General features: G+C 71.5%; 105 protein-coding genes (1 of these 105 running past the window's edge). 93 read left to right on the forward strand and 12 right to left on the reverse strand.

Annotated features, from left to right (window positions below):
- The first annotated feature begins 110 nt into the window (after positions 1-110).
- Genes lspA through ACFFBG_RS02120 form a run of 3 tightly spaced genes read left to right on the forward strand, consistent with a single transcriptional unit; the run spans position 111 to position 3,026 of the window.
- The gene (lspA, locus tag ACFFBG_RS02110; RefSeq protein WP_375475120.1) at positions 111-662 is read left to right on the forward strand and encodes a signal peptidase II; all 552 of its coding nucleotides are present in this window, start codon (positions 111-113) and stop codon (positions 660-662) included.
- A gap of 34 nt (positions 663-696) precedes the next feature.
- Positions 697-1,605, forward strand: a complete 909-nt coding sequence (locus ACFFBG_RS02115) for an RluA family pseudouridine synthase (RefSeq protein WP_375476205.1) — start codon at positions 697-699, stop codon at positions 1,603-1,605.
- Complete coding sequence (locus tag ACFFBG_RS02120; RefSeq protein ID WP_375475122.1) at positions 1,602-3,026, forward strand: trehalose-6-phosphate synthase; 1,425 nt, start codon at positions 1,602-1,604, stop codon at positions 3,024-3,026. The genes ACFFBG_RS02115 and ACFFBG_RS02120 overlap by 4 nt, the downstream gene beginning before the upstream one ends.
- Positions 3,027-3,077: 51 nt before the next feature.
- On the opposite strand, the gene otsB is transcribed toward ACFFBG_RS02120, so the two are convergent.
- Entirely contained in the window at positions 3,078-3,851 is a 774-nt protein-coding gene (gene otsB / locus ACFFBG_RS02125) for a trehalose-phosphatase (RefSeq protein WP_375475124.1), read from the reverse strand.
- Between the two features lie 198 nt (positions 3,852-4,049).
- Here otsB and ACFFBG_RS02130 point away from each other — a divergent pair, with 198 nt between their 5' ends.
- The 5 genes from ACFFBG_RS02130 to ACFFBG_RS02150 all read left to right on the forward strand — a co-directional run bounded on the left by ACFFBG_RS02130 (position 4,050) and on the right by ACFFBG_RS02150 (position 11,216).
- Positions 4,050-5,387, forward strand: coding sequence for a DUF222 domain-containing protein (locus tag ACFFBG_RS02130; protein ID WP_375475126.1), 1,338 nt, complete (start codon positions 4,050-4,052; stop codon positions 5,385-5,387).
- A 28-nt stretch (positions 5,388-5,415) separates the two neighbouring features.
- Positions 5,416-6,072: a L,D-transpeptidase gene (locus tag ACFFBG_RS02135; protein WP_375475129.1), complete on the forward strand. Its 657-nt coding sequence runs from the start codon at positions 5,416-5,418 to the stop codon at positions 6,070-6,072.
- A 255-nt stretch (positions 6,073-6,327) separates the two neighbouring features.
- Positions 6,328-9,837 carry a DNA polymerase III subunit alpha gene (gene dnaE, locus ACFFBG_RS02140; RefSeq protein ID WP_375476207.1) on the forward strand — a complete coding sequence of 1,170 codons (3,510 nt, stop codon included), beginning with the start codon at positions 6,328-6,330 and terminating at the stop codon, positions 9,835-9,837.
- A gap of 39 nt (positions 9,838-9,876) precedes the next feature.
- A complete protein-coding gene (locus ACFFBG_RS02145; protein WP_375475131.1) occupies positions 9,877-10,461 on the forward strand; it encodes a hypothetical protein in 585 nt (194 codons plus the stop codon).
- Positions 10,458-11,216, forward strand: coding sequence for a DUF2567 domain-containing protein (locus tag ACFFBG_RS02150; RefSeq protein ID WP_375475133.1), 759 nt, complete (start codon positions 10,458-10,460; stop codon positions 11,214-11,216). Before ACFFBG_RS02145 ends, ACFFBG_RS02150 begins: the two co-directional genes overlap by 4 nt.
- Here ACFFBG_RS02150 and ACFFBG_RS02155 read toward each other — a convergent pair.
- Complete coding sequence (locus ACFFBG_RS02155) at positions 11,178-11,858, reverse strand: LON peptidase substrate-binding domain-containing protein (protein ID WP_375475135.1); 681 nt, start codon at positions 11,856-11,858, stop codon at positions 11,178-11,180. The genes ACFFBG_RS02150 and ACFFBG_RS02155 overlap by 39 nt on opposite strands.
- 79 nt (positions 11,859-11,937) lie before the next feature.
- Here ACFFBG_RS02155 and ACFFBG_RS02160 point away from each other — a divergent pair, with 79 nt between their 5' ends.
- The gene (locus tag ACFFBG_RS02160; protein ID WP_375475137.1) at positions 11,938-14,571 is read left to right on the forward strand and encodes a CDP-glycerol glycerophosphotransferase family protein; all 2,634 of its coding nucleotides are present in this window, start codon (positions 11,938-11,940) and stop codon (positions 14,569-14,571) included.
- A 173-nt stretch (positions 14,572-14,744) separates the two neighbouring features.
- On the opposite strand, the gene ACFFBG_RS02165 is transcribed toward ACFFBG_RS02160, so the two are convergent.
- Positions 14,745-15,740, reverse strand: a complete 996-nt coding sequence (locus ACFFBG_RS02165; RefSeq protein WP_375475139.1) for a hypothetical protein — start codon at positions 15,738-15,740, stop codon at positions 14,745-14,747.
- A gap of 108 nt (positions 15,741-15,848) precedes the next feature.
- Between ACFFBG_RS02165 and ACFFBG_RS02170 the strand changes: the two genes are divergently transcribed.
- The 5 genes from ACFFBG_RS02170 to ACFFBG_RS02190 all read left to right on the forward strand — a co-directional run bounded on the left by ACFFBG_RS02170 (position 15,849) and on the right by ACFFBG_RS02190 (position 22,736).
- Positions 15,849-17,963 carry a glycosyltransferase gene (locus ACFFBG_RS02170; RefSeq protein ID WP_375475141.1) on the forward strand — a complete coding sequence of 705 codons (2,115 nt, stop codon included), beginning with the start codon at positions 15,849-15,851 and terminating at the stop codon, positions 17,961-17,963.
- Between the two features lie 120 nt (positions 17,964-18,083).
- Positions 18,084-19,286 carry a nucleotide sugar dehydrogenase gene (locus ACFFBG_RS02175; RefSeq protein ID WP_375475143.1) on the forward strand — a complete coding sequence of 401 codons (1,203 nt, stop codon included), beginning with the start codon at positions 18,084-18,086 and terminating at the stop codon, positions 19,284-19,286.
- Positions 19,283-20,056, forward strand: a complete 774-nt coding sequence (locus tag ACFFBG_RS02180; RefSeq protein ID WP_375475145.1) for a glycosyltransferase family 2 protein — start codon at positions 19,283-19,285, stop codon at positions 20,054-20,056. Before ACFFBG_RS02175 ends, ACFFBG_RS02180 begins: the two co-directional genes overlap by 4 nt.
- On the forward strand, positions 20,049-21,089 hold the full coding sequence (locus ACFFBG_RS02185) for an NAD-dependent epimerase/dehydratase family protein (RefSeq protein ID WP_375475147.1): 1,041 nt from the start codon (positions 20,049-20,051) through the stop codon (positions 21,087-21,089). Before ACFFBG_RS02180 ends, ACFFBG_RS02185 begins: the two co-directional genes overlap by 8 nt.
- Before the next feature lie 3 nt (positions 21,090-21,092).
- Positions 21,093-22,736: a hypothetical protein gene (locus ACFFBG_RS02190; RefSeq protein ID WP_375475149.1), complete on the forward strand. Its 1,644-nt coding sequence runs from the start codon at positions 21,093-21,095 to the stop codon at positions 22,734-22,736.
- 94 nt (positions 22,737-22,830) lie between these two features.
- Here the strand turns inward: ACFFBG_RS02190 and ACFFBG_RS02195 are convergent, their stop codons facing one another.
- Positions 22,831-23,490, reverse strand: a complete 660-nt coding sequence (locus tag ACFFBG_RS02195; RefSeq protein ID WP_375475151.1) for a methyltransferase domain-containing protein — start codon at positions 23,488-23,490, stop codon at positions 22,831-22,833.
- Positions 23,491-23,644: 154 nt separating this feature from the next.
- On the opposite strand from ACFFBG_RS02195, the gene ACFFBG_RS02200 reads away from it, so the two are divergent.
- Genes ACFFBG_RS02200 through ACFFBG_RS02215 form a run of 4 tightly spaced genes read left to right on the forward strand, consistent with a single transcriptional unit; the run spans position 23,645 to position 30,694 of the window.
- Positions 23,645-24,820 (forward strand): glycosyltransferase family 2 protein, encoded by a 1,176-nt coding sequence (locus ACFFBG_RS02200; protein ID WP_375475153.1) that lies wholly within the window; start codon positions 23,645-23,647, stop codon positions 24,818-24,820.
- On the forward strand, positions 24,817-28,074 hold the full coding sequence (locus ACFFBG_RS02205; RefSeq protein ID WP_375475155.1) for a glycosyltransferase: 3,258 nt from the start codon (positions 24,817-24,819) through the stop codon (positions 28,072-28,074). The genes ACFFBG_RS02200 and ACFFBG_RS02205 overlap by 4 nt, the downstream gene beginning before the upstream one ends.
- Positions 28,071-29,594, forward strand: coding sequence for a hypothetical protein (locus ACFFBG_RS02210; protein WP_375475157.1), 1,524 nt, complete (start codon positions 28,071-28,073; stop codon positions 29,592-29,594). The genes ACFFBG_RS02205 and ACFFBG_RS02210 overlap by 4 nt, the downstream gene beginning before the upstream one ends.
- Positions 29,591-30,694, forward strand: a complete 1,104-nt coding sequence (locus tag ACFFBG_RS02215) for a class I SAM-dependent methyltransferase (protein WP_375475159.1) — start codon at positions 29,591-29,593, stop codon at positions 30,692-30,694. Before ACFFBG_RS02210 ends, ACFFBG_RS02215 begins: the two co-directional genes overlap by 4 nt.
- A 134-nt stretch (positions 30,695-30,828) precedes the next feature.
- Here ACFFBG_RS02215 and ACFFBG_RS02220 read toward each other — a convergent pair whose 3' ends face one another.
- Complete coding sequence (locus tag ACFFBG_RS02220) at positions 30,829-31,806, reverse strand: CmcI family methyltransferase (RefSeq protein ID WP_375475161.1); 978 nt, start codon at positions 31,804-31,806, stop codon at positions 30,829-30,831.
- Between the two features lie 95 nt (positions 31,807-31,901).
- Here ACFFBG_RS02220 and hisD point away from each other — a divergent pair, with 95 nt between their 5' ends.
- From hisD to trpA, 16 genes are all read left to right on the forward strand, one after another.
- On the forward strand, positions 31,902-33,233 hold the full coding sequence (gene hisD, locus ACFFBG_RS02225; RefSeq protein WP_375475164.1) for a histidinol dehydrogenase: 1,332 nt from the start codon (positions 31,902-31,904) through the stop codon (positions 33,231-33,233).
- Between the two features lie 16 nt (positions 33,234-33,249).
- Positions 33,250-34,338, forward strand: a complete 1,089-nt coding sequence (locus tag ACFFBG_RS02230) for a histidinol-phosphate transaminase (protein ID WP_375475166.1) — start codon at positions 33,250-33,252, stop codon at positions 34,336-34,338.
- Positions 34,335-34,985, forward strand: coding sequence for an imidazoleglycerol-phosphate dehydratase HisB (hisB, locus tag ACFFBG_RS02235; RefSeq protein ID WP_375475168.1), 651 nt, complete (start codon positions 34,335-34,337; stop codon positions 34,983-34,985). Before ACFFBG_RS02230 ends, hisB begins: the two co-directional genes overlap by 4 nt.
- 5 nt (positions 34,986-34,990) lie before the next feature.
- A complete protein-coding gene (hisH, locus tag ACFFBG_RS02240) occupies positions 34,991-35,593 on the forward strand; it encodes an imidazole glycerol phosphate synthase subunit HisH (RefSeq protein ID WP_375475170.1) in 603 nt (200 codons plus the stop codon).
- Positions 35,594-35,623: 30 nt separating this feature from the next.
- Positions 35,624-36,346: a bifunctional 1-(5-phosphoribosyl)-5-((5-phosphoribosylamino)methylideneamino)imidazole-4-carboxamide isomerase/phosphoribosylanthranilate isomerase PriA gene (gene priA, locus ACFFBG_RS02245; protein ID WP_375475172.1), complete on the forward strand. Its 723-nt coding sequence runs from the start codon at positions 35,624-35,626 to the stop codon at positions 36,344-36,346.
- 1 nt (position 36,347) lies between these two features.
- Positions 36,348-37,151, forward strand: a complete 804-nt coding sequence (gene hisF / locus ACFFBG_RS02250; protein ID WP_375475174.1) for an imidazole glycerol phosphate synthase subunit HisF — start codon at positions 36,348-36,350, stop codon at positions 37,149-37,151.
- An 84-nt stretch (positions 37,152-37,235) separates the two neighbouring features.
- Positions 37,236-37,805: a hypothetical protein gene (locus tag ACFFBG_RS02255; RefSeq protein ID WP_375475176.1), complete on the forward strand. Its 570-nt coding sequence runs from the start codon at positions 37,236-37,238 to the stop codon at positions 37,803-37,805.
- 98 nt (positions 37,806-37,903) lie between these two features.
- Positions 37,904-38,623, forward strand: a complete 720-nt coding sequence (locus ACFFBG_RS02260) for a response regulator transcription factor (protein WP_375475178.1) — start codon at positions 37,904-37,906, stop codon at positions 38,621-38,623.
- A 25-nt stretch (positions 38,624-38,648) separates the two neighbouring features.
- A complete protein-coding gene (locus tag ACFFBG_RS02265) occupies positions 38,649-40,259 on the forward strand; it encodes a sensor histidine kinase (RefSeq protein WP_375475180.1) in 1,611 nt (536 codons plus the stop codon).
- A gap of 24 nt (positions 40,260-40,283) precedes the next feature.
- The gene (gene hisI, locus ACFFBG_RS02270) at positions 40,284-40,640 is read left to right on the forward strand and encodes a phosphoribosyl-AMP cyclohydrolase (RefSeq protein WP_375475182.1); all 357 of its coding nucleotides are present in this window, start codon (positions 40,284-40,286) and stop codon (positions 40,638-40,640) included.
- Positions 40,637-42,136, forward strand: coding sequence for an anthranilate synthase component I (locus ACFFBG_RS02275; RefSeq protein WP_375475184.1), 1,500 nt, complete (start codon positions 40,637-40,639; stop codon positions 42,134-42,136). The genes hisI and ACFFBG_RS02275 overlap by 4 nt, the downstream gene beginning before the upstream one ends.
- Before the next feature lie 62 nt (positions 42,137-42,198).
- Positions 42,199-42,786 carry a Trp biosynthesis-associated membrane protein gene (locus tag ACFFBG_RS02280; RefSeq protein ID WP_375475186.1) on the forward strand — a complete coding sequence of 196 codons (588 nt, stop codon included), beginning with the start codon at positions 42,199-42,201 and terminating at the stop codon, positions 42,784-42,786.
- An 85-nt stretch (positions 42,787-42,871) separates the two neighbouring features.
- The gene (gene trpC, locus ACFFBG_RS02285) at positions 42,872-43,684 is read left to right on the forward strand and encodes an indole-3-glycerol phosphate synthase TrpC (protein ID WP_375475188.1); all 813 of its coding nucleotides are present in this window, start codon (positions 42,872-42,874) and stop codon (positions 43,682-43,684) included.
- Between the two features lie 352 nt (positions 43,685-44,036).
- Positions 44,037-44,642, forward strand: coding sequence for a helix-turn-helix domain-containing protein (locus ACFFBG_RS02290; protein ID WP_375475190.1), 606 nt, complete (start codon positions 44,037-44,039; stop codon positions 44,640-44,642).
- 104 nt (positions 44,643-44,746) lie between these two features.
- Entirely contained in the window at positions 44,747-46,018 is a 1,272-nt protein-coding gene (trpB, locus tag ACFFBG_RS02295; RefSeq protein WP_375475192.1) for a tryptophan synthase subunit beta, read from the forward strand.
- A 55-nt stretch (positions 46,019-46,073) separates the two neighbouring features.
- The gene (trpA, locus tag ACFFBG_RS02300) at positions 46,074-46,874 is read left to right on the forward strand and encodes a tryptophan synthase subunit alpha (protein WP_375475194.1); all 801 of its coding nucleotides are present in this window, start codon (positions 46,074-46,076) and stop codon (positions 46,872-46,874) included.
- Here trpA and ACFFBG_RS02305 read toward each other — a convergent pair.
- Positions 46,871-47,851, reverse strand: a complete 981-nt coding sequence (locus tag ACFFBG_RS02305; RefSeq protein WP_375475196.1) for a quinone oxidoreductase — start codon at positions 47,849-47,851, stop codon at positions 46,871-46,873. The two genes, trpA and ACFFBG_RS02305, sit on opposite strands and share 4 nt — an antisense overlap.
- Before the next feature lie 34 nt (positions 47,852-47,885).
- Between ACFFBG_RS02305 and lgt the strand changes: the two genes are divergently transcribed.
- The 18 genes from lgt (at position 47,886) to ACFFBG_RS02395 (ending at position 65,956) form a co-directional block, all read left to right on the forward strand.
- Entirely contained in the window at positions 47,886-48,830 is a 945-nt protein-coding gene (gene lgt, locus ACFFBG_RS02310) for a prolipoprotein diacylglyceryl transferase (protein WP_375475198.1), read from the forward strand.
- On the forward strand, positions 48,823-49,542 hold the full coding sequence (locus tag ACFFBG_RS02315; protein ID WP_375475200.1) for a VIT1/CCC1 transporter family protein: 720 nt from the start codon (positions 48,823-48,825) through the stop codon (positions 49,540-49,542). The genes lgt and ACFFBG_RS02315 overlap by 8 nt, the downstream gene beginning before the upstream one ends.
- 183 nt (positions 49,543-49,725) lie before the next feature.
- Positions 49,726-51,870: an MMPL family transporter gene (locus ACFFBG_RS02320; protein WP_375475202.1), complete on the forward strand. Its 2,145-nt coding sequence runs from the start codon at positions 49,726-49,728 to the stop codon at positions 51,868-51,870.
- A gap of 61 nt (positions 51,871-51,931) precedes the next feature.
- Positions 51,932-52,957, forward strand: coding sequence for a phosphotransferase family protein (locus ACFFBG_RS02325; protein WP_375475204.1), 1,026 nt, complete (start codon positions 51,932-51,934; stop codon positions 52,955-52,957).
- A 28-nt stretch (positions 52,958-52,985) separates the two neighbouring features.
- Positions 52,986-54,227 carry an acyl-CoA dehydrogenase family protein gene (locus ACFFBG_RS02330; protein ID WP_375475206.1) on the forward strand — a complete coding sequence of 414 codons (1,242 nt, stop codon included), beginning with the start codon at positions 52,986-52,988 and terminating at the stop codon, positions 54,225-54,227.
- A 34-nt stretch (positions 54,228-54,261) separates the two neighbouring features.
- A complete protein-coding gene (locus tag ACFFBG_RS02335; protein WP_375475208.1) occupies positions 54,262-54,843 on the forward strand; it encodes a TetR/AcrR family transcriptional regulator in 582 nt (193 codons plus the stop codon).
- The gene (locus ACFFBG_RS02340; RefSeq protein WP_375475210.1) at positions 54,843-55,808 is read left to right on the forward strand and encodes an LLM class F420-dependent oxidoreductase; all 966 of its coding nucleotides are present in this window, start codon (positions 54,843-54,845) and stop codon (positions 55,806-55,808) included. The genes ACFFBG_RS02335 and ACFFBG_RS02340 overlap by 1 nt, the downstream gene beginning before the upstream one ends.
- A 17-nt stretch (positions 55,809-55,825) precedes the next feature.
- The gene (locus ACFFBG_RS02345; protein ID WP_375476209.1) at positions 55,826-56,623 is read left to right on the forward strand and encodes an SDR family oxidoreductase; all 798 of its coding nucleotides are present in this window, start codon (positions 55,826-55,828) and stop codon (positions 56,621-56,623) included.
- Positions 56,624-56,663: 40 nt separating this feature from the next.
- On the forward strand, positions 56,664-57,428 hold the full coding sequence (locus ACFFBG_RS02350; RefSeq protein ID WP_375475212.1) for an SDR family oxidoreductase: 765 nt from the start codon (positions 56,664-56,666) through the stop codon (positions 57,426-57,428).
- A 24-nt stretch (positions 57,429-57,452) separates the two neighbouring features.
- Positions 57,453-59,039, forward strand: coding sequence for a signal recognition particle protein (gene ffh, locus ACFFBG_RS02355; protein WP_375475214.1), 1,587 nt, complete (start codon positions 57,453-57,455; stop codon positions 59,037-59,039).
- Positions 59,040-59,042: 3 nt separating this feature from the next.
- Complete coding sequence (gene pgsA / locus ACFFBG_RS02360; RefSeq protein ID WP_375475216.1) at positions 59,043-59,684, forward strand: phosphatidylinositol phosphate synthase; 642 nt, start codon at positions 59,043-59,045, stop codon at positions 59,682-59,684.
- An 11-nt stretch (positions 59,685-59,695) separates the two neighbouring features.
- Positions 59,696-60,640, forward strand: a complete 945-nt coding sequence (locus ACFFBG_RS02365; RefSeq protein WP_375475218.1) for a phosphatidylinositol mannoside acyltransferase — start codon at positions 59,696-59,698, stop codon at positions 60,638-60,640.
- 5 nt (positions 60,641-60,645) lie between these two features.
- Positions 60,646-61,782 carry a glycosyltransferase family 4 protein gene (locus ACFFBG_RS02370; RefSeq protein WP_375475220.1) on the forward strand — a complete coding sequence of 379 codons (1,137 nt, stop codon included), beginning with the start codon at positions 60,646-60,648 and terminating at the stop codon, positions 61,780-61,782.
- Between the two features lie 32 nt (positions 61,783-61,814).
- Positions 61,815-62,420: a hypothetical protein gene (locus ACFFBG_RS02375; protein WP_375475222.1), complete on the forward strand. Its 606-nt coding sequence runs from the start codon at positions 61,815-61,817 to the stop codon at positions 62,418-62,420.
- Positions 62,417-63,484: a DUF3048 domain-containing protein gene (locus ACFFBG_RS02380; RefSeq protein WP_375475224.1), complete on the forward strand. Its 1,068-nt coding sequence runs from the start codon at positions 62,417-62,419 to the stop codon at positions 63,482-63,484. The genes ACFFBG_RS02375 and ACFFBG_RS02380 overlap by 4 nt, the downstream gene beginning before the upstream one ends.
- Positions 63,485-63,515: 31 nt before the next feature.
- The gene (gene pdxS, locus ACFFBG_RS02385; protein WP_375475226.1) at positions 63,516-64,406 is read left to right on the forward strand and encodes a pyridoxal 5'-phosphate synthase lyase subunit PdxS; all 891 of its coding nucleotides are present in this window, start codon (positions 63,516-63,518) and stop codon (positions 64,404-64,406) included.
- 129 nt (positions 64,407-64,535) lie between these two features.
- The gene (gene pdxT / locus ACFFBG_RS02390; protein ID WP_375475228.1) at positions 64,536-65,129 is read left to right on the forward strand and encodes a pyridoxal 5'-phosphate synthase glutaminase subunit PdxT; all 594 of its coding nucleotides are present in this window, start codon (positions 64,536-64,538) and stop codon (positions 65,127-65,129) included.
- A 71-nt stretch (positions 65,130-65,200) separates the two neighbouring features.
- Positions 65,201-65,956, forward strand: coding sequence for a YebC/PmpR family DNA-binding transcriptional regulator (locus ACFFBG_RS02395; RefSeq protein WP_375476211.1), 756 nt, complete (start codon positions 65,201-65,203; stop codon positions 65,954-65,956).
- Between the two features lie 661 nt (positions 65,957-66,617).
- On the opposite strand, the gene ACFFBG_RS02400 is transcribed toward ACFFBG_RS02395, so the two are convergent.
- The gene (locus ACFFBG_RS02400; protein WP_375475230.1) at positions 66,618-67,466 is read right to left on the reverse strand and encodes a site-2 protease family protein; all 849 of its coding nucleotides are present in this window, start codon (positions 67,464-67,466) and stop codon (positions 66,618-66,620) included.
- A 120-nt stretch (positions 67,467-67,586) separates the two neighbouring features.
- On the opposite strand from ACFFBG_RS02400, the gene ruvC reads away from it, so the two are divergent.
- From ruvC to ACFFBG_RS02455, 11 genes are all read left to right on the forward strand, one after another.
- Positions 67,587-68,102, forward strand: coding sequence for a crossover junction endodeoxyribonuclease RuvC (ruvC, locus tag ACFFBG_RS02405; RefSeq protein WP_375475232.1), 516 nt, complete (start codon positions 67,587-67,589; stop codon positions 68,100-68,102).
- A complete protein-coding gene (locus ACFFBG_RS02410) occupies positions 68,099-68,680 on the forward strand; it encodes a hypothetical protein (RefSeq protein WP_375475234.1) in 582 nt (193 codons plus the stop codon). The genes ruvC and ACFFBG_RS02410 overlap by 4 nt, the downstream gene beginning before the upstream one ends.
- Positions 68,677-69,294, forward strand: coding sequence for a Holliday junction branch migration protein RuvA (gene ruvA, locus ACFFBG_RS02415; RefSeq protein WP_375475236.1), 618 nt, complete (start codon positions 68,677-68,679; stop codon positions 69,292-69,294). The genes ACFFBG_RS02410 and ruvA overlap by 4 nt, the downstream gene beginning before the upstream one ends.
- The gene (gene ruvB / locus ACFFBG_RS02420; RefSeq protein ID WP_375475238.1) at positions 69,291-70,331 is read left to right on the forward strand and encodes a Holliday junction branch migration DNA helicase RuvB; all 1,041 of its coding nucleotides are present in this window, start codon (positions 69,291-69,293) and stop codon (positions 70,329-70,331) included. The genes ruvA and ruvB overlap by 4 nt, the downstream gene beginning before the upstream one ends.
- A gap of 44 nt (positions 70,332-70,375) precedes the next feature.
- Positions 70,376-70,738: a preprotein translocase subunit YajC gene (yajC, locus tag ACFFBG_RS02425; protein ID WP_375475240.1), complete on the forward strand. Its 363-nt coding sequence runs from the start codon at positions 70,376-70,378 to the stop codon at positions 70,736-70,738.
- Positions 70,739-70,883: 145 nt separating this feature from the next.
- The gene (secD, locus tag ACFFBG_RS02430) at positions 70,884-73,121 is read left to right on the forward strand and encodes a protein translocase subunit SecD (RefSeq protein WP_375475242.1); all 2,238 of its coding nucleotides are present in this window, start codon (positions 70,884-70,886) and stop codon (positions 73,119-73,121) included.
- Complete coding sequence (secF, locus tag ACFFBG_RS02435) at positions 73,121-74,248, forward strand: protein translocase subunit SecF (protein ID WP_375475244.1); 1,128 nt, start codon at positions 73,121-73,123, stop codon at positions 74,246-74,248. Before secD ends, secF begins: the two co-directional genes overlap by 1 nt.
- Entirely contained in the window at positions 74,245-74,781 is a 537-nt protein-coding gene (locus tag ACFFBG_RS02440) for an adenine phosphoribosyltransferase (RefSeq protein ID WP_375475246.1), read from the forward strand. Before secF ends, ACFFBG_RS02440 begins: the two co-directional genes overlap by 4 nt.
- Before the next feature lie 69 nt (positions 74,782-74,850).
- Positions 74,851-76,497: a DUF222 domain-containing protein gene (locus ACFFBG_RS02445; RefSeq protein ID WP_375475248.1), complete on the forward strand. Its 1,647-nt coding sequence runs from the start codon at positions 74,851-74,853 to the stop codon at positions 76,495-76,497.
- A 135-nt stretch (positions 76,498-76,632) separates the two neighbouring features.
- Positions 76,633-79,146, forward strand: a complete 2,514-nt coding sequence (locus ACFFBG_RS02450) for a RelA/SpoT family protein (protein WP_375476213.1) — start codon at positions 76,633-76,635, stop codon at positions 79,144-79,146.
- A 208-nt stretch (positions 79,147-79,354) separates the two neighbouring features.
- Positions 79,355-79,717: a hypothetical protein gene (locus ACFFBG_RS02455; protein WP_375475250.1), complete on the forward strand. Its 363-nt coding sequence runs from the start codon at positions 79,355-79,357 to the stop codon at positions 79,715-79,717.
- 119 nt (positions 79,718-79,836) lie between these two features.
- Here the strand turns inward: ACFFBG_RS02455 and ACFFBG_RS02460 are convergent, their stop codons facing one another.
- Positions 79,837-80,706, reverse strand: a complete 870-nt coding sequence (locus tag ACFFBG_RS02460; RefSeq protein ID WP_375475252.1) for a peptidylprolyl isomerase — start codon at positions 80,704-80,706, stop codon at positions 79,837-79,839.
- Between the two features lie 3 nt (positions 80,707-80,709).
- Positions 80,710-81,468, reverse strand: a complete 759-nt coding sequence (locus ACFFBG_RS02465; RefSeq protein WP_375475254.1) for an FKBP-type peptidyl-prolyl cis-trans isomerase — start codon at positions 81,466-81,468, stop codon at positions 80,710-80,712.
- Between the two features lie 196 nt (positions 81,469-81,664).
- On the opposite strand from ACFFBG_RS02465, the gene ACFFBG_RS02470 reads away from it, so the two are divergent.
- The 3 genes from ACFFBG_RS02470 to aspS are packed head-to-tail and all read left to right on the forward strand — an operon-like array spanning position 81,665 to position 85,523.
- Entirely contained in the window at positions 81,665-82,324 is a 660-nt protein-coding gene (locus tag ACFFBG_RS02470) for an MBL fold metallo-hydrolase (protein ID WP_375475256.1), read from the forward strand.
- On the forward strand, positions 82,324-83,700 hold the full coding sequence (hisS, locus tag ACFFBG_RS02475; RefSeq protein ID WP_375475258.1) for a histidine--tRNA ligase: 1,377 nt from the start codon (positions 82,324-82,326) through the stop codon (positions 83,698-83,700). The genes ACFFBG_RS02470 and hisS overlap by 1 nt, the downstream gene beginning before the upstream one ends.
- On the forward strand, positions 83,697-85,523 hold the full coding sequence (aspS, locus tag ACFFBG_RS02480) for an aspartate--tRNA ligase (protein ID WP_375475260.1): 1,827 nt from the start codon (positions 83,697-83,699) through the stop codon (positions 85,521-85,523). Before hisS ends, aspS begins: the two co-directional genes overlap by 4 nt.
- Here aspS and ACFFBG_RS02485 read toward each other — a convergent pair.
- Positions 85,520-86,173, reverse strand: a complete 654-nt coding sequence (locus ACFFBG_RS02485) for a hypothetical protein (RefSeq protein WP_375475262.1) — start codon at positions 86,171-86,173, stop codon at positions 85,520-85,522. The genes aspS and ACFFBG_RS02485 overlap by 4 nt on opposite strands.
- Positions 86,174-86,310: 137 nt before the next feature.
- Between ACFFBG_RS02485 and ACFFBG_RS02490 the strand changes: the two genes are divergently transcribed.
- The 14 genes from ACFFBG_RS02490 (at position 86,311) to ACFFBG_RS02555 (ending at position 99,914) form a co-directional block, all read left to right on the forward strand.
- A complete protein-coding gene (locus ACFFBG_RS02490) occupies positions 86,311-87,579 on the forward strand; it encodes a replication-associated recombination protein A (RefSeq protein WP_375476215.1) in 1,269 nt (422 codons plus the stop codon).
- 79 nt (positions 87,580-87,658) lie between these two features.
- Complete coding sequence (locus ACFFBG_RS02495; protein ID WP_375475264.1) at positions 87,659-88,132, forward strand: DUF948 domain-containing protein; 474 nt, start codon at positions 87,659-87,661, stop codon at positions 88,130-88,132.
- On the forward strand, positions 88,132-88,368 hold the full coding sequence (locus ACFFBG_RS02500; RefSeq protein ID WP_375475266.1) for a hypothetical protein: 237 nt from the start codon (positions 88,132-88,134) through the stop codon (positions 88,366-88,368). The genes ACFFBG_RS02495 and ACFFBG_RS02500 overlap by 1 nt, the downstream gene beginning before the upstream one ends.
- Before the next feature lie 30 nt (positions 88,369-88,398).
- Positions 88,399-91,131 (forward strand): alanine--tRNA ligase, encoded by a 2,733-nt coding sequence (gene alaS, locus ACFFBG_RS02505; protein ID WP_375475268.1) that lies wholly within the window; start codon positions 88,399-88,401, stop codon positions 91,129-91,131.
- A gap of 3 nt (positions 91,132-91,134) precedes the next feature.
- Positions 91,135-91,593, forward strand: a complete 459-nt coding sequence (ruvX, locus tag ACFFBG_RS02510; protein ID WP_375475270.1) for a Holliday junction resolvase RuvX — start codon at positions 91,135-91,137, stop codon at positions 91,591-91,593.
- 116 nt (positions 91,594-91,709) lie between these two features.
- On the forward strand, positions 91,710-93,041 hold the full coding sequence (mltG, locus tag ACFFBG_RS02515) for an endolytic transglycosylase MltG (RefSeq protein WP_375475272.1): 1,332 nt from the start codon (positions 91,710-91,712) through the stop codon (positions 93,039-93,041).
- Entirely contained in the window at positions 93,011-93,868 is an 858-nt protein-coding gene (locus tag ACFFBG_RS02520) for a shikimate dehydrogenase (protein ID WP_375475274.1), read from the forward strand. Before mltG ends, ACFFBG_RS02520 begins: the two co-directional genes overlap by 31 nt.
- Positions 93,869-93,982: 114 nt before the next feature.
- Positions 93,983-94,672 (forward strand): prepilin peptidase, encoded by a 690-nt coding sequence (locus tag ACFFBG_RS02525; protein ID WP_375475276.1) that lies wholly within the window; start codon positions 93,983-93,985, stop codon positions 94,670-94,672.
- A 23-nt stretch (positions 94,673-94,695) separates the two neighbouring features.
- Entirely contained in the window at positions 94,696-96,102 is a 1,407-nt protein-coding gene (locus tag ACFFBG_RS02530) for a glucose-6-phosphate dehydrogenase (NADP(+)) (RefSeq protein WP_375475278.1), read from the forward strand.
- Positions 96,103-96,129: 27 nt separating this feature from the next.
- Positions 96,130-97,359, forward strand: coding sequence for a chorismate synthase (aroC, locus tag ACFFBG_RS02535; protein WP_375476217.1), 1,230 nt, complete (start codon positions 96,130-96,132; stop codon positions 97,357-97,359).
- Positions 97,356-97,886 (forward strand): shikimate kinase, encoded by a 531-nt coding sequence (locus ACFFBG_RS02540; RefSeq protein ID WP_375475280.1) that lies wholly within the window; start codon positions 97,356-97,358, stop codon positions 97,884-97,886. Before aroC ends, ACFFBG_RS02540 begins: the two co-directional genes overlap by 4 nt.
- Complete coding sequence (gene aroB, locus ACFFBG_RS02545) at positions 97,883-98,959, forward strand: 3-dehydroquinate synthase (RefSeq protein ID WP_375475282.1); 1,077 nt, start codon at positions 97,883-97,885, stop codon at positions 98,957-98,959. Before ACFFBG_RS02540 ends, aroB begins: the two co-directional genes overlap by 4 nt.
- Entirely contained in the window at positions 98,956-99,432 is a 477-nt protein-coding gene (gene aroQ, locus ACFFBG_RS02550) for a type II 3-dehydroquinate dehydratase (protein WP_375475284.1), read from the forward strand. The genes aroB and aroQ overlap by 4 nt, the downstream gene beginning before the upstream one ends.
- On the forward strand, positions 99,429-99,914 hold the full coding sequence (locus ACFFBG_RS02555) for a hotdog fold domain-containing protein (RefSeq protein WP_375475286.1): 486 nt from the start codon (positions 99,429-99,431) through the stop codon (positions 99,912-99,914). The genes aroQ and ACFFBG_RS02555 overlap by 4 nt, the downstream gene beginning before the upstream one ends.
- Here the strand turns inward: ACFFBG_RS02555 and ACFFBG_RS02560 are convergent.
- On the reverse strand, positions 99,895-100,719 hold the full coding sequence (locus tag ACFFBG_RS02560; protein ID WP_375475288.1) for a crotonase/enoyl-CoA hydratase family protein: 825 nt from the start codon (positions 100,717-100,719) through the stop codon (positions 99,895-99,897). The two genes, ACFFBG_RS02555 and ACFFBG_RS02560, sit on opposite strands and share 20 nt — an antisense overlap.
- Before the next feature lie 83 nt (positions 100,720-100,802).
- Between ACFFBG_RS02560 and efp the strand changes: the two genes are divergently transcribed.
- Positions 100,803-101,366, forward strand: coding sequence for an elongation factor P (gene efp / locus ACFFBG_RS02565; RefSeq protein ID WP_375475290.1), 564 nt, complete (start codon positions 100,803-100,805; stop codon positions 101,364-101,366).
- A 13-nt stretch (positions 101,367-101,379) separates the two neighbouring features.
- The gene (gene nusB / locus ACFFBG_RS02570; RefSeq protein WP_375475292.1) at positions 101,380-101,784 is read left to right on the forward strand and encodes a transcription antitermination factor NusB; all 405 of its coding nucleotides are present in this window, start codon (positions 101,380-101,382) and stop codon (positions 101,782-101,784) included.
- Positions 101,785-101,809: 25 nt separating this feature from the next.
- Here nusB and ACFFBG_RS02575 read toward each other — a convergent pair whose 3' ends face one another.
- On the reverse strand, positions 101,810-102,349 hold the full coding sequence (locus tag ACFFBG_RS02575) for a transcriptional regulator (protein WP_375475294.1): 540 nt from the start codon (positions 102,347-102,349) through the stop codon (positions 101,810-101,812).
- 333 nt (positions 102,350-102,682) lie between these two features.
- On the opposite strand from ACFFBG_RS02575, the gene pyrR reads away from it, so the two are divergent.
- The 11 genes from pyrR to ACFFBG_RS02630 form a co-directional block, all read left to right on the forward strand.
- Entirely contained in the window at positions 102,683-103,273 is a 591-nt protein-coding gene (gene pyrR / locus ACFFBG_RS02580; protein ID WP_375476219.1) for a bifunctional pyr operon transcriptional regulator/uracil phosphoribosyltransferase PyrR, read from the forward strand.
- A complete protein-coding gene (locus ACFFBG_RS02585; RefSeq protein ID WP_375475296.1) occupies positions 103,270-104,256 on the forward strand; it encodes an aspartate carbamoyltransferase catalytic subunit in 987 nt (328 codons plus the stop codon). The genes pyrR and ACFFBG_RS02585 overlap by 4 nt, the downstream gene beginning before the upstream one ends.
- 55 nt (positions 104,257-104,311) lie before the next feature.
- Positions 104,312-105,607, forward strand: coding sequence for a dihydroorotase (locus tag ACFFBG_RS02590; RefSeq protein ID WP_375475298.1), 1,296 nt, complete (start codon positions 104,312-104,314; stop codon positions 105,605-105,607).
- A 13-nt stretch (positions 105,608-105,620) separates the two neighbouring features.
- Positions 105,621-106,112 carry a transporter gene (locus ACFFBG_RS02595; RefSeq protein WP_375475300.1) on the forward strand — a complete coding sequence of 164 codons (492 nt, stop codon included), beginning with the start codon at positions 105,621-105,623 and terminating at the stop codon, positions 106,110-106,112.
- Positions 106,109-107,230 (forward strand): glutamine-hydrolyzing carbamoyl-phosphate synthase small subunit, encoded by a 1,122-nt coding sequence (carA, locus tag ACFFBG_RS02600; RefSeq protein WP_375475302.1) that lies wholly within the window; start codon positions 106,109-106,111, stop codon positions 107,228-107,230. The genes ACFFBG_RS02595 and carA overlap by 4 nt, the downstream gene beginning before the upstream one ends.
- The gene (carB, locus tag ACFFBG_RS02605) at positions 107,230-110,523 is read left to right on the forward strand and encodes a carbamoyl-phosphate synthase large subunit (protein ID WP_375475304.1); all 3,294 of its coding nucleotides are present in this window, start codon (positions 107,230-107,232) and stop codon (positions 110,521-110,523) included. Before carA ends, carB begins: the two co-directional genes overlap by 1 nt.
- The gene (locus tag ACFFBG_RS02610) at positions 110,520-111,383 is read left to right on the forward strand and encodes a dihydroorotate dehydrogenase electron transfer subunit (RefSeq protein ID WP_375475306.1); all 864 of its coding nucleotides are present in this window, start codon (positions 110,520-110,522) and stop codon (positions 111,381-111,383) included. The genes carB and ACFFBG_RS02610 overlap by 4 nt, the downstream gene beginning before the upstream one ends.
- Positions 111,383-112,423: a dihydroorotate dehydrogenase gene (locus ACFFBG_RS02615; RefSeq protein WP_375475308.1), complete on the forward strand. Its 1,041-nt coding sequence runs from the start codon at positions 111,383-111,385 to the stop codon at positions 112,421-112,423. The genes ACFFBG_RS02610 and ACFFBG_RS02615 overlap by 1 nt, the downstream gene beginning before the upstream one ends.
- Positions 112,420-113,250: an orotidine-5'-phosphate decarboxylase gene (gene pyrF, locus ACFFBG_RS02620; RefSeq protein WP_375475310.1), complete on the forward strand. Its 831-nt coding sequence runs from the start codon at positions 112,420-112,422 to the stop codon at positions 113,248-113,250. The genes ACFFBG_RS02615 and pyrF overlap by 4 nt, the downstream gene beginning before the upstream one ends.
- Positions 113,251-113,413: 163 nt before the next feature.
- On the forward strand, positions 113,414-114,244 hold the full coding sequence (locus ACFFBG_RS02625) for a 2OG-Fe(II) oxygenase family protein (protein ID WP_375475312.1): 831 nt from the start codon (positions 113,414-113,416) through the stop codon (positions 114,242-114,244).
- A 25-nt stretch (positions 114,245-114,269) separates the two neighbouring features.
- On the forward strand, positions 114,270-115,343 hold the 5' portion of the coding sequence (locus tag ACFFBG_RS02630; RefSeq protein WP_375475314.1) for an FAD-binding dehydrogenase. It continues 582 nt past the right edge of the window; the window shows 1,074 of its 1,656 coding nt (coding positions 1-1,074); the start codon lies at positions 114,270-114,272; its stop codon lies beyond the right edge, outside the window.

Genomic DNA, 115,343 nt, shown 5'->3' on the forward strand with positions numbered 1-115,343 from the left:
CTGCGCAGCGCTGGACGCCGTCGTCCCGATAGCCGGGCATGCGCGGTCGCTCGCAGAGTGCGGGACAATGGCCGGGTGATCCCCCTGGCGGCCGTGTGACGTCCGACGACATGCAGGCGCCCCCGGGCAGCACGGCCACCGCGCCGCCCAAGGCGCGGCGCATCGCCCTGTTCGTCGTCGTCGCGGTCGCCGTGCTGGCCCTGGACATCGTCTCCAAGCTGCTCGTCGTGGCGAATCTGCCGGAAACCCACCAGCCGCTCCGGCTGATCGGCGGGGCGCTGTACCTGAACCAGGCCCGCAACTCCGGCGCCGCTTTCAGCCTCGGGGCCGGGTTCACGGTGATCCTCACCGCGGTTGCGCTCGCCGTCGTCGTTTTCATCGTCCGCACCGCGCGCCGCATGCGCTCGCGCAGCTGGGCGGTCGCGCTCGGGCTGGTGCTGGGCGGCGCGCTCGGCAACCTCGTCGACCGGCTGTTCCGCGCCCCGGGCGTCGGCCGCGGGCACGTCGTCGACTGGATCAGCGTGTTCGGCCCGTACGACAAGCGCTGGCCGATCTTCAACCTCGCCGACTCCGCGATCGTCTGCGGCGCGATTCTCGCCGCGCTGATCGCGATCGCCGGCATCGACATCGACGGCGGCCGGACCCGCGCGCGCCATGAGTGACACACCGTGAGTGACACCCGTGAGTGACACCCGGCTGCTGCCCGTGCCGGAGGGGTTGGACGGCCTGCGGCTCGACGTCGCGCTGTCCCGGCTGCTCGGCTTCTCCCGCACCGTCGCCGCGGAGCTCATCGACGCCGGCCACGTCAGCCTGGACGACGACGCGGTCGCGCGCAGCGCCAAGGTGCACGCGGGCTCTTGGCTGCAGATCCGCATGCCCGAGCCCGCCCAGCCGGCCGCGCCGACGCCGGTGGACGGCCTGACCGTGCTCTACGACGACGACGACGTCGTGGTCGTCGACAAGCCCGTCGGCGTCGCCTCGCACCCGAGTCCGGGCTGGACCGGGCCCACCGTCATCGGCGGCCTGGCCGCGATGGGCTACCGCATCTCGACGTCCGGCGCGGCCGAGCGGCAGGGCGTCGTCCACCGCCTGGACGCCGGCACCACCGGCGCGATGGCGGTCGCCAAGAGCGAGCGCGCGTACACAGCGCTCAAGCGGGCGTTCAAGGAACGCACCGTCGACAAGCGGTACAGCGCGCTGGTGCAGGGCCATCCGGATCCGACGAGCGGCACCATCGACGCGCCCATCGACCGGCACCCCGGCGCGGACTACAAGTTCGCCGTCGTCGCCGGCGGCCGGCCGAGCATCACCCACTACGCGACCGAGGAGGCGTTCCGCGCGGCCACGCTGCTGGACGTCCATCTCGAGACCGGCCGCACCCATCAGATCCGGGTGCACATGGCGGCGGTGCGGCATCCCTGCGTCGGCGACTTGACCTACGGCGCCGATCCGGTGCTCGCGAAGCGGCTCGGCCTGACCCGCCAGTGGCTGCACGCCCGCGCGCTCGCCTTCGCCCACCCGGCCACCGGCCTCGAACTGCGCGTCGATGCGCCGCTGCCGGTCGACCTGCAACACGCCCTCGACCTGCTGCGGGCCGAGTCGTGAGCGCCCCGGGCCGGGCTCAGCTGCTCGTCGCGTCCAACCGCGGGCCGCTCACCATCGTCGCCGTCGAGGACGGCGACGACGAGGTCCGGCGCGGCAGCGGCGGGCTGGTGTCCGGCATGCAGGCCGCGCTCGCCGCGACCGAGGACGCGGTCTGGGTGTGCGCCGCGATGAACGACCGCGAGCGGGTGCTCGCCCGGCGGGTGCCCGACGGCCGGATCTCCGAGGCGCCGTTCGTCGCCGACGCGCTGCGCGGCGAGTTCGACGTGCGGATGCTGCCGATCGACGGGCAGACGTTCCGCAACGCCTACAACGGCATCGCGAACTCGACGCTGTGGTTCGTGCTGCACCGGCTCTACGACCTGCCCATGTCGCCGTCGTTCGACTCCGCCTGGCGCCGGCAGTGGGCGAGCTACGTCCGGTTCAACTCCGCCTTTGCCCGCGCGCTGGCCGACGCCGCCGCCGAGCACGCGGTCGTCATGGTGCAGGACTACCACCTGTTCCTCGTCCCGCGGATGCTGCGCGAGCTGCGGCCGGACCTGCGCATCGGCCATTTCACTCACACGCCCTGGGTGCAGCCGGAGGACTTCGCGCTGCTGCCCGACGACGTCGCGCACGCGGTCGTCGACGGCATGCTCGGCGCCGACCTGATCGGGTTCCACACCCAGCGCTGGGCTGACCAGTTCAGCGCGACAGCGCGGGCGATCACTGGCAACGCGCCTGCCGGCGTGCGCGTCTTCCCGCTCGGCACCGACCCGGACGAGATGCGCAGACTGGGCTACCGGCGCAGCGTGGACAGCGCGCTGCACGTGCTCGAGGACGTCGTGGGGGACCGGTTGGTCATCGGCCGGGTCGATCGCACCGAGCTGTCGAAGAACGTGTACCGCGGCCTGCTGTCCTATCGCGAGCTGCTGCGGACGCGGCCGGAATGGCGCGACCGCGTCGTGCACGCCGTCTACAACAACCCCTCGCGCGAGGACGTCCCGGCCTATCGCGAATACACCGCGCGGATCGAGCGCCTCGCCGAGGAGATCGACGACGAGTTCGGCACCGACGACTGGACGCCCCTGGTGTTCGAGATCGGCGACGACTATCCCGCCGCGCTGGCCGTGCTGCGGCGCAGCGACGTCGTGTTCGTGAACTCGGTGCGCGACGGGATGAACCTCGTCGTGCTCGAGGGTCTCGTCCTCTCCGAGCGCTCGCCGGCGGTCGTGCTTTCCCGCGAGACGGGCGCGGCCGAGGTGCTGGGCGACGACGCCATCCAGGTGAACCCGTTCGACGTCGCGTCGACCGCGAACGCCCTGCACGAGGCGCTGGCGATGGACGAAGGCGTGCGCGTCGAGCGCGCTCGACGGATGCGCGATGCCGCCGTGCGATTGCCGCCCACCGACTGGTTCCGCGCGCAACTCGACGCCCTGGACTGAGCATCGGCTGCGTCAGTCGGCTGCGTCGGTCGGGTGCGTCAGTCGGCTGAGTCATTCGGCTGCGAGGTCGGCGAGCAGCGCGACCGCGGCGGCCGCGTCGGCGACGGTGAGGTCGGCCGCTTCGGCGATCCCCTCGGCGGCCGAGGACAGCACCCCGATGCCGTAGGCCGTCCGCCCGGAGTCGCGCAGCGCCTGGATCTGCTCGAACGCCGGCAGGTCGCCGAGGTCGTCGCCGAGGAAAAGCACCGCGGTTCGGCCGTCCGCGAGCCGCGCCAGCGCGCCGGCCTTGTCGAAGCCGGGCAGCCGGAGCTCGAGCACCCCGCTGCCGGGATGCACCTCCAGTTCCAGCTCCGAGGCCAGCGCGTCGACTTGGCGACGGATTGCCGCGAGCGCGGCCGGCGGGTCCGCCGCGCGCCTGGCGTGGACGACGAGGGAGAGCCGCTTGTCCTCGATCCAGACGTGCGGGTCGGCGTCGCGCAGGATCGCCGGCAGCCGCTCGCGCAAAATCTCGATGGATCTCGGCGTCTCTTGTGTCGCCAGCTCGCCGCCCGTCCAGGTCTCCGCGCCGTACAGTCCGGCGACGATCACGCCGGGCACGGCGTCGAGGCCGCCGAGACGCACGACGGTGGCCGCGTCCCGGCCGGTGATCACCGCGATCTGCGCGCCGCGCCCGGCGAGGGCGGTCAGCGCCGCCACCGCGCCGTCAGCCGGCCGCGACGCCTCGGGATCCGGCTCGAGCGGGGCGAGCGTGCCGTCGAAGTCGGTGGCGATCAGGGCGTCGGCCAGCAGCGGTCGCAGCTCGGCGACGAGCTCCTCGGGGCGCACGACCTCCATCCTGCCCGGTCGGGCCGGCCAACCGATCGTCCGCGGGAATCAATGGACTCGCCTCCTTCAGTTACGACGGGGCTGCCTCCTCATCCGCACTCCTCGTGCTCGTGGTCATGTCGGTCTTTCTCCTGTCGGATAAGGGATTCCGCCTGCGTACCGCTTGACTCCGACATTTGTTCGAGTAATATAGAACACATGAGCTTGGACCTCGACGGCCGTCCCGCCGGGGCCGGGTCTGTGCCGCCAGCGGCGGGGTCGCCGGCCGCGTCGTTGGCGGGGGTGCACGCCGAGCTGGACACGCTGCTCGCCGCGGACTTGAGCGGCTTGGGCGACGCGGAGGTGCTCGCGGTGCTGGTCGAGGCGGAGCGGGCGCGCCGCCGGCTCGCGGCGCTGGACCACGTGGTGGTGGCGCAGGTGGAGCGTCGCGGGGTGGCGCAGGCGAAGGGGTACCGGTATCCGGACGAGCTGCTGGTTCAGGCGTTGCGGGTCTCGCGGCGGGAGGCGCACGCCCGGGTGAGCGCGGCGCGGAACCTGGGGCCGCGCGTCTCGCTGCTGGGGGAGGTCCTGCCGCCGGTGCATCCGGAGGTGGCGGCCGGGCAGGCCGTGGGGGTGGTGTCGGTCGAGCAGTCGCGGATCATCGTCAAGGCGCTCGACCAGCTGCCCGGACACGTCACGGTCGAGGCGGCGGACGGGATCCGGGACGCCCTGCTAAACCTGGCCGCGGCGTGCGGGCCGGAAGTGGTGGGGAAGGCGGCGCGGCACGCGCTGGTCACAGTGGAGCAGGACTGCGCGCCGCCGGAGGCCGACGAGCGCCGCGAGCAGCGTCGCGGGATTGCTGTGTTCTGCCGGCCGGACGGGTCGTCGCGGGTCGCCGCGGAGCTGAACCCGGAGTTGACCGAGGTGCTGTTGACGGTGTTCGACTCCCTCGCTGCCCCGAAACCAGCGTCAGACGGCGTTCGCGACCTGCGGTCGGGCGGGCAGCGGCGCCACGACGCGCTGCTGGACGGGTTGAAGCTGCTGATCAGGGCTGGGCAGCTGCCGGACGCGGGCGGGGTGTCGACCACGGTGTTGATCACCATCGACCAGCGGGCGTGGCTGACGGGTGTCGGCTGCGCGAGCACCGGGCACGGCGGGGTGCTCACCGCTGGGGAGGCGATCCGGCAGGCCGGCGGCGACGCCGCGGTCGTCGCCGTGGCCCTGGACGACATGCGCGCCGTGACCGCGCTGTCTGGTGAGCATCGGATCTTCACCCGCCGGCAACGCCGCGCGCTGGCCGCCCGCGACGGCGGGTGCACGTTCCCGGGCTGCCCGGCCCCGCCGGGCTGGTGCGAGGCGCACCACGCGACCGACTACGCGATCACCGGTCAGACCAGCGTCGACGACGGCGGACTGGTCTGCGGCTACGACCACCGCGAACGCGTCCGTCAAGGCTGGACCACCCGCATGATCAACGGCCGGATGTGCTGGACGCCGCCACCCTGGATCGATCCAAACCAGACCCCCGTCCGCAACACCCTCCACGACCGATCCTGAGGCCGTTCCCGTCCTAGACTCGCCGGCGATGATGTCGCCAGCTCGAATGCAGACGCGAGGGCGGCCTGCTGTCCGTCGCGCCGTCGCCGCGCTCGGCGCTGTTGTGGGCATCGTCGCGCTCGCCGCGTGCAGCACCTCGACGGACGGGGCAGCTCGGCCGGTCGCGCCCAGCTCGTCCAGCTCGTCCACCGCGCCCAGCTCGTCAACGTCGGCACAGCCGCCCTCGACCGCTGTGCCGGCCGTGGCAAAGCCAAGTCCTGCGGCCGTCCCTTCGCCGTGCGCCCACAACACGGCAGCGCAGCTCGTGCTGGTCAGCGTCCGCCGCCAACACGAGTGGCTGTGTGCCAGGCGCCAGCTCGTCCGGGACAGCCCGGTCACCACCGGCGCGATCGGCCTGCCGTACGACGCCACGCCGACCGGCACCTTCCACGTCCAAGCGCGGGACACGAACACCGTGCTGACGCTCGTCGACGGCGCGCAGTACACGGTCAAGTACTGGATCCCGTTCGACGCCCCGCTATTCGGCTTCCATGACGCGCCGTGGCAGACGATGGCCTACGGCAGCCCGCGATTCCGCACCCGCGGTTCGCACGGCTGCGTCCACGTTCCGTTGGCCACGATGCGGTTTCTTTACCGCTGGGTGCGCGTCGGTGCCACCGTGCGCGTGCGCGGAATGACAAGCTAGACGCGCCCAGCAAGCGCCGAGGCGTTGTAGCCGGTCCCTGGACGCCGCGCCCGCCGAATCCCCCCATCCGCGGCGGGCGCGGCCCAGGAACCCAGCATTGCCAGACCCGGCATCGCGACCCTCGACCTCGTGTCGAGAGACACGCGAGGATCGACACGCCGACGTTGTCGGCGGCGGGTGTGAGAATCGACAACCGTGGGATCAGCCAGCGGCAGCGAGCAGTTCGTGCACCTGCACGTGCACACCGAGTACTCCATGCTCGACGGCGCCGCCCGGCTGAGCGAGCTGTTCGCCGAGACCGCTCGGCTCGGCATGCCGGCGCTGGCGATGACCGACCACGGCAACGTCTTCGGCGCGTACGACTTCTACAGCAAGGCGGTCGATGCCGGCGTCAAGCCGATCATCGGCATGGAGGCCTATGTCACCCCGAACACGCACCGCTCTGAGCGGACCCGGGTGCGCTGGGCCGACGGCGGCGGCGACGACGTGTCCGGCGGCGGCGCGTTCACCCACATGACGCTGCTGGCCGAGAGCACCGCCGGAATGCACAACCTGTTCCGGCTGTCCTCGCGGTCGTCGCTCGAGGGGTTCTTCTACAAGCCACGCGCCGACCGCGAGCTGCTCGCGCAGTACGCCGGCGGCTTGATCGCGACCACCGGCTGCCCGTCCGGCGAGGTGCAGACGTGGCTGCGCATCGGCGACTACCCGAAGGCGCTGCAGAGCGCCGCTGAATTCCGGGACATCTTCGGGCCGGACAACTACTTCATCGAGCTGATGGACCACGGGCTCGACATCGAGGCCCGGGTGCGCGATGGCCTGCTGCAGCTCGCCCGCGACCTGAAGCTGCCGATGATCGCCACCAACGACCTGCACTACACGCACGCCGACGACGCCGACGCCCACGAGATCCTGCTCTGCGTCCAGTCCGGCAAGACGATGGCCGACCCGAAGCGGTTCAAGCTCGACGGCGGCGGCTACTACGTGAAGAGCCCGGCCGAGATGCGCTCGCTGTGGGCGGACAAATACGACCTGCGCGAGGCGTGTGACAACACGCTGCTCATCGCCGAGCGCTGCGAGGTCAGCTTCACCGAGGGCAACGGCACCTACATGCCGCGGTTCCCCGTCCCGGCCGGCGAGACCGAGCGCAGCTGGTTCGCCAAAGAGGTTGAGATCGGCCTGGGCCGCCGTTTTCCGAACGGCGTCCCGGACGACATCCGCCGGCAGGCCGAGTACGAGGTCGGCGTCATCAACCAGATGAACTTCCCCGGCTACTTTCTCGTCGTCGCGGACTTCATCAACTGGGCGAAAGACCACGGCATCCGGGTCGGGCCGGGCCGCGGCTCGGGCGCGGGCTCGGTCGTGGCGTACGCCATGCGGATCACCGACCTCAACCCGCTCGAGCACGGGCTGATCTTCGAGCGCTTCCTCAACCCCGACCGGGTGTCGATGCCCGACTTCGACGTCGACTTCGACGAGCGTCGGCGCGGCGAGGTCATCCGCTACGTCAGCGAGAAGTACGGCGACGACCGCGTCGCGCAGATCGTCACCTACGGCACGATCAAGGCCAAGCAGGCGGTCAAGGACGCGTCGCGCGTGCTCGGCTTCCCGTTCGCGATGGGCGAGCGGATCACCAAGGTCATGCCGCCGCCGGTGATGGGCAAGGACGTCTCGCTCGCGAAGATCTTCGATCCGACCCACGAGCGGTACTCCGAGGGCGGCGAGTTTCGCAGCTTGTACGAGGCCGACGTCGAGGTGAAGAAGGTCGTCGATCAGGCGAAGGGCCTCGAGGGCCTCAAGCGCCAGTGGGGCGTGCACGCGGCCGGCGTGATCATGAGCTCCGAGCCGTTGCTCGACCTGATCCCGATCATGAAACGGGAGCAGGACGGCGCGATCATCACGCAGTTCGACTACCCGACCTGCGAGCACCTCGGCCTGATCAAGATGGACTTCCTCGGGCTGCGCAACCTGACGGTCCTCGACGACGCGCTGCGCAACATCAAGGCCAACCGGGATCAGACCGTCGTGCTGGAGGACCTGCCGCTCGACGACCGGCCGACCTACGAGCTGCTGGCCCGCGGCGACACGCTCGGCGTCTTCCAGCTCGACGGCGGCCCGATGCGGGCCCTGCTGCGCTCGATGCGGCCGGACACCTTCGAGGACATCTCGGCTGTCGGCGCGCTCTACCGTCCCGGCCCGATGGGCGCGGATTCGCACAACAAGTACGCCAACCGCAAGAACGGCCGCGAGCCGGTGGCGCCCATCCACCCCGAGCTCGCCGAGCCGCTGGCCGAGATCCTCGGCGAGACGTACGGCCTGATCGTCTATCAGGAGCAGGTGATGGCGATCGCGCAGAAGGTCGCCGGCTTCTCCCTCGGCCAGGCGGACATCCTGCGCCGCGCGATGGGCAAGAAGAAGAAGGCCGAGCTGGACAAGCAGTTCGCCGGCTTCTCCGCCGGGATGGCAGAGCGCGGCTACTCCGCCGCCGCGGTCAAGACGCTGTGGGACATCCTGCTGCCGTTCTCCGACTACGCGTTCAACAAGGCGCACTCGGCCGCGTACGGGCTGGTGTCCTATTGGACGGCGTACCTCAAGGCGAACTACCCGGCCGAGTACATGGCCGCGCTGCTCACCAGCGTGCGCGACGACAAGGACAAGTCCGCGGTCTATCTCGCCGAGTGCCGGCGGATGGGCATCAGCGTGCTGCCGCCGTGCGTCAACTCCTCCGACGCCGACTTCACGCCCACCGGCACGGACATCCGCTTCGGGCTGACCGCGATCCGCAACGTCGGCTCGAACGTGGTCGCCTCGGTCGTGGCGACCCGCGGCCTCAAGGGGGCCTTCGCCGACTTCGGCGACTTCCTGAAGAAGGTCGACGCCGTCGTCTGTAACAAGCGCACCATCGAGGGCCTGATCAAGGGCGGCGCGTTCGACTCCCTCGGCCACGCCCGGCGCGGGCTGATGAACGTGTTCGAAGCGGCCGTCGACGCCGTGCTCGACACCAAGCGCGCCGAGGCGATCGGGCAGTTCGACCTGTTCGGCTCGCTCAATGAGGGCAGCGACGGCTCGGACGGCGCCGGCGGCCAAGGGCCGATGGACGACGTGTTCGCCGTCCGGGTTCCCGCAGGCGAATGGGACAAGAAGGTCCTGTTGCAGTTCGAGCGGGAGATGCTCGGGCTCTACGTGTCCGACCATCCGTTGTACGGCCTGGAGCACATCCTCAACGGCGCCGCCGACGTCACCGTCGCAGCGGCGCAGGCCGAGGGCGCGGCCGAGCCGCAGAACCTGGTGCTCGCCGGCATCCTCTCCTCGGTGAACCGGCGCGTGACCAAAGCCGGCGCGCCGTGGGCGCAGGCGGTGCTCGAGGATCTCGAGGGCTCGATCGAGGTGATGTTCTTCCCGGCCACCTACGCGCAGGTGGCGCTGGAGATCGCCGAGGACGCCATCGTGGCGATCAAGGGCCGCACCGACGCCCGCGAGGACACCGTCAAGTTGATCGCCAGCGACCTCACCGTGCTGGACACCTCCGAGGCGACGCGTGGCCCGGTGCGGGTGGTGCTCGCCCCGGCCAGGTGCACCGCGCCGCTCGTCGGCCGGCTCAAGGACGTGCTGGCGACGCATCCGGGCGTCACCGAAGTGCATCTGCGGCTGGTGAACGGCGAGCGCGAGCACGTCTTGCGCCTCGGCGACAGCTTCCGTGTCACGCCGTCGGCAGCGCTGATGGGCGATCTGAAGGCGCTGCTCGGCCCGTCCGCCATCTCCGCGTGACCCGGAAGCCGCCCAGGCACGGTGGGTAGCCTCGCTGATGTGGGCGAGATAGATGAACGCGCGGACGAGCCGGACGTCGGCGAATTCCGCCCTGGGTCGCCGACCTCGCGATGGGCGCTCGCGCGCTATCTGGTGGGCCGGGCGATCGCGGAGTCGATCGGCTGGACGCTGCTCGTCACCGCGCTCGCGCTGATCGCCGGAGCGGTCGTCGTCCAGCTGTCCACGCACCTGACGTTCGTGACCGTCCTGCTCGCCATCGTCGCCCTCGGCGTGCTCGGGTTGCGCGCGGTGTTGCGCGCGCTCCTGCGTCGGCTGACCGCGACGGACAGCTACGCGCCGATCGAGGCCCGCCTGCGGGAGCTGGTCGGCGAGACTCGGCGCGACGTCCGTCGCGAGCTGCGCCGCCTGGGGCTGCCCTCGCGGGTGATCACCCTGCCGCTGCTCGGCGTGCGGTTGGCCGGCCGACGTCGTGCCGACACGCTGCAGCGGCTGCGCGGATTCGAGCTCGGCCGAGTCGTTCCGCCGGTGCGGCTGGACGAGTTCCACCTGTTGCTGAGCAAGGCCGCCGGCGCTGCCTCGACCGCGACGCAGGCGGGCGGGCCGTTCGGCACGATGCGCTCGTGACCGCCGCGGCGCCTGCGGAGTCGTCAGTCCAGCCGTCAGTTGTGGCGTCGGGGGAGGCGTCGGTCGAGGCCCGCGCCGATCTGCGGGCGGCAGCCGTCGCCGCGGTCGGGCTGTCCCTGCTCGGCGCGTTGCTTGGGCTGGTGTGGGCGTGGTGGAGCCCGACCCGTCCGCCCGCGGCGCTCTACCGCGACGGCGCGGTCGCGGTGCTCGGCGAGAGCGAGAGCCTCGTCGCCGGGGACGGTCGGTTCCTGGTCCTCGGCACGGCCGTCGGACTCGCCGCCGGGCTGCTCGGCTGGCTGGCCCGAGGCGCGAACCGCGGACCACTGGTGCTGTTCGGCCTGGTGGTCGGCGGCGCCGCCGGCGCGCTGCTCACCGAGCTGGTCGGCCACCTGACCGGCGGCGGGAGCTTCCACGGCCGGGCTTACCGGCTCAGTGACGGGACCACTGCGCAGGTCACCCTGCATTTGCCGCTGTCGCTGCACATGCCGGGTCTGCTGCTGGTCGAGCCGGGACTCGCGGCGTTGCTCTACGGCCTGCTCGCCGCCTTCACGACGCACGACGATCTCGGCCGGCCCGATCCGGTGCGGGCCGCGCTGCGCGGCCGCCGACCCGACGAGCCGGCCGACCCATTCGAGCCAGCCGGGCCGCAACAGCCGACCGACCCGGTCGAGCCATTCGAGCCGCAACAGCCGACCGGGCCGCAACTGCCGGCCGAGTCAGTTCACCGTGGTCCCGAGACGCAGCACGGCGGGTGACACCGCGATGCTCCGGGTGCCGCGCAGCAGCGCGAGTTCCCGGCGCAGCAGCCGGGCGAGCCGGGCGAGCCGTTCGGCGGTGGTGTCATCGGCCAGCAGCGCTTGTCGCTCGCTCGGCGGCAGCGGCAGCCGAGCGGCGATCTGATACGAGAGCTGGTTCGCGTCATCCGGCAGCTCGCCGCCCGTCGCCCGCCCGGCGAGCCGGCGCAGCACCGCGTCGTACACCTCGAGCAGTTCACGGGCCCGCACCTGCGCCGCCGCGCTCAGCGCGCCGTCAGATTCGTCCAGCCATTCGACCTGGCCGCGCAGATAGGCCGTGCCGTCCGTCACCAGCGACACCACTCGGAAGCGGCGGCTGCCGACGGCGAGCAGGTCGGCGGCGCCGTCCGGCTTGATCTCGATCTCCAGGATCTCCGCCAGCGTGCCCACGACCTCGACGTCGGGCACGCCCGAGTCGCCGAGCGCCGGGGGCAACGCCTCGGTGCCCGAGCGCAGCGCGACGACGCCGAACGAGCGGCTGAGCGGGGGCTCGGGCAGATCGGCGACCAGGTCGCGGTAGCGCTGCTCGAAGATGTGCAGCGGCAGCGGCATGCCAGGCAGCAGAACGTGGCTCAGCGGGAACAGCGGGATCAGCTCGGCCACGTCCTCACGGTATCCGCATGGTCGTCGCGCGGGCTCCCTGTAGCATTTGCCGTGCTCGCCGTCGAAGATCGGATCGTGAATGCGCCTGTCGAAGAACGACGCCCGCGCTGCCGGACCGCCGCGATTCTCGATTATCTCAGCTGTCCATGATGTCGGTCGTTACCTGGACCAATACATCGCATCCATCGAAGGACAAAGCTATCCGCTCGACAACGTCGAGGTGATCGTTGTCGACGACGGGTCGACCGACAACTCGCTGGAAATGCTGGAGCGCTGGCAGCGACTACGACCTGATCTGGTCACAGTGCTCACCAAGAGCAACGGGGGACAGGCATCAGCCCGCAACCTCGGATTTGAACGGGCCACCGGCGAATGGGTGACGTTCACGGACCCAGACGACTGGCTGGCGAAGGACTATCTCAGCGAAATCGACGCCTTCATAAGCGAGAACCCGTCGGCTGTCATGGCGGTCGGTCGCCGCGTCGTCGTCGACGAGGCCAGCGGCGAGCAAAGCCGCCATCCGCTGGACTCCCACTTCACAAAACGGAATCGGCTCCGCAATCTCGACCTCGATACCGGACACTTTCACGGTTCTGCGCCGAGCGCGTTCTTTCGCCGAACTGAGTTGCGCCGGCAAGCACTGGTTTTCGATGAGCGATTGAAGCCATCGTTCGAAGACGGCTATTACTGTTGCTCGTATCTGCTGCAGGTGGAGAAACCGATCGTCGGTTTCGTGCGGCGCGCGTCTTATTTCTATCGCAAGCGCGCTGACCAGTCCTCAACGCTCGATACCTCCTGGGTCGATCCAGAGCGATACACCTGCGTTCCTCGCTATGGGTACTTGCGCCTACTCGAGCACGCCCGCGACGTGCGAGGAAATATTCCGCCCTGGATTCAGGGAATGGTGTTATATGAGTTGTCCTGGTATTTCAAGAACGAGGACGCGTTTCCTGGAGTGGCAACGGCCGCGCATGGCTCTGTCGCCCGAGAGTTCAATTCGACGCTCGCGCAGATTGCGGCGTTGCTTGACCCGGGCATCGTGCGATCCTATTCTGCCCGACGGTTGACAACGACCCACCGGGACATCCTGCTGCACTCCTTCGATGAGGCGCCGTGGCACACCCAGTACTATGTCATCGACAAAGTCGATTTTGCTCAACGTCTGATGCGGCTGCGATACCGATACACCGGCGAGGAGTCGCCTGTCAGTTACGTCGTGGACGGCGAATCGACACGTCCCGTGCACGCAAAAGTGCGGGATCTCGTATATTTTGACAGGGTTGCCGTTCGCGAGTCCGTGAACTGGCTTCCGCTCGGCACAATTCGAATGTCGATTGGCGGCGGCGACCTCGAGGGACGGCTGTCCGAACCTGCTCCGCCCGACGATCGCCTGGACAGCTGGGCGATTCGTCAGAATTATGACTGGGGATTGCAGCGTCGAGTCGCCAAGTCACAGAAGGTGTCGCTGACACTGGCCGACCGTGTGCTGCTTCGAGTAGCGAGAAGCAAAGTGGTGGGGCTGGTTTTCGGTCGAGCCTGGGTGCTCATTGACCGAGTGCACAACGCTGACGACAACGCAGAGCATCTGTTCCGTTATATCGTCGACCAGGGCCGCGAGGTCAACGCCTGGTTTGTCATCGAAGGCGGCGTGCCCGACCATCGACGGCTCTGCCGCGAAGGCTATCGTCGACGTGTCGTCAAGTACGGCACATTGCGGTGGAAGCTGCTGATGCTCAACGCCGACAATCTTATTTCCTCACATGTAGACGCCCCTATCGTTGCTCCGCCGGAGATCGTCCGGCTGCGTCCGCCCGCGTGGCGGTTCACCTTTCTTCAACACGGGGTGATCAAGGACGACATCTCGCGGTGGATCAATACGAAAGACATCGACACGATGGTCGCGAGCACGAGGTCTGAGTACAACTCTCTTGTTGGCGAGGGCACCCCCTACCTGCTAACGCATCGTGAAGTGGTGCTCACCGGCCTGCCTCGGTTCGATCGGCTACGTGAACGCGATCTGGCCTGTCCGGACGAGCAGCGAACGCTGTTGTTGTTCGCGCCAACCTGGCGTGCGTGGTTGATCGCACCGAAGCCGAGTGGTGTGCACCGACGCGTCGTCGATGTGGACCGGCTGTTCGAGTCGCAATTTCTACGCAGCTGGACGCAACTGGTGACTGACGATCGACTGCGTCGTCTCGCGGCATCGCACGGGCTCACGATTGCGCTGCTGTTGCATCCGGACCTGCAGTCTGTACGAGAGTCGCTCACCCTTCCACAGCACGTGGAGCTGCTTCAGTTCGAGGGTCAAGATGTTCAGACCCTCTTCGTGCGAGCGCGCGTGTTCGTGACCGATTATTCGTCGATGGCCTTCAACGCGGCATACGTCGATCGCCCGCAGGTTTACTACCAATTCGATCGCGATCGCTTCTTTGCTGGTGGCCACGCTGGGCGTGCGGGATATTTCGACTATTTTCGTGACGGCTTCGGCCCAGTCGCGCAATCGGTGGACGACGCTGTCGCCGCAATAGCAAGCGCGGTCGAGAGTGGACCTCGCTCGGCGGAACCGTATCGCTCGCGGATCCGCACGGCGTTTCCTGAGCGGGACGGCAGGTGTTCGGAGCGCACGTTCGAAGCGATCAAGGCGGCTGCCCGGCCGGCCGCCGCCTCCGGCCCCGTTGTCGCGACTTCGCTGCGCCCAGCAAGCCTGCGGTGACAGGCGATCTCACCGAAACACGAACTGGTGCGGCGCCGACTTTCTCCCTGATAGTCGCTGTCTACAACGTCAGCAGCACGGCCAACACCACCTACACCTCCAACTATGGACGCTCCTGCTTGCAGTCGCCATAGTCGCAAATGGACCCGGACGGGCGGAAACGCGGGCCTAAGCTAAGACCGTCGGTGACCAGGCACGTCCGCAGTATCGGTGGAGACGTAGCTCGGCGAGCGATTCGGCGAAGCGTCGCTCGCGGCGTAGGTCGTCGAGGCGGCCAGCAGAGCGACGGCCTGCAGCACCTCTCGCTCGCCGTCGGCAAGATCTGCCAGGGCCTTCATCAATTCGCGGTGCCGATCAGCGGCCTGTCTCGCCGATGCCGCGTCGCTGCGGGTCGCCGCTTTGCGGGCTGTTCGGTCAGCCGCCGCCCGTCGCCGGTTCGACCGCCAGGCGTAGAGGAGGTTGACGATGACGAGGATGGCCAGCCCCGTGAGCAGCGCACCGCCGTAGCCCGTGCTGGTGACGACGGCCAGGAGTATCGAGACTGCGACCGCCAGCGCCCCGCCAATGGCGAGGGCAGTGGCGACGCGCTTCGGCTTGGCAGCCGCCGGCGCTGACTCGCTGGTCTGGATCGTCGCCGCGCCTTCCCGCGTCGCGAGCTCGGCCTCGAGTTCGGCGACCCTGCGTTGCAGCCGCTCGGCTCTGACCTGGGTGGCGAGCGCCTCGGCCGCCACGTCACGACGTTCATCGGGGCCGGCGCCCACGCCGGCGGCGAGGTGGCCGTCGATGGCGGGCAACCGGGGAATGCTGGCAGGGTCGTCCGCAATGCGGAGCCGCAGGCACGGCACGTCGCCCAGCTTGATCGTGTCTTGCAACTCGAAACCAGTCAGCGCCGCGCCGCCCCGGGCGAACACGTCTGCGCCCTGTCGGCCGCTCACGTCGATCACCAGGGACACCTCCGGAGCGCCGTAGGCGCGCACCGCGGCAGCGACGCCGGAAAGATCTTCGACGCCGGTCACCGCCACGCAGTCCACCTCCGGCGCAGTCGCGCCGAGAGCCAGGCCGACCTGATCCGGAGTGGCTGCCTGAGCGTTGTCGAACGACACGCCTAGCGTCGCGGCGAGCTCTGCCGTGGGCGCGACCAGCAGTGCTCGTCGAGCGACGCTGGGCATTGCCAAACTGTACGACAGGCGGGCGCCGCGCTGCCGGCACGACGACCCGTGGTCTGCTCGACGGACTGGATATCGTCGGCCAGGTGGACTGGATCGGTGGACGAATAGGTGGCACGTCGCGTGAGCCCTGAGCGGCCGACGCTGACCGTGGTGGTTGACGGCCGGCCGCTGGCCGATCGACTCGACCGGACCCTGCGCTCGCTTTCGACGCAGACCCTCGCTCGGGACCGGTACGAGGTTGTCATCGTCGCCAACGCACTGCTCGACCTGAGCGAGTCAGCGATCACGGTGCGACAGTTGGTCGTCCCGGTTATCAGCGCCCCGCGGGCCCGCAACGCAGGGATGCAGATGGCCAGGGGCGACTATGTCACCTTCGTCGACGCCGGCGACACCGTCTCCAGCGGGTACCTCGACGCCCTGCTCGCCATCGCCAGCCCCGGCGCCGTCGGCGTCGCGCATGTGGCCGAGCCGAACGACCGGGGGAGCGGCCTCGACTTCGGCCCCCGATCGCGGCTCGCGAGCACTCTTCGCCGCGAACCCACGGCCAGCGCGCTGTCGACCGCGCTCGCCGCCGCTCCCGGCAAGGTGCTGCCGGCCGCGTTCGGCCGCGTCGTCGGCTTCGAGGCCGAGCCGGACAGCGGCGGCGACACGATGTTCTTTTGGCGGCTGGCCACCCGCTTCGACCTCGAGTATCGGTTCTGCCGACCGTCGGCAAACGCCTTCTACTATCGTTCGCCCGTCTCTCGCTCCACCCCGACGGAGGCGCCGAACGACGACGACGCGGCGGTCGAGCGAGATCTCGACGTGATCGGGCAGCTGACCTCGGCCGTCGCCGCGCCAATGCACCGCCTCGTTCTCGAAGCCGCGATCGGAACCAGAGTCGACTCGCTGAACCGAACCCTGCGACGATCTCCGCACCTGCACGCGCCCATCCTGGCCGGCGTTCGCTCGCTGGGCCTGGCGTCCTTCGACTACGAGCGGCTCAACCGCGGCGTAGCGCGTGACCTCGCGATCCTCTACGCGGCGCTGCCCTTCGCCGACACGTCGGCCAACATCGCCGCCCGGCGGGTGCGCGCCGCCGGACGTCTGGTCGACGTCGTGAGCGCCGACCTGAGCGGACGTCGACCCGTCGACCACTCGGCCGCGGCGCTGTGGGCGGAGTGGCTCGGCGAACTCCACCAGATACCGGGCCCAGCGACTATGGACGGCGAGTGGGGCCCCACCGCGCAGTTCTGCACGCGCGGACTGCTGGTTGTAGAGGGCGCCGAGCGTGCGAAAGGCGCCTACCGAAGCTTGTACAGCCGGACGATGTTCCCGGGATCGCATCTGCTCGCCGCGCTGGTCAAGATTCGCCATCCTGACATCCCGTGGCTGGCCGAGTTCTCCGACCCGCAGCTGCGCAATTCGCGCGGCGAGCTACGCATGAGCAAGGGCGAGCCGGATCGCGAGCTGCTTGCCGAACTCGCGGACGGCGTCCGAGCCCGCGGGTTCGAGCCGCCCGCCAGCGACAACGTGTGGGAGTGGGCCGAGAACGTGGCGTACGCGCTGGCGGACTCGGTGCTGTTCACCAACGACCACCAGCGCGCCTACATGCTCGGGTACTGCGCCGACCGAGCAGTCGCGGCACGGGCGGCGGCGCACTCGCTGGTCGAGCGCCATCCCGCGCCGCCGACCGAGCTGTACCACGCGGCGGACGCCGGGTACGACCTGGATCCGGCGCTGACGCACGTCGGCTACTTCGGGACCTTCTATCCGACCCGGAGTCTGACTGAGGTGGTGGCGGCGCTGAAGGGGCTGGAGCCCGACGCGCGCGCAAGGCTGCGCCTGCACGTTTTCACGAAGAACCCGAAGTCGCTGCGGGCCGAGGCGGCGGACGCGGGGCTCGGGGACGTTCTCGTGGTGAACGCCTACCTCGGCTTCCTCGACTACCTCAACATGACAACCCGGGTGGACGTCCTGCTGGTCAACGACTATCACACGGTCGGCCGTCACGAGGTGAACCCGTACCTGCCGGCGAAGTACGCCGACTATGTCGGCAGCGGCCGACCCATCTGGGGCATCGTCGAGCCGGGCAGTGTGCTCAGCTCCTTGCCGCTGGACTACCGCAGCGAGCTGGGCGACGTCGCCGGGGCCCGCCGCATTCTGACTCAGCTCAGCGCCCTGCACCGCTTGTCGCCCCGTTCGACCGGCCCCGACGATCAACTGGCCGGTCGAACGAAGTGAGTCGAACGAAGTGACAAGCCCGGGTTCGAGACACCCACGTGCCCTGCGGTCCGAACGCGCGGCGTTCGTGCATAGTGTGGATCTGATGAACGATGTCGACCGTCGCAGGAGTCAACGTCCATGAGCGAACGCGTTATCAAGGTCGACGTCGTCGTCATCGGCGGCTGCGGCCACGTCGGCTTGCCCCTCGCTCTCGCCCTGGCCGACCGAGGCTTGAGTGTGGCGTCGTACGACATCAACGACGACGCGGTGAAGAAGGTGATGGCCGGCGAGCTGCCGTTTCGCGAGGACGGCGCGGCCGAGGTGCTCACCCGGGTGCTGGCCGACGGGCGGTTCGCGGCGACGTCCGACCCCGAGGTCGTGGGCGCTGCCGACACGGTGATCATGGTGATCGGCACGCCGGTCGACGAGCACCTCAACCCCGACCCCGACGCGGTGCCGCGGGCGCTCGCCGAGATCGCGCCGTTCCTGTCCGACGGCCAGCTGTTGATCCTGCGCAGCACCGTCTATCCGGGCGTGACCCGGCGCGTGGAGAAGCAGTTGCGCGATTCGGGCCGCAATCTCGAGGTCGCGTTCTGCCCGGAGCGGATCGCCGAGGGCAAGGCCATGGAGGAACTTTTCACCCTGCCGCAGTTGGTGGGCGCGCGCACTCCGGCCGCGCTGGCCCGCGCCAGCGCGCTCTTCCGCCATCTCACCGACTCGATTGTCGAGGTCGAGCCAGAGGAGGCCGAGCTGGCGAAGTTGATGACGAACACGTGGCGCTACATCAAGTTCGCCGCCGCCAACCAGTTCTATGTGATGGCCAACGACCACGGCGTCGATTACGAGCGCGTGCGCCACGCAGTCACCTTCGACTATCCCCGGGCCGCCGATCTGCCCGGCGCCGGCTTTGCCGCCGGCCCGTGTCTGCTCAAGGACACCATGCAGCTGGCCGCCTTCAGCGACAACACGTTCGTCCTAGGTCACTCGGCCATGCTCGTGAACGAGGGCCTGCCGCTCTACCTCGTCTCGCGCCTCGAGGAGTCCTACAACCTGCCCGAGTGCACAGTCGGCATCCTCGGGACTGCGTTCAAGGCCGAGAGCGACGACACCCGCTCGAGCCTGGCGTACAAGCTCAAACGCATCCTGCAATTCCGGGCCGACGGCGTGCTCGCCACCGATCCCTACGTCACCTCGGACCCCTCGTTGCGGCCCTTGGCCGAGGTGCTGGACCGGGCCGATGTCCTCGTGATCGCCGCACCGCACAACGCCTATCGCGAGCTGGTCACCGACAAACCGGTGATCGACGTGTGGAACCTGCGCGGCAACGGGGTTCGCGTGTGAATCTGCGGGTCTCGGTCGTCGTCCCGGTCTACAACGAAGGCGAGGCGATCGTTCCGGTCCTGGACCGGATTTTCGACTCGGTCGAATCCGACTGCGACATCTTCGTCGTCGTCGACAGCGAGGACGACAGCACGATGCCAGTGCTGCGCAGGTATGCCGAGCGCCAGCCGCACCTGCATCCGACCGTGAACACCTACGGCCGCGGCCCGGCCAACGCGATCCGCTTCGGAATCGACGCCGTGAACAGCTCGATCGTGGTGGTGACGATGGCCGACGGCAGTGACGACCCGAAGCAGATCGACGCGCTGGCCCGGCTCGTCGACCGAGGCGTCGTCGTCGCGGCGGCCTCCCGCTACACCGCAGGCGGACAGCAGGTTGGCGGTCCGCTGGTCAAGGGAGCGCTCTCGCGCTGGGCGGGCCTGACGCTCAACTCGCTGGCGCGGGTCGGCACCCACGACCCGACGAACAGCTTCAAGGCCTACTCGGTCGAGTTCGTCCGCGAGGTCGGGATTCACAGCCGCAACGGCTTCGAGATCGGCCTCGAGCTCACCGCCAAGGCGCGCCGCCTGCGCCGGCCGGTGGCCGAGATCCCCACTATCTGGCTCGACCGCACTGCCGGCATGTCAAACTTTGACCTCAAGGGCGGGATTCCGCATTACCTACGTTGGTACCGCTTCGCGTTCGGCCCGCAGCTGAGCATCAGCGAGCTGCACGCGGCCGCCGCGGCGATCAGTCTCCAGGATCCGAAGAAGGAAGAACGCCATGATTGAGGGCAACGGTCAGCGGGTGTTGGTGTCGGGTTCAGCCGGCTTCATCGGTGGCTACGTCGTGGAGGAGTTGTTACGCCGCGGATACGACGTCGTGGGCATCGACAACTACTCGAAGTACGGCAAGGTGGTGAAGTCCTACGACGACGACCCGCGTTATCACTTCACCGAGGGCGACGCGCGTGATGTCGATCTGATGTCTGAATTGCTGGCCGATTGCGACCATTTCATCGCCGGCGCGGCGCTGATCGGCGGGATCTCCTATTTCCACGCCTACGCCTACGACCTGCTCGCGACCAACGAGCGGATCATGGCCTCGCAGTGCGACGCCGCCATCGCCGCCGCCCGCCGGGGGCGGCTGCAGAAGGTCACCTACCTGTCGAGCTCGATGGTCTTCGAGTCGACCGAGTCCTGGCCGTCCGTCGAGGGTGATGAGCGCAAAGTGCCGCCGCCGCTGTCGTCGTACGGCTTCCAAAAGCTCGCCGTCGAGTACTTCGCCAAGGCTGCGTGGGACCAGTATCAGCTGCCCTACACGGTGGTGCGGCCGTTCAACTGCGTCGGCGTCGGCGAGGGCCGCGCCCTAGGCGACGTCGAGATCGACTCGGGCAACGTGAAGCTGGCCATGAGCCACGTCGTCCCCGACCTCGTCCAGAAGATCGTCAAGGGCCAGGACCCCCTGCACATCCTCGGCGAGGGCAATCAGATCCGGCACTACACCTACGGCGGCGACCTCGCCCGCGGCATCGTCGAGTGCATGTCCCAGGAAAACGCCCGCAACGACGACTTCAACATCTCCACCCCGCACGGCCACACGGTCCGCGAACTCGCCCAGGTGATCTGGACCAAGATCAAGGGCGACGGCGTTCCGTTGACGATCGTCACCGACCCCGCCTACGAATACGACGTGCAGCGGCGGGTCCCATCCGTCGAGAAAGCGAGACGCGTCCTCGGCGTCGAGTGCACCACCAGCCTCGAGGACATGCTCGACGAGGTCATCCCCTGGGTCACCGCTGCCGTGGCCGACGGCCGGCTCTAGCACGTGCTCGGTCGCCTGCGCGCGGTCGTCCTCAGGCCGGGCGTGGTCCTCGCCGTAAGCGTGCTGGTCGCCTGCGTCTTCCTGGCCGTCGAGAGCCGGAAGTTGTACTTCTTCGGCGACGACTGGGAATTCCTGCTGCAACGCGGGCTCAACTGGGACTCCCTGATGCGTCCGCACAACGAGCACTGGTCCTTCCTGCCCGTCATCGCGTTCCGCCTCATGGTGAAGATCTTCGGCATCGGCCATTACCCGGCCTACGCGCTGATGCCGATCCTGTTGCACGCGGCGTGTTGCGGCCTGCTTTACCTCGTGATGCGCCGCAACGAGGTTGCGGCGTGGCCCGCCGCGATCGTCGTCATCCCGTTCGCCTTCCTGTGCGGCAACCTCGGTCAGAACCCTCTGTGGGACTTCCAGATCGGCTTTCTCGGCTCGGCCGCCTTCGGGCTCCTCAGCCTGCTGAGCGCATCGGGAGACGGTCGCACCCGCCTCGTCCTGACGTGGCTGGCGATGATCGGATCGTTCCTGTCATCTGGAATGGCAATCCCGATGCTCGTCTGGCTGGGCCTCTACGTACTTCTGAGGCGCGGCCTGCTCTGGGCGATCGTCACGACCGCTCCGCCGGGCGTGGTCTATCTGGTGTGGTATGCGACGTACGGGCGGGAGGGAAGGGCATACGTGCCGCCTACGTCGGGTGAGAAGTACATCGAGTTCGTGGCGACCGGCCTCGGGTCGCTCTGGGAGCAGGTCATTCGTTTTCCCGGCACGGGTGGTGTGGTGCTCCTCTCGCTCCTCGCAGTGGCGTGGTTGGGCCCCCTGGCATCTCGGGAACGAGCTCTCGCACTGTCGGGCGGGCTAGCTGCCGTTGCGACGTTCCTGTTCATCGGGGTGTCGCGATCTGGGCTCGGAGCGGCGGCTGCGACTGTGAGTCGGTACTCGTATTTCGGCATCGCGTTCACCGTGCCCGCGGCCGCTGCGGTCTGCGCACTGGCAGCCCAGCGGCTCGCCGCTCACCAGATCGAGCGGGTGGTGGCGGCGCTGCTCGTGACAATTGCCCTGGTGGGCAACGGCGTGGTCCAGTCGCGTACCTGGGTGGTCGACCGCGCGAGGCTGGGGCGCGGGCTGAGGGGAACCCTGGCGGCGACCGGACAGCTCATCGCCCAGCACGCCACCTTCCTCAATCAGCGGCCCTCCCCGGCGGACAATCCGAACATCACCGTGGACGATGTTGCGCACGCACTGGCCGACGGGCAGTTGCGCCGCCAGCCGGCGTCGCGGCCGGCCCTGCTCGCCGCCGCGGCATTCCTCCAGGTGGCGTCGGGGCCGAAGGACTACTCGCTGCCGGCGGCAGCAGGTCTTCGCTCCCGGGGCCTGACGGGCAAACTCCCGCGCACCGGATGTGCGCAGCTGCGGGCCGGCGCCCGGGCGCACATCGACCTGCCCCCCACCGGGACCGGCTCGCAAATCCTGATCCGAAGCGAGGCCACGACGCTGCCCGCGCAGCTCCTCGACGGCGCGCTGGTGAGTCCCGCCGTCTACCTTCCGTCGGTGCCGGGCCAGCCCACCTACGTCGCCACGACCGCGTCCCAGGGCACCTTGCGGATCAATTTCAAGCGCGGGACGGTCTCTGTCTGCCTCGGAACCGGATAGGCGGCCGCGGGCGTATCCCACTGTCGCTGAGCCGACGTTTCGCGGTCGTGTTGCGTTGGGGGAGTCGCATCAGCCGCCGTCAAACTTAGGCTGCTTAGTTTCCTAAGCTGACTGTTGCCGGTTTCGCGATCATGAACGTCTGTGCGCCGAGGATGCGCCAGGCCAATGGAAACCTGAGGTAAAGACGTACGAGGTTCGGCGTGCTCGGCAGCCGTCCCTTTGTGGAGTACGGAAGGAAACGAGCAATTGTCTTAGTTACTTCGAAGTCCGTTGCGAGGAAAGCCTCAACCAGCGCGCGATCATCTATCGGCGTGATGTGGTCGAAAAACTGCCAGTAATCCCTGGCGCAGAAGCGGACGTTCGGCTGGAGCACCAATAGTTGGCCGGTCGGTTTGAGGACTCGGCGAACCTCGACCAGCGTCGACAAGATCGCTTCGCGAGTGATGTGCTCAAAAAAATTGCTGATGAAGACGACGTCAATTGATGCGTCCGGGATCGTCTCCAGTGCGTCGGACCGCAGCACATGGGTTTCCACCCCAGCGGCAGCGCGAACTTCGACATCGGGATTCAGATCCACGGCAATCCTGCGAGCGGCTTTGATGTTGTTGATGAACTCGCAGTGGCCAGCCGCGAGGTCGAGAACTGTCGCTTGAGGCTCGACCCACCGCTGGAAGAAGTCGGAGCAGAGCACCTGCCAGATTCCGTCGCGCTGCGCTTCCTCGGCGAAAAACCTGTTCGAATAGAGCGTCTTCAAGTCGTCAGACTCGTTTTGCATTGATGCTGACCGTCTCTCGAGCGCGGTTCGTCTCAGGGCGTGGGGACGTTATCACCAGGCCGAATGTGCGGTGTCCGACACGCCCCGATTCGACGTCGGCGGCCCGGCGCCCGCTCCGCCTAGAATGTCGCGCATGAGATTCGTGGTCACGCTCATGGTCCGCGACGAGGTCGACGTCATCGCGGCGATGATCGAGCACACGCTCTCCCAGGAGCCCGACCTCATCATCGCCACCGACAACGCGTCGGTCGACGGCACGACAGAGGTGCTGCAGCGCTACGCCGACCTCGGGCTCGTCGAGCTGCACCACGATTCAGAACACCGCAAACAGCAGCACGCCGTCGTCACCGCCATGGCTCGCCGCGCACGCACCGAGTACGCCGCCGACTGGGTGATCAACGCCGACGCCGACGAGTTCTGGATACCGGTCGACAAGAGCCTGACGCTGCGCCAGGCGCTCGAGCGGATCCCGCTGTCGCTGAACGCGTTCACCGTGCCGGTGACCAATCTCGTGGGGCGCCCCGCTCGGCGCGGTTCCGGGCTCGCCCACCTGATCTGGCGTGACCTGCGCCCCGCCGAGGAGCTGCAGCAGATCGGCATTTACGCCCAGCCGACTGGCAACGCCGTCCACCGCGGTGAGCCCGATGTCGTCGTGGCGCAGGGCAACCACTTCGTGTCGATCAAGAGCAACGGCCAACCCGACCCGGATGTCGCACTCGAAGTGCTGCACGTCCCGTGGCGCTCGTGGACGCAGTTCGAGCAAAAGGTCTCGCACGCGGGGCGTTCCTACGAGGCGAACCCCGAGCTGCGACCGAGCAAGAACCACCACGGCATGGCCGACCGCCGGCGCCAGCTCGCCGGCCGCCTGTTGCCGGCGTTCCTGCTGCGCCAGCCGTCCGGGACCGATCTGAAGGCCGGCGAGGTCACCGGTTGGTTTGTCCGTGACGAGTGGCTGCTGCATCATCTGCAGGGTCTCGCGGAGCATGGGGTGTGTCCAGACCTGCTTGCCCCGCTGCTCGATGACAGCGACGATGACCCGTTCAGCGACGCGGAGATCGAGGCCGGCGCCGCCTTGGGAAAGCAGTTCTTCAATCTTGAGAGCGAGCGGCGGGCCGAGAGCGTGCGTGCGGACCGCGCCGAGGAGAAGGTGCGCGAATTATCCAAGAAGCTGGCCGATGCCCGGAACCAGCTGCGTGCAGCGACGGCCCCGCGTCCGGTGCCCGACCGCGCCCGCGCCGCCGCTCATGGCGTCCTGCGCCGCACGCGCAAGGAGGTCGGCCGGGCCCGGCGCCGTCTGCGGCCTCGATGAGCGCGGCCCGGCCCGCTGCGTCGGCCACCCAGGCCGCCACCCCGGATCAGCGCCGGCGCCTTCGCCAGGAGGCCGGCCGCTGGGTCCGTCGGGCGCTGGACGCCGCCGACGCCGCTCAGCACGCATCGCTGCTGCTGAGCAGCGGCGCTTTCGACCCCGCCTGGTACGCGGCCCGCTCCGGATCCGAACTCACCCCGGCCGCAGCGGCACGGCACTACCTGCGGGCGGGCGGCGATCTCTCCCCGCACCCGCTGTTCGACCCCGAGCACTTGCAGAAACGGAACGGCAAGAGGGTCGCCAAGCGCATCGGCAAGCGGAACCCGCTGCTGGCCTACCTCACCGACGCCAAGCTGCACCGGGCCAGCTTCCACCCGCTTTTCGACGTCGCCGCTTACCTCGCAGCCAACCCTGGCGCGGTCACGCACCGCTTCGGCCCGCTCGGCCACTACCTGGCGACCGGCGCGGCCGAAGGTCTGGCCCCGAACACGTGGTACCCCGCCGACCCCGAGGCCGAGCCACAGGGTTTGGCCGACTGGCTGCGGGCCCGCCGCCGGGAATGGGAAGCGCGGGCCGCGCTGGCCTCCTCGCCGTGGACCACGACCGCGCCGACGGGTGGCGTCCCGATATACGCCCCGCCCGCGATCGGGCATCCGTTGGTGAGCGTCGTCGTCCCCGCCTGCCCCGACCCGGATCTGCTCCGGACAGCCTGCGCCGGCGTGCTCGCCCAGACCGTCTCCGGGTTGGACGTGATCGTGGTGCACCGTTTCGGCGTCGCGGACGCCGTCCGCGACGCGCTCGGCGAGCACGCGGAAGACGCTCGGGTGCGCCTGGTCGCCGCCGACGGCGGCGACGGCGACGACGGCGACGACGCCGCGCTGCTCGCGCACGGTGCCGCGGTCGCGACGGGCGACTGGGTCGCGTTCTGCCCGCCTGTCGCGCTCTGGCGCCCGGACCACCTGGCGACGGTGCTGAGCTGTGCGCAACGCCAGGGCAGCGAGGCGGCGTATGACGTCGTCGAGCGGACCGAGACCTCGGACGCCGGCGAGGTGCATGAATTCGCCACGGTGCCCGTCACACCTGAACGCGCCGCGGTCGAGGGTTACGTGTCCTTGGCGGCGCTGGTCGTGCGACGGGCGACGCTGGCCGAACTCGGCGGCATCGACCGCAGCGTCCACTGCGCGGCCGGACACGACCTGGAACTGCGATTGCTCGCCCGTGGTCCGATCCCGCTCGCCGACCGGGTCGGCGTGCTCGACCTCGCCGAGCGGCGTGCGCAGGCGGCGATCCCGCCGCGTGAGCAGCCGTGGCTTGACATCGCCGAGCTGACGACCTGGCACGACGTCGTCCTCGACCGCCAGCTCAGCGGCTGGGACGCCCTCGCCCCCGAGGGCGACCCCGGACTGGTGTCGATCATCATCCCGACCCATGCCGATTCGACCATGACGACTCGCGCGGTGCGCTGCGTCAGCGACGCCTGGGAGACCGCGGCCGCCGGCGATCCCGACGCCGCCGACGTCGAGATCCTGGTGCTCGACAACGGCTGCGACGCCGACCACGCGGCCCGGCTGCAGAGCCTGCCGCACGGCTTCCGCCGGGTCCGCGTGCTGCACGAGCCAGTCAATCGCGGCTTCGCGCTGGGCAACAACCTGGCAATGCGGCACGCCCGTGGCGACGTCGTCGTCTTCCTCAACAACGACACCGAGGTCGTCCCCGGCTGGCTCGAGCCGCTGGTGCGCGCGCTCGACGATCCGTCGGTCCTGGGCGCCCAGTCGCTGCTCGTCTACCCCAGCGGCTCGATCCAGTCCGCCGGGATCGCCTTCCCCAGCAGCGGGGGAGTGCCGCACATGCTCCTGCAGGGCTTCCCGATCGAGGACGCGGACGGCATCGAGGACGCCGAGCTGCACGCCGCGACGGCGGCGGCCCTAGCGGTGCGGCGGGCCGACGTCATCGCCCTCCGAGGCTTCGATCCGATCTTTCGCAACGGGATGGAGGACGTCGACTTCGGGCTGCGAATGCGAGCCCTTCGGCCCGGCCGGTTCACCGTCCGCACCGACTCCGTCGTCGTCCACCACGAGTCCCGCTCGCCGGGGCGCTTCGGCCACGCCCTGGTGAACCGCCGCGTCCTGCTCGACCGCTACCGTGCTGGCATGCCCGCCGACGACGTCGCGCTGTGGGGCGCCCGGGGCTACGACGTGGCCGGGCACGAGGTCCGCAATCTCGTGTCTCCCGACCGCCGAGTCGGGGTCCCCGAGCCAGTGCTCGTCCGTCGGCCGCTCGCGCAGGTCAGCGAGGGCCCGCCGCGGCTGCGCTGGGCGTTGAAAAATCCGGCGCCCGCGGGGTTGGCAGCGCAGCGCTGGGGCGACACGCATTTCATCGCCAGCCTGTCGGCGGCACTGCGACGCCTTGGCCAGCAGGTGGTCGTCGACCACCGCGGCGAATTCGCACGGACCACCGGCCAGCACGATGACGTCGTGCTCGTCCTGCGTGGTCTCGCCCCGTACTCCGCGATCTACGGCCAGATCTCGATGGCCTGGCTGATCTCCCACCCGGAGATGTTCAGCCGCAGCGAGGCGGCGACCTACGACCGGGTGTTCGCGGCGAGCGCCACTTGGTCGGCGTCGATGTCCGCGGCCTGGGGCGTCCGCATCGACCCGTTGCTCCAGGCCACGGATCCCGAGCTCTTCCATCCCGATCGCGGGCGTCCGGACACCGGTCATCCGGTCTTGTTCATCGGCGGGTCGCGCAAGATCTACCGGCCGATGGTGCGCGACGCCATCGACGGCGGCCTTCCGCTGTCGCTGTACGGCGAGGGGTGGGACGATCTCGTGCCGCGTGGCTACCTGAAGGCGTCCTACGTCCCGAACGCGCAGGTGGGCGAGGCGTACCGGCGGGCCGGCGTCGTTCTCAACGATCACTGGGATGACATGCGCCTGGACGGCTTCCTGTCCAACCGGCTCTTCGATGCCGCCGGGAGCGGCGCGCGGGTCATCACCGACGACGTCCGCGGCCTCGAGGGCTTGTTCGGACGCTCGGTCCAGGTGGCCCGGACGCCAGCGGAACTCGTGGCACTTGCGACCGCGCCGAACCTCGACGCCGTGTTCGGCGACGACGCCGAACGCAGGGCAGTGGCCAAGCAGGTGCACGCCGAGCACTCGTTCGACGCACGCGCGCGGACCCTCCTCGACGCCGCGCTGGAGCTGCGGGCCCGCTTGAGCGATCCGATCGCCGTGTGGCACAGCGGGGCGACCCGATGAGCGACGCGCTCGGACAGGCACGCCGCACGCTGGGCCGCGCCCGCCGCAAGCTGCACCGGCTGCGCCACCCGGAAGAGGCGCCGGCGTTGCGGGCCGAGAAGGCCGTCAGCCGCCTGCGCCGCGACCTGGTCGCCCAGCTGACCCAGCTGCACCGAGACGTGTCCCGCCTCGACGGCGCCGTCGCCACCGCCGGCGCTCGGCTGGACAAGCTGGACGCGCGCTCGGCCGCGGTGTCGTCCGGCCTGGACGCGCTCGCCCGTCGCCCCGGGCCGCCGCCGCCCCCGCCGCGGGCGCCGGCGAAGACGCTCGCGGCGAATGTCCTCGAGGACAACGTCGTGCTGTCCGGATTGCAGGCCGACGGGCCGCGGCCGCGGGTCGTCATCGTGCTGCAGGGCTTCGGCGTGCACATGCTGTTCGCCGGGATCCGCACCGCGCTCTTGACCGCGGTCGAGCTCGCCCGCCGACTCGACCGCCCGCTCGCCATGGTCGTGCTCGAGCCGCTCAACGCCGACCCCGACGCCGTCCGGACCGAGGTCGTCCAGTGGCTGACCGACGAGCTCGACGCGGCCGACGTCGCGGCCAACCTCACGCTGAGCGCGCCGGAGGGGATCCGCCGCCACGGGGGGCACCCCGACGACATTTGGATGGCGACGTTCTGGACCACCGCCTTCCAGCTCGGACGGCTCTGCGACCGCGGCGCGCTGAGCCCCGATCACGTCGTGTACCTGATCCAGGACTGGGAGCCGGGCTTCTACGCCTGGGGCACCGAGCACGCGCTCGCCGGCAGCACGTACTCCCTGCGCTTCCACCTGCTCGTGAACTCGAGCTCGCTCGCGGATTACGTGTCCGAACGGGTCGGCAGGCCGATTCCCGCCGATCAGGTCATCGCGCCGCAAGTGGACGAGGACCGGCTGCGCTCCGCGACCGACGAATGGGCGCCGCGGGCGCCGGACTCGCCCCGCATCCTCTTCTACGCGCGACCGTCGAAGCCGCGCAACCTCTACCCCCTGGGGCTCGCCGCCCTGCAGCAGTGGGCCCTGACCGTCGACCCGTCAGCGCACCCGGTCGTCACGCTCGCCGGTGAGGACCTCACAGCGCCGGATCTAGGCCCGGGAATCACGCTTGAGGCGGTCGGCAAGCTCGACATGGACGAGTACTACGCGCTGCTCGCCCGCACCGACGTCGGGCTCGCGTTGATGCACAGCCCGCACCCGAGCCACCTCGCCCTCGAGTTGCCAATGACCGGAATCCCGACTATCACCAACGCAGTCGAGAACCACCGCAAGCCCTGGGTGACCGGGCTCGAGGTGGTCGAGGCCACGCCGCACGCCCTCGCTGCGGCGTTGACCGCCCACCTGGAGCGGGCGCGCACGATCACCACCCACGAGTTCGTGCCGCTGGGCGCCACGTTGGGCCGCCCCCTCGGCGAGTGTCTGGACGCGCTCGTCACGCGGCTGCCCGCTGCCGGCGTCCCCGCAGGGGTCCACGGGTTGACGTCGACGACGAAGAGCGTGCGATGAGCAAGACCAGTCCGCTGAGGAGCGCGGTCGGCCGCGGTGGCCGGGCCGCTCTGCGCCAGTTGCCCCCGCCGGCCCGGCTCCGGCTCCGGCAGGTCAAGCGCGCGGCGTTGGGCCAGCCACCCGTCCCCACGAAGCGAGCGGCGAAGGCCCGTCCGGCTGCTGCGAAGAAGCCGACGACGCCGAAGACTCCGCCCGTCGCCGCGCCCCGGCTTGCCGACCCCGGGCCGCGCCGCGCCGAGCCGGGATCGTCGCGGCTCGAGACCCGCCGGTCGAACATCTTCGCCACCGCCGCCCGTGGCGGCAGAGCGCTGGAGATCGGCCCGGCGCACAACGCGATCCTGCCGAAGCGCGACGGCTTCGACACCCGCACCGTCGACTACCTCGACCGGGCCGGCCTCGTCGAGAAGTACAAGGACTTCGCGCAGTACTCGCCCGACGACATCGAGGACGTCGACTACGTGCTGCCGCCTGGCGCGGCCATGGGGGACATCATCGAGGACCGGTTCGACCTGGTGCTCGCCTCCCACGTCCTCGAGCACACGACCTCGCTGATCGACTTCGTGAACGAGTGCGCCCGGTTGCTGCGTCCCGGCGGGGTGCTGGCCCTCGTCGTGCCCGACCACCGCTTCTGCTTCGACCGGTTCCGCGAGCGGTCGTCGATCGGCCGGGTGATCGACGCCTCGATCGATCCCAAGTCGGTCCACACGGTCGGCACGCTGACCGAGTTCGGTCTCAACGCCGTGCGGCACCGTGGGGTCACCTCCTGGGCGCCCAACCATTCCGGGAAGTACTCGCTCGCCCACGACATGGACTTCGTCCGCAGCAAGGCGGCGAGCGCGACCTCCGGCAGCTACGTCGACGTCCACCACTGGATCTTCTCCCCGCACCACCTGCGGCTGCTGCTCCACGACCTGTTCGAGTTGGACTACATCACCCTTCGCGAGGCGCACTTCCACGACACGATCGGCCACGAGTTCTTCCTCAACCTCACCGTCGAGAGCACCGGATCGGGGCTGTCGCGGACCGAGCTGATGAGCCTCGCCGACGAGGAACTGCGGACCATGGACGTCCCGGAGTGGGAACCGGCCGATGCGACCTGACTTGTATCTAAGCGTGCTGATGGACGCCTCGATCGCGGCACCCGCCCGAAGATCATCGCGGCCGCGAAGGCCGGACACGACCTGACCGGACTCCCCGAAGCCGCCTGCAGCACCGGCGAGCTGCTGGGACTCTGTCAGCGAGTCTTGCGCAGGTAGCCTTGCGGGTTCTGGGTGAGGTAGTAGCGCTCGCAGCGCGGGTCGATCTCGAAGCCGGGGTCGCCAGCCAGGAACTCCTGGGTCGCTTCCCAGGGTCCGGGGCCGTGGTCGGGCGCGGTGGGGTGCCCGTTCACGTTGGTGTCCTCGACGACGAGGTAGGAGCCGATGGTCACCAGGGGCGCGTAGGCCGCGAGTTCGGCGGCGACGTGGTCGCGGCTGTGGTCGGCGTCGAGGATGACGAGGACGTGGCCCTCGCCGGGCAGCCGTGCCCTGATCGTCGCCAGCACGTCCTCGCCGACCGAGGAGCCGGTGAGGTAGGTGAGGCGTGGATGTTCGGGGCGGTCGGGCTGGACGTCCACGTCGATCGTGATGACCTGGCCGTGCCCGAGCGTCTCGAGCCGATCGGCGAGGAACAGCGCGCTGCCGCCCCGGAACGTCCCGGTCTCGATCACCAGCGACGGCCGCAGGTCGTTGACGAGCTCCTGGTAGATCCACATGTCGGTGGGGCACTTGTACGTGCGGATCCCGCGATACCAGGTGTCCTTCCAGGTCCGCGGGGAGACGTTGTAGTAGAGGCGGTGGAACGAGTCCACGATCGCCCGGGTGACCGGCGCGGCGGGCTCGGCGGCGGGCTGGCCGCGCGGCTGATAGAGCTGCTCGAAGGCGCCGCTCACGGCGGCGGCGGTCGCGGCCGGGACGGCGGGGCCGACGCCGGACAGGTAGGCATCGACCAGGTCGGCAAGCTCGTCCCGCTGCGGACTATTCAGCCGCCCGGCCCGCAGCCCGCGGGTGAGCTCCGTCAGGATCGTGCGCCGCACGTCGTCGACGTAGTCGGGCGCGGCCGTGCCGCGCAGCCGCCGCTTCGAGAGCGTGGCGGTGCGGCGCACCGCGAGCGGGTCGACGCGCCGGGCGAGGCTGGTGCGCACGAGATCCTGGAGTGCGGTTCGACTGACCACATCCGTGAGCCTAGGTGCGACGCCCGCCTGGAGCTCACCGCGGGCGGCTGACGACGTCGAGAACAGGCCCGCGCCGCAACCGTAAACTCAAGCCCGTGCTGCGCCGCCTCGACCTGACCGGACACTCGCCCGCAGCCCGCGGGTCGTCCGCCGAGCTGCGCCGCGCGCTTCCCCGTGCCCGGGTCGACGTGCACGCCGCCTCGCAGACCGTCGCCCCCATCGTCGCCGCGGTCGCTGAGCGCGGCTATCCGGCCGTGCGCGAGGCGACGCTGCGCTTCGACGGCGTGGACGTGCCCGAGCCGCGGGTCGCGGCCAGCGCGCTCGGCGTGGCGCTCGACGCGCTCGACCCGGGCGTGCGGGCGGCGCTCGAGGAGTCGATCCGCCGCGCGCGCGTCGTGCACGAGGCGCAGCGCCGCTCGAGCGTCGACGTCCAGGTCGTCCCCGGCGGGACGGTGACGGAGCGCTGGGTGCCGGTCGCCCGCGTCGGGCTGTACGTGCCGGGGGGGATCGCGGTCTACCCCTCCAGCGTCGTGATGAACGTGGTGCCCGCCCAGGTGGCCGGCGTGGAGTCGATCGCGGTGTTCTCGCCGGCGCAGAAGGAGTTCGGCGGCCTGCCGCATCCGACGATCCTCGCCGCGTGCGCGCTGCTCGGCGTGGACGAGGTCTACGCGGTCGGCGGCGCGCAGGCCGTCGCGCTCGCGGCCTACGGCGACCCGAATTTCGGCATCGAGCCCGTTGACGTCATCACCGGCCCGGGCAACGTCTACGTCGCCGCGGCCAAGCGGCTGGTGCGCGGGATCGTCGGCATCGACGCCGAAGCCGGTCCGACCGAGATCGCCGTCCTCGCCGACGGCACTGCCGACCCGGCGCACGTCGCCGCCGACCTGATCAGCCAGGCCGAGCACGACCCGCTCGCGGCGTCCGTGCTCGTCACCGACTCCGCCGTGCTCGCCGACGCGGTCGACGCCGAGGTCGAACGCCAGGTCGCGCTGACCAAACACGTCGAGCGGGTTCGCGCCGCCCTCACCGGCGAGCAGTCGGCGATCGTGCTCACCCGCGACCTCGAGCAGGGCCTCGCGGTCGTCGACGCGTACGCCGCCGAGCACCTGGAGATCATCACCGCCGAGGCCCGGCGCGTGGCCGAGCGGGTCCGCAACGCCGGCTGCGTGTTCGTCGGCCCGCACGCGCCGGTGTCGCTGGGCGATTACTGCGCGGGCTCGAACCACGTGCTGCCCACCGGCTGCACCGCGCGGCACGCCTCCGGGCTGTCGGTGCAGACGTTCCTCAAAGGGGTGCACCTCGTCGAGTACGACGCGCAGGCGCTCGCCGACGTCGCCGATCACGTGATCGCCCTCGCCGAGGCCGAAGACCTGCCGGCGCACGGCGCGGCCGTCGCGATCCGGCTGAGCCCGACGCGTCAGACATGAGCGCTCTGGACGGGATATGAGCGCGCTCGACGAGCTCCCGCTGCGCGACGAGCTGCGCGGCGCGCACCCCTACGGCGCGCCCCAGCTCGACGTGCCGGTGGCGCTCAACACCAACGAGAACCCGTACCCGCCGAGCGAGCGCGTGGTGCGCGCCGTCGCCGTCGCGGCCGCGGACGCCGCGCGCACGCTCAATCGCTACCCCGACCGCGAGGCCGTGGCGCTGCGCGCCGACCTCGCCGGGTATCTGAGTTCGGACACCGGCGTCGAGCTCCGCCCAGAGCAGGTGTGGGCGGCGAACGGCTCGAACGAGATCATGGTGCAGCTGTTGCAGGCGTTCGGCGGCCCTGGCCGCACCGCGTTGTCGTTCGCGCCGACGTACTCGATGTATCCGGAGTACGCCCGCGACACCCACACGCGATGGGTGGTCGGCCGGCGCGCGGCGGACTTCACGCTCGACCTCCCGCACGCGCTCGCCGCCATCGAGGAGCACCAGCCGGCGGTCGTGCTGCTCGCCTCGCCGAACAACCCGACCGGCACCGCGTTGCCGCTCGAGGACATCGCCGCGCTCGCCGCCGCCGCGCCCGGCATGGTCGTGGTCGACGAGGCGTACGGCGAGTTCCGCCGCGCCGGGGTGCCGAGCGCGGCGACGTTGCTGCCGTCGTCCCCGCGGCTCGTGGTGACCCGGACGATGTCGAAGGCGTTCGCGTTCGCCGGCGGCCGGCTGGGCTACCTGGCCGCGTCGCCGGCCGTCGTGGACGCGGTGCGCATCGTCCGGCTGCCGTACCACCTGTCGGCGATCACCCAGTCCGTCGCGCGGGTCGCGCTGGCGCACGCGCCCGAGCTGCTCGCCGCGGTCGCCGAGCTGCGCGCCGAGCGGGACCGCACGGTGGACTGGTTGCGCGCAATTGGATTGCGGGCTGCCGAGTCCGACGCGAACTTCGTGCTGTTCGGCACGTTCGAGGATCGGCATGTTGTGTGGCAGGGTCTGCTCGACCGCGGTGTGCTCATCCGGGAGACTGGGCCGGAGGGCTGGCTTCGCGTGTCGATCGGCACCGCCGCCGAAATGGCCACGTTCCGCACGGCACTGGAAGAGGTACGGCGATGAGCGAGCGGCCGCGAGCGACCAGGCATGCGCCCACGGGCGGAACGGGCGGGGTGTCGAGTCGGGCCGCGCATGTTGAGCGGGCGACCGGTGAGACGAAGGTGCTCGTCGAGATCGACCTCGATGGCGCGGGCTTCACCGACATCTCGACCGGCGTCGGGTTCTTCGACCACATGTTGACCTCGTTCGGCAAGCACGCGCTGTTCAATCTGACGGTGAACGTCGAGGGCGACCTGCATGTCGACGCGCACCACACCGTCGAGGACACCGCCATCGCGCTCGGCCAGGCGTTCGCGCAGGCGGCCGGCGACAAGGCCGGCACCCGCCGCTTCGGCGACGCGGTGATCCCCATGGACGAGTGCCTGGTGCAGGCCGCGGTCGACCTGTCCGGCCGCCCGTACCTCGTGCACAACGAGCCGGCCGGCGCGCCGCCCACCATCGGCCCGCAGTACGCGACGACGCTCACCCGGCATGTCTTCGAGTCCTTCGTCTACCACGCGGCGATCGCGCTGCACGTCACCGTGCACGCCGGTCGCGACTGGCACCACGTCACCGAGGCGCAGTACAAGGCGGTCGCCCGCGCGCTGCGCTCCGCCGTCGAGCTCGACCCGCGCGTGCAGGGCGTGCCCTCCACGAAGGGCGTGCTGTAGCCGGCGTGCAGAAGGTCGTCGTGCTCGACTACGGGTCGGGCAACCTGCGCTCGGCGCAGCGCGCGCTCGAACGCGTCGGGGCCGAGGTCGACGTCACCGCCGACACCGCCGCCGCGCTCGACGCGGACGGGCTGGTGGTGCCCGGCGTCGGCGCCTTCGCGGCCTGCATGGCGGGCCTGGACGCGATCGGCGCGGGCCCCGCGATCGAGGCGCGGCTGCGCGCGATGCGCCCGGTGCTCGGCATCTGCGTCGGGATGCAGGTGCTGTTCACCGCCGGCGTCGAACACGGCGTCGAGTCGAAGGGTCTCGGGCTGCTGCCCGGCCGGGTCGAGCGGCTGGCCGCGCCGATCCTGCCGCACATGGGCTGGAACACCGTCGACGTGTCCGCGGGCAGCAAGCTGTTCGCCGGCATGGCCGCGGACACCCGGTTCTACTTCGTGCACTCGTACGCGGCGCGGCACGCGTCGGGTCTGATCTCGCGCGCGACCCACGGCGAGCCGTTCGTCGCCGCCGTCGAGGACGGTCTCGTCAGCGCCACCCAGTTCCACCCGGAGAAATCCGGCGACGCCGGCGCGCAACTGCTCGAGAATTGGCTGGCGACGCTGTGACAATCTGGGCGCCATGACGACGGCGGCGCGGTGACGCTGATCTTGCTGCCCGCGGTCGACGTCGCGGACGGGGCCGCGGTGCGTTTGGTGCAGGGCGCGGCCGGCACCGAGACTTCCTACGGCGACCCGCTCGCCGCGGCGCTCGCCTGGCAGCGCGACGGCGCGGAGTGGATTCACCTGGTCGACCTCGACGCCGCGTTCGGCCGGGGCGAGAACCGCGACCTGCTCGGCACAGTGGTGAGCCGCCTCGACGTCGCGGTCGAGCTGTCCGGCGGCATCCGCGACGACGCCTCCCTCGAGGCCGCGTTGGCGACCGGCGCGGCGCGGGTGAACCTCGGCACGGCGGCGCTCGAGTCGCCGGACTGGGTGCGCAGCGCGATCGCGCGGCACGGCGACAAGATCGCCGTCGGGCTGGACGTGCGCGGCACGACGCTGGCCGCCCGCGGCTGGACCCAGGACGGCGGCGATCTCTGGGCCACGCTCGCCCGGCTCGACGCCGACGGCTGCGCCCGCTACGTCGTCACCGACGTGCGCCGCGACGGCACGCTGACCGGGCCGAACCTGCAGCTGCTGCGCGAGGTCTGCGCGGTCACCGACGCGCCGGTGGTCGCCAGCGGGGGAGTCTCCTCACTCGACGATCTACGCGCGATCGCGACCCTCACCGAAGTCGGCGTCGAGGGCGCGATCGTCGGCAAGGCGCTCTACGCCGGGGCGTTCACGCTGCCCGAAGCGCTCGCGGCCGTGGCAGAGTGACATGGTGTTGGCGACCGGGCTGGCCGTCCGGGTGATCCCGTGCCTGGACGTGGACGCCGGGCGCGTCGTCAAGGGCGTCAACTTCGCCGGGCTGCGCGACGCGGGCGACCCGGTCGAGCTGGCGCGCCGCTACGACGAGCAGGGCGCCGACGAGCTGACCTTCCTCGACATCACCGCCTCCTCGGCCGGCCGGGCCACCACCTACGACGTCGTCCGCCGGACCGCCGAGCAGGTGTTCATCCCGCTCACCGTCGGGGGCGGCGTCCGGTCGGTCGAGGACGTGGACGCGCTGCTGCGCGCCGGGGCGGACAAGGTCGGCGTGAACACCGCCGCGATCGCGCGTCCGGAGCTGATCGCCGAGATCGCCCGGCGCTTCGGCAACCAGGTGCTCGTGCTGTCCGCCGACGTCCGCCGGGCGCCGGCGGCCGGGCGGGCGCCCGCGGCCGGGCGACCCACCGCGAGCGGGTTCGAGGTGACGACGCACGGCGGCCGGCAGGGCACCGGCATCGACGCCATCGAGTGGCTCGGCCGGGCCGCGGAGCTCGGCGCCGGTGAGATCCTGCTGAACTCGATGGACGCCGACGGCACGAAGAACGGCTTCGACCTCGAGCTGCTGCGGCTGGCGCGCGCGGCGGTGTCCGTGCCGGTGATCGCGAGCGGTGGCGCCGGCGCGGCCGAGCACTTTCCGCCCGCGGTGGCCGCCGGCGCGGACGCGGTGCTGGCCGCCAGCGTGTTCCACTTCGGCGAGCTGACGGTCGGCGCGGTGAAGGACAGCTTGCGGGCGGCGGGCGTGGTCGTCCGCTGAGCCCAGGCGCGTCCTGAGCTGCTCCGCGAGCAGCCGGGGCATAATTCGTACGCGCCGCTTCCGGCGCGCGAGGAGGGCGACGCTGTGCGAGACGACGACGACTACGACTCAGGCCCCGCGCCGGGAGTGGTGGTCGCGGCGGTGGCACTGGGCACGGTGCCCGTCCCGTTCGTCGCGATCTACGCGGTCATGTTCCTCGTCCACGGCTCGGTGCACCCGGTCGTCCCGCCGGACATCACCGACAGCAAGAACGGCGAGTTCATCGCCGGGATCATCGCTGCGGTGATCTTCGCCGTCGAGCTGGTCGCCCTGCTGTGGGCGATGAGCGGCCGGCGCCGTTGGCTGTTCGCGGTCGTCCAGCTCGCCATGCTGGCCGCGTCGCTCGACTTCGCCATCGACGCGACGAAGGGCGGCCGGACGATCTCGATCGTGGTCTTCCTGGTCTGCGTCGCCGCGCTGGTGTGCGTGTTCTGGCCGCAGGCATGGCCGTACTACCGCACTGCCTGGCCGTTCGGGCCGGATCGGCCGGCCACGCCCGGTCTGACGGCGCTGCGCCGCAAGCGCAGCCCGGGCTCGGCGGGCATGCCGGCCGGGTCCGCCGCGGTCTCTGACGCGACGCCGACTACTGCGCCGGCCACCCCGCCCCGCTCCTGACCTGCCTACCCTGTGCACAGGAAACACCCACAGCAAGCACAGCCACTCCCCTCAGGATGAGCACAGCAATATCCAAGCCGAGCGTGGGAGACAAACGGATGAGCGCAGCGACCGTGAGCACCTCGACCAGCACCAAGCGACGTGTCCTCGTCGTTGACGACGAGGACAACGTCACGCACCTCGTGTCCTCCGCCCTGCGCTTCGACGGCTTCGACACCGTCACCGCCGACAACGGCAGCACCGCGCTCGCCAAGGTCGCCGAACTCGACCCCGACCTCATCGTGCTCGACGTCATGATGCCGGGGATCGACGGACTCGGCGTGCTGCAGAACCTGCGCGCCGCGGGCTCCCAGGTGCCGGTCATCTTCCTCACCGCGCGCGACGCCGCCAGCGACCGGATCGTCGGCCTGCGCGCCGGCGCCGACGACTACGTCGTCAAACCGTTCAGCATCGAGGAGCTGCTCGCCCGGGTGCACGCGGTGCTGCGCCGGTCGGCGCCGGACAGCGGCCGCGATGGCGTGCTCACCGTCGCCGACCTCGAGCTGGACGAGAACAGCCACGAGGTCGCCCGGGCCGGCGTCGAGGTGCACCTGACCGCCACCGAGTTCGAGCTGCTGCGCTATCTGATGCGCAACGAGCGGGTGGTGCTGTCGAAGACGCAGATCCTCGACCGGGTGTGGAAGTACGACTTCCAGGGCCAGTCGAACATCGTCGAGCTCTACATCGGCTACCTGCGCAAGAAGGTCGACAACGTCGAGCCCAAGCTGATTCACACCATCCGCGGCGCCGGCTACGTCATCAAGGCGCCGCGCGCGTGAGCGACCCGCACCTGACCTCGTCGCCGTGAGCGGCGTCGAGTTCCTGCCGCAGGAGGCGCCGCCGCCATCGCCGCCGGCGTACGACGGCGCGCCCCCTGAATCGGCCGTCGTGGCGGTCGGGTCCGTCGGGTCCGGGCCATCGCCCGGCGCCCAGGCCGCCCCGCCGCAGGCGGCCGCGCGCCGCCGACGGTTCTGGCCGAGCAGCCTGACCGCGCGCCTCGTCTCGGGCGTAGTCATCCTGGTGCTCTTCCTGGTCTGCGCGATCGGGTCGATCACCTATGTGGCGCTGCGGTCGTCGTTGGACGACCGGCTCAACCAGCAGGTGATCAGCACGGCCGGGCGCAACGCCGCCTACTTCGAACACTGCCAAGGGTCCTCGACCTCGACCGAGGTCACCTGTCCGACGCCGACCGGCCCGTCGCAGTCGCTGCCCGAGTGGGTCGCGCTGCTCAACGCGGACGGCTCCGTGGCCGCGAGCATCCAGTCCGGGCCGCTCAACGCGCTCACGCTCTCCCGCGCGCAACGAGCCGAACTCGTGGCGCATCCCAATCGGGTCATCGCGGTCAGCCAAGGCGCCTACGACCTGCGCGTGACAGCGAGCGCCCCGCGTCAGTTCGGTCCCCAGCTGGTCATCGTCACCGGCCTGTCGACCGAGGAGCGGGACGACACGCTGGGCAACTTGCTCACCGTGGAGCTGGTCATCGGCCTGGGCGCGATCGTCCTCGCGTTCGCGTCGACCTACCTCGGCGTGCGGCACAGCCTGCGCAATCTGTATCGCGTGACCGGCACGGCGCAGGAGGTCGCAGCGGAGCTGTCGCCGACCGGCACCGGCCTGGACAGACGGGTGCCGGTGGCCGACGAGGGCTCCGAAGTCGGCCAGCTCGCCGAGTCGTTCAACACGATGCTCGCGGCCGTCGAGACCCAGTTCGCGGCGCGGTTGGCGAGTGAGCAGCGGATGCGGCAGTTCCTCGCCGACGCCTCGCACGAGCTGCGCACGCCGTTGACCTCGATCCGCGGGTTCGCCGAGCTCGCCCGGATGCAGCGGGTGGCGGGCGGCGGCGAGGCGAACGACGACAACCTCGACCGGATCGAGTCCGAAGGCACTCGGATGTCGCGCCTGGTCGACGACCTGCTCCTGCTCGCCCGCGGAGAGACCGACGGGGCACGGCCCGTCGACCCCGAGCTGATAGATCTCGGGCCGTTGCTCGACGACGTCGTCACCGGCACCCGCGCGGCGTTCCCCGGGCGGCTGATCACCGCGGAGGAGATCGGTCCGGTGCCGGCGGTGCTCGGCGATCGGGACCAGCTGGTCCGGGTCGTGCGCAACCTCGTGACCAACGCCGCGGTGCACACCGCGCCGGAGCGCCCGATCGCCGTCCGCACGTTCGCCGACGCCGGCGGGGTCGTCGTCGCGGTGCGCGACGGCGGCCCGGGCCTGCCGCCCGAACAGGCGGCGCACGTCTTCGAGCGGTTCTGGCGAGCCGACAAGGCGCGCACTCGATCGCGCGGCGGCAGCGGGCTGGGCATGTCGATCGTCGCGGCGATCGTGCGCGCGCATGGCGGCACGGTCCGCTTCGACAGCTCGGTCGAGGGCGGCAGCACGGCGGTCGTCTGGCTTCCGCCGGCCACTGATTAGGACGCGTTCGGCACAATCGCTGCCATGACCTCGCGCGCGCCGTCGGACCTCGCGCCGGAGATCGCCGACCGGCTCAGGCGCGACGCAGCCGGCCTGGTGGCCGCCGTCGTGCAGCAACACGACTCGGGCGAGGTGCTGATGGTCGGCTGGATGGACGACGAGGCGCTGTATCGCACGCTCACCACCGGCCGCGCCACCTACTGGTCGCGCTCGCGGCAGCAGTACTGGGTGAAGGGCGAGACGTCTGGGCACACGCAGCGCGTGAAGTCGGTCAGCTTGGACTGTGACGGCGACGCGGTGCTGGTGAAGGTCGATCAGCTCGGCCCGGCATGCCACACCGGCGAGCACAGCTGCTTCGACGCGGGCGGGCTGTTGACGTGAGCGAATCGCTGACCGCGGCCGAGCTCGCCGAGCTGGCCGCGACGCACCGGCTCGTGCCCGTCACCCGCACGCTGTTCGCCGACGCCGAGACCCCGGTCGGCGTCTACCGCAAGCTGGCCGCCGGCCGGCCCGGCACCTTTCTGCTCGAGTCGGCCGAGCCCGGTCGTTCGTTCTCGCGCTGGTCGTTCGTGGGCGTCCGCGCAGTCGCCGCGCTGTCGGCGAGCGACGGGCAGGCTTCATGGACGGGCGTGGTGCCGGCCGGGCTGCCGACGCACGGCGATCCGCTGGAGGTGCTCGGCGCCGCGTGGCGCGCGCTCACCGGACCGCGGTTGGCCGGCCTGCCGCCGCTCACCGGCGGGTTCGTCGGCTACCTCGGATATGACGTGGTGCGCCGCATCGAGCGGCTGCCGGAGAAGGCCGTCGACGACCTGGGGCTGCCCGAGCTCACGATGCTGCTCGTCACCGATCTCGCCGCCGTCGACCACCACGAGTGCACGGTCGTGCTGATCGCGAACGCGCTGCTGCACCCGGACATGGGCGCCGAGCAGATCGCCGCCGCGCACGCCGACGCGGTCGCCCGGCTCGACGCGATGCAGGCCGACCTCGCCACCGCCGCCCCGCCGACCGTCGCGACGTTGTCCGCGGTCGCGCCCAAGCCGGCGGCGTCGCGATGCGGGCCGGGGGAGTACGAGCGGATCGTCGAGCTGTCGATCGAGGCGATCCGCGCTGGCGAGGTGTTCCAGATCGTGCCGGGCCAGCGCTTCGCGGTGTCCACCGCGGCCGACCCGCTGGACGTGTACCGGGTGCTGCGCACGCTCAACCCGTCCCCGTACATGTACTACCTGCATCTCGACGACGTCGACATCGTCGGCAGCAGCCCGGAGGCGCTGGTCACCGTGCACGGGCGGGAGGCGACGATCCACCCCATCGCCGGGACCCGCCGGCGCGGCGAGACGCCCGAGCGCGACGCCGAACTGGTGCAGGAGCTCGTCAACGACCCCAAGGAGCGCGCGGAGCACGTCATGCTCGTCGATCTCGCCCGCAACGACCTGGGCCGGGTTTGCGCGCCCGGCTCGGTGCAGGTCGTCGAGTTCGGCGCGGTCGAGCGCTACAGCAACGTGTCGCACATTGTCTCGACGGTGACCGGCGAGGTCCGCGCCGATCTCGACGCCTTCGACGTGTTCAAATCCGCCTTCCCGCACGGCACGGTCACCGGCGCGCCGAAGGTGCGCGCGATGGAGTTGATCGACGAGTTCGAGCCGGTCCGTCGCGGCATCTACTCCGGCGCGCTGGGCTACTTCGGCCCGGCCGGCGACATCGACATGGCGATCTGCTTCCGCACCGCGATCATGACCGGCGGCACGGCCTACGTCCAGGCCGGCGCGGGCGTGGTGGCCGACAGCGTGCCCGCCCTCGAGGACCTGGAGACCCGTAACAAGGCGCGCGCCGTGCTGCAGGCGATCGCCACCGCCGAGACGCTGCGCACGCTGTCGTGAAGCGATGCTTGTCGTGAGGCGATGCTTGTCGTGAGGCGATGCGGCGGTGTGGCGATGAAGTCGTGAGGCGGTGGGGCGAGGCCGCCGTGGCGCTGCTGGTCAATGTGCTCGGCGCAGCGGGCGCGCTGCTGATCGCGTCCCGCACGTGGCAGACGATCATCACGCCACGGCCGACGCCGCTGCCGGACGTCGCCACCTCGGTGTCCGGCCGCACTGTCGACGCCGCGCCGACCGCGCTCGCGCTCGTCGCGCTCGCCGGCGTCGTCGCGGTGCTGGCGACCAAGGGCGTCGCGCGGCGGGCGGTGGGCGCCGTGCTCCTGCTGGCGGGCGCCGCGTTGGTCTGGCGGGCGCTGTCGGCGGCCGCCGCGGTCAGCGCCTCGCGCGCCGCCGCGATCGTGCGCGCCCAGCACGCGAGCGTCACCGGGAGCGGCGCGGCGCCGCGGGTGGCGACGAGCGCGGCGTGGCCGGCGTTGACCGTCGTGTGCGGCGTCCTCGTCGCGATCGCCGGCGCGCTGGTCGCGTGGCGGGGCGCGGCATGGCAGGCGATGTCCGCGCGCTACGAGCGGCCGGCCGACCCGCAGCGCGACACGTCGAGGGCGTCGACCGCCCTGTGGTCCGCCCTCGACCGCGGCGAGGACCCGACCGGCTGACCTGACGATTCCGACCCGGGTGCCTGCGCGGGTGTCGCGCTCGTTACCCTTTGTTCGGGCACGACATCGACGGGAGGCCGATCCGGTGGCGAGCGTGCTGGACGAGATCGTCGCGGGTGTCCGAGCGGACGTCGCGACCCGTCAGTCGGCCGTGCCGCTCGACACCGTGCGGGAGCAGGCGGCCCTCGCCGCGCCGGCCCAGGACGGCCTGGCCGCTCTTCGTGCGCCGGGGGTCGGGGTGATCGCCGAGGTGAAGCGCCGAAGCCCGTCGAAAGGCGCTCTGGCCGAGATCGGCGACCCGGCCGCGCTGGCCGCGCAGTACGAGGGCGGCGGCGCTCGGATGATCAGCGTGCTCACCGAGCAGCGGCGCTTCGGCGGCTCGCTCGACGATCTTGACGCCGTCCGCGCCCGGGTGCGCATTCCGGTGCTGCGCAAGGACTTCGTCCTCGGCAGCTACCAGGTGCACGAGGCGCGCGCGCACGGCGCGGACGTCGTGCTGCTCATCGTGGCCGCCCTCGCGCAGAACGCGTTGATCGGGCTGCGCGAGCGCATCGAATCCCTCGGCATGACCGCGCTCATCGAGGTCCACACCGAGGACGAGGCGTCCCGCGCGCTCGACGCCGGCGCCCGGGTGATCGGCGTCAACGCCCGCAACCTGCGCACGCTCGAGGTCGACCGGTTCACCTTCGAGCGCATCGCGCCCGGGCTGCCCACCGACGTCGTCAAGATCGCCGAGTCCGGCGTGCGCGGCCCGCTCGACCTGATCGAGTACGCGTCGGCCGGCGCCGACGCGGTGCTGGTGGGCGAGACGTTGGTGACGGGCGCGAACCCGCGCCAGGCGGTCGCGGACCTCGTCACGGCCGGCGCCCATCCCGCCACGCCGCGCGCCTCGCGCTGACAGCGGCTCTGGCCCTGTCGGCGACCATTCAAGCCGCCCTATTGCCCGGAGGGGTTGGGGTTCGGCCGCGATTTGCTCTGCTCACTGTGACGAAGCGCGGCGCGCCGCGAAGTGCAAGGGGTGGGGGTCGGCCCGCGATTTGCTCTGCTCACTCTGACGAAGCGCGACGCGACGCTGTGCGATGCGCAGGCTGTTCTCACTGCGGCGCTTACTGTCAATGAGCAGAGCAAATCGCCCGCGCACCCACGTCCCTGAATGGCGCGACGCAACGTCCTGTGGACAGCCGAGCCGGTCGTCCACAGGAGTAGTGAATTTCCTAAGCCGCCGCGCCGAATGTGCGAGCGTCACCCGCATGGAAGAAACCAGCGGCGCGGGCGACGCCGGCCAAGCGGGTGACACCGAGCCAGCGGGCGAGCGCGATCAGACCAGCGAGACCGGCTCCACCGATAAGCAGGAGACGATGCTCGGCCGATTCCCGCTGTCCGGCCTCGTGCGCCGCGTCCGTCGAACTGCCGACCTCAGCCAGCGCGAGCTCGCACGCCATGCCAAGGTCAGCGCCGCCACGGTTGCGCACATCGAGAAGGGCGCGATGAGCCCGTCCCTCGACGTGCTCCAGCGGATCTTGCACGCCGCCAACTTCGAGATCGTCGTGGTCGATCCGAGCGGCCGGCTGGTGATCCCGCTTGAGGTGTGGCGCGACATCGGCGATCTCGCCGGTCGACGGTTCCCGGCTCATCTGGACACGATTCTGGATCCGAAGTACGGCGAATGGTGGGCCGACGTCTACGGCTTGACCAGTCCACCTGAGACGTTCCGGCGCGACCGCGCGTACCGCGACCATCTGCGCCTTCTGAGCCGGTGGGAGGTGCGGGTCGCCCGATACCGCCACGCGCCGAAACCGACCTGGCCGCGTGGGCGGAAACCGGACTGGGAGGACCAGCGAGGCCTGCCCGGTTGAGCGGGCCGGTATTGTCACGGGCATGCAGACGGAGCGCGGCGTCGAGGGGCGATGGCACGGCTGACCGCCGTGCGCCGCCCGTTCCCCTCCCGCCAGGAGCTCGCATGTCCAGCACCAGCACGTCTCTGCCCGCAACTGCGCCCGACGCCACCGGACACTTCGGCGCCTACGGCGGCAGGTTCGTCCCCGAGGCCCTTGTCGCGGCGATCGACGAGCTCACCGCCGCCTTTCACGAGACGCAGGCAGATCCGGCGTTCCGCGCCGAGCTGACCCGCCTGCAACGCGACTACACCGGCCGTCCGTCGCCGCTGACCGACGTGCCGAAATTCGCCGAGCACGCCGGCGGCGCCCGCATCCTGCTCAAGCGCGAGGATCTCAACCACACCGGCTCGCACAAGATCAACAATGTGTTGGGCCAGGCGCTGCTCACCCAGCGCATCGGCAAGAAACGGGTCATCGCCGAGACGGGCGCCGGCCAGCACGGCGTCGCCACCGCCACCGCGGCGGCGCTGCTCGGGCTCGACTGCGTCGTCTACATGGGCGAGGAGGACACCCGTCGGCAGGCGCTCAACGTGGCCCGCATGCGCCTGCTCGGCGCCGAGGTCGTGCCCGTCAGCACCGGCTCGCGCACCCTGAAGGACGCGATCAACGAGGCGATGCGCGACTGGGTGACCAACGTCGACACCACCAACTATGTGTTCGGCACCGTCGCCGGCCCGCACCCGTTTCCGCTGATGGTCCGCGAGTACCAGCGGGTGATCGGCGACGAGGCGCGCGCCCAGGTGCTCGAGCGTTGCGGCCGGCTGCCGGACGTCGTGGCGGCGTGCGTCGGCGGCGGGTCGAACGCGATCGGCATCTTCACCGCGTTCGTGCCGGACCAGGGCGTCCGGCTGGTCGGCTTCGAGGCCGGCGGCGACGGCGTCGAGACCGGCCGGCACGCCGCGTCGATCACCGGCGGCGCGCCTGGCGTGCTGCACGGCGCGCGGTCCTATCTGCTGCAGGACGACAACGGGCAGACCGTCGAGTCCCACTCGATCTCCGCCGGGCTCGACTACCCCGGAGTCGGCCCAGAACACGCCTACCTGCATGACATCGGCCGCGCCGAATACCGGCCGATCACCGACGCGCAGGCGATGGAGGCGTTCTCGCTGCTGTGCCGCAGCGAGGGCATCATCCCGGCGATCGAGTCGGCGCACGCGCTCGCCGGCGCAATGCGGCTCGGCAGCGAGCTCGGCCCGGACGCGATCATCCTGGTCAACCTGTCCGGCCGGGGCGACAAGGACGTCGAGACGGCGTCGCGCTGGTTCGGCCTCGCGCCGGCCGAGCCGCAGGCGCAGGGGGCCCAACCAGGCGCGCCGGAAGGCGTCGAGCCGTGAGCACACCCCGCGAGAACGCTGCGCACCGAACGCCCCACGTTCTCGGCAGCACCCCATGACCGCCCTGTCCGACGCGCTGGCCAAGGCGAAGGCCGACGGCCGCGCCGCGCTCATCGGCTACCTGCCGGTCGGCTATCCCTCGGTGGACGTGTCGATCGACGCGATGCGCGCGCTCGTCGACAACGGCGTGGACGTCGTCGAGGTCGGCGTGCCCTACAGCGACCCGGTGATGGACGGCCCGACGATCCAGCAGGCGACCGAGCAGGCGGTGCGGGCCGGCGTCGGCGTGGGCGACGCCCTGCGCGCCGTGGCCGCGGTGGCCGCGGCCGGCGCGGCCGCCGTCACGATGGGGTACTGGAATCAGGTCGAGCGCTACGGCGTCGACCGGTACGCCGCCGATCTCGCCGCCGCCGGCGGGTCCGGCGCGATCACTCCCGACCTGATCCCGGACGAGGCGGCGCCCTGGCTCGCCGCCACCGACGCGGCCGGCCTGGACCGGATCTTCCTCGTCGCGCCGAGCTCGACCGACGCGCGGATCGTGTCGACCGTCGCGGCGTCGCGCGGCTTCGTGTACGCGAGCGCGGTCATGGGCGTCACGGGCGCCCGGGACAGCGTGAGCGGCGCGGCGGCGACGCTCGTCGGGCGGGTTCGCGCGCTCGCGCCCGACCTGCCGGTCTGCGTCGGGCTCGGCGTCTCGACCGGCGCGCAGGCCGCGGAGATCGCGGCGTTCGCCGACGGCGTCATCGTCGGGTCTGCCCTCGTCCGTCGGCTGCTCGACTCACCCGACGCCGGGGGAGTGGCCGCCCTGGGCGTGCTGGCCGGCGAGCTCGCGGCCGGCGTGCGGGGCGCGAGCTAGGGGACGATCAGCAGCTTGCCGGTGGAGCGCCGGCTCTCCAGCTCGGCGTAGGCGCGCCCCACGTCGTCGAGCGCGTAGCGACCGCCGACCGACACCCGCAACGATCCGTCCGCCACCCCGCCGAGCACGTCGCCGGCCCGCCAGAGCAGCTCGTCGCGGTCGGCGATGTAGTCCCCGAGGGCGGGGCGGGTGACGTACAGCGACCCGCTGTTGAGCCGCTGCAGGTCGAACGGGGGCACCGGCCCGCTCGCCATGCCATAGAGGGCGAGCGTCCCCCGCGGGCGCAGCGCCGCGAGCGACGCCTCGAACGTCGCCTGCCCGATGCCGTCGTAGACGACGTCCACCCCGCCCGGGGCGAGTTCCCGGACTGCCGCCGCGAGATCGTCGACCTCGTCCTGGACGAGCACGTCGACCGCTCCGGCGTGGTGCGCCGGCTGCGCCTTCCCCGCCGCGCCCACGACGCCGATCACCCGGGCGCCGCGCGCGACGGCGAGCTGGCTGAGCAGCTGCCCGACACCGCCGGCCGCCGCGTGCACGAGCGCGACGTGCCCCGGCTGCAGCGGGAACGTCGACGCCGCCAGGTAGTGCGCGGTCATGCCCTGCAGGATCGCCGCGGCCGCGAGCTCGGCGCTCACACCGGCGGGCACCGGCACCACGGCGTCCGCGGCGAGCACCGCGTACTGCGCGTGCGTGCCGGAGGCCGACCGAGCCGTCACGACGAGGTCGCCGAGCGCGACGTCACCGACGCCGGCGCCCACCTCGACGACGCGTCCCGCGCACTCCGTGCCGAGCGTGAACGGCGGCTGGCCAGGACGGCGGCCCTCGCGGCGATACACGTCGGCGAAGTTCACGCCGGACGCGAGGACCTCGAGCAGCACTTCGCCCGGACCTGGACGCGGCCGCGGCACGTCGCGCACCTCGACCACCTCGGGCCCGCCGAACCGGGTGACCACCGCCGCGCGCATGTTGTCTGCCATCGGGCAAATCTAGGGCTCCAGCTACCGTGATCGCGTGCAGGTGCTCGCCTCGATCCCCAGCCCGACGCGCAGCGTCTGGCATCTCGGACCGTTGCCGATCCGCGCCTACGCGCTGTGCATCGTGCTCGGCATCCTCGTCGCCGTCTGGCTGACCACCCGCCGCTTCGCGGCGCGCGGCGGAAACCCCGACCACGTGTGGGACGTCGGCGGCTGGGCGATCGTGCTCGGCATCATCGGCGGCCGGCTATACCACGTCGTCACCGACCCGGAGCTCTATTTCGAAAAGGGCCGCCATCCCCTTGACGCCTTCAAGATCTGGGACGGCGGACTCGGCGTCTGGGGGGCCATCGCGCTCGGCGGCGTCGGCGCGTGGATCGGCTGCCGACGGCGGGGGATCAAGCTCGCCGTGTTCGCCGACGCTGCGATCCCGGGCGTCGTCTTCGCGCAGGGCATCGGCCGGTGGGGCAATTGGTTCAACAACGAGCTGTACGGCGGCCCAACCTCGTTGCCGTGGGGTCTGCAGATCCACTGCTTGAACATCGACGTCGGCCATGCGCAGGCCGGTGGGCAGGCGTCCGGCGGCGAGATGTGCCGCGCCGGCGCCACGACGCTCGCGCACCTGTACCAGCCCACATTCCTGTACGAGTCGTTGTGGGACGTCGCGCTCGGCGTCGCGCTGATCCTGCTCGACCGACGGCTGCGGCTCGGCCGCGGCAACGTGCTGGCGCTCTACGCGATGGGCTACACCGCCGGCCGGTCCTGGATCGAGGCGTTGCGCATCGACCACGCCAACCAGTTCCTCGGGGTCCGGCTCAACGACTGGACCTGCCTGGTCGTCTTCCTGCTCGCGCTCGCCTGGTTCCTGACCCACGGCGGCTTCCGCGCTCAGCGCGAGAGATCCGCGTACCGCGCCGAGGACGGCGCCGCTGACGCCGCCGACGCCGCGCCGCCGACCGAGCAGGTGAGCACCGATGGCTGAGGCAACTGAGGCGCTCGGCGGCGAGATCCACCACGAGCATCGCGACGTCAGTGGCGGCTGGCTGCGGCCCACCGTCTTCGGGATGATGGACGGCCTCGTCTCGAACTTCGCGCTCATCGCCGGTGTGGCAGGGGCGTCGGCGTCCGCGTCGAGCGTCTCGCTGGCCGGGCTCGCCGGCCTGGTCGGCGGCGCGTTCTCGATGGCCACCGGCGAGTACGTCTCCGTGCAGAGCCAGAACGAGTCGGCGCAATCCGAACTGGACGTCGAACGCCACGAGCTGGAGCACAACGCGGCGGCCGAGCAGCGCGAACTCGCGCAGACCTACGTCGCCCGCGGCGTCGACCCGCGGCTGGCCGACGAGGTGGCGCGTCAGCTGTCGCGCGACCCGGACCAGGCGCTGCGCATCCACGCCCAGGAGGAGCTCGGCATCGACCCGCATCTGCTGCCGAGCCCGTGGGTGGCGGCGGGGTCGTCCCTGTTGTCCTTCAGCGTCGGGGCGTTCCTGCCCCTGCTGCCGTACTTGCTCGGCGCGACGTCGCTGTGGGTGTCCGGCGTGCTCGCGGTCGCCATGCTGTTCTCCTCCGGCGCGATCACCTCGAGGTTCACCAGCCGCGACTGGCTCTATTCGGGGCTGCGGCAGCTGCTGCTGGGCGCGCTGGCGGCGGCGGTGACCTACGGCGTCGGGTCGCTGTTCCACGCCACGACCGGCTGACCCCCGTCATCTTGAGAAAGTTGTCCGCGCTTCGGCGGGCTATTCGCCGCGGAAGCGAGGACAAGTCGCGGGGGAGACAATCGCCGGGGCGACTCGCCGAAGGCTCGTGCCAGAATCCTGACTGATGTCGGCGCCCAGCGCTAACGTGCCGCTGACCTTCCGTCCGATCACAGGGGGCCGACCATGCGTCGTTGGGCCGAGTTCGTGCTGCGCCATCGCAAGCTGATCGTCGCGATCTGGGGCCTGGTGGTGGTCGGCGGCATCGCCTGCGCCGGCACCGTCAGCAATCGCCTGACTGTCGACTTCTCGCTGCCCGGCCAGCCCGGCAGCGACGCCGCGCACCGCATCAAGGAGCTCGTCGGCAATGGCGGGGACACCAGCCCGTTCATCGTCACCGTGACGCTGCCGGCCGGCCGCACGGTGGCCGACGACCCGCAGGCGGTGGCCGGCACATTCGCCGCCATCACCAAGGCCCAGCCGGGCCTGCGGGCCGTGTCCGAGAGCAACACCGGCGACAAGGCATTCCGCACGAAGGACGGCCGGACGGCTTACGCCCTCGTGTTCTACCGGTCGCTTTCGAACCCGAGCGCCAAGCTCCCGACGTCCGCCATCGAGCGCGCCGCGAATGCCGCCAAGCCGGCCGGCTCGACGGTCGGCGTCACCGGCGAGGACGCGCTCGCGACCGGCGGCGACGACAGCGGCCCGGGCGTGCTCGGCGAGACGCTGCTGGGCGCGGTGGGCGCGTTGGCCGTGCTCGCCTTCGTCTTCGGCTCGTTCCTGGCGTTCCTGCCGCTGATCGTGGCCGCCGCGTCGATCCTGGCGACGTTCATTCTGCTGCTGCCGATTACTTACCTGACCGACGTCTCGTTCATCGTGCAGTTCCTGGTCGCGCTCGTCGGCCTCGGCGTCGCCATCGACTACTCGCTGCTGTTCGTCACCCGATGGCGCGAGGAACGCGACCACGGCAGGGAGAACCACGACGCCGTCGTGGTGGCCATGGAGACCGCCGGGCACGCGGTGTTGTTCAGCGGGGTCACCGTGGCCATCGGCCTGCTCGCGCTGATCGTGCTGCCGGTGCCGTTCATGCGCAGCATGGGCTACGGCGGGGCGCTCATCCCGCTGGCCAGCGTGCTGTCGACGCTGACGTTGACGCCGGCGATCCTCGGGGGCATCGGCCCGCGCGTCGACTGGCCGCGGATCCGGCGGGAGAGCCGGGCCAGCAAGGCGTGGAGCGGCTGGGCGCGGGCCGTCGTGCGCCGGCGCTGGATCTCCGCGGTGGCCGCGCTCGCGGTGCTGGGCGTGCTCGTCGGGGTGCTGTTCGGGATCAAGATCGGGCTCGCGTCGTCCGACTCGCTGGCCAAGAGCGGGCCGGCCTACCAGGCGCTGCAGACGCTGAAGAGCGGCGGCGTGTCCACCGGCGTGCTGACGCCGGTCGAGGTGCTGGTGGACACCGACCAGGCGGGCGCCGTCGCGGCCGACCTGCGCAAGGTCGAGGGCGTGCGCACCGCCGTCGCCCCGACCGGCGCCACCAGCAATCGCGGCGGCCGGTCCGTCGTCGTCGTGCTGCCGACGCAGGAGACCGTCAACTCCAAGAGCGTCGACGTGGTGCGCCGGATCACCGCCGAGGTGAAGGGCAACGACGCGGTGCACGGCGTGAGCGGCGTCGGCGCTGCGCAGATCGACTTCCTGAACGCGGTGTACGGCAATTTCCCGCTGATGCTGCTGGTGATCGCGGTGTTGACGTTCCTGCTGCTCGTGCGAGCGTTCCGGTCGCTGTTGCTGCCGATCAAGGCGATCCTGTTGAACCTGTTGTCGCTCGGGGCGACGCTCGGCGTCATGGTGCTGTTCTGGCAGGACGGCCACGGGTCGGAAGCCATCTTCGGCATCCACGCGACCGGGGCGGTGACGTTCTGGATCCCGCTGATGGTGTTCGCGTTCCTGTTCGGGCTCTCGATGGACTACGAGGTGTTCATCCTGTCCCGGGTGCGTGAGGAGTACGACGGCTCGATGTCCACCGACGAGGCGGTCATCGAGGGCGTCGGGCGCACCGGCCGGCTGGTCACCTGCGCGGCGCTGATCCTGTTCCTCGCCTTCGCCGCGCTGGCCTCCGGGCCGGGCACCGACTTGAAGACGCTCGCCACCGGGCTGGGCGTCGGCATCCTGCTGGACGCGACGATCGTCCGATCGCTGTTGGTGCCGTCGCTGGTGTCGCTGTTCGGCCGGTGGAACTGGTACCTGCCGGACGTGCTGGCGAAGGTGCTGCGGGTGCAGCCCTCGCGGGCGCGCGTGGAACCGAAGCGGAGCTCTGCCGTCGCCGAACCGGTGTGACGGCGCCATACCCGCACTGCGCTGTTGACCGACCGACCGGTCGGTCCCTAGGGTCGGCCACGTGACGGCAACGCTGCCCGGAGTGGACCTCGACGTCCTGTCCCGTTGGCTCGACGAGGTCCGGCCGGGTTTGCGGCAGGGCGGGCTGGCCGGCGAGGTGATCGCCGGCGGGAAGTCGAATCTCACCTACCGCGTCACCGACGGGGCGAGCACCTGGGCGCTGCGCCGGCCGCCGCTCGCGCACGTGCTGCCGACCGCGCACGACATGGTCCGCGAGTTCCGGGTCATCAGCGCGCTTGCCGGCACCGCGGTGCCGGTGGCCGAGCCGGTCGCGCTCTGCGCCGACCCCGCGGTGCTCGGCGCGCCGTTCTACTTAATGGGGTTCGTCGACGGCGTCGTGCTGGACAAACGCGCGCTGCTCGCCGAGCTGCCGGCGCAGGACGCGACCCGCTGCTGCGAGCTGCTGGTCGACACGCTGGTGGCGCTGCACGAGACCGATCCCGCGGCGGTCGGGCTGGCCGACTTCGGCCGGCCCGAGGGCTTCCTCGCCCGGCAGGTGCGCCGCTGGCGCCAGCAGTGGGACGCCTCGCAGACCCGGCCGTTGGCCGAGCTGGCGCAGACCGTCGAGCGGCTCGAGGCGCAGCTGCCGACCCAATCGGCGCCCGGCGTCGTGCACGGCGACTACCGGCTCACGAACGTCATGTTCACGCCTGCGGTGGACCGGATCGCCGCGGTCGTCGACTGGGAGATGGCCACCCTCGGCGACCCGCTCACTGATCTCGGCCTGCTCGTCGTCTATCAAGATCTGGCGCAGCAGGGCGACATGATCATGCCGCGGATGAGCCCGGAGAACGGCTTCCTGACCGCGCGGCAGATGGTCGCGCTCTATGCCGAGCGCTCGCCGCGCGACCTCGCGGCGCTCGAGTGGTACATCGGCTTCGGCTACTTCAAGCTGGCCGTCGTCGCCGAGGGCATCCACCACCGCTTTCTCGCCGGCAAGACCGTCGGCGAGGGCTTCGCCCATTTCGGCGCCGGAGTGCCTGCCCTGTTGCAGGCGGCGCTGCGCTCGCTGGCCACGCAGGCCTGATCCCGGTTCGACCCTCGAGGAGACAAGCATGGACTTCGCGCACAGCGAGCGGTCGCAGGCGCTGCAGAAGCAGGTCGCGGCCTTTCTCGACGAGCACGTCTACCCGGCCGAGCACGCCTTTGAGGAGCAGGCCGCGGCCAATCGGGCGGCCGGCACGCCGTTCCGCACGCCCGCGATCCTCGCCGACCTCAAGGCCGAGGCGCGGCGGCAGGGGCTGTGGAACCTGTTCCTGCCGCGCTCCTCGAACGCCACCGGGAACGGCGGCGCCGGACTGTCGGTCGTCGACTACGCGCCGCTCGCGGAGCTGTCCGGCCGCTCGCTCGCGATCGCGCCGGAGGCGATGAACTGCGCAGCGCCGGACACCGGCAACATGGAGCTGCTGGACATGTTCGCGACCGACGAGCAGCGCGCGCAGTGGCTGGGCCCGCTGCTCGAGGGCGAGATCCGCTCGTGCTTCTCGATGACCGAGCCGGACGTCGCGTCCTCGGACGCCGCGAACATCGCCACCACGATCACCCTCGACGGCGACAGTTTCGTCGTCGACGGCCGCAAGTGGTGGTCGACGGGGGCGATGCGGCCCGAGTGCAAGATCGCGATCGTCATGGGCGTCAGCGACCCGGACGGCGCAAAGTACGCGCGGCACTCGATGATCCTCGTCCCGCTCGACACGCCGGGTGTGACCCTCGAGCGCTCGACGACGGTGTACGGCTACGACGACGGGCCGCATGGCGGGCACGGGGTCATCCACTACGACCAGGTCCGGGTGCCGCGGGAGAACCTGCTCGGCCCGCGGGGCGGCGGCTTCATGATGGCGCAGGCGCGCCTCGGCCCCGGCCGCATCCACCACTGCATGCGCTCCCTCGGCGTGGCCGAGCGGGCGCTCGAGCTGATGGTGCAGCGCGCCGCGTCCCGCTCCACCTTCGGCTCGCCGATCGCCTCGCACGGCGTCGTGCAGCAGTGGATCGCCGAGTCCCGGCTGGCGCTCGACCAGGCGCGGCTGCTCGTGCTCAACGCGGCGTGGCTGATCGACACCGTCGGCGCGAAGAACGCCCGCAGCGAGATCGCCGGCATCAAGGTCGCCGCCCCGCGTGCCGCGTCGTGGGTCCTTGACCGGGCGGTGCAGGTGTTCGGCGCGGCCGGCGTCTCCTCCGACACCCCGCTCGCCGAGGCCTGGGCGCAGCTGCGCACGCTGCACCTGGCCGACGGCCCGGACGAGGTGCACCTGCGCACGATGGCCCGCCAGGAGCTGCACAAGCACGTGCCGCGATGAGCGACGCTTGCGGAGCGAACCAATGACAGCGCCGATGACATCGACTGCGACGCTCAAGCAGCGTGTGCTCGACGCCGCCGTCGACCTGTTCGCCGAGCAGGGCTACGACGGCACCAGCGTCACCCAGGTGATCACCCGGGCCGGGGTGGCGAAGGGCGGCTTCTACCACCACTTCGTCAGCAAGGAGGCGCTGCTCTACGAGGTCTACGGCGATCTGATCAGCCGCCAGCTCGACGCGGCGGAGCAGATCGTGCGGCGCCGGCGGCCCGCGGCCGAGACGTTGCGCGCGCTGATCGCCGACCTCGTCGAGTCCACCGCCGCGAGCGCCCGGCCGGCGCTGGTGTTCTGGCGCGAGCTGAACAAGCTCGGCGACGAGCGCACGGCCGAGTACCGGCGTGCGCGCCGCCGCTATCACGACCTCGTGCAGCGCCTCGTGCGCGACGGCCAGGCCGGCGGCGAGTTCGCCGCCGACGTGCCCGCCGACATCGTCACCTTCACCATCTTCGGCTTCGTCAACGAGCTGCCGCTCTGGTATCGGCCGAACGGCCGCAAGAGGCCGGCGCAGCTCGCCGCCGGCCTGGCCGACCTCGTCCTCGCGGCGCTGGAGAAAGACTGATGACCGACCCGCGCTGGGGCCTGACCATCCCGCTGCCCGGTGTCGCGCTGCGCGAGCACGCGGAGCTGATCCGCGCGCTGCCCGACTTCGGCTACACCGACATCTGGTCGGCCGAGACCAACGACACCGACGCCTTCACCCCGCTGGCGCTGGCGTCGGTCTGGGCGCCGACGCTGCGGCTCGGCACCGCGATCGTGCCGGTCTACACCCGCGGGCCGGCGCTGATCGCGATGTCCGCCGCGACGCTCGCGGCCGCCGCCCCCGGCCGCTTCGTGCTCGGCCTCGGCGCGTCCAGCCCGGTGATCGTCGGCGGTTGGAACGGCATCGCCTACGACGAGCCCTACCGGCGCAGCCGGGACGTGCTGCGCTTCGTGCGGGCGGCGCTGGCGGGGGAGCGGGTGGACGGCGAGTTCGACTCGTTCACGATCTCGCGGTTCAAGCTGGCGCAGGCGCCCGCGCAGCCGCCGAAGGTCGTGCTCGCTGCGCTGCGCCCGCAGATGCTGCGTCTGGCCGGCCGCGAGTCCGACGGCGCGATCCTGAACTGGCTGGCGAGCACGGACGTCGGCCAGTGCGTCGCGGCGATCGAGAACCCGGCCGCCGAGGTGGTCGCGCGGATCTTCGTCTGCCCGACTGACGACGCCGAGCACGCGCGCAACGTCGGCCGGCTGCTGATCTCGTCCTACCTCACCGTGCCCGCGTACGCGGCGTTCCACGACTGGCTCGGCCGCGGTGAGAAGCTGCGGCCGATGCAGGAGGCGTGGGCCGCGGGCGACCGCAAGGCCGCGGCGGCCGCAGTGCCCGACGACGTCGTGGACGAGCTGGTGCTGCACGGCTCGCCGGAGTCCTGCCGCGAGCAGGTGCAGGCCTATGCCGACGCCGGCGTCACAACCCCCGTCGTCGCGTTGGCGCCGACACCGGGCGGCCCGCCGGACGCGGATCTGCTGCGCAGGCTGGGACGGAGCTGACGATGGGAGTGCCGACCATGGATGTGCGCGACTCGGTCGTCGTGATCACGGGCGCCGCCAGCGGCATCGGCGCGGCGCTGGCCCGCCGCTTCGCCGCCGACGGCGCGCGGTCGGTGGTCGTCGCCGACCGCGACCTCGACGGCGCCCGCGCAGTCGCCGAGGAGATCGGCGAGGCAGCCGTCGCCGAAGAGGTCGACGTCGCCGACCGCGCCGCCATCGCGTCGCTCGTCGAGCGCACTCTCGCCCGGGACGGCGCGATCGACCTGTTCTGCTCCAATGCCGGGATCACCACCGGCGTCGGCGCGGCGAACTTCGACGACCCCGCCGACCTGTGGGCCCGGGCGTGGGCGATCAACGTCATGGCGCACGTCTTTGCCGCGCAGGCGGTGCTGCCGGCGATGCTCGAGCGCGGCCGCGGCTGGCTGCTGCAGACGGCGTCCGCGGCCGGCCTGCTGACCTCGCCCGGCGACGCGCCGTACGCGGTCACCAAGCACGGCGCGGTGGCGTTCGCGGAGTGGTTGTCGGTCACCTACGGCGGCCGGGGCATCGGGGTCAGCGTGCTGTGCCCGATGGGCGTCGCCACCCCGCTGCTGATGGACCCGCTCGCGGCCGGCGACCCGGGCGCGCGAGCGGTCGCCGCGTCCGGCGAGATCGTCAGCGCCGAGCAGGTGGCCGACGACGTCGTCGCCGGGCTCGCCGACGGCAGGTTCCTGATCCTGCCGCACCCGCAGGTCGGTACGTTCTGGGCGCAGAAGGCGTCCGACCCGGATCGCTGGCTCGCCGGCGTTCGGCGACTCGTCGACAACTCGTCCTAGAAGACCTACAGAGCCTTAGAAACAACAGAGGAGAACACCCATGCCAGGAGTGCACGGCCGCGTCGCGTTGGTGACCGGCGCAGCCCAGGGGATCGGCGCGGCCATCGCCGCCCGGCTCGCCGCGGACGGCGCGAAAGTCGGCGTCCTCGACCTGCAGCAATCGGCCGCGCAGGCCGTCGCCGAGCAGATCACCGCCGCCGGCGGCGCGGCGATCGGCCTCGGCGCGGACGTGTCCAAGCGCGACCAGGTGCAGGCGGCGGTCGACCAGCTGGTCGGCGAGTTCGGCGGCCTGCAGATCCTGGTGAACAACGCCGGCGTGCTGCGCGACAACCTGCTGTTCAAGATGACCGACGACGACTGGACGACCGTCATGGAGGTCCACCTGCGCGGCGCGTTCCTGTGCAGCCAGATCGCGCAGAAGCACATGGTCGAGGCGAAGTTCGGCCGGATCGTCTGCATGTCCTCGACGTCCGCGCTGGGCAATCGCGGCCAGGCGAACTACTCGACGGCGAAGGCCGGCCTGCAGGGCCTGACCAAGACGCTCGCGATCGAGCTGGGCCAGTTCGGCGTCACCGCCAACGCGATCGCGCCGGGATTCATCGAGACGGCGATGACGAAGGCGACCGCCGAGCGCACGGGCACCACTATCGAGGCGATGCGCGAGGCGGTGGCCAAGGCCGTCCCGGTGCGCCGCGGCGGCGTCCCCGACGACATCGCGAACACGGTGGCGTTCTTCGCCGGCGAGGAATCCGGCTACGTCACCGGCCAGGTCATCTACGTCGACGGCGGCCGCGGCCTGCTGTGAGCCGCGGCCAGTAGGCTGGCCGTCGTGTTCGACACGCTGTCCGATCGCCTGTCCGCGGTCTTCACCAACCTGCGCGGCAAGGGACGGCTGTCCGAGGCCGACATCGACGCCACGGCGCGCGAGATCCGCATCGCGCTGCTCGAGGCGGACGTCGCGCTGCCGGTGGTGCGCGAGTTCATCGCCCGGCTGAAGGAGCGAGCGCGCGGCGAAGAGGTCAGCAAGGCGCTCAACCCGGCGCAGCAGGTCATCAAGATCGTCAACGACGAGCTCGTCCAGATCCTCGGCGGCGAGACCCGACGGCTGCAGTACGCGAAGCAGCCGCCGACGGTGATCATGCTCGCCGGCCTGCAGGGCGCGGGCAAGACGACGCTCGCCGGCAAGCTGGCCCGCTGGCTGCGGGCTCAGGGCCACACGCCGCTGCTCGTGGCCTGCGACCTGCAGCGGCCCAACGCCGTCAACCAGCTGCAGGTGGTGGGCCAGCGCGCCGGCGTCGAGGTCTACGCGCCGCACCCGGGCAACGCCGGCGGCGCCGCCGAGCCGGCGGCCGGTTCGGCCCGGTCTGGCGATCCGGTGCGGGTCGCCCGGGACTCGATCGACTTCGCCCGCCGCGCCCAGCACGACATGGTCATCGTCGACACCGCCGGGCGGCTGGGCGTCGACGCCGAGATGATGCGGCAGGCCGCCGACATCCGGGCGGCGGTCGACCCGCAAGAGGTGCTGTTCGTCGTCGACGCGATGGTCGGCCAGGACGCCGTCAACACCGCCGAGGCGTTCCGCGACGGCGTCGGCTTCACCGGCGTGGTGCTCACCAAGCTCGACGGCGACGCCCGCGGCGGCGCGGCGCTGTCGGTGCGCGAGGTGACCGGCCAGCCGATCATGTTCGCGTCCAACGGCGAGAAGCTCGAGGACTTCGACGTCTTCCACCCCGACCGGATGGCCTCGCGCATCCTCGGCATGGGCGACATGCTCACCCTGATCGAGCAGGCGCAGCAGCACTTCGACGAAGACGAGGCCGAGGCGATGGCGGCCAAGCTGGCCGCCGGCAACCAGTTCACCCTCGAGGACTTCCTCGCTCAACTGCAGGCGATCCGCAAGATGGGCCCGATCGGCAACCTGCTCGGGATGATGCCCGGCATGGGGCAGATGAAGGACGCGATCGCGCAGATCGACGACCGCGACCTCGACCGCACCGCCGCGATCATCCGCGGCATGACGCCCGCCGAACGGGACAACCCGAAGATCATCAACGGGTCGCGCCGGCTGCGCATCGCGAACGGCTCGGGGGTGAAGGTCAGCGACGTCAACCAGCTCGTCGACCGGTTCTTCGAGGCCCGCAAGATGATGGGCCAGCTCGGCGGGATGGGCCTGCCCGGCATGCGCAAGCGCAGCGCCACCAAGTCCTCGAAGAACACCCGCAAGGGCAAGAAGGGCAAGAAGGGCAACGCCGGCCGGCCGACCCAGCCGCGGCTGCCCGCCGGCCTGCCGCCGGGCTTCGGCGGGATGGGCGGCCCGGGCGGGCTGGGCGGGATGGGCGCCGGCCCGGGCGCGGCTGGCCTGCCGCCGGGCATGGAGCTGCCCGACCTGTCCAAGCTGAAGCTGCCGAAGCAGTAGCGGGTGCTCAACATCCATGCCCGCGCCGCGATCTCCCGCGGCCTGACGCCGCTCGGGACGAGGCTGGCGCGAGCCGGGGTGACGCCGGACGCGATCACCGTGGTCGGCACCGTCGGCGCGGTGGCCGGCGCGCTGGTCTGCTTCCCGCGCGGGTGGTTCTTCGCCGGCACCCTGATCATCTGGGCGTTCGCGATGTTGGACATGGTGGACGGCGCGGTGGCCCGGGCCGGCGGGCGCGGCTCGGCGTTCGGCGCGGTGCTCGACTCCAGCTGCGACCGCGTCGTCGACGCGGCGGTGTTCGCGACGATCGCCTGGTACTTCGCGCTGCACGGCCAGCGCTGGATGCTGCTCGCGGCGCTGCTGTGCCTGATCCTCGGCACCCTGACGTCCTATATCCGCGCCCGGGCGGAAGGCGCCGGGCTGACCGCGACCGTCGGCATCGCCGAGCGCGCCGAGCGCCTGATCATCGTGCTCGTCGGCACCGGATTGACCGGCTTCCCGGGGCTGCGGCTGCCGTATGTGCTCGCCGGCGCGCTGTGGCTGCTCGTCGCGGCCTCCACGATCACCGTGGGCCAGCGCTTCGCGACGGTCTATCGGCAGTCGCAGGAGCGTGTTCGGGCGCGGCAGCAGCGGGTTGACGCCTGATGCTCGACGGGGTGCGCGACCGCGCGATGGGCGCCGGTTACTCCGCCGGCTGGAGCGCGGTCAAGGCCCTGCCGCCGGTCATGTCGGCCCGCGCGTTCCGCGCCGCAGCCGACGCCGCCGCCGTCCGCAACGGCGCGGGGACCCGCCAGCTGCGCAAGAACCTGCGCCGGGTCGTGGGGCCTGAGATGTCCGAGCTGCGGATGGACCGGCTCGTCGGCGACGCGCTGCGTTCCTACTCCCGCTACTGGCTGGAGACGTTTCGGCTCGAGACGATGGACCACGCCGCGGTCGCGGCGAGTTTCGAGCGCAACGGCGCGGGCCTGCGGCTGATCGACGAGAGCCTCGAGCGCGGCAAGGGGGTCGTCCTCGCGCTGCCGCATTCCGGCAACTGGGACGCGTCGGGCATCTGGCTGGTCAGCCGGCAGGGGCCGTTCACGACCGTCGCGGAGCGGCTGAAGCCGGCCTCGGTCTTCGACCGCTTCGTCGCCTACCGGGAGAGCCTCGGCATGGAGGTGCTCGCGCTCACCGGCGGCGAGCGGCCGCCGACCGAGGTGCTCGTCGAGCGGTTGCGGGCCAACCGCGTCGTCTGCCTGCTCGCCGACCGCGACCTGTCCCGCAACGGCGTCGAGGTGCAGTTCTTCGGCGAGCCGACCCGAATGCCAGCAGGTCCTGCGCTGCTGGCGGCGATGACGGGCGCCAGCCTGCACACCGTCCACTCCTACTTCCCGGCCGACAACGAGTGGGCGCACACCGTCAGCCCCCCGATCGAGGCGCCGCCCGGGGGCCGGCTGCGCGACCGCGTGGTGGCGGGCACCCAGCTGATGGCCGACTCGTTCGCGGCCGGGATCGCCGCCCGGCCGGCGGATTGGCACATGCTGCAGCGCCTGTGGCTGGCCGACCTGCCGCCCCGCGCGCCCGCGCGCTCGGCGGAGGCTGCCCCCGCCCCCGGGAGTTGAGCGCGATGCGCGTCGGCATCGTCTGCCCGTACTCCTGGGACATCCCCGGGGGGGTGCAGACCCACGTGCGCGACCTCGCCGAGAAACTCATCGAGCTCGGCCACGAGGTGTCCGTCCTGGCGCCTGGCGAGGACGACATGCCGGGCCTGCCGCCCTACGTGGTCGTCGCCGGCAAGGCCGCGGTGCGCATCCCGTACAACGGCTCGGTCGCGCACCTGCAGTTCGGCCTGGTCGCCGCTGCGCGGGTACGCCGGTGGCTGCGCGACGGCGCGTTCGACGTCGTGCACGTGCACGAGCCGGCGCCGCCCAGCCTGTCGCTGCTGGCATGCATGATCCACGACGGCCCGCTGGTGGCCACCTTCCACATCGCCACCGCGCGCTCGCGCTTCCTGTCGATGTTCGACACCGTGCTGCAGCCGTTCCTGGAGAAGATCTCCGGACGGATCGCGGTGTCGGCCGCGGCGCGCCAGGTGATCGTCGAGCACCTCGGCGGCGACGCCGTGGTGATCCCGAACGGCGTGGCGGTGTCGCACTTCGCGCAGGCCAGGCCCTTCGACGGGTTTCCCCGGCCGGCCGACCCCGCCGGCGGCACGATCGGCTTCGTCGGCCGCTACGAGGAGTCCCGCAAGGGCATGGACGTCCTCGTCGACGCGATCGAGGCGCTCGCGCCGAGCCGGCCGAACCTGCGCCTGCTCGTCGCCGGCCGCGGCGACGCGGAGGAGTTCGTGGCCGACCTGCCGCCGAGCGTCGCGGAGCGGATCGACCTGCTCGGCCAGGTCAGCGACGAGGACAAGCAGCGCCTGTTGCGCAGCGTCGACGTCTATTGCGCGCCGAACACCGGTCAGGAGAGCTTCGGGGTGATCCTGCTCGAGGCGATGGCCGCGGGGACGGCCATCGTGGCCAGCGACATCGAGGCGTTCCGGCAAGTGCTCGGCGGTGGCATGGCGGGACGGCGGTTCCCGGCGGGTGACTCGGCCGCGCTCGCCCGCACGCTCGTCGAGGTGCTCGACGACGCGGCGCTGCGCGAACGGCTGACCGCCGCCGGCCGGACCGCCGTCGCGCCGTTCGACTGGTCGGTGATCGTCGGCGAAGTGCTGCGGGTTTATGAGCTGGCCATCGCCGGCGCCGGTGCGCCGACCTGACGTGCGGGCCGGCTCGCCTAGCATCTGCGGACGTGCTGTCTGTGGTCTGGCTCGTGCTCGCCGTGCTCGTGGCGGTCGTGCTGACCACCTGGATCACGTTCACCTTGACCCGCCTGGACCGGCTGCACGCTCGGGTCGACGCCGCTCAGGCGGCCATGGACGCCCAGCTGGTGCGCCGCGCCGCCGCCTTGCAGCACGTGGCGCAGGCGCCGGACAGCCCGCTGCCGGCTGACGAGCGCGGCCAGTTCGACTCGGTCGCCCAGGCGGCGCTCGACCTGCCCGGGTCGGTCGAGGACGCCGGCCGGGAGCGCGCGGAGAACGCGGTGGGCCGGGCGGTCGCCGAGCTGGCGGGCGGCGGATGGCAGCTGAGCGCGGCCGCCGCGGACGAGCTGCAGGAGGCCTCCGTGCGGGTGCTGATCGCCCGGCGTTTCTACAATGACGCGGTCCGCGACACCCGGTCGCTGCGCGCGCGGCGCATGCCCCGTCTGCTGCATCTCGCTGGCCGGCGGGGGCTGCCCGAGTTCTTCGACATCGACGACACCGTGCCGCCACACCCCGGCGAGCGCACGCCCAGCACGCCCAGCACGCCCGGCACGCCCAGCTCTGTCCCGCCCTCGATCGACAAGGACGCCCCATGATCAGCTCGCCCGGTGCCCGGAGCACGGCCGCAGCCTCGCTCGCCGTGCTCGCGCTGTTCGCCGCAGCCTGCACGAGCGACAGCGCGAAGAAGGCGAGCGCGACCTCGTCGGTCCCCGTCACCTCGTCGTCCGTGCCGGCGACGACGGCCGCGCCGGCCAAGCCGGCGCCGAAGAACCCGTTCACCGGCGTCGGGCCGGTCCCGCGGAATCCGGTGATCGCGGTCAAGATCGACGACACCGAGCCGGGCCGGCCGCAGGTCGCGATCGACCAGGCTGACATCGTCTACATCGAGGCGGTCGAGGGCGGCCTGACCCGGCTCGCCGCCGTCTTCGCCACGCATATGCCGAAGAAGGTCGGCTATGTGCGTTCGACCCGGCCCAGCGACCCGGATCTGCTGCTGCAATACGGCAAGATCACCGAGGCCTACTCCGGCGGCGCGCACGACTCGCTGCCGCGGGTGCGCAAGTCCGGCATCACGAGCTGGAGCAACGACGCCGGCGCCGCTTACTACTTCCGCGCGCCGCACGCGGGCGACCACGGCTACATCAACCTGGCGCTCAATCTCGCGCAGGTGGCGAAGAGGACGAAGACGAACCGCCCGCGCAGCAACGGGTGGACCTTCAGCCCCAGCCTGGCCGGGCTGACGACCCAGGTCGGCACGAACCTGCGCACCGTCGTCACCGGCTCGAACCGCGGCGGCACCAGCGTCCAGTTCAAGTGGAACCCCAAGATCAAGAAATATGTGCGGTACATCGACGGCGTCGCCCAGCACGCGGCAGACGGGTCGCTGGTGTCCGCGACGAACGTGATCGTGCAGTTCTGCCGGGTCGTCGCGCACCCCGCCGACACCGATGTGAACGGCAACCCCTCGCAGTTCACCTACACCGTCGGCAAAGGAAAGGTGGCGGTCTTCCGTCAGGCCAGGCGCGTCGACGGCACGTGGTCGCGGCCCACGGCGTCGGCCGGCACGGCGTTGCTCACCGCGGCCGGCAAGCCGCTCCCGCTGAACCCGGGCAACACCTGGGTGGTGCTGGCGACCAGGGGCGCGCCGCTGCAGGGCTGAGGCTTTCGCGCCCGGCCGTAGAATTGCCGGCATGTCGGAACAGAACGTGGGAACGGCGCGCGTCAAGCGCGGAATGGCCGAGATGCTCAAGGGCGGCGTCATCATGGATGTCGTCACCGCCGAGCAGGCGACGATCGCCGAGGACGCCGGCGCGGTGGCCGTCATGGCGCTCGAGCGGGTGCCGGCCGACATCCGCGCCCAGGGCGGCGTGTCGCGGATGAGCGATCCGGACATGATCGAGCGCATCATCTCCGCCGTCTCGATCCCGGTCATGGCGAAGGCCCGCATCGGGCACTTCGTCGAGGCGCAGGTGCTGCAGTCGCTCGGCGTCGACTACATCGACGAGTCGGAGGTGCTGACCCCCGCCGACTACGCCAACCACATCGACAAGTGGGCGTTCACGGTGCCCTTCGTTTGCGGCGCGACCAACCTGGGCGAGGCGCTGCGGCGGCTCACCGAGGGCGCGGCGATGATCCGCTCGAAGGGTGAGGCCGGCACCGGCGACGTCTCGAACGCCACGACGCACATGCGGGCGATCCGAGCCGAGATCCGCCGGCTGCAGAACTTGCCGGAGGACGAGCTGTTCGTCGCCGCGAAGGAGCTGCAGGCGCCGTACGAGCTGGTCGCCGAGGTCGCGCGCGCCGGCAAGCTGCCGGTCGTGCTGTTCACCGCCGGCGGCATCGCGACCCCCGCCGACGCCGCGATGATGATGCAGCTGGGCGCCGAGGGCGTGTTCGTCGGCTCCGGCATCTTCAAATCCGGCAACCCGGCGCAGCGCGCCGAGGCGATCGTCAAGGCGACGACGTTCTTCGACGACCCGGACGTCATCGCTAAGGTCTCCCGCGGCCTCGGCGAGGCGATGGTCGGCATCAACGTCGAGGACGTCCCGCAGCCGCACCGCCTCGCCGAGCGCGGCTGGTAGCACGCACCCTCCTCGAGTTGTCTCCGCCGTCGTCGGCAGGTCGTCGTCGCATTCTCCGGCGAGTTGTCCTCGCTTGGTCGGTCTGCGCGCCGAGCAAGCGAGGACAACTCGCGGGTTGGCGTTGATGTGGTGACCCCCCCGAGAATCGGCGTGTTCGCGCTGCAGGGCGATGTCCGCGAGCACCTGTTGGCGTTGGCGGCGGCCGGCGCGCAGGCGGCGCCGGTGCGCCGGCCGGCCGAGCTCGCGGGCGTCGACGGGCTGGTCCTGCCCGGCGGCGAGTCCACGACGATGATCAAGCTGGCGCGGGCGTTCGAGCTGCTCGAGCCGCTGCGCGAGCGCATCGCCGAGGGCCTGCCGGTCTACGGCTCGTGCGCCGGCATGATCCTGCTGGCCGACCGGGTGGACGCCGGCGGCTCGCCGCTCGAGGCGACGCTCGGCGGCCTGGACATCACCGTGCGCCGCAACGCTTTCGGCCGGCAGGTCGACTCCTTCGAGGAGGACCTCGAGGTCGACGGCGTCGCGGGCGCGCCGGTGCGCGCGGTGTTCATCCGGGCGCCGTGGGTGCAGGAGGTCGGGCCGGCCGCGACGCCGCTGGCCACGACAGCTGCCGGGCACGTCGTGGCGGTCCGGCAGGGGCCGTTGCTGGCGACGTCGTTCCATCCCGAGGTCACCGGCGACATCCGGGTGCACGAGATGTTCACCCGGATCGTCGCCGGACGCTGAGGCGGCGGGTGCGCGCTCGCCGGAGCTAGGATCGGGGCCGACGAAACATCGCTGGAATGGGAGACACAGCTGTGAGCGGCCACTCCAAATGGGCGACGACCAAGCACCAAAAGGCCGCCAAGGACGCCAAACGCGGCAAGCTGTTCGCCAAGCTGATCAAGAACATCGAAGTCGCGGCGCGGATGGGCGGCGGCGACGTCGACGGCAACCCGACGCTGTACGACGCCGTGCAGAAGGCGCGCAAGAATTCCGTCCCCATCGACAACATCGACCGCGCCGTCAAGCGCGGGTCCGGCGCCGAGGCGGGCGGCGCCGACTGGCAGACGATCATGTACGAGGGCTACGGGGCCAGCGGCGTGGCACTGCTCGTCGAGTGCCTCACCGACAATCGCAACCGCGCCGCCATGGAGGTCCGCACCGCGATGACCCGCAGCGGCGGCTCGCTCGCCGATCCGGGCTCGGTGGCCTACCTGTTCAACCGCAAGGGCGTCGTGCTGGTGCCCAAGAACGGCCAGGCCGAGGACGACGTGCTGCTCGCGGTGCTCGACGCCGGCGCGGAAGAGGTCAACGACCTCGGGGAGGCCTTCGAGGTGGTCTGCGAGCCCACTGACCTCGTCCCGGTCCGCACCGCGCTGCAGAGCGCCGGCATCGAGTACGAGTCGGCGGACCAGTCCTTCCTGCCCACCCTGCAGGTCCCGCTCGACGAGGACGGCGCGCGCAAGGTGCTCAGGCTGATCGACGCGCTCGAGGACCTCGACGACGTGCAGAACGTCTACGCGAACTTCGACGTCAGCGACGAGGTGCTCGAGGCTGTCGGCGCCGAGTAAGCGCCGCCGCCTCTCACCAAGTTGTCCGCGTGTCGTCGGGCGGGAGCCCGGTGTGGCGAGGACAGCTCGGGCGCACGTCAGGTCAGGCGGCGCCCGACAAACCGCAGCTGCGCGGGCGCTTGCGCCGCCCAGTACGCGCCGTCGTGGCCGCCCGGCCAGGTACAGCGCGCCGTAGCCGCCCATCGACCAGCCGAGCAGGCCGATCCGCGCCACGTCCAAGTTCTGCCGGCCGAGCAGCGGCAGGAACTCGTCGACGACCATGCCGGCGGCGTCGGTGGTTTGCCGCGGATGCCAGTATTCGTGGTCGCCGCCGTCCACCGACGCGATCGCGAACGGCGCGCCGCCGGCGTGCACCCACGCTGCGAGCGCGCGGTCGAGGTGGACGCTGCGATAGGCGTCGGTGTGATCGCCGCCCCGGCCGTGCAGCGCGACGAGCACCGGCAGCCGGGCGTGTTCCGAGCCGTGCGGACGAAGCACGGCCCAACCGGTCCGCGCGCCGCCGCGCTTGCGGGAGATGAACGACCCGGTCTGCAGGCTCGTGGCGAGCGAGTCGTCCGACCCGCAGCCGGCCAGTCCGCCGACTCCGGCGAGTCCGCCGACAATGGCGAGTCCGCCGAGCAGGGCGGCGCGTCGAGTGGGCGGCATCGGTCGAGAATCAGGCTCAGAAGGGCTGCTTGGCCCAGAACCGGAAGAACGCGTAGCCGAACTCGGACAGCCGGCTGTCGCCGCCGAGCACCCGGTACAGCTTGTAGACGAGGTCGATGAACTCGTCACGGATCGGCTGGGCGGCGTAGAGCAGCACCAGCACGCCGAGCAGGCCCCACGGCTTGACCTTCTCGCCGACGGCCTGGGTCTGCGGGTCGAGGTAGGGCTCGATGATCGAATAGCCGTCGAGCCCGGGCACCGGCAGCAGGTTGAGCACTGCCGCGGTGGCCTGCAGGAAAGCGAGGAACGCCAGCCCGGCCCAGAACCGGGCGTGGCTGTCCGACCCGCCGGTGAACAGCTGGCCGACGCTCGCCGAATGCGCCCGGGCGACGAGGCCCAGCACCAAGGCGAGCACCAGGTTCACCGCCGGCCCCACCGCCGCGGCCAGGCTGAGCATCGCGCGGCTGCGGAACTGATGCCGGTGCAGGTACACCGCGCCGCCGGGCAGCCCGAACCCGCCGGCGAGGATCGCCACCACCGGCAGAAAGATCGACAGCACCGGGTGGGTGTACTTGAATGGGTTCAGCGTCAGGTAGCCGCGCGTCTCGACCGCCCGGTCGCCCGCGCGGTAGGCGGCGTAGGCGTGCGCGAACTCGTGCAGGCACACCGACGTGATCCAGCCGCCCAGCACCAGGACGCACACGCCGAAGTCGCCCAGCCGTGAGCCGACACCGTCGGTGAACCACGCGAGCAGCCCGCCGGCTGCGGTGATCGCCAGCACGGCCAGGAACAGCGGGCTCGGCCGGACGGCGCGCCCGCGCCGCGGGCGGCCGCCCTTGAACGAACCCAGGTCGTAGACGGACACGAGATCAGACGGTACGCAGCGTCGGCGTGTTGCCTTCTCATCTTCCCTGGCGACGCGCCAGGCACGCCATAGGCTGCCTCGAACGACCGTTCGAGTAGACACCAACGTCAGGGGCAGCAGGTGCGCGTGCTGGGCGTCGACCCCGGGATGACCCGGTGCGGAATCGGCGTGGTCGACGGCAGCCCCGGCCGCCCGCTGACGCTCGTGCACGTCGAAGTCGTCCGCACGCCTGCGGAGGCCGACATCGGCGAGCGGCTCCTCGCGCAAGCCGACGCGCTCTCGGCCGCCATCGCGTCATGCCGGCCGGACGTCGTCGCGGTCGAACGGGTCTTCAGCCAGCACAACGTGCGCACGGTGATGGGCACCGCCCAGGTCGCCGGCCTGGCGATCGTGGCCGCCACCCGGGCCGGGCTGCCGATCGCGCTGCACACCCCGAGTGAGGTCAAGGCCGCCGTGACCGGCTCCGGCGCCGCCGGCAAGGACCAGGTCGCGACGATGGTCACCCGGCTGCTGCGCCTCGCCGAGGCCCCCCGGCCGGCCGACGCCGCGGACGCGCTCGCGATCGCCATCTGCCAGGTCTGGCGCGGCGGCGCCCAGCGGCGGCTGGCCGCCGCCGTCGAGCAGGTGCGGCGGTGAGCGACCCGACCGCGCCGGACGCGCCGCTGCAGCCTGCGTATGACCCGGACACCCTGCGCGAGGTGTATCCGGATGCGGCCGCCGTCGCCGCGCGAATCGACCACCTGCACGTCGAGTTGCGCGCTGCCCCCGACGAGATCGCCGAGCTGCTGGCCCGCGGCGAGCTGACCGACCTGCTGCGGGGCATCGGCGAGCTCGACCGGGCGCTGAACGAGGCCAACGCGGCCGTCGACCGCGCCGAGATCGCCGGCACGCCCGCCCAGCAGCACCTCGCCCGGCTCCGGCTCGCGCACGTCCACCAGCAGCGCGGGGAGTTCGCCGACTCCACCGTGCTGGTCACCGAGCTGCTCGCCGCCGCCGGCCAGTTCGGGCCGGTGATCGAAGCCTTCACCCATCAGCAGGCCGGCTTGAATGACTTCGCCCAGGGCCACTGGGCCGACGCCGGCGCCCATTTCGCCCGGGCGCTCGCGATCCGCGACGCCCTCGAGCTGCCGGATCCGGAACGGGAGCAGTCGCGTGTCGCGCTCGCTGCCGCGCAGGGTCGCCAGCGGACGCAGCGCCCGGGGGAAACCCCGTGATCGCCAGCGTCCGCGGAGTTGTCGCCGCGCTCGGCCCGGACGGCGCCGTCGTCGAGATCGGCGGCATCGGGCTCGCGGTGTCCTGCTCGCCCGGCACCCTGGCCCGGCTGCGGGTGGGGGAGGGCGCGCGGCTCGCGACCAGCCTGGTCGTCCGCGAGGACTCGCTCACCCTGTACGGCTTCGCCGACGACGACGAGCGGGCGCTGTTCGAACTGCTGCAGACCGCGAACGGCGTCGGCCCGAAGCTGGCCCAGACGATGCTCGCCGTCCATCCGCCGCGCGAGCTGCGCCGGGCGATCGCGACCGCCGACTTCACCACCCTCACGAGGGTGCCTGGCATCGGGCGCAAGGGCGCCGAACGGATCGTGCTCGAGCTGCGCGACCGGATCGGCGCGATCGACGGCTCGGACACCGCGGTCGTGCCGGGTCCGGGCGTGGCGGCCGTCGCGCCGTGGCGCGACCAGCTGACGCACGCGCTGGCCGGTCTCGGCTTCTCCGGCAGAGAAGCAGTCGAGGCGATCGACGTCGTCGCCGCGGACCTCGCCGACGGCGCCGCGCCGGACGTGCCCGCGCTGCTGCGCCGCAGCATTCAACTGCTGGGCCGCACCCGATGACCGAGCCGGTCGAGGATCTCGCCGATCCCGCCCTCGTCCCGGACGAGCGCGACGTCGAGGCGTCGCTTCGTCCCAAGCGGCTCGCCGAGTTCGTCGGCCAGCCGAAAGTCCGCGAGCAGCTGCAGGTCGTGCTGGAAAGCGCGCTGCGGCGCGGGCGCCCGCCGGACCACGTGTTGCTGTCCGGGCCGCCCGGCCTCGGCAAGACGAGCCTGGCCATGATCATCGCGGCCGAGCTGGGCGCCGCGATCCGCGTGACGAGCGGCCCGGCCATCGAGCGCGCCGGCGACCTCGCGGCCCTGCTGACCAGCCTCGGCGACGGCGAGGTGCTGTTCATCGACGAGATCCACCGCATCGCCCGGCCCGCGGAGGAGCTGCTCTACATGGCGATGGAGGACTTTCGGGTTGACGTCGTCGTCGGCAAGGGCGCCGGCGCGACGGCGATCCCGCTCGATCTCGCGCCGTTCACGCTGGTCGGCGCCACGACCCGCGCCGGTCTGCTCACCGGGCCGCTGCGCGACCGGTTTGGCTTCACCGCGCACATGGACTTCTACGACGCGCCCGATCTCGAGCGCGTGCTGCGCCGATCGGCCGAGGTGCTCGACGTGGACCTGCGCACGGACGGCGCGGTCGAGATCGCGGGCCGTTCGCGCGGCACGCCGCGCATCGCGAACCGGCTGCTGCGCCGGGTGCGCGACTGGGCCGAGGTGCGCGCGCACGGGGTGGTCGACGAGGCGGCCGCGCGCGCGGCGCTTGCGGTCTACGACGTCGACGACCTGGGCCTGGACCGCCTGGACCGCGCGGTGCTCGAAGCGCTGGTGCGCCGCTTCGGCGGCGGTCCGGTGGGCGTCGGGACGCTCGCTGTCGCGGTCGGCGAGGAGACCGAGACGGTCGAGGAGGTCGCCGAGCCGTTCCTGGTGCGGGCCGGGTTGCTGGCCCGCACACCCCGCGGCCGAGTCGCGACATCGGCTGCCTGGACGCACCTGGGACTGACCCCGCCCGCAGCCTCGCCGGGCGGCCCCACCTTGTTCGACGCGTAGGCTCGCCGAGTACCTGCCGTCGACGTCGAGGCCTGGCTGCTGTCGTGAATTACCTACCGATCATCGGGTTCGTGGTCATCGTGCTCGGCCTGCTCGCCTTCTCCGGCCGCGCCCGCCGCAAGCAGGCGGAGGCTCAGGTGGCGCGCTCGGCGGCCATTGTGGTCGGGGCCGAGGTGATGACGACGTCCGGTCTCTACGGCACGGTGGTCTCCCACGACGAGGACGACGACACGGTGTTGCTGTCGATCGCCCCCGGCGTCGAGGTCAAGTGGGCCTTCGCGGCGCTGCGCGACATCGCGTCGCTGCCCAACCAGTACCGCCCGGCAGAAGCAGATAAGGCTCGACCAGACGAGGCCGCGGCGGGCAACGCCGACAGCGCCGACAACGGGGGCACGACCGCCTCCTGAGCGCCCGCCGGGCGCGGTCGTCGGCTTATCCGGCGGCGTCGGTCATACTGTCCTGCGGCCCGGACGGGCTTTGCGGGGCGCAGCACACCGGCCGCGGATCGCCCGCGATCGACCCGAGACAAGACGTACCGAGGAGAACCGCCCCGTGGCACCACCCCCCGGAACCCCGCGAGTGGGCCGTTACTTCCTCGCCCTCGCCGCGGCGCTGGCTGTCCTCTACCTGATCGTCTTCCTGCCCGGCAACCGGCACACGCCGAAGCTCGGCCTGGATCTCGTCGGTGGCCAGCAGGTCATCTTCCAGGCGCGCGCGCCGCACGGGAAGACGCCCAGCTCGGCGGCGATGTCCCAGGCGAAAGACATCATGGAGCAGCGGGTCAACGGCTCCGGCGTCACCGAGGCCACCGTGGTGATCCAGGGCAGCGACCAGATCGTGGTGTCGATCCCTGGCGGCACCAGCAAGGATGTCCGCAACCTCGGCGCTGCCGCCGTGCTGAACTTCCGCGGCGTCGTCGCCCCGGCCGCGCAGATCGGTTGCCCGCCAACCGGTACGACCGCGAGCGGCGTCTCGAGCGCGCCGAGCAGCGCGGCGGCGTCCTCCGGCGCCTCGAACGCGCCGAGCAGCGCGGCGAAGACCACCCCGGCGGCCGCCGGTTCCACCGGGGTCAGCCCCAATGACGCCAGCGACAGCCCGCTGGCCGCGCCCAGCAGCACGGTCAAGACGACCGCGAAGGCGACCGGGACCGCCGCACCGACCGGCACCCCTGCGGCGACCGGCACCCCTGCGGCGACCGGCACGCCCGCGGCGACCGGCAGCCCCGCAGCGACCGGCACCACCTCGCCGACCGCCAGCTCCACCGCGATCCCGAAGTGCACGATCAGCTCCGTCGCGCAGCTGAAAAAAGCCGTGAAGCTGCCCACCGCCACCGGTGTGTACAAGGCCAACGGGCTGTCGGCCACCATCGCCCAGCAGGCGCAGGCCGCGCTCTCGTCCTACGACTGCGCGGCCAGCCAGTCCGCGCCGGACCCTCGCAACGACTACTACGTCGCCTGCGAACCGTCGAGCGGGCTGGTCTATCTGCTCGGCCCGGTCATCGTGCCCGGCAGCCAGATCGACACCGCGAGCGCGCTGGCGCCGAACACCAGCAACGGCGGCACCGAGTACACCGTGCAGCTGACGCTCAAGGACTCCGGCAGCGCGGCCTGGGCCAGCTACACCGGTGCGCACAACGTCAGCGGGCTGGGCAACGCGCAGCCGAGCCCGACCACCTGTGGCGACGCCACCGTGCCATGCGCCGACTTCGTCGCGTTCACCCTGGACGGCCAGGTCGTGTCCGCGCCGTACAACGAGAACGCGATCAACGGCCAGGCCACTCAAATCAGCGGCAACTTCACCCAGAGCTCGGCCACCGACCTCGCCCGGCAGCTGCAGTACGGCGCGTTGCCGCTGAGCTTCTCCGCCCAGCAGGCGCAGTCGATTTCCGCGACGCTCGGCAGCTCGCAGCTGAAGGCCGGGCTGCTCGCCGGCGGCATCGGGCTGATCCTGGTCGTGCTGTACTCGCTTTTCTACTATCGGGCGCTCGGGCTGGTGACGATCGCGTCGCTGCTGGTCTCCGGCGCGTTGACGTACGCCATGCTCGTGCTGCTCGGCACCCAGATCGGGTTCACCCTCAGCCTTGCCGGCATCGCCGGCTTCATCGTCGCGGTCGGCATCACCGCGGACTCCTTCGTCGTGTTCTTCGAGCGCATCAAGGACGAGGTGCACGAAGGCCGATCGGTGCGAGTCGCCGTGCCTCGGGCCTGGTCGCGCGCGCGGCGCACGATCCTGTCGGCGGACACGGTGTCGTTCCTTGCCGCCGCGATCCTGTATTTCTTCGCGGCCGGCGACGTGAAGGGCTTCGCGTTCACCCTCGGCCTGTCGACGATCCTCGACCTGGTCGTGGTGTTCCTGTTCACCCACCCGATTGTGTCGGTGCTGTCGCGCAGCCGCGCGTTCGGCTCCGCGCGGTTCACCGGGCTGGACTCGGTGCGCGTCGGCGGCATCGCGACCATTGACGTCGAGCCGGCGCGGACCCGGCCGGCTCGCCCAGCTCGCGGACGAAAGACCGGCACCGCCCTGCCGGAAGGCCCGGCCCCGGACGTCGCGACCGAGCCCGTCCCGTTGACCAAGACGGACCGGATCACCGACATCGACCCCGAGATCGACACCGAGGCCGATCTCGACACCGATCGCGACGACGTCGATGGCGAGAACGCCGACGGCGCGCCTACGCGCGTCCGCAGCACGCCTGATCCGGGCAGCGCGGCAGAGCGCGCAGCCGCGCGCCGGGCCCGGCTGCGCGAGCAGCGCGGCGGAAACCGCAAGGACGACGGGGGGACGCGCTGATGGCCGCGAACGGCATCCGCCGGCTGTACCGCGGCGAGACGCGGATCAACTTCATCGGCAACCGGCGGCGGTGGTACCTCGCCTCCGCCGTGCTGCTGTTGATCTGCGTGATCAGCTTCGTGGTGCGCGGCTTCTCCTACGGCGTCGAGTTCAGCGGCGGCACGCAGTTCCAGATCAAGGCCGCCGGCACCTCGCTCACCGCCGACAAGGTGAACAACGCATTCTCCGACGCGGGCAGGACCCCGTCCGAGCCGCCGCAGGTGGTCGGCTCGGGCAGCACCAAGCAGATCGTCGTACGGATCAAGGAAATCCCGACGAAAGAGTCGCAAGATCTCCAGGATCGCGTGTCGAAGACACTCGGCATCAACGCCGACAACTCGATCTCCGTCGACTCGGTGAGTTCGAGCTGGGGCCACGACATCACCGTGAAGGCGCTCGAGGGTCTGATCATCTTCTTGATTGTGGTGTCGATCTACATCTCGCTGCGCTTCCAATGGCGAATGGCGATCGGCGGGATCCTTGCGCTGCTGCACGACCTCGTCCTGGCGGCGGGGGTGTACTCGGTCGTCGGCTTCGAGGTGACGCCGTCGACGGTCGTCGGGCTGCTGACCATCCTCGGCTTTTCGCTCTACGACACGGTCGTCGTCTACGACAAGGTCGGCGAGAACGCGAAGAACATTCTGGCCGGCACCCGGACGACGTTCTCCGAGGCCGCGAACCTCGCGGTGAACCAGACGCTGATGCGCTCGATCAACACCTCGCTGATCGGCCTGTTGCCGGTCGCCGGGCTGCTGTTCGTCGGGGCAGGCATCCTCGGCGTCGGCACGATCAAGGACCTTGCGCTCATCCTGTTCGTCGGCCTCGCCTCCGGCGCGTATTCCTCGCTGTTCCTGGCGACGCCGATCGTCGTCGACCTGACCGAGCGCGACCCGCGGTACAAGGCGCTGACGAAGCGGGTTGCGGCCAAGCGGGCCAGCGACGCCAAGCGCGCGGCAGACGACGACCTGGCGGTTGCCGGTGCCGGCGGCCGGACCACGGCGGCGCAGCGCGGCGGTCCGGCGCCGGCGCCGAAGGCGGGCGCCCGGCCGGCGAACCGGCCGGCGAACCGGCCACGGCGGCGCCGGTGAGCGATGTTCAGCTCGCCGAGCGGATCTCCGGGCTGCTGCGCGACGTTCCCGACTTCCCGAAACCCGGGATCCTGTTTAAGGACATCGCGCCCCTGCTGGCGGACGGCGCCGCCTTCGCCGCGGTGATCGAGGCGCTCGCGGCGGCGGCAGGCGACGACAACGAGATCGACCTCGTCGCCGGCGTGGAGGCCCGCGGCTTTCTGCTTGCCGGCGCGCTCGCCTGCCAGCTGGGCTGCGGCCTGGTGCCGGTGCGCAAAGCGGGGAAGCTGCCGCCGCCGACCATCCGCCGTCGCTACGACCTGGAGTACGGCAGCGCCGAGATCGAGGCGCCTGTCGGCGTGCTCGACGGCCGGCGGGTGCTGCTCGTCGACGACGTGCTGGCGACCGGAGGCACGCTGCGCGCCGCGGCGGACCTGCTCGCCGACGCGGGCGCGACGATCACCGGGATCGGCGTGATCGTCGAACTGGCCGCGCTCGACGGGCGCGCCACGGTGGGCGGCACTGTGCCGCTGACCGTGCTCGCCACCGTCTGACTTGGCTGGTTTCTGTCTGGCTCGTCTGAGCTCCGGGTTTTGTCGTACCCCCGTTCTAAAATCTGAGGTATGGGTACGGGCTGTCTCCTCGACGCGGCGCGCGATCTGCGCGCGGTCGTGGACGAGCTGCTCGCCGCACCCTTGACCAGCCCGAGCTCGGTGGAGCTGGTCGAGGCGTTGGCGGAGTTGGAGGCGCAGCGGCGCCGGCTGGAGGCGGTCGACCAGCGGCTGGTCGCCCAGCTCGGCGAGCGGTACACCGCCGGGGAGTACGGCGCTACCGACACCGCGGCGCTGTTGACCCGGCGGCTGCGGGTCACCCCGGGCGAAGCACGAGCCCGGGTGGCGCGGGCCCGGGATTTGGGGCCGCGGCGGGCAGTGTCCGGCCAGCCACTGGACCCGCTGCTGCCGGCCGCGTCGGCCGCGGTCGCCGCGGGGGAGATCTCCGCGGCCGGGCATGCCGCAGTGATCACGAAGGTGCTCGACCGGATCCCTGCCGACCTGCCGGCGGAGGCGAGCGCGGTCGCCGAGGCGTTCCTGGTCGAAGCCGCCCGTCATCAGCACCCGCAGGCGCTGGCCCGGACCGGGGAGCTGCTGCTGGCTCGGCTGGACCCCGACGGCCGCGAACCGCGCGAGGACGAGGCCGAGCGGCGCCGTGACGTCACCTTGATCGACCACGCCGACGGCACCGGTCGGTCCCGAGCCGAGCTCACCGCAGCCTGCCACGCCGCGTTGCACACCGTGCTCGACGCGCTGTCCGCGCCCCGCCCCACCTGCGACGCCGACGGCAACCCCATCCCGGACCCCCGCACGGCCGGGCAACGCCGCCACGACGCCCTGCACGAGGCGCTGCTGCGGCTGCTGCGCTCCGGCGACCTGCCCGCCGCCGGCGGCGTCCCCGTCACCATCCTCGCCCTCGCCAGCCTCACCGACCTCGCCAAACTCACCCAGCAATCCACCCGGACTGACGCCGACCCCGGCGACCCCGCCTCGGCCGGCCTTGACTCCGCCGACCACGCCGACCCCGGCGACCTCGTCGCGGACCGTACTGGCCGAGCCGGCGGGGGTTGGCCGACCCGACAGGATGACCCGACGGGCGCGGCCGCGCCGGTGCAGACGGAGACGGCCGGAGCGAGGACCTCGGCCGCGTGCTGCGCCGCCGGATCAGCGCCAAACACCACGCCGGCCAGTGTGATTACGCCGACCACCGCGCCGACCCCGATCCGGCCGGCCGTACCCGCGCCCGCCGCGACGGCTGGCCTCGGCCACGGGGCCGCCCGCACCGCACACGGCGCCGTCATCTCCCTGCGGCAACTGCTCGCGATAGCCACGGACGCCGAGATCATCCCGGTCTACTTCAACGACACCGGCGGCATCCTCGCCTACGGCCGCGCCAAACGCCTTGCCACCCGCGGGCAACGCCTCGCCCTCGCCGCCCGCGATCGCGGCTGCGTTATGCCCGGCTGCGACCGTCCCGCCGCCTGGACAGAAGTCCACCACGTCATCCCATGGGTGCCCGCCGGCCTTACCGACCTCGACAACCTGTGCCTGCTCTGCACCCACCATCACCGCACCTTCGAAGCCGAAGGGTGGGCCATCGTCATGCGCGACGGCGTCCCCTACTGCATCCCGCCGCCCTGGATAGACCCACACCGAAGACCCGTCCGCAACACCGCCCACCACCTCCCGGAGATCGACTTCAACGCGCTGGCCGGCTGAGGCGCCGGACCGAACACCGCACCGACTCGGCCCGTGCCGTAGGTGATCGCGCTATGGGTGACGATCACGGCCGTCGTCAGCACGACCTGCCTAGACTGGGGGACGCGGCGAAGGGAGCGGTCGGTGAGCGCCGAAATCGGCACACGCGCGACGCAGGACGTCGCGACGGCAGTTGCTGGCGCGCCCGAAGCCGCCCAGCCCCCCGACGAGAGGGCCGACGACACGGCAGCCGCCGGCGCGACCTCGACCTCGACCTCGACCTCGGTTGAGGCGCGCGCGCCCGCGCCCGCCGATGAGTCCACGGCCACCGCAAAATCCAAGGCCGTCGAGAAGCCGCCCTCGCCTTCGACGAGACTCGCCGAGAAGCCGCCGGCCGCCGCGGGCGACAGCCCCACCCACCGGCGCCGCTACCGCGATCGGCTGGCCCGCCGGCTGGTCACCACGAACCGGCAGACGGCTGTCAAGCCGGTGCTGGAGCCGCTGCTGGAGAGCCACCGCCGCGCGCACCCGAAGGCCGACGCCAAGGTGCTGCAAGAGGCCTACGACGTCGCCGACCGGTGCCACCGCGGCCAGCTGCGCAAGAGCGGCGATCCCTACATCACGCACCCGCTGGCCGTCGCGACCATCCTCGCCGAGCTCGGCATGGACACCACGACGCTGATCGCGGCGCTGCTGCACGACACCGTAGAGGACACCGGCCTGACGCTCGAGGACATCACCGCGCAGTTCGGCGATCGCGTCGCGCACCTCGTCAACGGCGTCACCAAGCTCGACAAAGTCAAGTACGGGATGGCCGCCGAGGCCGAGACCATCCGCAAGATGGTCGTCGCGATGGCCAGCGACCCGCGGGTGCTGGTGATCAAGCTCGCCGACCGGCTGCACAACATGCGCACGCTGCGCTTCCTGCCGCCGGAGAAGCAGGAGCGCAAGGCCCGCGAGACGCTCGAGGTGCTGGCGCCGTTGGCGCACCGACTCGGGATGAACACGGTCAAGTGGGAACTCGAGGATCTCGCGTTCGCCACGCTCTACCCGAAGCGGTACGACGAGATCGTCCGGCTCGTCGCCGAGCGGGCGCCGAGCCGGGACACCTACCTCGGCGAGGTCATCGACCGGATCAACGAGGACTTGCGCGAGGGCGGCATCAAGGCCGAGGTCACCGGCCGGCCCAAGCACTACTACTCGATCTACCAGAAGATGATCGTCCGCGGCCGCGAGTTCACCGACATCTACGACCTCGTCGGCATCCGCGTCCTGGTCGACACCGAGCGCGACTGCTACGCCACCCTCGGCGTCGTCCACGCGAACTGGCAGCCGGTGCCCGGCCGGTTCAAGGACTACATCGCGATGGCGAAGTTCAACATGTACCAGTCGCTGCACACCACGGTGATCGGTCCGGCCGGCAAGCCGGTCGAACTGCAGATCCGCACCCACGCGATGCACCGCACCGCCGAGTACGGCATCGCCGCGCACTGGAAGTACAAGGAGCGCAAGGACGCCGCGATCGCGGATCCGGGCGGCATCTCCGACGACATGGGCTGGCTGCGCCAGCTGCTCGACTGGCAGCGCGAGGCCCAGGAGCCGGAGGAGTTCCTCGACACGCTGCGCTTTGACCTCGGCGCCAACGAGGTCTACATCTTCACCCCCAAGGGCGACATCGTCGGCCTGCCCAGCGGCTCGACGCCGGTCGACTTCGCGTACTCGGTGCACACCGAGGTCGGCCATCGCTGTATCGGGGCGCGGGTGAACGGCAAGCTCGTCGCTCTGGAGAGCTCGCTCGAGAACGGCGACGTGGTCGAAGTGTTCACCTCCAAGGCGGAGAACGCCGGGCCCTCGCGCGATTGGCTCGAGTTCGTCAAGTCCCCGCGGGCCCGCACGAAGATCCGCCAGTGGTTCGCCCGTGAACGCCGCGAGGACGCCATCGACGCTGGCAAGACCGCGCTGTCGAAGGCGATGCGCAAGGCGGCGCTGCCGATCCAGCGGCTGCTCGGCGGCGACCAGCTGCTCACGCTCGCGCAGGACATGCACTACGCCGACATCTCCTCGCTCTACGCGGCGATCGGCGAGAACCACGTCTCGGCGCAGGCCGTCGTGCAGAAGCTCGTCGCCCAGCTGGGCGGCTCCGAAGGCGCGATGGAGGACATCTCCGAAGCGATCGTCCCGTCCGTCGAGGTGCCTGCGGCGCCACGGCGCGGCGGCGGGGACGTCGGCGTCGTGGTGCGCGGGGTCAGCGACGTGTGGGTGAAGGTCGCGCGGTGCTGCACCCCGGTGCCGAACGACGACATCATCGGCTTCGTCACCCGCGGCGGCGGCGTGTCCGTCCACCTGGCGACCTGCCCCAACGCGGTCACGCTGCAGGAGCAGCCGGAGCGCCTCGTCGAGGTCGAGTGGGCGCCGTCGGGCACGTCCAGTTTCGTGGTGTCGATCCAGGTCGAGGCGCTCGACCGGCACGGCCTGCTGTCCGACATCACCCGGATGCTCACCGAAGAGCGCGTCAGCATCCTGTCCGCGAACGTGTCGACGAACCGCGACCGCGTCGCGAGCAGCCGATTCACTTTCGAGATGGCCGAAGCGAAACATCTCGACAGCCTGCTGCGGGCGATCCGCACCGTGCAGGGCGTCTACGACGTCCGCCGCGTCCAGCCCGGCTGAGCCGATTAGACCCGCTTCGCCCGCCAGTACCTCTCCCGAGGAACGGATCTGTCCGTGGACCCCGCGGCACATGTCGCCGCGGCCATGAGCGACCTGAACGCCAGACGGCGCGAGACCTCGGCTGCCGGACACCGGTCAGCGAGTTTCGGCCTGCCACCGAACGAGTTCGCCTCGACGTGAGCGAAGGCAGCAGGCAGAGTCGTCGAACGTGCAGGGACTTCCACAGCCTGAGCTCACCGCCGGCAGGGCCGCGTTGTTGCGCACGTTCCAATGGCACGCCGGCCACGCCGACGTGTGGCGCGTTTTCCGCGACGCCCAAGCGTTCGAGCTTGTCACGGCCGGCATGGTCGCGCCGTTTCGCAACGCGTCGATTACGGCGGTCGCCGGCATCGAGTCACGAGGATTTCTGCTCGGTGGCGCCAGCCATCCGCCTTGGTGTCGGTTCATTGCGGTCCGCAAAGGCGGATCGCTGTTCCCAGGCGATAAGGCGCGCCTGACAACGTCGGCTCTCTGGTCCGCTTCACCGACCTGCCAGCATCGGACTGACTTGCAGATCTGCCCGCTGCGTTGACATGATCCGCCGCGTCAGTGGTCACTTGCGCTGTCAGTGGTCGCGTCTTGCTGACCATTGACCGGTGCAACTGACCACTGACGTGAAGCGCGGCCGGCCCGGCATTTTTTTCGAGCGTGTCAGCCGGCGATCGGGCGGACGGTCACCTTCTCGAAGACGAGGCTGAGCTTCGGTGTGCCGCCGCCCGCGGCGGACGAGCCGTCGTTGCCGCCCTTCGCCACGGCCTGCAGGATCGTGAGTCCCTGGGTGACGTGCCCGACGAGCGTGTACGACTTCTGCAGGCCGGAGTTGCTGTCCTGCGTGATGAAGAAGAACTGGCTCGAGCCGGTGTGCGCCGCGCCAGTGTTCGCGATCGCGATCGCGCCGGCGGCGTAGTCGGCCTTCGCGGTGTTCTCGTCCGGGCTGGTGAACGTCGGGCCGCCGGCGGTGCTCGACCCGCCCGAGCCGCACTGCACGACGTAGATGCCGGAGTCGACCACCCGCGGGCACGGCGTGTTGTCGTAGAACTTCTTCTTGATCAGATACGTCAGCGCCTGGGTGTTGCAGGGCGCGAGCTTGCCGTCCAGCGTCGCCTTGATCACGCCACGGTTGGTCGTGAAGACGACCTGCTCGTCGGTCGTCACCAGCTTCGCCGGGTCGGGCGGCACGCCGACGTTCTTCAACGCGGCCTGGCCGGTCACCGACTGGTACTTGCACGCTCCGGTCGTCGTGATCGGAGCGGCCGACGCGCTGGTGGACGGCGCGGCCGGTGACGACGCTGACGGCGACGCGGACGACGAGGTGGTCGGTTTCTTGGCAGCAGCCGGTTTCTTGTCGTCGTCCCCGGTCGCGATCAGAAAGCCGACGACCACGCCGATCACCGCGAGCGCGCCGATGATCGAGGCGACCAAAGTGACCCGGCGGCGCCGAATGTCGCGCTCGCGTCGCCGTTCGAGCTGGCGTTGGAGGCGGCGACGCTCGGCGGCGCGGCGCTGCTTGTCCGTCGGCACCGCTCAGCTGACCTTCGTCAGGTCCACGACGAAGACGAGCGGCGCGTTCGGCGGGATCGTCGAACCCTGGCCGGCCGACCCGTAACCAAGCACGGACGGCAGGATCAAGATCCGCCGGCCGCCCACCTTCATCGGGGCGAGCTTGCCGGCGCCGCCGATGCCTTCGGAGAAGCCGGGCACGACCTGGGCCAGCGAGAACGACACCGGTTTGCCGGTGTCCTTCCACGACGAGTCGAAGGCGGCGCCGGTTTTGTAGAGCACGCCGGAGTATTGGACCGCCACCGTCGAGGTGGACTTCGCCGCCGTGCCGCTGCCGACGACGACGTCGGCGCATTCGAGCGCCTTGGGGTCGGCCGCGCCCTTCGCGGTGATCTTCGGCGCGGCCTTCAGATCCGGACCGTTGCTGATCGTGACGCCGTCGAAGCTGACCGACCCGGACGAGCTGGCCTTGACGGTCGTGCACGCCGCAGGGGGGTCCGCCTGAGCCGGCGCGGCGCTGCTACTGGCCGCGCCGCTCGCGGCGGGGCTCGACGCGCCGCTCGCGGCGCTGCCGGCCTTCGGCTTCGCGTCGTCGCCGGACGTCGCCACGACGATGCCGATCACGACGCCGGCGATCACGACGACCGTGCCCACCACCGAGGCGATCAGCGTGAACCGCCGGCGCGCGATCTCCTTGGCTCGGCGCTCCTCGAGCTGGCGCTGCAACCGGCGTCGTTCGGCGTCACGGCGTTGCTGGTTGGTCGGCACGAGGTTCCTTCGCATGCATCGGGCGGGTACGCGGGCAGCCGAGTCGGACGATCGGCCAAACCTCGGCAGTCTACGAAACCACTCCGAAGCGCCCGGTGTGTCATCGCTGTGCGTGGGTCGCGGTTCGCGGTGGCGGCGCTCGATACGCTGGCTGTGCACCGACGCCGAACCGCCGGATTGTCGGGACCCGACTCACCAGGAGCTGCTCACCGTGTTGATCGCGGGCTTCCCTTCCGCGGCGACCGACACGAACTGTTGGGTCGTGGCGCCGGCCGCCGGCGAGCAGTGCGTCGTCATCGACCCCGGCATCGGCGTCACCGGCCAGCTGGACGAGGTGCTCGCCCAGCACCGGCTGCACCCCGTCGCGGTGCTGCTGACCCATGGCCACTTCGACCACACCTTCTCGGTGCTGCCGGTCTGCCAGGCGCGCGACGTGCCCGCCTACATCCACCCGGCCGACCGCAGCCAGCTGGCCGACCCCTGGTCAGGCGTCGGCATGCCCGTGGGCACGCCGTTGTTCGGCAACCTCACCTTCGCCGAGCCCGACGACGTCCGCGAGCTCGGCGCGCAGGACTCGATCACGCTGGCCGACCTCGAGCTCGCCGTCACCCACGCGCCCGGGCACAGCCTCGGCTCGGTCGTCTTCGGCGCCGCCACGCCCGACGAGCCGGTGCTCTTCTCCGGCGACGTGCTGTTCGCCGGCTCCATCGGCCGCACCGACCTGCCCGGCGGCTCGATGGCGCAGATGACCGCGTCGCTGGCGAACGTGATCGTGCCGCTGCCCGACGCCACCGTCGTCCACCCCGGCCACGGGCCGTCCACCTCGATCGCCCGCGAGCGCGCGAGCAACCCCTTCCTGCAGGCGCTGTAATGCCGCTGTCCGGGTTCCCCGAACTGCTGCCGCAGCAGCGCGTCGTCGAGGACGCCGTGCTCGACCGGCTGCGGCGGGTCTTCGAGCTGCACGGCTTCGCGCACATCGAGACGCCCGCGGTCGAGTCGCTCGACACGCTGCTGACCAAGGGCGAGATCGACAAAGAGGTCTACGTGCTGCGCCGGCTGCACGCCGACGCCGAGGACGGCGAGTCCGACCGCGCAGGCGGGCTCGGGCTGCACTTCGACCTCACCGTGCCCTTCGCCCGCTACGTGCTCGAGCACGCCGGGCGCCTGGAGTTCCCGTTCCGGCGTTACCAGATTCAGCGGGCGTGGCGCGGCGAACGGCCGCAGGAGGGCCGGTTCCGCGAGTTCACCCAGGCTGACATCGACGTCGTCGCGAAGGACGTGCTGCCGTTCCACCACGACGTCGAGATCGCCCGGGTGATGGCCGAGGCGCTGAGCGCGCTGGACTTCCTGCCGCCACTGCGGCTGCAGGTGAACAACCGGCGGCTGATCGAGGGCTTCTACCGCGGGCTGGGCGCGCCGGACCCCGCGGCGGTCATGCGGGTGATCGACAAGCTGGACAAGATGCCCGCGGACGCGATCGCCGTCCAGCTCGGCGAGATCGCCGGGCTGGACGAGGCGCAAGCCGCCAAGTGCCTGCAGCTGGCCGAGATCCGCACGCCGGACACCGGCTTCGTCGAGCGGGTCCGCGAGCTCGGCGTGCAGCACGAGCTGCTCGACACCGGCCTGGCCGAGCTTGCCGCGGTGATCGACGGCTGCGCCGCCGTCAGTGCCGTCAGCGCCGGGGTGACGATCGAAGCCGACCTGCGGATCGCCCGCGGCCTGGACTACTACACCGGGACGGTGTTCGAGACCCGGATGGCCGGTTTCGAGTCGATCGGCTCGATCTGCTCGGGCGGCCGGTACGAGTCGCTCGCCACGGACGGCCGCACGACCTATCCCGGCGTGGGCATCTCGCTCGGCGTCACCCGGCTGCTCATGCCGTTGCTGCAGCGCGGCCGGTTGACCGGCTCGCGCGCGGTGCCGTCCGCGGTGCTCGTGGCGCTGCCCGACGACGCGTCCCGGCCGGCGTGCGACGCGCTCGCCCAGCGGCTGCGGGCGCGCGGCATCGCGACCGAGGTCGCCGCCGCGCCGCAGAAGTACGGCAAGCAGATCCGTTATGCCGAGCGCCGCGGCATCCCGTTCGTCTGGTTCCCGGGCGCCCCGGACGCCGTCCGCGACATCCGCAGCGGCGAGCAGGCCGACGCGGACGCGGACAGCTGGACGCCGCCCGCGCACGACGCGTCCCCGCAGGTACTCAGTCAGGAAGCACTTAGTCAGGAAGTACTCAGTCAGGAAGTGACCCAGTGATCCGCACTCATGACGCCGGCAGCCTCCGCGCGTCCGACGCCGGCCAGACCGTCACCCTCGCCGGCTGGGTGGCCACCCGGCGCGACCACGGCGGCGTCACGTTCATCGACCTGCGCGACCGCTCCGGCAGCGCGCAGGTGGTGCTGCGCGAAGACGAGATCGCCCATGGCCTGCGCAACGAGTGGGTCGTCGCGGTCACCGGCGAGGTCCGGCTGCGGCCGGACGGAAACGTCAACCCGGCCGTCCCGACCGGCGAGATCGAGGTCGTCGCAACCTCGCTGCAGGTGTTGAACGAGGCCGCGCCGCTGCCGTTCCAGCTCGACGCGCACAGCGAGGTGGGGGAGGAGGCTCGGCTCAAGTACCGATATCTGGACCTGCGCCGGGCCGCGCCGGCGGCGGCGATCCGGCTGCGCAGCGACGTCAACCGCGCCGCCCGCGAGACGCTGTACGAGCACGGCTTCACCGAGATCGAGACGCCGACCCTGACCCGTTCCACACCGGAGGGGGCACGCGACTTCCTGGTGCCGGCCCGGCTGCGTCCAGGCAGCTGGTACGCGCTGCCGCAGTCGCCGCAGCTGTTCAAGCAGCTGCTGATGGTGGCGGGCATGGAGCGGTACTTCCAGATCGCGCGCTGCTACCGCGACGAGGACTTCCGCGCCGACCGGCAGCCGGAGTTCACCCAGCTGGACATCGAGATGAGCTTCGTCGAGCAGGACGACGTGATCGCGATCGCCGAGGACGTCGTCGTCGCGCTCTGGAAGCTGATTGGCTACGAGGTGCCGACGCCGATCGAGCGGATGACCTACGCCGACGCGATGCGCCGCTACGGCTCGGACAAGCCCGACCTGCGCCTCGACCTCGAGCTCGTCGACTGCACCGAGTTCTTCGCCGACACGCCGTTCCGGGTGTTCCAGGCGCCGCACGTCGGGGCCGTCGTGATGAGCGGCGGGGCGGCCCAGCCGCGGCGTCAGCTGGACGCGTGGCAGGAGTTCGCCAAGCAGCGCGGCGCCCGCGGGCTCGCCTACGTCTTGGTGGGCGAGGACGGCGAGCTCGGCGGGCCGGTCGCCAAGAACCTGTCGGATGCGGAGCGCGCGGGGATCGTCGCGCACGTCGGCGCGCAGCCCGGCGACTGCGTGTTCTTCGCCGCCGGCCCGGCGGCGTCCGCGCGCGCCCTGCTCGGCGCGACCCGCTTGGAGATCGGTCGGCGGCTGGGCCTGATCGACGAGTCGGCCTGGCGCTTCGTCTGGGTCGTCGACGCGCCGCTGTTCGAGCCGGCCAGCGTCGCGGTCGCCGCCGGCGACGTCGCGGTGGGCGCCGGCGCGTGGACGGCGGTGCACCACGCATTCACCTCGCCCAAGCCGGAGTCGCTGGACACCTTCGACACCGAGCCGGGCGCGGCGCTGGCCTACGCCTACGACATCGTCTGCAACGGCAACGAGATCGGCGGCGGGTCGATCCGTATCCACCGCCGCGACGTCCAGGAGCGCGTCTTTCGCATCATGGGCCTCAGCGACGAGGACGCGCGCACCAAATTCGGCTTCCTGCTCGACGCGTTCAGCTACGGCGCGCCGCCGCACGGCGGCATCGCCTTCGGCTGGGACCGCATCTGCGCGCTGCTCTCGGGCGCCGAGTCGATCCGCGACGTCATCGCCTTCCCGAAGACCGGCGGCGGCTACGACCCGCTGACCGCCGCGCCGGCGCCGATCACGCCCGCGCAGCGCAAGGAAGCCGGCGTCGACGCGACGCCCGAGGGCGACGGCGAGCGGACGCCCGCCGCGCAGCCCACATCGGCTGCGTCCCTGCCGACCGCCCAGACGCCCTAAGACTGCGCCGAGTTGTCCTCGCCTCGTCGGGCCAGGGCACGCCGAAGCGAGGACGACTCGGTGATCCGGGTGGTCACGCGGACCAGGGACGGCCGCGCCGGGCTGGAGCCGAAACCGAAGCGGACCGGCGGCTCGACCCGGGCGAGGGCGCCGAGGTCCGCGCCGTCAAGGCTGGCGGTGAGCGCGTTGACGGCATGCTCGTCGAACGCGCAGTAGTACTCCCGCCGGCCGTTGCCGGCGCTGCCGACGGTGTGCACGCCGGGCTTGACGCGGCTCGCGATCGGATCGAGCGCGGCGCACCACGCCCGATTGCGGGCCACCGGCCGGGGCACGAGCGAGAGCAACTGGCCGAGCGCCGTGCGCCGGCCGACCGCGAAGCTCACCCGCACGGTGTCGGCGGCGACCGACCAGACCGCGCCGGTGATCCGGTGCGCGGTCGGCTCGACGCGCACCTCGTCGAAGGAGTACGTGCCGGCGATGTAGTCGGCTGCCTGCGCGCTCGGCGCGACCAGGATGCGGTGGCCGTCCGGCCGCTCGACCATCACGTCGGCGATCGGGCCGAGCGGGCTGCGCGGCCACATGCCGACGACCAGCCGGACGCCGGACGTCGTCCCCAGCCCCGCGATCGCGCCGTCGAAGCGCTGCTCCACCACTCGACGCTAGAGCACGCGCCGAACGCCGTGCCACCTACGCTGTGCCGGTGACGCTGTTCGAGCCGGACGCCCGCGCCGACAGGCGCCCGGACGCGCTGCCGGCGGTCGACGCCAGCGCGCCGCTCGCGGCCCGGATGCGTCCGCGCACGCTGGACGAGGTCGTCGGCCAGGAGCATCTGCTGGCGCCCGGCTCGCCGCTGCGCCGGCTGGTCGAGGGCGACGCGCCGATGTCGCTGATCCTCTTCGGCCCGCCCGGCACGGGAAAGACCACGCTCGCGCTGATCGTCAGCAGCGCGACCAACCGCCGCTTCGAGCAGCTGTCCGCCTTGAACGCCGGGGTGAAAGACGTCCGCGAGATCATCGCGCGGGCGAAGGCCGAGCTCACCCACGCAGGCCGGCAGACCGTGCTGTTCATCGACGAGATCCACCGCTTCTCCAAGACCCAGCAGGATTCGCTGCTCGGCGCTGTCGAGGCCCGGCACGTCACGCTGGTGGCGGCGACGACCGAGAACCCGTTCTTCTCGATCGTGTCGCCGCTGCTCTCGCGCAGTCTGCTGCTGACCCTGCAGCCGCTGGACGAGCGGGCCGTCGAGACGCTCGTCGACCGCGCGCTCGCCGACGAGCGCGGGCTGGCCGGCGCCGTCACGCTCGACGCCGACGCGCGCGCCCACCTGCTCCGGCTGGCCGGCGGCGACGCCCGCCGCGCGCTCACCGCCCTCGAAGCGGCTGCCGGGACGGTGCTCGCAGAAGGCCGGGACGCAGTCGACCTCGCCACCCTCGAGAAGGCGGTCGACTCCGCGGCGGTGCGTTACGACCGCGACGGCGACCAGCACTACGACGTGGTCAGCGCCTTCATCAAGTCGATCCGCGGCTCGGACCCAGACGCCGCGTTGCACTATCTGGCGCGGATGCTCGAGGCTGGGGAGGATCCACGGTTCATCGCCCGACGGCTGGTGGTGCACGCCTCGGAGGACGTCGGTCTCGCCGACCCCACCGCGCTGCTCGCCGCCACCGCGGCCGCGCAAGCCGTGCAGCTCATCGGGCTGCCTGAGGCGCGGATCAACCTCGCGCAGGCGACGCTGCACCTCGCGCTCGCGCCGAAGTCGAACGGCGTCGTGCGCGCCATCGACGCCGCGCAGGCCGACGTCCGCGACGGGCTCGCCGGATCCGTTCCGCCGGCGCTGCGCGACAGCCACTACCCCGGCGCGCGCAAGTTGGGCGCCGGCGAGCGGTACGTGTACCCGCCGGACACCCCGGACGGCGTCGTGACCCAGCAGTACCCGCCGGACGAGCTCGTCGGCCGCGACTACTACACGCCAGCCGGGCGGGGCGCCGAGCGGGCGGTGGCCGAGCGGCTCGAACGGCTGCGCGCCGTCGTGCGCGGCCGGCCGCAGCGGTCCTGACCGTCCAAGCGCGAGCTGCGACCAGATAGGGTCGCTGCGCGCCCGACTCGGCGCACCCCGCACACCAAGGGAGCCCCCAATGTCCGGCGGCGAAATCGCCGCGCTCGTCGCGGCGGGCGCGTTCGTCCTGCTCGTGCTGCTGCTCGCCGTCCCGCTGCTCAAGGTCGGCCGGACGCTCGACGAGGCCACCCTGGCGGTGCGCAAGACGCACGAGGGGGTCGGGCCGTTGCTGCGCGACGCGCAGAGCACCGTCGAGGCGCTGAACACGCAACTTGTGCAGGTCGAGGGCATCGCCAAGAACGTCAACTCGATGACCACCAACGTCGCCGCGATGACCGCCGTCGTGTCCAGCACGCTCGGCAGCCCGATGATCAAGGCGGCCGCGTTCACCTACGGCGTGCGCAAGACGGTGTCCGACCGGCGCGACGCCGACGCCGTGCGCGCCGCCCGACGCAAGCACCGCACCGACCGGCGGGCGGTCCGCGGCGGCAGTGGCAGTGGCAGTGGCAGTGGCAGCAATGGCGGCCCGAGCAGCGGGGGAGCCGGCGACTGATGCGCCGGCTGTTCTGGCTGGCGATGGGCGTCACCATCGGCGCGCTGGTCGTCCGCAAGCTGTCCAAGGCCGTCGAACGGCTGACCCCGCGCAGCCTCGCGACCGGCTTCGGCGCCGGGCTCGCCGAACTCGCCGACGCGATCCGCGACTTCGGCGACGACGTCCGGGACGCAATGCGCGACCGCGAGACCCAGCTGCGCGAGAGCACCGGTCTCGACGGGTCAGCGACCGAATAACCGCCGCCGCGTGTCTGGCACAGTGGCACGGTGAGATCTGCGGACATCCGGGCGCGCTTCCTCGGCCATTTTGAGCGCAACGGGCACACGGTGGTGCCGAGCGCGCCGCTGCCGTTCGAGGACCCGAACCTGCTGTTCGTCAACGCCGGCATGGTTCAGTTCGTGCCGTACTTCGTCGGTCAGCAGAGCGCGCCGTGGCAGCGCGCGACGAGCATCCAGAAGTGCATCCGCACGCCGGACATCGACGAGGTCGGCAAGACCACCCGGCACGGCACGTTCTTCCAGATGAACGGCAACTTCAGCTTCGGCGACTACTTTAAGGAAGGCGCGATCCAGCTCGCCTGGGACCTGTCGACGCGCTCGGTCGACGACGGTGGATTCGGCCTGGACGCCGAGCGCATCTGGGCGACCGTCTACCTCGACGACGACGAGGCGATCGACATCTGGCACAAGCAGATCGGCGTGCCGCTGGAGCGCATAGTGCGCAAGGGCATGGACGACAACTTCTGGTCGATGGGCATTGCCGGCCCGTGCGGCCCGTGCAGCGAGCTGTACTACGACCGCGGCTCGGACTACGGGGTCGAAGGCGGCCCGGCGGTCGACGAGGACCGTTACATGGAATTCTGGAACCTCGTCTTCATGCAGAACGAGCGCGGCCCGCAGAGCGGTCCGGGCAAGTCCGACTTTCCGGTCCTGGGCGAGCTGCCGCGTAAGAACATCGACACCGGCATGGGCATGGAGCGGATGGCGGCGCTGCTGCAGGGCGTCGACAACCTCTACGAGATCGACGAGACGCGGCCGGTGCTCGACCGAGCCGCGGAGCTGGCCGGCAAGGTCTACGGCGCGCACTCCGGGCACGCGGCGAGCCAGTCGCATCCGGACGACGTGCGGCTGCGCGTCGTCGCCGACCACGTCCGCACCGCGCTGATGCTGATCGGCGACGGTGTGACGCCGTCCAACGAGGGCCGCGGCTACGTGCTGCGCCGGATCATGCGCCGGGCCATCCGCGCGATGCGGCTGCTCGGCGTGCAGGAGCCGGTGCTGCCGCACCTGCTGCCGGTGTCCCGCGACGCGATGTCCCCGTCCTATCCCGAGCTCGCGACGGACTTCGAGCGGATCTCCACCTACGCCTATGCCGAGGAAGAGGCCTTCCTGCAGACGTTGCGCGCGGGCACGACGATCTTGGACGTCGCGGTGGCGCAGACGAAGGCGGCCGGCGGCACGCGGCTGTCCGGGGACAAGGCGTTCCAGCTGCACGACACGTACGGCTTCCCGATCGACCTCACCCTCGAGATGGCCGCCGAGCAAGGCATCGCCGTGGACGAGGACGGTTTCCGGCGGCTGATGACCGAGCAGCGCGAGGCGGGCAAGCGGGACGCGAAGGCGAAGAAGACCGCGCACGCCGACCTGTCGCTCTACCGCTCCGCGCGCGACGCCGGCGACTCGACGAACTTCACCGGCTACTACGAGATCAGCCGCGAGGCGGTCGTCGCGTCGGTCATCGGCGAGAGCGCGGACGGCTCGGCCGGGCTGCTGCCGGCCGCGGGCGAGGGCGACGACGTCGAAATCGTCCTCGACGCGACCCCGTTCTACGCCGAGGGCGGCGGCCAGCAGGCCGACTGGGGGCGGATCACCGTCAACGCGGCCGGCCGCGAGGCCGAGCTGAGGGTCGTCGACGTGCAGCAGCCGGTGCCCGGGCTGATCACCCACCGGGTGACGGTCCTGTCCGGCGAGGTGCGCCCCGGCGATCTCGTGCTCGCGCAGGTCGACCCCGAGCGCCGCGCCGCGGTGTCGCGCAGCCACTCCGCCACCCACCTGCTGCACGCGGGGTTGCGCCGCACGCTCGGTGACACCGCGGCGCAGGCGGGCTCGCTGAACGCGCCGGGACGGCTGCGCTTCGACTTCACCACGCCGTCCGCCGTCCCGGCGAGCGTGCTCGGCGAGGTCGAGGACGAGATCAACGAGGTGCTGCTGCGCGATCTGGAGGTGCGCTGGTTCGTCACCGACCAGGCCGAGGCAAAGCGGCTCGGCGCGATCGCGATGTTCGGCGAGAAGTACGGCGACGCCGTGCGGGTCGTCGAGATCGGCGACTACTCGCGCGAGCTCTGCGGCGGCACGCACGTGCCGCGCAGCTCGGTCATCGGCATGGTGAAGCTGCTCGGCGAGTCCTCGATCGGCGCCGGCGTGCGTCGCGTCGAGGCGCTCGTCGGCATGGACGCGTTTCGCTACCTCGCCCGCGAGCACGTGCTCGTCACCCAGCTCGCGGGGGAATTCCGGGCGCAGCCCGACGAGCTGCCCGAGCGCATCGACGGCGTGCTCGGCCGGCTGAAGAGCGCCGAGCGCGAGCTGGACAAGCTGCGGGCGGCCGCGGTGCTGTCCAGCGCCGGCACGCTTGCCGGCCAGGCCGAATCGGTCGGGGCGGTGCAGTTCGTCGCCGCGCAGGCGCCGGCCGGCGTGGGCGGCAACGACCTGCGCGCGCTCGCCCTCGACGTCCGCGGCCGGCTGCGGCACGGCGACCCGGCGGTCGTCCTGCTCGCCTCGCCGGACGACAAGGGCGGCGCGGCATTCGTCGCCGCGGTCAACGACGCGGGCCAGTCGAGCGGGCTGACGGCCGGCGAGATCGTCCGCGCCTTCGCGCCGGTCCTCGGCGCCCGCGGCGGCGGCAGGGCCGACCTCGCGCAGGGCGCCGGCGGCGACGCGGCCAAGCTGGACGACGCCTTCGCGGCCGCCCTGGCGGCTGTGTCGGCGCTGACCGCGGGTTGAGCGGTGGGCGACGGCGGATCGGGCGCGAACGAGGCGCCCGGCGTGTGGTTCGCGGTGGACGTGGGGACGGTGCGGGTCGGCGTCGCGCGCTGCGACCCGCGCGGCGTGCTGGCGGTGCCGGTGGCCACGTTGCGCCGCGACGCCCGCGGTAATCGCGACATCGCCGAGCTGGCCGACCTGCTCGTCGAGCACGAGGCCGTCGGCGTCGTGGTGGGCTTGCCGCGCACGCTGGCGAACCGCGAAGGTGCGTCGGCGGCGATGGCCCGCGGCTACGGCGAGCTGCTCGCCGCGCGGGTCGCGCCGCGACCGGTGACGTACCTGGACGAGCGGCTCACCACCGTCTCGGCGCAGCGTAGGCTCTCCGACGGCGGCGTCCGGGGGCCTGCCGGTCGGGCGGTCATCGACCAGGCAGCGGCGGTCGAATTGCTGCAGCACTGGTTGGATCTGCGCCGCCGCGGCTGAGCGGCAGCGGGACTGGGCAGAACAAGACTGGAGCACGGCAGGACTGGAGCACGAAGGGTGGCACGGCTTTCGCCGGACGCACGACGAACGACGAACGTCGAACGGAGCGATCAGGAGTGAGTCAGCGCGACCGCGAGTCGACGACCGGTTCCCACTCCAGCGCCGGCCATCGCGCGGACGGAACCGCTCACGACGCCGAGCAGTTCTCGGAAACGGAGGGCGATTCGTCCTTCTTCGACGGTTACGCGGCGACCGAGTACGACGACCCGCCAGGCCGCACGCGGGGCTCCCGGCGCGACCGAGATCCCGCGCCGGACGCCGACGGCCGGGTCGCCAGGAATCGCCGGCGCCGCAACCGACGCGTGTTCGCGATCCTCATCCCGTTGCTCGTCGTCGTGGTCGTCGCCGCAGTCTGGTTCATCGCGGTGCCGCTGTATCACTACTTCAGCCCGAGCGACTACTCCGGCAGCGGGTCCGGCGCGGTGATCGTCACCGTGCGTGCCGACGACGACGCCACCGCGATCGGGGCGACGCTGCGCAAAGCAGGCGTTGTCGCGAGCGTCAAGGCGTTCACCAACGCGGCGTCGGACAACGCGAAGTCGCAGACCATCCAGGCGGGCTCGTACCGGCTGCGCAAACACATGTCGGCGACCAGCGCGGTGTCGTTGCTGCTCAGCCCGTCGGCCCGGGTGAACGCGGACGTGCTGGTCATCGAGGGCGCGACGATCCTCGACGTGCAGAAGCGGCTCACCGCCGCGCCGTGCACGGCCAGCTCGCCGAAGGACGCCCAGTGCGGGCCGGGCATGAGCGTCGCCGCGGTGCGCGTGGCATTCGCGCACGCGAGCACTTTGGGCCTGCCGAGCGACTACACCGTCGACGGCAAGACGCCGACCTCGGTCGAGGGCTTCCTCTACCCCGCGACCTACTACTTCGCCGACAAGACCGCGCCTGCCGACGCGCTGCAGGCGATGATCAGCAAGTTCACCGACGAGGCGCGGCAGACCGACTTCACCGCCAGCGCCAAGGCGCTCGGCATCACGCCGTACCAGGAGCTGATCATCGCCTCGATAGCGCAGGCGGAGGCGAAGTTCCCAGCCGACTTCGCCAAGGTGGCGCGGGTGATCCTGAACCGGCTCGCGGCGAAGATGCCGCTGCAGATCGACGCGACCAGCGCCTACGCCGCGAAGCTGCGTGGCCTCGACCCGGCGAAGGTCATCTACAAGGACATTCCAGGTCCGTACAACACCTACAACACCGACGGCCTGCCGCCGACTCCGATCGGCAACCCCGGCGCCGAGGCGCTCACCGGCGCGGCCCAGCCGGCCAAGGGCGACTGGCTCTACTACGTCAACGCCGACGCCGCCGGGCACCTCGGCTTCTACTCGACCGACAAGCAGTTCGAGGCCGCGCGCGTGAAGTGCGAGGCGAATCACTGGGGCTGCGGCTGAGCGGCGCGCGGTCGGCCGCGGTGCTCGGCCGGCCGGTGGCGCATTCCCTGTCGCCGTTGCTGCACCGGTCGGCGTACGCCGAGCTCGGCCTCGACTGGACCTACACCGCGATCGACTGCGGCGTCGCGGAGCTGCCCGCCGTGCTCGCCGAACGCGCCGACTGGGCCGGGTTCTCCTGCACGATGCCGCTCAAGCGCGCGCTGCTCGACGTCGCTGACGAGGTGCGGCCGGTCGCCGCGGCTGTCGGCGCCGCCAACACGCTGCTGCCGGCCGGCGGCTCAGCCAGCGGCGGCTGGGCGGCGGACAACACCGACGTCGCCGGCATCGTCGCGGCGCTCGCCGAGCACGCGGTGGCGCCGCGATCCGTGACCATCCTCGGCGCCGGCGGAACCGCGCAGGCGGCGCTGGCCGCCCTCACCGTGCTCGGGGTGGACGCCTGCTCGGTGCTCGTCCGCGACCCGGCCCGCGCCGACGGTGTGCGAGCCGTCGCCGAACGGCTCGGCGTGGGGTTGGCCTTCCGGCCGCTGGCGGCCGAAGCGCCCGAATTCGGCGCCGACCTGGTGATCTCGACGCTGCCAGCCGGCGTCGCTGACCCGCTGGCCGCCCGGCGGTGGACGCCCGGGCAGACGGTGTTCGACGTCGTTTACTCGCCCTGGCCGACGGCGCTCGCTGCCGCGGCCGACGCCGGCGGGGCGCGGGTGGTGAGCGGCGCGTTGCTGCTGCTGCACCAGGCGGCCGCGCAGGTGTCGCTGATGACCGGCCAGGAGGCGCCGGTGTCCGCGATGCGCGCCGCGCTCGCCGCCGCGCTGCCCACCACCGACCTCTGAGCCTTGGCCCCGTGGCGGCGCGGGCCGCGGCGTGTCGCCGCCGCGCCGCGCCGCTACTGCGTCGTCCACAGGTCCGACCCTGACGAGCCGGCGAAGCGCCTAAGCTCCTCGGCCGTGAGCACGGCGAGCGCGACGGTGGCCGCAAGCGTCGCCGGCGCGCTCGGCTGCGCGGCGAGCGCGCCGTACCTCGCCCGGCTCACGCTGACCGCCCCGGACCGGGCGGCCGCCGCGTGGTGGCGCGGCGCCTCGGCCGGGCCGCGCCGCACCGCGGCCTGCGCGTCAGTCGCCGCCGCTCTGGGCGCGCTGGCAGGGGCCGCCGCGGGCTGGAGCGCGCTGCTGCCCGCCTTGCTGGCGCTTGCGCTGATCGGCACGCCCCTCGTGGTGATTGACGTCGAACACCATCGCCTGCCCGACCGACTGGTCGTCCCGGCGGCCGCAGCCGGCGCGGCGCTGCTGACCCTCGCCGCCGCGATCCGGGACACGTGGGCGCCGCTGCTGCACGCCGCGGAAGGCGCCGCTGGCGTGTTCGCCGTGCTGTTCCTGCTGTGGTTCGCCGCGCCGCGCTCCCTCGGCTTCGGCGACGTCAAGCTCGGCGGCGTGCTCGGGGGATACCTCGGCTGGTTCGGTTGGCGCCAGGTGTACTACGGCCTGCTCGGCGGTTTCGTCCTGGGCGCGGTGCTCGCCGTGGCGCTGCTGGTCGTCCGCCGCGCCACGCTGAAGACCCATCTCGCCTTCGGCCCGATGCTGTTGGCCGGCGCGCTGCTCGAGCTGGCAGTCGACCTGGCGCCCGTGTCGGCGTCCTGACGCGTCCCCCTACTGTCGAGCACATGAGCGACGCAACTCGGCCCGGACCCACCGTCTTCGTCCTGTTCGGCGCGACCGGCGACCTCGCCAAGCGGATGGTGCTCCCGGCGTTCTTCAAGCTCGCCGTCGAAGATCTGCTGCCCGAGAAGTGGTTGCTCGTCGGCAACGGCCGAGGCGACGTCTCGCACCTCGACTTCCAGGGGCACGTGCACGATGTGCTGGCCGAGTTCGGGCCCAAGCCGGAAGACGGCCCGTGGGAGGAGTTCAAGAAGCGGCTGCGCTTCGCCGGCGGCGGCTTCGAGAAGGCCGACCCGGGCAGCCTGCTCGACGTGCTCGAGGAGTCGCGCGAAGAGGTGGGCGAGGACGCCCAGCTCGTCCACTACCTCGCGGTGCCGCCGTCCGCCTTCGCGCGCATCACCGAGGGGCTCGGCGAACACGATCTCGCGAAGGGCGCGCGGGTGGTCTATGAGAAGCCGTTCGGCACCTCGGCGAAGAACTTCCGCGAGTTGGACGAGATGGTGCACAAGGTGCTGGACGAGAAGCAGGTCTTCCGCATCGACCACTTCCTCGGCAAGGAAGCCACCCAGAACCTGCACGTCCTGCGGTTCGCGAACGGGCTGTTCGACGCGGTCTGGGGCCGTGAGCACGTCCGCGCCGTGCAGATCGACGTGCCGGAGAACCTGGGCGTCGAGGACCGCGCCGAGTTCTACGACGCCACCGGCGCGGTGCTCGACATGCTGGTCACCCACCTGTTCCAGGTCGCCGCCGAGGTGGCGATGGAGAAGCCGAAGTCGCTGGGCGCCGAGGACCTGCAGGCCGCCCGCGAGGAGGTCATCGGCTGCTTCCGGCCGCTCGACCCGAAAGACGTCGTGCTCGGCCAGTTCGAGGGCTACACCGACATCGACGGCATCGCCGACGACTCGACGACGGACACCTACGTCGCCGCACGGCTGTGGGTCGACAACGAGCGCTGGCAGGACGTGCCGTTCCTGCTGCGCACCGGCAAGGAGCTCGCCGAGAGCAAGCAGCGGGTCAGCCTGATCCTGCGCCAGCCGACCGGCACGATGGCCGACGTGCCGAAGAACGGCAACGTGCTCACCCTCGACCTCAGCGGCAACGGCGCGATCGAGATCCAGCTGGTGGCCAAGCGGCCCGGCCCGGAGCTTCAGCTGGACGTCGCCGACATCGGCCTGAAGCTCGAGTCTCTGCCCGACGGCGACCCGCTGCCGCCCTACGTGCGGCTGATCCACGACGTCCTGGTCGGCGACCGGTCGCTGTTCACCCGGCCGGACGGCCTGGCGGCGGTCTGGGCGGCCGCCGGCCCGCTGCTGGACGACCCGCCGCGGCCGCAGCCCTACCCGAAGGGCTCGTGGGGCCCGGCCGCGGCGCAGGAATTGGCCGCGCCGGACGGCTGGCTCGCCGGCGAATAGCCGATCTTTGGCAGACTGGCCGGCGTGCTGCGTTGGATCACCGCCGGCGAGTCGCACGGCCAAGCGCTCGTGGCCGTGCTCGACGGGCTGCCCGCCGGCGTCGAGGTGAGCACCGAGGACCTCGTCGCGGCGCTCGCCCGGCGCCGGCTCGGCTACGGCCGGGGCGCGCGGATGAAGTTCGAGCAAGACGAGGTCGAGCTCACCGCCGGCGTGCGGCACGGCACGACGATGGGCGGCCCGATCGCGGTGCGGATCGGCAACACCGAATGGCCGAAATGGCGCGAGGTGATGTCCGCCGACCCGGTGCCGGCGGACGTGCTCGACGAGCTGGCCCGCAACGCGCCGCTCACCCGGCCGCGGCCGGGTCACGCCGATCTCGCGGGCATGCAGAAGTACGACGTGGACGACGCCCGGCCGATCCTCGAACGCGCGTCGGCCCGGGAGACCGCGGCCCGGGTGGCGCTGGGCACGGTGGCGCGGGCTTTCCTGAAGCAGGCGCTCGGCGTCGACCTCGTGTCCCACGTGGTGTCGATCGGGACGGTGTCCGCGCCCGCGGGCGTGCTGCCGGGGCCGGGCGACGCCGACCTGGTCGACGCCTCCGACGTCCGCTGCGTCGACCGCGACGCCGCGGCCGCGATGGTCGCCGAGATCGATGAGACCCGGCGCGCCGGCGACACGCTCGGCGGCGTCGTCGAGGTGCTCGCCTACGGTCTGCCACCCGGGCTCGGCAGCCACACCTCCGGCGACCGCCGCCTCGACGCGCGGCTCGCGTTCGCGTTGATGGGCATCCAGGCAATCAAAGGCGTCGAGCTGGGCGACGGCTTCGAGCTGGCGCGCGTGCGCGGCTCGCAGGCGCACGACGAGATCGTCGCCGCCGACGGCGCGATCCGCCGGTTGTCCGGCCGCTCCGGCGGGACGGAAGGCGGCATGACGACCGGCGAGGTGTTGCGCGTGCGCGCCGCGATGAAGCCGATCTCGACGGTGCCCCGCGCGCTGCGCACCGTCGACACGGCCACCGGCGAGGCGGCGGTGGCGATCAACCAGCGCTCGGACGTCTGCGCCGTGCCGGCCGCGGGAGTGGTCGCCGAGGCGATGGTCGCGCTGGTGCTCGCCGAGGCGGCGCTGGACAAATTCGGCGGCGACTCGCTGGCCGAGACACGCCGCAACGTGCGCGGCTACCTGGACCGGCTCGCCGAGCGTGGCCTGCCGTCGGCGACGGACGCGCTCGCAACGACGGCTGCGGACGCCCTCCGGTGAGCCCGACCGTCGTGCTGATCGGCCTGCCCGGCACCGGCAAGACCAGCGCCGGGCAGCGGCTGGCGAAGATCCTCGCTGTGCCGTTCGCCGACTCCGACCAGCTTGTCGAGCGGGCCGACGGCCGCAGCGTGCGGCGAATCTTCGCCGACGACGGCGAGCCGGCCTTCCGGGTGGCCGAGGCGAAGGCGGTCGAGGCAGCGCTGCGTGATTTCCGCGGTGTGCTCGCGCTGGGCGGCGGCGCGCTCGGCAGCGCCGCGACGCGCGCCGCGCTCGCCGGCTCCGACGTGCCGGTGGCGGTGTTGCGCGCGACGCTCGACACGCTGGGCGCGCGCGTGGGCGACGGGCGTTCCCGGCCGCTGCTCGCCGGCGCGCCCCGGGAACGGCTGGCCGAGCTGGCCGACGAGCGCGGCCCCCTCTACGCCGAGCTGGCGACCTTCGAGGTCGACACCGACGGCAAGACCCCGGGCCAGGTGGCGGCCACGATCGCCGCCCGGTTGTATCGCCGCCGTCGCGAGGTCCACGCATGAGCGCGGTCACCCGGATCGAGGTGGCCGGCGCGGCGCCCTACCCGGTGCTGATCGGCAGCGGGCTGCTCGGCGAGCTGCCGCCGCTGCTCGGCAACGCCAGCCGCGTCGCGATCATCCACCCGCCGACGCTGCTCGCCACCGCCGAGGCGATCCGCGACGACCTGCGCGCGGGCGGCCTCGAGGCGCACGTCATCGAGGTGCCTGACGGCGAGGACGCGAAGAAGCTCGAGGTCGCCGGGTTCTGCTGGGACGTCCTCGGCCAGCTCGGGTTCACCCGTTCGGACGCGATCGTCGGCCTCGGCGGGGGAGCGACCACCGATCTCGCCGGCTGGGTGGCCGCCGCGTGGCTGCGCGGCGTGCGGGTGGTGCATGTGTCGACCACGCTCGCCGGCATGGTCGACGCCGCGGTCGGCGGCAAGACCGGGATCAACACCGCGCGGGGCAAGAACCTCGTCGGCGCGTTCCACCCGCCGGCCGGCGTGCTGTGCGACCTCGCCACGCTGGAGACGCTCGCCCCGAACGACTACCTCGCCGGGCTCGCCGAAGTGGTCAAATGCGGCTTCATCGCCGATCCGGCGATCCTCGACCTCATCGAGGCCGATCCGGGCGCGGCGGGCAAGCCCGGCAACGCGGCCGAGCGCGAGCTGATCGAGCGCTCGGTGCGGGTCAAGGCCGAGGTGGTCGGCGACGACCTCACCGAGCAGGGCCGCCGGGAAATCCTCAACTACGGCCACACCCTCGGCCACGCGATCGAACGCGCCGAGCGCTTTCGCTGGCGACACGGCGCGGCGGTCTCGATCGGCCTGGTGTACGCGGCGGCGCTCGGCCGGCTGCTCGGCCGCCTGGACGATCCGACGGCCGACCGGCACCGGGCGGTGCTCGAGGCGCTCGGCCTGCCGACCGCCTATGCCCCCGACGCGTTCCCGCAGCTCTTGGAGACCATGCGCGTGGACAAGAAGGCCCGCGGCAACCGGCTGCGCTTCATCGTGCTGGACGGGCTTGCCCGCCCGGGCGCGGCCGACGACCCGGACCCCGCCCTGCTCGCCGCCGCGTACTCGGAGGTATCTCAATGACCGCCCGCGTGCTCGTCCTCAACGGGCCCAACCTCGGCCGCCTCGGCGTGCGCGAGCCCGAGGTGTACGGCGCCACCACCTACGCCGAGCTCGTCGCGCTCTGCACCCGCGGCGGCGCGGAGCTCGGGCTGGACGTGGACGTGCGGCAGACCGAGCACGAGGGCGAGCTGATCGCGTGGCTGCACCAAGCGGCGGACGCCGCGACGCCGGTGGTGCTGAACGCCGGCGCGCTGACGCACACCTCGCTGGCCGTCGGCGACGCCTGCGCCCAGCTGACCGCGCCGCTCGTCGAGGTGCACCTCAGCAACGTCTTCCGCCGCGAGGCCATCCGGCACATCAGCCATGTCTCGCCGCACGCCGACGGCGTCATCGTCGGGCTCGGCGTCGAGGGCTACGTGCTGGCGCTGTCCTGGCTGTCGGCCCGTCAACTGTCGGCCCGTCAACCGTCAGCCGGCGAAGGGATCGACTCGTGAACCTGCTCGAGCTGTACAAGCGCGCCAACCGCGTGCCGGGCGTCGGCAAGGGCGCGTTCTCGCTGGCGTTCGCTCTCAAGGCGCCGTACTTCCTCACGATCGCCCCCACCGTCGTCGAGCTGCGCCCGAATCACGCCGAGGTGCGCGTCCGCAACTGGTGGGGTGTGCACAACCACATCGGCACCGTGCACGCGATCGCGCTGGCCAACGGTCTGGAAATGGCGATGGGCGCGCTCGCCGAGGCCACCATCCCGGCTCATCTGCGCTGGATACCCAAGGGTATGGAGCTTGAGTATCTCGCGCTGTCCGACTCCGCGATGCTCGCCGTCGCGGACACCGACCCCGAGGCATGGACGCAGCCCGGCGAGATCGCGGTCCGCGTGCAGGCGACGAGGAGCGACGGCGTCGCCACCGTGCGCGGCGTCATCCGGCTGCACGTGAGCGAACGCAAGCGCGCGGCGGTCAGCGCGAGCGCCGGCTGACGAATTCCGGCGTCTCGCGCCTGAGGTTGGCGCTGCGCGCGATGCGATGGTTGGCGCCGGCGAGCAGCCTGGCCTGCAGCGCCGTCTCGGTCCAGAACGCGCGCCGCGGCGACTGCGACCATGTCGAGTGCAGCAGCTTCTTGGCTGCCGCAAGCGCGTCCGGCGAGCGCCGCATCAGCTGGTCGGCGAGCTGTCGCGCGGCGGCGGCGGGGTCGTCGACCGCTTCGGTCACCAGCCCGTAGCCGGCCGCCTGTCGGCCGTCGAACACCTCGCCGGTCATGGTCAGCCGTTTGGCGACGTCCATCGGGACGAGCTCGCGCAGCGTCACCGAACCGGTCATGTCCGGGATCAGGCCCCAGCGCGCCTCCATGATCGACAGCTCGCAGTCGGGCGTGGCGAACCGGAAGTCGGCGGCGAGGGCGAGCTGCATGCCGCCGCCGAAGCAGTGGCCGTGCAACACCGCGATCACCGGGACCGGCAGTTCGCGCCAGATCCAGCAGGCGCGCTGGAACAGGTTGAGCCCGCCGGGCAGCTTCGCCGCCGCCCGGGCGGCGGCGCGCCGCTGCTTGCCGACCGAGGCGAAATCGAGCCCGGCGCAGAACGCCGGGCCGGCCCCGCGCAGGATGACCGCCCGCACCGAGGGGTCCGCGCGCACCTGCCGCCCGGCGGCCACGAGGCCGCGCAGCATCGGCAGGTCCAGGCCGTTGTGCTTCGCCGGCCGATTGAGCGTCACGCGGGCCACGGCGTCGCGGACCTCGACGAGGACCCGGTCTTCCGGACCGGCAGGGGATTGCGCGTCGGTCATGGGCGAAGCCTAGGCCGACTAGACTGGACGGTCGGCCGCCGGCGCAACACCGGCAATCCTCGCGAGGAGAGACGAGCACCGTCGTGGCAACCACCAACGACCTCAAGAACGGACTGGTCCTCAACATCGACGGCGGGCTGTGGACCGTCGTGGAGTTCCAGCACGTCAAACCCGGCAAGGGCGGCGCGTTTGTGCGCACCACGCTGAAGAACGTGCTGTCCGGCAAGGTCGTCGACCGCACGTTCAACGCCGGCACCAAGGTCGAGACGGCCAACGTCGACAAGCGGGCGATGACCTACCTGTACAAAGAGGGCTCGGACTACGTCTTCATGGACGCCGACACCTTCGACCAGGTCACCGTGCCCTCCGACACGGTCGGCACGAACGCGAACTTCCTGCTGGACAACGCCGAGGCTGTGGTCGCCGTGCACGACGGCACACCGCTCTACATCGAGCTGCCGACCAGCGTCGAGCTCGTCATCAGCCACACCGACCCCGGCCTGCAGGGCGACCGCAGCACCGGCGGCACCAAGCCTGCGACGCTCGAGACGGGCGCGGAGATCCAGGTGCCGCTGTTCGTCAGCACCGGCGAGAAGGTCAAGGTCGACACCCGCGACGGCCGATACCTCGGCCGAGTCAGCTCCTAGCCGCCGCCTGCCGATGGCCGCTCGCTCCAAAGCCCGCAAGCGGGCCGTCGACGTCCTGTACGAGTCAGACGTCCGCGGCGTCGACCCGGTCTCGACGCTCGCTGAGCGGGTGCGGCTGGCCGAGCCGCCGGTGAACGGCTACACGATCGAGCTGGTCGAGGGCGTCGCCGAGCACTGCGGCCGGATCGACGAAATCCTCACCGACTACGCCGAGGGCTGGTCGGTGGCGCGCATGCCGGACGTCGACCGGGCCGTGCTCCGGCTCGGCGTCTACGAGGTGTTGTGGCGCGCGGACATCCCGAACGCAGTGGCGATCGACGAGGCGGTGGAACTCGCGAAGTCGCTGTCCACCGAGGAGTCGCCCCGCTTCGTCAACGGCGTCCTAGGACGAGTCGTCCGCGATCAGCCGACCCACTAAACCGACCGCCCGACGGGCGGTCCGTTTACGGTTCTCCGTCGACTATGACGGACTCGGGGGCGAGCACCTGCCAGCGGACCAGCCGTTCGGTCAGCGCCTCGATCGAGGTGTCGTACATCAGGGCGAGGGTGCGCAGGTCCTCGTACCGCACCGGCATGGAGCGGGCGGTCATGTCGCCGCGCTGGCGCAGGATCGACTGGATGAAGCGCCGCAGGATGTCCGCGTGGCCGTCCTGCAGGGCGTGCACGCGGTCGAGGTTGAGCACGATGCGGTTGAGCGGCGTCGCGCCGCCGCCGCCGGAGAACGCGCTCTCCTCGGGGGGCAGCAGGTCGCTGACCGGCACGCCGTAGAACTCGGCGAGCTCGGCCAGGCGCTGGACCGAGACCGCGCGGTCGCCGCGCTCGTAGGAGCCGACGACCACGGCCTTCCACTTGCCGGCGGACTTGCGCTCGACGCCGTGCAGCGACAGGTGCTGCTGCATGCGGATGGCGCGCAGCCGTGAGCCGAGGGCCTTGGCGTAGCCCTCGTTGGCGAGGGCTAAGTCCTCCGCCGTTCTGTCGGTCATCGAGTCCTCGTCATCGATCGGGTCGTCACGTCAATTTTCGACCAGTTCATCGATTTCTTTAGCGCTCGCGTCATAAAACCGCTCGACGACCGGAGTCGGCGACCAGGGGTAAGCCCGAACGGCAGACTCGCCTGCGCCGCGCCGTCCGACCACCGCACAAGATCGGGAGCAGACGTACCCACCCTGACAGACTCCGTTCGTGTTGCAAACCCGGCAGCGCCGGCGGCGACCGCCCACCAGTGTGGCCGGTCACTGCTAGTCTGCCATTGTTCACTCCTTTAAAGGCCCGTCCAGAGAGGCGGACAAGGAGGCGCTGTGCCTAGTCGTGCCCATTTGTCCTCGGACGAATCGCAACGTTCTACCTCAAACTCGCTCGCCAATGTGGTGCTCAGCGATGGGGATGTCGCCCGGATAACCGACCGGATGGCACACCAGATCATCGAGCACGTGGCGAAAATCGACTTCGACGCCGTGCTGTTGGGCATCCCGACCCGCGGCGTCCCGCTCGCCGTGCGGCTGGCCGAGCGCATCGCCCGCTTCGCCGACGTGCGGCTGGCCGTCGGCTCCCTCGACATCACTCTGTATCGAGACGACCTGCGGCTGCGCGGCGTCCGGCCACTTGCCGACACCGAGGTGCCGGCCGGCGGCGTCGACGGCCGGACGGTCATCCTGATCGACGACGTCCTGTACTCGGGGCGCTCGTGCCGGGCGGCGCTGGACGCGCTGATCGAGCTCGGCCGCCCGCGCGCGGTCCAGCTGGCCGCCCTCGTCGACCGGGGGCACCGGCAGCTGCCGATCCGCGCCGACTACGTCGGCAAGAACCTGCCCACCGCGCCCGGCCAGACCGTCCGGGTGCTGCTGCGCGAGATCGACGGCCGCGACGCCGTGCTCGTCGAGGACGCGATCGTCGAAGGCGAGACATGAGACATCTGCTGTCCGCCGGCGACTTGGACCGGGACGAAGCGCTGGCCATTCTCGACACCGCCGAGCGCATGCACGCCCTCCAGGACCGCGAGGTCAAGAAGCTGCCGCCGCTGCGCGGGCGCACGATCGTCAACCTGTTCTTCGAGGACTCCACCCGGACCAGGTCCTCCTTCGAGATCGCCGGCAAGTGGCTGTCTGCCGACGTGATCAACGTGAGCGCGAAGGGCTCCAGCGTCAGCAAGGGCGAGAGCCTGCGAGACACCGTGCTGACGGTCGCCGCGATGGGCATCGACGCGCTGGTGGTGCGGCACAACGCCTCCGGCGCCGTCGCGCGGATCGCCGGCTGGGTCGACTGCCGGGTCGTCAACGCCGGCGACGGCACTCACGAGCACCCTACCCAGGCGCTGCTTGACGCCTACACACTGCGCCATCGGCTCGGCGGCACGGGCGACGCCGCCGACTTGGCCGACCGGCACATCGTGATCGTCGGCGACATCACGCACAGCCGGGTCGCGCGGTCCAACGTGCTGCTGCTGCGCACCCTCGGCGCGCGGGTGACGCTCGTGGCGCCGCCCACGCTGCTGCCGGCCGGCGTGCACTGCTGGCCGTGCGAAACGAGCTGGGACCTCGACGCCGTGCTGTCCGGCAAGGCGCACGGCGACGTCGACGCGGTGATGATGCTGCGGGTCCAGCGCGAGCGGATGTCCGGAGGGCAAGGGGTCGCTGGCGGCCCCGTGGTGGGATTTTTCCCGACCGAGCGGGAGTACGCGATCGGGTATGGCCTGTCGCCGGAGCGGCTGGATCTGCTCGGGGAGAGCGTGCCGGTGCTGCACCCCGGCCCGATGAACCGCGGCCTGGAGATCTCCTCCGCCGCGGCCGACGGCGTCCGGTCGGCGGTGCTCGACCAGGTGCGCGCCGGCGTGTCGGTGCGGATGGCCGTGCTCTACCGGCTGCTCGCCGGCGCCGATGAGGTGACGGTATGACCACCCCACGAAATCGCTCCGCAAAGACCGCTCCACGATTCCGCAGGGACCCCGGATGAGTCTGGTGCTCAGGGGCGCGGCGGCGCTTGGCGGCGCGCCCGTCGACGTGCTGGTCGAGGGCGAGGTAATCGCCGCGGTCGGCGGCCGGCTGTCCGCCGACGCCGAGATCGACGCCCGCGGGCTGGTGCTCCTGCCCGGGCTCGTCGACCTGCACACCCACCTGCGCGAGCCCGGCCGCGAGGACGCCGAGACCATCGCCACCGGCTCGGCCGCCGCCGCGCTCGGCGGGTTCACCGCGGTGCACGCGATGGCGAACACCGACCCGGTCGCGGACACCGCGGAGATCGTCGAGCAGGTCGCCCGGCGCGGCGCGCAGATCGGCCTGGTCGATGTGCGGCCGGTCGGCGCGGTGTCGCACGGGCTGGCCGGCGAGACGCTCGCCGAGATCGGCAACATGGCCCGCTCGGCGGCCGCGGTGCGGGTCTTCTCCGACGACGGCCGGTGCGTGCACGATTCGCGGTTGATGCGCCGGGCGCTCGAGTACGTCAAGCCGTTCGGCGCGGTGATCGCCCAGCACGCGCAGGACCCGCGGCTGGCCGACTCGGCCGCGTGCGCGCACGAGGGGGAGCTGTCCGGTCGGCTCGGGCTGCCCGGCTGGCCGTCGGTGGCCGAGGAGTCGATCGTCGCCCGCGACGTGATGCTCGCCGAGCACACCGGCTCGCGGCTGCACGTCTGCCACGTGTCCACCGGTGGCACGGTCGAGGTGATCCGCTGGGCGAAGAGCCGCGGCATCGCCGTCACCGCCGAGGTCACGCCGCACCACCTGCTGCTCACCTGCGACCTCGTGGCCGGCTACGACCCGGTCTACAAGGTGAACCCCCCGCTGCGGCCGGCCGAGGACGTCCGCGCGCTGCGGGCGGCGCTGGCCGACGGCACGATCGACGCCGTCGCCACCGACCACGCCCCGCACGCCGCGCACGACAAGGACCACGCGTTCGCCGACGCCGCGTTCGGCATGCTCGGGCTGCAGACCGCGCTCGGCGTCGTCGCCGCGGCGATGGTGGCTAACGGGCTGCTCGATTGGGCCGGCGTCGCGGACCGGATGTCCGTCCGGCCGGCGGCCATCGCCCGGCTCGCCGGGCACGGCGCGGCGATCGAGCCGGGCGCGCCGGCCAACCTCGTCCTGATCGACCCGGCCGGCGCGTGGACGGTCGACCCGGCGCGGCTCGCCTCCCGCTCGCGCAACACGCCGTTCGCGGGGCATCAGCTTCCGGCCGGCGTCGTCGCCACGATCCTGCGCGGCCGGCTTACCGCCCGCGACGGCGCCATCGTCCAAGCGGTGCATGCATGACGGCGGCGGAAGCATGACTAGAGCACTGCTGGTGCTGGCGTGCGTGGCGGTGCTGCTGCTTGTGCTGTTCGGCATGCGGGTCGGTTGGCGCAATCGCCTCGGCCGACAGGCCGACCTGCCCGCGCTGCCGGACGTCCCGGCCGAGCTCGGCCCGGCCGCAGTCGAGGCGGGCGGGGTGTATGTCGGCAGCACCTACGCGAGCAGCTGGCAGGACCGGGTGATCGTCGGCGGGCTAGGGGTGCGCGCGGCCGCGGCGCTGAGCGTGCGGCCTGCCGGTCTGCTGTTCGACCGCGACGGCGCCGAGCCGATCTTCGTCCCGGTCTCGGCGTGGGTGCAGGCGCGGCTCGCGCCCGGACTCGCCGGCAAGGTGATGGGCGAGGGCGGGCTGTTCGTGCTGCGCTGGCGGCTCGGCGACGCCGAGGTCGACAGCGCGTTTCGAGCCGACGACAAGACGATCTATCCCGCCCTCGTCGAGGCGGTCAACACGAAGGCGGCTACTGCATGAGTGAGGCGTTGCTGGTGCTCGAGGACGGCCGGGCGTTCGCGGGGGAGTCCTACGGCGCCGCCGGCGAGACCTACGGCGAGGCCGTCTTCAACACCGGCATGACCGGGTACCAGGAGACGCTCACCGACCCCTCGTACCACCGACAGGTCGTGGTGCAGACTGCGCCGCACATTGGCAACACCGGCGTCAACGACGAGGACGGCGAGTCGCGGCGCATCTGGGTGGCGGGCTACGTCGTGCGCGACCCGGCCCGGCGGCCGTCGAGCTGGCGTTCACGACGCGCCCTGGCCGACGATTTGGCCGCGCAGGGGATCGTCGGGATCAGCGGGATCGACACCCGCGCGCTGACCCGGCACCTGCGCGAGCGCGGCGCGATGCGCTGCGCGGTGTCGAGCGTCGACCTCGATCCCGCGTCGCTGCGGGCAAAGGTGCTGACGTCGCCGCCGATGGCCGGCGCGGACCTGTCCGCCGAGGTGACGACGGCGCAGCCCTACACCGTCGACGCGCTCGGCGAGCGGCGGTTCACCGTGGCCGCGCTCGACTTCGGCATCAAGTCGATGACCCCGCACCGGATGGCCCAGCGGGGCATCACCTCGCACGTGCTGCCGTCGACCTCCAACGCGGACGAGGTGGCGGCGACCGGGGCGGACGCGGTGTTCCTGGCGAACGGCCCGGGCGATCCGGCCGCCGCTGACGACGCGGTCGCGACGGTGCGCGAGCTGCTGCGCCGCGACGTGCCGATCTTCGGCATCTGCTTCGGCAACCAGATCCTCGGCCGGGCGCTCGGCTTCGGCACCTACAAGCTCGGCTACGGCCACCGCGGCATCAACCAGCCGGTGCAGGACCGCCGAACCGGCAAGGTCGAGATCACCGCGCACAACCACGGCTTCGCCGTCGACGCTCCTCTCGACCGGACGACGGCGACCGATTTCGGCGATGTCGAGGTCAGTCACGTCTGCCTCAACGACCAGGTCGTGGAGGGATTGCGCGCCCGCGACGCGCGGGCGTTCAGCGTGCAGTACCACCCTGAGGCGGCGGCCGGCCCGCACGACGCCGCCTACCTGTTCGACCGGTTCGTCGAGCTGCTCGAGGGCGAGCAGCAGGGAGGCGTCGCGTAATGCCGAAGCGCGCGGATATCCAACACATCCTGGTGATCGGCTCCGGGCCGATCATCATCGGCCAGGCCTGCGAATTCGACTACTCCGGCACCCAGGCCTGCCGGGTGCTGCGCGGCGAGGGCTACCGCGTCAGCCTCGTCAACTCCAATCCGGCGACGATCATGACCGACCCGGAGTTCGCCGACGCCACATACATCGAGCCGCTGACGGTCGAGTTCGTCGAGAAGGTGATCGCCCGCGAGCGGCCAGACGCGCTGCTGCCGACACTCGGCGGGCAGACCGCGCTGAACCTCGCCGTCGCGCTGCACGACACCGGCGTGCTGGAGCGGTACGGCGTCGAGCTGATCGGCGCGGACATCGACGCGATCCAGCGCGGCGAGGACCGGCAGAAGTTCAAGGAGATCGTCGCAGAGGCCGGTGGCGAGACACCATCCTCGAAGGTATGCCGCACGCTGGACGAGGCGGTCGAGTTCGCGGCCACCGTCGGCGACAAGATCGTCGTGCGGCCTTCGTTCACGATGGGCGGCCTTGGCTCGGGCCTCGCCAACGACCCCGACGAGGTGCGGGTGATGGTCGCTCGCGGGCTCGCCGCGAGCCCGGTGCACGAGGTGCTCGTCGAGCAGTCGGTGCTCGGCTGGAAGGAGTTCGAGCTCGAGCTGATGCGCGACAAGCACGACAACGTCGTGGTCGTCTGCGTGATCGAGAATCTCGACCCGATGGGCGTGCACACCGGCGACTCGATCACTGTCGCGCCCTCGATGACGCTCACCGACCGCGAGTACCAGCGTATGCGCGACCTCGGCATCGCCGTGCTGCGCGAGGTCGGCGTCGACACCGGCGGCTGCAACATCCAGTTCGCGATCGACCCGGCGAACGGCGACATGATCGTCATCGAGATGAACCCGCGGGTGTCGCGCAGCTCGGCGCTCGCCTCGAAGGCCACCGGCTTTCCGATCGCGAAGATCGCGGCGTTGCTCGCCGTCGGCTACACCCTCGACGAAATCCCCAACGACATCACGCAGAAGACGCCTGCGGCATTCGAGCCGACGCTCGACTACGTCGTGGTGAAGGTGCCGCGATTCGCCTTCGAAAAGTTCCCCGGCGCCGACCCGGTGCTGACGACGCATATGAAGAGCGTCGGCGAGGCGATGTCCATCGGCCGCAACTTCACCGAGGCGCTGGGCAAGGCGCTGCGCTCGATGGAGACGAAGGCCGGCGGGTTCCGCACCGGCGTGGAGCAACCGCTCGGCCTCGACGAGCTGCTCGCCGCCGCCGCGGTGCCGACCGACGGCAGGCTGTACTACGTCGAGCGGGCGCTGCGGGCCGGCGCCAGCGTCGAGCAGGTCGTCGCGGCGACGCATATCGACCCGTGGTTCGTCGATCAGATCGCGCTGATCGGCGAGGTGCTCGACGAGCTGGAACAAGCTCCGACCTTGACGGAGTCCCTGCTGCGCAAGGGAAAACGGCACGGCCTGTCGGATCGGCAGATCGCCGCGACGCGGTCCGAGCTCGCCGGCGAGGACGGCGTGCGGGCGCTGCGACACCGGCTCGGCATCCGGCCCGTCTACAAGACCGTCGACACCTGCGCTGCGGAGTTCGCGGCGACCACCCCCTACCACTACTCGACGTATGACGAGGAGAGCGAGGTCGCGCCGCAGCGGGAGAAGCCCAAGGTGCTGATCCTCGGCAGCGGCCCCAACCGCATCGGCCAGGGCATCGAGTTCGACTACTCGTGCGTGCACGCGGCGATGGCGCTGCGCGCCGCGGGCTACGAGACCGTCATGGTCAACTGCAACCCCGAGACGGTGTCCACGGACTACGACACCGCCGATCGGCTGTACTTCGAGCCGCTCACCCTCGAAGACGTGCTGGAGGTCGTGCACGCCGAACAGCAGTCCGGCGAGGTGGCCGGCGTCATCTGCACGCTCGGCGGCCAGACGCCGCTCGGGCTGGCGCAGCGGCTGAAGGACGCCGGCGTCCCGGTGCTGGGCACCCAGCCGGAGGCGATCGACCTCGCCGAGCACCGCGGCGCGTTCGGCCGGGTGCTCGCCGAGGCCGGCCTGCCGGCGCCGAAGCACGGCACCGCGACGTCGTTCGCGCAGGCGAAGGCGGTCGCCGACTCGATCGGCTACCCGGTCCTGGTGCGGCCGTCCTACGTCCTCGGCGGCCGCGGCATGGAGATCGTCTACGACGAGGGGCACCTCGAGGACTACATCGGCCGGGCCACCGAGATCACCGGCGACCATCCGGTCCTGGTCGACCGGTTCCTCGACGACGCCGTCGAGATCGACGTCGACGCCCTGTACGACGGCACGGACCTCTACATCGGCGGCGTGATGGAGCACATCGAGGAGGCCGGCATCCACTCCGGCGACTCGGCGTGCGCGCTGCCCCCGATCACGCTCGGCGCGGGCGACATCGCCGAGGTGCGCCGCTCGACCCTCGCCCTCGCGCAGGGCGTCGGCGTGCGCGGGCTGCTCAACGTCCAGTACGCGCTGGTCGGGGACGTGCTGTACGTGCTCGAGGCGAACCCGCGGGCCAGCCGCACCGTGCCGTTCGTGTCCAAGGCGACGAGCGTGCCGCTGGCGAAGGCCGCCGCGCTGATCGCCGTCGGCGCGACGATCGATTCGTTGCGCGCAAGCGGCGTCCTGCCGCGCTCCGGCGACGGCGGCGACCTGCCGGTCGACGCGCCGATCGCGGTGAAGGAGGCGGTGCTGCCGTTCTCCCGGTTCCGCACCCCGGCCGGCGATCAGGTCGACTCGATCCTCGGCCCGGAGATGAAGTCGACCGGCGAGGTGATGGGTTTCGCGGCCACCTTCGGCTCGGCGTTCGCGAAGTCGCAGGCCGCGGCCTACGGGTCGCTGCCGGCGAAGGGGACGGTGTTCGTCAGCGTCGCCAACCGGGACAAGCGCGCGGCGATCTTCCCGATCAAGCGCCTGCACGACCTCGGCTTCCGCATCCTCGCGACCGCCGGCACCGCGCAGGTGCTGCGCCGCAACGGCGTGGCGGTGGAGGTCGTCGGCAAGTTCAGCGACGGCCCGGGCAACGTCGTCGAGCGGATCCTCGCCGGCGACGTCGACCTGGTGCTGAACACGCCGTGGGGCAGCGGCGGCCCGCGGCTGGACGGCTACGAGATCCGCACCGCCGCGGTGGCCGCCGCGATCCCGTGCCTGACCACGGTGCAGGCTGCTGCGGCGGCGGTGCAGGGCATCGAGGAGATCTCCCGCGGCGAGGTCGGCGTGCGCTCGCTGCAGGACCTGCACGCCTCCCTCGCCGACTGGCGCACTTCATGAGCACAGGCCCGGTGCAGCTCAAAGCCGAGGTGTTCTCGGTGGCGAAGGCAGGGGAGTACCGGCAGTTCACGATCGTCGCGCCGCAGATCGCGACCGGCTTCCAGCCCGGCCACTTCGTCGCCGTCGCGGTCGGCGGCGAGAACTCCGCGATGGGCCTGCGCCGCGCCTTCGCGCTGTCCGGCGCCACCCCGTCGGATGCCTACGCCGGCACCGTCCAGTTCGTCGTCGCCGAGCACGGCCCGGGCACCCGATGGCTCGTTCAGCGCAAGCCGGGGGACGTGCTCGACGTCGTCGGCCCGCTCGGCACGCCGTTCCCGCTGCCGTCGGGCCCGGCACCGGCGGTCCTGGTCGGCGGCGGGTACGGCGCCGCGCCGTTGCTGCCGCTGGCCCAGGCGCTGCTCGCCGCCGGCTCGCCGGTCGAGTTCGTGCTCGGCGCGGCCAACGCGTCCCGCCTCTACGGCGAGCTGGCCGCCAAACGGATGGTCGGCTCGGTCACCGTCACGACCGACGACGGCTCGGCCGGCGTCCGCGGGCTGGTCACCGACGCGCTGCCGGACGTGATCGAGCGGATGGAGGCCCAGATCGTGTACGCGTGCGGCCCGATGCGCATGTTGCAGGCGGTCGGCGAGCTCGCGCAGCGCCGCGGCATCCGGGCGCAGGTGGCGGTGGAGGAGTCGATGGCCTGCGGCATCGGGGTGTGCATGACCTGCGTGTTGCCCGTGCGCGGAGATGACGGCAAGTCGCGCTTCGTCCGGGCCTGCGTCGACGGGCCCGTTTTCGACGCGCAAACCGTGCGCTGGAACGACATCGGCGCGCTGCCGCCCGACCTCGTCGGCGCAGACGCCATGGGAGGGCACTGATGGTGGACATGCGTGCTGCGCTGGCCGGCGTGGCGCTGTCGAATCCGGTGCTCACCGCATCGGGCTGCGCTGCCGCCGGTCGCGAGTTGAACCAGTTCTTCGACGTCTCCCGGCTCGGCGCCGTCGTCACCAAATCGATCATGCCGACTGCGCGGTCCGGACGGCCGACGCCGCGGATGGCCGAGACGCCGAGCGGCATGCTGAACTCGATCGGCCTGCAGGGCCCGGGCGTCGACGCGTTCATCGCCCACGATCTCGCCTGGCTTGCCGAGCACGGGGTGCGCACGATCGTCTCGATCGCCGGCGGCCACACCGACGACTTCGCCTTGCTCGCCCGCAAGCTCGCCGGCCACCCCGCGGTGGCCGCGCTCGAGGTGAACATCTCCTGCCCGAACGTCGAGTCGCGCGGGCAGGTCTTCGCCTGCGACGCGCTCGCCTCGGCGCGGGTGATCGGCGCCGTGCGCCGCGCGGCCGATCCGGCGCAGCCGATCTTCGCGAAGCTCTCGCCGGACGTCACCGACATCGCGCACATCGCACGCGCGTGCGCGGACTCCGGCGTCGACGGGTTCTCCCTCATCAACACGCTGCTCGGCATGGTGATCGACACCGACACGCTCGCGCCCGCGCTCGGCGGGGTCACCGGCGGGCTGTCCGGACCCGCGATCCGGCCGGTCGCGGTGCGTTGCGTCTGGCAGGTGCGTCGTGCGCTGCCGCACCTGCCGATCATCGGCATGGGCGGCATCCGCGACGGCCTGGACGCGCTGCAGTTCGTGCTGGCCGGGGCGTCGGCGGTGTCGGTGGGCACCGCGATGTTCGGCGATCCGTCGGCGCCGGTGCGGGTGCTGGCCGAGCTGGAGGCGGCGCTCGCCGAGCGCGGCTTCGACTCCCTGGCCGACGCGGTGGGCTTCGCGCACCTGGACGCCGACCGGCGGCCCGCGCGGCAGGCCGGGCAGGCCCGCGAGACGGGGCAGACGGGGCAGACGGGGCAGACGGGGCAGGCGGGGCTAGCGCCTGCGGCGGCCGAGGCGGCGGCGTCGTGACGCCGTTCGGAAGGCGGTTCGCCGACGCGCTCGACGCCCGCGGCTCGGTGTGCGTCGGCATCGACCCGCACCCGGCGTTGCTGGCGGAGTGGGGCCTGCCGGTGGACGCGGACGGCCTGGCCCGCTTCGCCGACATCTGCGTGCGCGCGTTCGCCGACACCGCCGCGGTGATCAAGCCGCAGTCCGCGTTCTTCGAGGTGTTCGGCTCGGCGGGAATCGCGGTGCTGGAACGGACGGTCGCCGCCTGCCGCGCGGCCGGCGCGTTGGTGCTGCTCGACGTCAAGCGCGGCGACATCGGCACCACCATGGCGGCGTACGCACGGGCCTATCTCGACCCGGCGGCGCCGCTGGCCGCGGACGCGATGACTCTCAGTCCGTTCCTTGGCGTCGGCTCGCTCGACCCCGCGTTCGAGCTGTGCGCTGCGCACGGCGCCGGCGTCTTCGTGTTGGCGCGCACCTCGAACAAGGAGGCCGCGCAGTTCCAGCTCGCCCGCGACGCCGACGGTCGCAGCGCGGCGCAGGTCGTGATCGACGAGGTCGCGGCGCGCAACGGTGGCGCCGTGCCGCTCGGCTCGCTCGGCCTGGTGGTGGGCGCCACGATCGGGGTGGCCGACGTCGACCTTGCCGCGTTGAACGGCCCGATCCTCGCGCCGGGCGTGGGGGCGCAGGGCGGCACGGCCGACGACGTCCGCCGAATCTTCGGCGACAGCCTGCGCGCGGTGCTGCCGAGCGTGTCGCGCGAGGTGCTGCGACAGGGCCCGGACGTCGGCGCGCTGCGCGGCGCGGTCAAGCGTCTCGCAGACGATTTCGCCTTCCTGCGCGGCTGACCGCCGGGGCGAAAAGGTCGATTCTGACACTTAGCACGGCGAGTCGATTCTGACACTTCGCACAGCGAAAGGCCGGCGAGTTCAGATGCGCCATGTACGGTACGTCGGGGCTGTGGCCCCGAGCGATCCGCTCATCCGATTTCCCCACAGGGAAGGCATTGTTGTGACCAACACCCTCGTGTCCGACGCGATCCGCACTGCGGCGAAGGACATCCTCACCCGCGGCTACGCCGTCGTGAAGCTCGCCGACTTCGACACAGCGACGTTGCACACCGCCATCGACACGGCCGTCGACTTCTTCCAGCGCCCGCTCGAGGACAAGAAGGCGCACGGCAGCACCGACCATAACTACGGCTACCGGCCGTTCGGCGTCGAGTACTCGATGAGCCCCGAGCGCCCGGACATGAACGAGTGCTTCACCCTCTGGTCCAGCCGGCTCGACCTCGTGCCCAACGCCCAGGACATCGGCGGCCTGACCGCCGCGTTCCTCGGCTGGCGGGACTCGTTGGCCCCGCTCGTGCAGTCGGTCCTCGACGAGGTGGCTCGCGCGTTCGGCGCCGACGCCGCCCCGCAGTTCGAGAAGGCGTCCTACCTGCAGATCAACTACTGCCTGCCCGCCCCGGCCGAGCGCGAGCTGCTGCAGGACCGGCACGAGGACGGCCACATGGTCACCGTCCTGCACGCCACCGCGCCCGGCCTCGAGCTGTACGTCGACGGCGAGCCCACCGCGTTCCTGCCGGCGCACGACGAGGTCGTCATCATGCCGGGCTCGGTGCTCACCGCGCTGTCCGGCGGCAAGATCGAGCCGCTGTACCACCAGGTGCGCAACTACGGCCTCGACGACCGCCAGTCGATCATGTACTTCGTCAACCCGGAGCTCGACGAGCCGCTGTTCGGCTGGGTCGATTCCGCCGACGGCGAGCGCGCCGACATCCGCGAGCACGTGCAGAACGCGCCGTCGATGTTCGGCCTGCCACCGGTCGAGGCGCTGTAGCCGCACGCCGGCGACACGTCGACTCATGAACGACCCGGACGTCCTGATCGTCGGCGCCGGGCTGGCCGGCCTGGTCGCCGCGCATGAACTGGCCAAGGCCGGCCGGCGCGTCCTCCTGCTGGACCAGGAGAACCGCGGCAACTTGGGCGGCCAGGCCTTCTGGTCCCTCGGCGGCCTGTTCATGGTCGACACGCCGGAGCAGCGCCGGCTGGGCGTCAAGGACTCCTACGACCTCGCGCTGCACGACTGGCTGGGCACGGCCGCCTTCGACCGCGACCGCGAGGACCACTGGCCCCGCCAGTGGGCGCACGCGTTCGTGCGGTTCGCGACCGACGAGTTTCGCGACTACGTGCACGACCTCGGGCTGCGGATCACTCCGGTGGTCGGCTGGGCCGAGCGCGGCGACGGCCGCGCGGCGGGACACGGCAACTCGGTGCCGCGCTTCCACCTCACGTGGGGCACCGGTCCGGAAGTCGTCCGGATCTTCGCCGAGCCGGTCCTCGCCGCCGAGCAGCGCGGCCTGGTCGCCTTCGAATTCCGGCACCGGGTGGACGAGCTGATCGTCGAGGACGGCGCGGTGGTCGGCGTGCGCGGCACGGTGCTCGAGCCGAGCGAGGCCGAGCGCGGCGCGCCGTCTTCGCGGGTGGTGTTCGGCGATTTCGAGCTGCGCGCGCCTGCCGTCGTGGTCACGTCCGGCGGCATCGGCGCGAACCACGAGCTGGTCCGCAAGAACTGGCCGGCCGACCGGCTCGGCCCGGCGCCGGACACGATGATCACCGGAGTGCCGGCGCACGTGGACGGCCGGATGCTGGAGATCACCGAAGGCGCCGGCGGCAACATCGTCAACCGCGACCGCATGTGGCACTACGTCGAGGGCATCGTCAACTGGGACCCGATCTGGCCCGACCACGCGATCCGGATCATCCCCGGGCCGTCGTCGATGTGGCTGGACGCGACCGGCCGGCGGCTGCCCGCGCCGTGCTTCCCCGGCTTCGACACGCTGCGCTCGCTGCGCGAGATCCTCGGCACCGGCTACGACTACTCCTGGTTCGTCCTCAACCAGACGATCATCGAGAAGGAATTCGCGCTGTCCGGCTCC

Origin of the sequence: uncultured Jatrophihabitans sp. (assembly GCF_964251945.1) — a bacterium.
Classification (GTDB): domain Bacteria; phylum Actinomycetota; class Actinomycetes; order Mycobacteriales; family Jatrophihabitantaceae; genus Jatrophihabitans.

Coding starts and splice junctions, on each gene's coding strand:
- ACFFBG_RS02445 (WP_375475248.1), top strand. CDS start 74,851: ATGGGTACGGGCTGTCTCCTCGACGCGGCGCGCGATCTGCGCGCGGTC.
- ACFFBG_RS02200 (WP_375475153.1), top strand. CDS start 23,645: ATGAGATTCGTGGTCACGCTCATGGTCCGCGACGAGGTCGACGTCATC.
- ACFFBG_RS02160 (WP_375475137.1), top strand. CDS start 11,938: ATGCGCCTGTCGAAGAACGACGCCCGCGCTGCCGGACCGCCGCGATTC.
- hisB (WP_375475168.1), top strand. CDS start 34,335: ATGAGCGAGCGGCCGCGAGCGACCAGGCATGCGCCCACGGGCGGAACG.
- ACFFBG_RS02615 (WP_375475308.1), top strand. CDS start 111,383: ATGGTGGACATGCGTGCTGCGCTGGCCGGCGTGGCGCTGTCGAATCCG.
- ACFFBG_RS02185 (WP_375475147.1), top strand. CDS start 20,049: ATGATTGAGGGCAACGGTCAGCGGGTGTTGGTGTCGGGTTCAGCCGGC.
- ACFFBG_RS02585 (WP_375475296.1), top strand. CDS start 103,270: ATGAGACATCTGCTGTCCGCCGGCGACTTGGACCGGGACGAAGCGCTG.
- ACFFBG_RS02595 (WP_375475300.1), top strand. CDS start 105,621: ATGACTAGAGCACTGCTGGTGCTGGCGTGCGTGGCGGTGCTGCTGCTT.
- ACFFBG_RS02345 (WP_375476209.1), top strand. CDS start 55,826: ATGGATGTGCGCGACTCGGTCGTCGTGATCACGGGCGCCGCCAGCGGC.
- ACFFBG_RS02230 (WP_375475166.1), top strand. CDS start 33,250: ATGAGCGCGCTCGACGAGCTCCCGCTGCGCGACGAGCTGCGCGGCGCG.
- ACFFBG_RS02350 (WP_375475212.1), top strand. CDS start 56,664: ATGCCAGGAGTGCACGGCCGCGTCGCGTTGGTGACCGGCGCAGCCCAG.
- trpA (WP_375475194.1), top strand. CDS start 46,074: ATGACCGCCCTGTCCGACGCGCTGGCCAAGGCGAAGGCCGACGGCCGC.
- ACFFBG_RS02320 (WP_375475202.1), top strand. CDS start 49,726: ATGCGTCGTTGGGCCGAGTTCGTGCTGCGCCATCGCAAGCTGATCGTC.
- hisI (WP_375475182.1), top strand. CDS start 40,284: ATGACCTCGCGCGCGCCGTCGGACCTCGCGCCGGAGATCGCCGACCGG.
- ACFFBG_RS02575 (WP_375475294.1), bottom strand. CDS start 102,349: ATGACCGACAGAACGGCGGAGGACTTAGCCCTCGCCAACGAGGGCTAC.
- ACFFBG_RS02500 (WP_375475266.1), top strand. CDS start 88,132: ATGCGCCGGCTGTTCTGGCTGGCGATGGGCGTCACCATCGGCGCGCTG.
- ACFFBG_RS02330 (WP_375475206.1), top strand. CDS start 52,986: ATGGACTTCGCGCACAGCGAGCGGTCGCAGGCGCTGCAGAAGCAGGTC.
- ACFFBG_RS02530 (WP_375475278.1), top strand. CDS start 94,696: ATGAGCGACGCAACTCGGCCCGGACCCACCGTCTTCGTCCTGTTCGGC.
- ACFFBG_RS02610 (WP_375475306.1), top strand. CDS start 110,520: ATGAGCACAGGCCCGGTGCAGCTCAAAGCCGAGGTGTTCTCGGTGGCG.
- carB (WP_375475304.1), top strand. CDS start 107,230: ATGCCGAAGCGCGCGGATATCCAACACATCCTGGTGATCGGCTCCGGG.
- ACFFBG_RS02335 (WP_375475208.1), top strand. CDS start 54,262: ATGACATCGACTGCGACGCTCAAGCAGCGTGTGCTCGACGCCGCCGTC.
- ACFFBG_RS02490 (WP_375476215.1), top strand. CDS start 86,311: ATGCGTCCGCGCACGCTGGACGAGGTCGTCGGCCAGGAGCATCTGCTG.
- ACFFBG_RS02370 (WP_375475220.1), top strand. CDS start 60,646: ATGCGCGTCGGCATCGTCTGCCCGTACTCCTGGGACATCCCCGGGGGG.
- lspA (WP_375475120.1), top strand. CDS start 111: ATGCAGGCGCCCCCGGGCAGCACGGCCACCGCGCCGCCCAAGGCGCGG.
- secF (WP_375475244.1), top strand. CDS start 73,121: ATGGCCGCGAACGGCATCCGCCGGCTGTACCGCGGCGAGACGCGGATC.
- hisS (WP_375475258.1), top strand. CDS start 82,324: ATGCCGCTGTCCGGGTTCCCCGAACTGCTGCCGCAGCAGCGCGTCGTC.
- pdxS (WP_375475226.1), top strand. CDS start 63,516: ATGTCGGAACAGAACGTGGGAACGGCGCGCGTCAAGCGCGGAATGGCC.
- ACFFBG_RS02380 (WP_375475224.1), top strand. CDS start 62,417: ATGATCAGCTCGCCCGGTGCCCGGAGCACGGCCGCAGCCTCGCTCGCC.
- ACFFBG_RS02590 (WP_375475298.1), top strand. CDS start 104,312: ATGAGTCTGGTGCTCAGGGGCGCGGCGGCGCTTGGCGGCGCGCCCGTC.
- aroQ (WP_375475284.1), top strand. CDS start 98,956: ATGACCGCCCGCGTGCTCGTCCTCAACGGGCCCAACCTCGGCCGCCTC.
- ACFFBG_RS02260 (WP_375475178.1), top strand. CDS start 37,904: ATGAGCGCAGCGACCGTGAGCACCTCGACCAGCACCAAGCGACGTGTC.
- ACFFBG_RS02175 (WP_375475143.1), top strand. CDS start 18,084: ATGAGCGAACGCGTTATCAAGGTCGACGTCGTCGTCATCGGCGGCTGC.
- trpB (WP_375475192.1), top strand. CDS start 44,747: ATGTCCAGCACCAGCACGTCTCTGCCCGCAACTGCGCCCGACGCCACC.
- ACFFBG_RS02495 (WP_375475264.1), top strand. CDS start 87,659: ATGTCCGGCGGCGAAATCGCCGCGCTCGTCGCGGCGGGCGCGTTCGTC.
- nusB (WP_375475292.1), top strand. CDS start 101,380: ATGGCCGCTCGCTCCAAAGCCCGCAAGCGGGCCGTCGACGTCCTGTAC.
- ACFFBG_RS02215 (WP_375475159.1), top strand. CDS start 29,591: ATGAGCAAGACCAGTCCGCTGAGGAGCGCGGTCGGCCGCGGTGGCCGG.
- ACFFBG_RS02290 (WP_375475190.1), top strand. CDS start 44,037: ATGGAAGAAACCAGCGGCGCGGGCGACGCCGGCCAAGCGGGTGACACC.
- ruvB (WP_375475238.1), top strand. CDS start 69,291: ATGACCGAGCCGGTCGAGGATCTCGCCGATCCCGCCCTCGTCCCGGAC.
- aroB (WP_375475282.1), top strand. CDS start 97,883: ATGAGCGCGGTCACCCGGATCGAGGTGGCCGGCGCGGCGCCCTACCCG.
- ACFFBG_RS02165 (WP_375475139.1), bottom strand. CDS start 15,740: ATGCCCAGCGTCGCTCGACGAGCACTGCTGGTCGCGCCCACGGCAGAG.
- dnaE (WP_375476207.1), top strand. CDS start 6,328: ATGCTCGACGGCGCCGCCCGGCTGAGCGAGCTGTTCGCCGAGACCGCT.
- ACFFBG_RS02315 (WP_375475200.1), top strand. CDS start 48,823: ATGGCTGAGGCAACTGAGGCGCTCGGCGGCGAGATCCACCACGAGCAT.
- ACFFBG_RS02210 (WP_375475157.1), top strand. CDS start 28,071: ATGAGCGACGCGCTCGGACAGGCACGCCGCACGCTGGGCCGCGCCCGC.
- carA (WP_375475302.1), top strand. CDS start 106,109: ATGAGTGAGGCGTTGCTGGTGCTCGAGGACGGCCGGGCGTTCGCGGGG.
- ACFFBG_RS02135 (WP_375475129.1), top strand. CDS start 5,416: ATGATGTCGCCAGCTCGAATGCAGACGCGAGGGCGGCCTGCTGTCCGT.
- ACFFBG_RS02130 (WP_375475126.1), top strand. CDS start 4,050: ATGAGCTTGGACCTCGACGGCCGTCCCGCCGGGGCCGGGTCTGTGCCG.
- hisF (WP_375475174.1), top strand. CDS start 36,348: ATGGTGTTGGCGACCGGGCTGGCCGTCCGGGTGATCCCGTGCCTGGAC.
- ACFFBG_RS02205 (WP_375475155.1), top strand. CDS start 24,817: ATGAGCGCGGCCCGGCCCGCTGCGTCGGCCACCCAGGCCGCCACCCCG.
- ACFFBG_RS02560 (WP_375475288.1), bottom strand. CDS start 100,719: ATGACCGACGCGCAATCCCCTGCCGGTCCGGAAGACCGGGTCCTCGTC.
- ACFFBG_RS02305 (WP_375475196.1), bottom strand. CDS start 47,851: ATGGCAGACAACATGCGCGCGGCGGTGGTCACCCGGTTCGGCGGGCCC.
- ACFFBG_RS02340 (WP_375475210.1), top strand. CDS start 54,843: ATGACCGACCCGCGCTGGGGCCTGACCATCCCGCTGCCCGGTGTCGCG.
- ACFFBG_RS02465 (WP_375475254.1), bottom strand. CDS start 81,468: ATGCGAAGGAACCTCGTGCCGACCAACCAGCAACGCCGTGACGCCGAA.